This is a genomic window from Deltaproteobacteria bacterium (assembly GCA_019912665.1).
Classification (GTDB): Bacteria; Desulfobacterota; GWC2-55-46; order GWC2-55-46; family GWC2-55-46; genus UBA5799.
Map to the genome: position 1 here is coordinate 227514 of JAIOIE010000021.1, position 115343 is coordinate 342856.

Annotated in this window: 101 protein-coding genes, 4 tRNA genes, 1 pseudogene, 1 CRISPR repeat array and 1 riboswitch (2 of these 108 cut by a window edge); of the genes and pseudogenes, 53 read left to right on the forward strand and 53 right to left on the reverse strand. The window is 56.1% G+C overall.

From position 1 onward, the window contains the following. The 18 genes in view from K8I01_10500 to K8I01_10585 are tightly spaced (at most 58 nt apart) and all read right to left on the reverse strand, a layout consistent with a single transcriptional unit that may run on beyond the window. Nucleotides 1–754: the 5' portion of a hypothetical protein gene (locus K8I01_10500; protein MBZ0220847.1), read on the reverse strand. 1082 nt of this gene lie to the left of the window's left edge; only the first 754 of its 1836 coding nucleotides appear in the window; its start codon is at nucleotides 752–754; its stop codon lies beyond the left edge, outside the window. Then, nucleotides 744–1787 carry a hypothetical protein gene (locus K8I01_10505; protein MBZ0220848.1) on the reverse strand — a complete coding sequence of 348 codons (1044 nt, stop codon included), beginning with the start codon at nucleotides 1785–1787 and terminating at the stop codon, nucleotides 744–746. Before K8I01_10505 ends, K8I01_10500 begins: the two co-directional genes overlap by 11 nt. Further along, nucleotides 1784–2602, reverse strand: coding sequence for a 3-deoxy-manno-octulosonate cytidylyltransferase (locus K8I01_10510; GenBank protein ID MBZ0220849.1), 819 nt, complete (start codon nucleotides 2600–2602; stop codon nucleotides 1784–1786). Before K8I01_10510 ends, K8I01_10505 begins: the two co-directional genes overlap by 4 nt. Continuing rightward, a complete protein-coding gene (locus tag K8I01_10515; protein MBZ0220850.1) occupies nucleotides 2595–3809 on the reverse strand; it encodes an N-acetyl sugar amidotransferase in 1215 nt (404 codons plus the stop codon). The genes K8I01_10510 and K8I01_10515 overlap by 8 nt, the downstream gene beginning before the upstream one ends. Further along, entirely contained in the window at nucleotides 3775–4440 is a 666-nt protein-coding gene (gene hisH / locus K8I01_10520; GenBank protein MBZ0220851.1) for an imidazole glycerol phosphate synthase subunit HisH, read from the reverse strand. The genes K8I01_10515 and hisH overlap by 35 nt, the downstream gene beginning before the upstream one ends. A 58-nt stretch (nucleotides 4441–4498) precedes the next feature. Continuing rightward, a complete protein-coding gene (locus K8I01_10525; GenBank protein MBZ0220852.1) occupies nucleotides 4499–5389 on the reverse strand; it encodes an imidazole glycerol phosphate synthase cyclase subunit in 891 nt (296 codons plus the stop codon). Then, nucleotides 5374–6090: an acylneuraminate cytidylyltransferase family protein gene (locus K8I01_10530; GenBank protein MBZ0220853.1), complete on the reverse strand. Its 717-nt coding sequence runs from the start codon at nucleotides 6088–6090 to the stop codon at nucleotides 5374–5376. The genes K8I01_10525 and K8I01_10530 overlap by 16 nt, the downstream gene beginning before the upstream one ends. Continuing rightward, the gene (locus K8I01_10535; GenBank protein ID MBZ0220854.1) at nucleotides 6077–7045 is read right to left on the reverse strand and encodes a Gfo/Idh/MocA family oxidoreductase; all 969 of its coding nucleotides are present in this window, start codon (nucleotides 7043–7045) and stop codon (nucleotides 6077–6079) included. The genes K8I01_10530 and K8I01_10535 overlap by 14 nt, the downstream gene beginning before the upstream one ends. After that, nucleotides 7042–7818: an SDR family oxidoreductase gene (locus tag K8I01_10540; GenBank protein ID MBZ0220855.1), complete on the reverse strand. Its 777-nt coding sequence runs from the start codon at nucleotides 7816–7818 to the stop codon at nucleotides 7042–7044. The genes K8I01_10535 and K8I01_10540 overlap by 4 nt, the downstream gene beginning before the upstream one ends. Then, nucleotides 7808–8887: an NTP transferase domain-containing protein gene (locus K8I01_10545; protein MBZ0220856.1), complete on the reverse strand. Its 1080-nt coding sequence runs from the start codon at nucleotides 8885–8887 to the stop codon at nucleotides 7808–7810. Before K8I01_10545 ends, K8I01_10540 begins: the two co-directional genes overlap by 11 nt. After that, nucleotides 8887–9558, reverse strand: coding sequence for a PIG-L family deacetylase (locus tag K8I01_10550; GenBank protein MBZ0220857.1), 672 nt, complete (start codon nucleotides 9556–9558; stop codon nucleotides 8887–8889). The genes K8I01_10545 and K8I01_10550 overlap by 1 nt, the downstream gene beginning before the upstream one ends. Beyond that, the gene (locus K8I01_10555; GenBank protein MBZ0220858.1) at nucleotides 9549–10439 is read right to left on the reverse strand and encodes a methionyl-tRNA formyltransferase; all 891 of its coding nucleotides are present in this window, start codon (nucleotides 10437–10439) and stop codon (nucleotides 9549–9551) included. Before K8I01_10555 ends, K8I01_10550 begins: the two co-directional genes overlap by 10 nt. Beyond that, on the reverse strand, nucleotides 10436–11599 hold the full coding sequence (gene neuC / locus K8I01_10560) for a UDP-N-acetylglucosamine 2-epimerase (protein MBZ0220859.1): 1164 nt from the start codon (nucleotides 11597–11599) through the stop codon (nucleotides 10436–10438). The genes K8I01_10555 and neuC overlap by 4 nt, the downstream gene beginning before the upstream one ends. Nucleotide 11600: 1 nt before the next feature. Next, the gene (gene neuB / locus K8I01_10565; GenBank protein ID MBZ0220860.1) at nucleotides 11601–12605 is read right to left on the reverse strand and encodes an N-acetylneuraminate synthase; all 1005 of its coding nucleotides are present in this window, start codon (nucleotides 12603–12605) and stop codon (nucleotides 11601–11603) included. Then, the gene (locus tag K8I01_10570; GenBank protein ID MBZ0220861.1) at nucleotides 12602–13231 is read right to left on the reverse strand and encodes an acetyltransferase; all 630 of its coding nucleotides are present in this window, start codon (nucleotides 13229–13231) and stop codon (nucleotides 12602–12604) included. Before K8I01_10570 ends, neuB begins: the two co-directional genes overlap by 4 nt. After that, nucleotides 13228–14412, reverse strand: coding sequence for a LegC family aminotransferase (locus tag K8I01_10575; protein ID MBZ0220862.1), 1185 nt, complete (start codon nucleotides 14410–14412; stop codon nucleotides 13228–13230). The genes K8I01_10570 and K8I01_10575 overlap by 4 nt, the downstream gene beginning before the upstream one ends. Beyond that, nucleotides 14381–15379, reverse strand: coding sequence for an SDR family NAD(P)-dependent oxidoreductase (locus K8I01_10580; protein MBZ0220863.1), 999 nt, complete (start codon nucleotides 15377–15379; stop codon nucleotides 14381–14383). Before K8I01_10580 ends, K8I01_10575 begins: the two co-directional genes overlap by 32 nt. Before the next feature lie 13 nt (nucleotides 15380–15392). After that, nucleotides 15393–18554, reverse strand: coding sequence for an SLBB domain-containing protein (locus tag K8I01_10585; protein MBZ0220864.1), 3162 nt, complete (start codon nucleotides 18552–18554; stop codon nucleotides 15393–15395). A gap of 686 nt (nucleotides 18555–19240) precedes the next feature. Between K8I01_10585 and K8I01_10590 the strand changes: the two genes are divergently transcribed. From K8I01_10590 to K8I01_10635, 10 genes are all read left to right on the forward strand, one after another. Then, nucleotides 19241–19627: a cupin domain-containing protein gene (locus tag K8I01_10590; protein MBZ0220865.1), complete on the forward strand. Its 387-nt coding sequence runs from the start codon at nucleotides 19241–19243 to the stop codon at nucleotides 19625–19627. Between the two features lie 57 nt (nucleotides 19628–19684). After that, nucleotides 19685–21442 carry a YgiQ family radical SAM protein gene (locus tag K8I01_10595; GenBank protein ID MBZ0220866.1) on the forward strand — a complete coding sequence of 586 codons (1758 nt, stop codon included), beginning with the start codon at nucleotides 19685–19687 and terminating at the stop codon, nucleotides 21440–21442. Nucleotides 21443–21543: 101 nt separating this feature from the next. Beyond that, nucleotides 21544–21619: transfer RNA gene (locus K8I01_10600), tRNA-Phe, on the forward strand. Between the two features lie 461 nt (nucleotides 21620–22080). After that, entirely contained in the window at nucleotides 22081–24846 is a 2766-nt protein-coding gene (locus tag K8I01_10605) for a hypothetical protein (GenBank protein ID MBZ0220867.1), read from the forward strand. A 555-nt stretch (nucleotides 24847–25401) separates the two neighbouring features. Then, nucleotides 25402–26322, forward strand: a complete 921-nt coding sequence (locus K8I01_10610; GenBank protein ID MBZ0220868.1) for an SPASM domain-containing protein — start codon at nucleotides 25402–25404, stop codon at nucleotides 26320–26322. A 7-nt stretch (nucleotides 26323–26329) separates the two neighbouring features. After that, the gene (locus tag K8I01_10615) at nucleotides 26330–27865 is read left to right on the forward strand and encodes an acyl--CoA ligase (GenBank protein ID MBZ0220869.1); all 1536 of its coding nucleotides are present in this window, start codon (nucleotides 26330–26332) and stop codon (nucleotides 27863–27865) included. Further along, nucleotides 27862–29676: an AMP-binding protein gene (locus K8I01_10620; protein MBZ0220870.1), complete on the forward strand. Its 1815-nt coding sequence runs from the start codon at nucleotides 27862–27864 to the stop codon at nucleotides 29674–29676. Before K8I01_10615 ends, K8I01_10620 begins: the two co-directional genes overlap by 4 nt. Beyond that, the gene (locus K8I01_10625; protein MBZ0220871.1) at nucleotides 29657–30583 is read left to right on the forward strand and encodes a hypothetical protein; all 927 of its coding nucleotides are present in this window, start codon (nucleotides 29657–29659) and stop codon (nucleotides 30581–30583) included. Before K8I01_10620 ends, K8I01_10625 begins: the two co-directional genes overlap by 20 nt. Next, on the forward strand, nucleotides 30580–31707 hold the full coding sequence (locus K8I01_10630) for a hypothetical protein (GenBank protein ID MBZ0220872.1): 1128 nt from the start codon (nucleotides 30580–30582) through the stop codon (nucleotides 31705–31707). Before K8I01_10625 ends, K8I01_10630 begins: the two co-directional genes overlap by 4 nt. Nucleotides 31708–31711: 4 nt before the next feature. Further along, a complete protein-coding gene (locus tag K8I01_10635) occupies nucleotides 31712–31849 on the forward strand; it encodes a hypothetical protein (protein MBZ0220873.1) in 138 nt (45 codons plus the stop codon). 33 nt (nucleotides 31850–31882) lie between these two features. Here the strand turns inward: K8I01_10635 and K8I01_10640 are convergent, their stop codons facing one another. Continuing rightward, complete coding sequence (locus tag K8I01_10640; GenBank protein MBZ0220874.1) at nucleotides 31883–32452, reverse strand: class I SAM-dependent methyltransferase; 570 nt, start codon at nucleotides 32450–32452, stop codon at nucleotides 31883–31885. Between the two features lie 448 nt (nucleotides 32453–32900). On the opposite strand from K8I01_10640, the gene K8I01_10645 reads away from it, so the two are divergent. From K8I01_10645 to K8I01_10655, 3 genes are all read left to right on the forward strand, one after another. After that, nucleotides 32901–34427 carry a hypothetical protein gene (locus K8I01_10645; GenBank protein MBZ0220875.1) on the forward strand — a complete coding sequence of 509 codons (1527 nt, stop codon included), beginning with the start codon at nucleotides 32901–32903 and terminating at the stop codon, nucleotides 34425–34427. 32 nt (nucleotides 34428–34459) lie between these two features. Further along, nucleotides 34460–35284: an HYR domain-containing protein gene (locus K8I01_10650; GenBank protein ID MBZ0220876.1), complete on the forward strand. Its 825-nt coding sequence runs from the start codon at nucleotides 34460–34462 to the stop codon at nucleotides 35282–35284. Between the two features lie 262 nt (nucleotides 35285–35546). Beyond that, nucleotides 35547–36473: a hypothetical protein gene (locus K8I01_10655; protein ID MBZ0220877.1), complete on the forward strand. Its 927-nt coding sequence runs from the start codon at nucleotides 35547–35549 to the stop codon at nucleotides 36471–36473. Nucleotides 36474–36718: 245 nt separating this feature from the next. Here K8I01_10655 and K8I01_10660 read toward each other — a convergent pair whose 3' ends face one another. The 10 genes from K8I01_10660 to K8I01_10705 all read right to left on the reverse strand — a co-directional run bounded on the left by K8I01_10660 (nucleotide 36719) and on the right by K8I01_10705 (nucleotide 52834). Continuing rightward, a complete protein-coding gene (locus K8I01_10660) occupies nucleotides 36719–37129 on the reverse strand; it encodes a universal stress protein (protein ID MBZ0220878.1) in 411 nt (136 codons plus the stop codon). A gap of 326 nt (nucleotides 37130–37455) precedes the next feature. Further along, a complete protein-coding gene (locus K8I01_10665; GenBank protein ID MBZ0220879.1) occupies nucleotides 37456–38013 on the reverse strand; it encodes a peptidylprolyl isomerase in 558 nt (185 codons plus the stop codon). A 580-nt stretch (nucleotides 38014–38593) separates the two neighbouring features. Further along, nucleotides 38594–39624: direct repeats of the CRISPR family, unit length 36 nt; unit sequence CCGCCTCAAGGCTCTTGATATCGCGGTATCGGAGGG. A gap of 273 nt (nucleotides 39625–39897) precedes the next feature. Continuing rightward, entirely contained in the window at nucleotides 39898–40188 is a 291-nt protein-coding gene (gene cas2, locus K8I01_10670) for a CRISPR-associated endonuclease Cas2 (GenBank protein ID MBZ0220880.1), read from the reverse strand. Between the two features lie 13 nt (nucleotides 40189–40201). Next, on the reverse strand, nucleotides 40202–41926 hold the full coding sequence (gene cas1, locus K8I01_10675) for a CRISPR-associated endonuclease Cas1 (GenBank protein ID MBZ0220881.1): 1725 nt from the start codon (nucleotides 41924–41926) through the stop codon (nucleotides 40202–40204). After that, nucleotides 41902–46224, reverse strand: a complete 4323-nt coding sequence (gene cas12b, locus K8I01_10680; protein MBZ0220882.1) for a type V CRISPR-associated protein Cas12b — start codon at nucleotides 46222–46224, stop codon at nucleotides 41902–41904. The genes cas1 and cas12b overlap by 25 nt, the downstream gene beginning before the upstream one ends. A gap of 28 nt (nucleotides 46225–46252) precedes the next feature. Next, a complete protein-coding gene (locus tag K8I01_10685; protein MBZ0220883.1) occupies nucleotides 46253–47407 on the reverse strand; it encodes a restriction endonuclease subunit S in 1155 nt (384 codons plus the stop codon). After that, nucleotides 47404–48645, reverse strand: coding sequence for a PDDEXK nuclease domain-containing protein (locus tag K8I01_10690; GenBank protein ID MBZ0220884.1), 1242 nt, complete (start codon nucleotides 48643–48645; stop codon nucleotides 47404–47406). Before K8I01_10690 ends, K8I01_10685 begins: the two co-directional genes overlap by 4 nt. 2 nt (nucleotides 48646–48647) lie before the next feature. Next, a complete protein-coding gene (locus K8I01_10695; GenBank protein MBZ0220885.1) occupies nucleotides 48648–50195 on the reverse strand; it encodes a type I restriction-modification system subunit M in 1548 nt (515 codons plus the stop codon). A 3-nt stretch (nucleotides 50196–50198) separates the two neighbouring features. Beyond that, nucleotides 50199–50417, reverse strand: coding sequence for a hypothetical protein (locus K8I01_10700; protein MBZ0220886.1), 219 nt, complete (start codon nucleotides 50415–50417; stop codon nucleotides 50199–50201). A 44-nt stretch (nucleotides 50418–50461) separates the two neighbouring features. Next, entirely contained in the window at nucleotides 50462–52834 is a 2373-nt protein-coding gene (locus tag K8I01_10705; protein MBZ0220887.1) for a DEAD/DEAH box helicase family protein, read from the reverse strand. Nucleotides 52835–53550: 716 nt separating this feature from the next. Between K8I01_10705 and K8I01_10710 the strand changes: the two genes are divergently transcribed. The 6 genes from K8I01_10710 (at nucleotide 53551) to K8I01_10735 (ending at nucleotide 58805) form a co-directional block, all read left to right on the forward strand. Further along, entirely contained in the window at nucleotides 53551–53817 is a 267-nt protein-coding gene (locus K8I01_10710) for a DUF5659 domain-containing protein (GenBank protein MBZ0220888.1), read from the forward strand. Nucleotides 53818–53839: 22 nt separating this feature from the next. Next, entirely contained in the window at nucleotides 53840–56305 is a 2466-nt protein-coding gene (locus K8I01_10715) for a DUF5906 domain-containing protein (GenBank protein MBZ0220889.1), read from the forward strand. Next, entirely contained in the window at nucleotides 56302–56772 is a 471-nt protein-coding gene (locus K8I01_10720; protein MBZ0220890.1) for a hypothetical protein, read from the forward strand. Before K8I01_10715 ends, K8I01_10720 begins: the two co-directional genes overlap by 4 nt. A 79-nt stretch (nucleotides 56773–56851) precedes the next feature. Beyond that, complete coding sequence (locus K8I01_10725) at nucleotides 56852–57448, forward strand: hypothetical protein (GenBank protein MBZ0220891.1); 597 nt, start codon at nucleotides 56852–56854, stop codon at nucleotides 57446–57448. Further along, complete coding sequence (locus K8I01_10730; protein ID MBZ0220892.1) at nucleotides 57445–57756, forward strand: helix-turn-helix domain-containing protein; 312 nt, start codon at nucleotides 57445–57447, stop codon at nucleotides 57754–57756. Before K8I01_10725 ends, K8I01_10730 begins: the two co-directional genes overlap by 4 nt. A 5-nt stretch (nucleotides 57757–57761) precedes the next feature. After that, nucleotides 57762–58805: a site-specific integrase gene (locus tag K8I01_10735; protein MBZ0220893.1), complete on the forward strand. Its 1044-nt coding sequence runs from the start codon at nucleotides 57762–57764 to the stop codon at nucleotides 58803–58805. A gap of 70 nt (nucleotides 58806–58875) precedes the next feature. Here K8I01_10735 and K8I01_10740 read toward each other — a convergent pair. The 3 genes from K8I01_10740 to K8I01_10750 form a co-directional block, all read right to left on the reverse strand. Continuing rightward, a tRNA-Met gene (locus tag K8I01_10740) sits at nucleotides 58876–58951 on the reverse strand. Nucleotides 58952–58997: 46 nt separating this feature from the next. Further along, nucleotides 58998–60503 (reverse strand): VCBS repeat-containing protein, encoded by a 1506-nt coding sequence (locus tag K8I01_10745; protein MBZ0220894.1) that lies wholly within the window; start codon nucleotides 60501–60503, stop codon nucleotides 58998–59000. Nucleotides 60504–60889: 386 nt separating this feature from the next. Continuing rightward, on the reverse strand, nucleotides 60890–61219 hold the full coding sequence (locus K8I01_10750; protein MBZ0220895.1) for a (2Fe-2S) ferredoxin domain-containing protein: 330 nt from the start codon (nucleotides 61217–61219) through the stop codon (nucleotides 60890–60892). A gap of 347 nt (nucleotides 61220–61566) precedes the next feature. Between K8I01_10750 and K8I01_10755 the strand changes: the two genes are divergently transcribed. The 12 genes from K8I01_10755 to K8I01_10810 all read left to right on the forward strand — a co-directional run bounded on the left by K8I01_10755 (nucleotide 61567) and on the right by K8I01_10810 (nucleotide 73249). Then, the gene (locus K8I01_10755; GenBank protein MBZ0220896.1) at nucleotides 61567–63033 is read left to right on the forward strand and encodes a site-specific DNA-methyltransferase; all 1467 of its coding nucleotides are present in this window, start codon (nucleotides 61567–61569) and stop codon (nucleotides 63031–63033) included. Between the two features lie 154 nt (nucleotides 63034–63187). Further along, complete coding sequence (locus tag K8I01_10760) at nucleotides 63188–63901, forward strand: bifunctional precorrin-2 dehydrogenase/sirohydrochlorin ferrochelatase (GenBank protein MBZ0220897.1); 714 nt, start codon at nucleotides 63188–63190, stop codon at nucleotides 63899–63901. 28 nt (nucleotides 63902–63929) lie between these two features. Continuing rightward, on the forward strand, nucleotides 63930–64748 hold the full coding sequence (ccsB, locus tag K8I01_10765) for a c-type cytochrome biogenesis protein CcsB (GenBank protein MBZ0220898.1): 819 nt from the start codon (nucleotides 63930–63932) through the stop codon (nucleotides 64746–64748). 62 nt (nucleotides 64749–64810) lie between these two features. After that, a complete protein-coding gene (gene hemA / locus K8I01_10770; GenBank protein ID MBZ0220899.1) occupies nucleotides 64811–66118 on the forward strand; it encodes a glutamyl-tRNA reductase in 1308 nt (435 codons plus the stop codon). A 54-nt stretch (nucleotides 66119–66172) separates the two neighbouring features. After that, nucleotides 66173–67117: a hydroxymethylbilane synthase gene (gene hemC, locus K8I01_10775; protein ID MBZ0220900.1), complete on the forward strand. Its 945-nt coding sequence runs from the start codon at nucleotides 66173–66175 to the stop codon at nucleotides 67115–67117. Nucleotides 67118–67171: 54 nt separating this feature from the next. Continuing rightward, a complete protein-coding gene (locus K8I01_10780) occupies nucleotides 67172–67636 on the forward strand; it encodes a hypothetical protein (protein ID MBZ0220901.1) in 465 nt (154 codons plus the stop codon). Between the two features lie 116 nt (nucleotides 67637–67752). Continuing rightward, nucleotides 67753–69279 carry a uroporphyrinogen-III C-methyltransferase gene (cobA, locus tag K8I01_10785; protein MBZ0220902.1) on the forward strand — a complete coding sequence of 509 codons (1527 nt, stop codon included), beginning with the start codon at nucleotides 67753–67755 and terminating at the stop codon, nucleotides 69277–69279. 6 nt (nucleotides 69280–69285) lie between these two features. Beyond that, entirely contained in the window at nucleotides 69286–70260 is a 975-nt protein-coding gene (hemB, locus tag K8I01_10790; GenBank protein MBZ0220903.1) for a porphobilinogen synthase, read from the forward strand. A 40-nt stretch (nucleotides 70261–70300) separates the two neighbouring features. Further along, on the forward strand, nucleotides 70301–71491 hold the full coding sequence (ahbD, locus tag K8I01_10795; protein ID MBZ0220904.1) for a heme b synthase: 1191 nt from the start codon (nucleotides 70301–70303) through the stop codon (nucleotides 71489–71491). Nucleotides 71492–71673: 182 nt separating this feature from the next. After that, on the forward strand, nucleotides 71674–72396 hold the full coding sequence (locus K8I01_10800) for a chlorite dismutase family protein (protein ID MBZ0220905.1): 723 nt from the start codon (nucleotides 71674–71676) through the stop codon (nucleotides 72394–72396). 189 nt (nucleotides 72397–72585) lie between these two features. Continuing rightward, nucleotides 72586–72792 (forward strand): DUF4177 domain-containing protein, encoded by a 207-nt coding sequence (locus K8I01_10805; protein ID MBZ0220906.1) that lies wholly within the window; start codon nucleotides 72586–72588, stop codon nucleotides 72790–72792. Beyond that, entirely contained in the window at nucleotides 72785–73249 is a 465-nt protein-coding gene (locus K8I01_10810; GenBank protein MBZ0220907.1) for an RDD family protein, read from the forward strand. Before K8I01_10805 ends, K8I01_10810 begins: the two co-directional genes overlap by 8 nt. 484 nt (nucleotides 73250–73733) lie before the next feature. Here the strand turns inward: K8I01_10810 and K8I01_10815 are convergent, their stop codons facing one another. From K8I01_10815 to fsa, 8 genes are all read right to left on the reverse strand, one after another. Further along, nucleotides 73734–73961, reverse strand: coding sequence for a YheU family protein (locus tag K8I01_10815; protein MBZ0220908.1), 228 nt, complete (start codon nucleotides 73959–73961; stop codon nucleotides 73734–73736). Between the two features lie 25 nt (nucleotides 73962–73986). Continuing rightward, nucleotides 73987–74709 carry a UDP-2,3-diacylglucosamine diphosphatase gene (locus tag K8I01_10820; GenBank protein ID MBZ0220909.1) on the reverse strand — a complete coding sequence of 241 codons (723 nt, stop codon included), beginning with the start codon at nucleotides 74707–74709 and terminating at the stop codon, nucleotides 73987–73989. Then, entirely contained in the window at nucleotides 74706–75578 is an 873-nt protein-coding gene (locus K8I01_10825; GenBank protein ID MBZ0220910.1) for a shikimate dehydrogenase, read from the reverse strand. Before K8I01_10825 ends, K8I01_10820 begins: the two co-directional genes overlap by 4 nt. Before the next feature lie 4 nt (nucleotides 75579–75582). Continuing rightward, a complete protein-coding gene (locus tag K8I01_10830; protein ID MBZ0220911.1) occupies nucleotides 75583–76506 on the reverse strand; it encodes a bifunctional riboflavin kinase/FAD synthetase in 924 nt (307 codons plus the stop codon). A gap of 156 nt (nucleotides 76507–76662) precedes the next feature. Next, on the reverse strand, nucleotides 76663–78339 hold the full coding sequence (locus tag K8I01_10835) for an AarF/ABC1/UbiB kinase family protein (GenBank protein ID MBZ0220912.1): 1677 nt from the start codon (nucleotides 78337–78339) through the stop codon (nucleotides 76663–76665). Continuing rightward, complete coding sequence (gene rnr, locus K8I01_10840) at nucleotides 78336–80495, reverse strand: ribonuclease R (GenBank protein ID MBZ0220913.1); 2160 nt, start codon at nucleotides 80493–80495, stop codon at nucleotides 78336–78338. The genes K8I01_10835 and rnr overlap by 4 nt, the downstream gene beginning before the upstream one ends. Then, the gene (locus tag K8I01_10845) at nucleotides 80485–80772 is read right to left on the reverse strand and encodes a Dabb family protein (protein ID MBZ0220914.1); all 288 of its coding nucleotides are present in this window, start codon (nucleotides 80770–80772) and stop codon (nucleotides 80485–80487) included. The genes rnr and K8I01_10845 overlap by 11 nt, the downstream gene beginning before the upstream one ends. Nucleotides 80773–81012: 240 nt before the next feature. After that, nucleotides 81013–81657, reverse strand: a complete 645-nt coding sequence (fsa, locus tag K8I01_10850) for a fructose-6-phosphate aldolase (protein ID MBZ0220915.1) — start codon at nucleotides 81655–81657, stop codon at nucleotides 81013–81015. Nucleotides 81658–81813: 156 nt separating this feature from the next. On the opposite strand from fsa, the gene K8I01_10855 reads away from it, so the two are divergent. The 12 genes from K8I01_10855 to K8I01_10910 all read left to right on the forward strand — a co-directional run bounded on the left by K8I01_10855 (nucleotide 81814) and on the right by K8I01_10910 (nucleotide 91800). Then, nucleotides 81814–81900 (forward strand) — tRNA-Leu (locus tag K8I01_10855). Nucleotides 81901–82429: 529 nt separating this feature from the next. After that, nucleotides 82430–83134 carry a glycosyltransferase family 2 protein gene (locus tag K8I01_10860; GenBank protein MBZ0220916.1) on the forward strand — a complete coding sequence of 235 codons (705 nt, stop codon included), beginning with the start codon at nucleotides 82430–82432 and terminating at the stop codon, nucleotides 83132–83134. An 18-nt stretch (nucleotides 83135–83152) separates the two neighbouring features. Further along, nucleotides 83153–83545 carry a DUF2304 domain-containing protein gene (locus K8I01_10865; protein ID MBZ0220917.1) on the forward strand — a complete coding sequence of 131 codons (393 nt, stop codon included), beginning with the start codon at nucleotides 83153–83155 and terminating at the stop codon, nucleotides 83543–83545. Next, on the forward strand, nucleotides 83538–84953 hold the full coding sequence (locus K8I01_10870) for a hypothetical protein (protein ID MBZ0220918.1): 1416 nt from the start codon (nucleotides 83538–83540) through the stop codon (nucleotides 84951–84953). The genes K8I01_10865 and K8I01_10870 overlap by 8 nt, the downstream gene beginning before the upstream one ends. A 109-nt stretch (nucleotides 84954–85062) precedes the next feature. Then, the gene (locus K8I01_10875) at nucleotides 85063–85638 is read left to right on the forward strand and encodes a response regulator (protein ID MBZ0220919.1); all 576 of its coding nucleotides are present in this window, start codon (nucleotides 85063–85065) and stop codon (nucleotides 85636–85638) included. Between the two features lie 144 nt (nucleotides 85639–85782). Then, a riboswitch (TPP riboswitch) is annotated at nucleotides 85783–85886 on the forward strand. 115 nt (nucleotides 85887–86001) lie between these two features. Then, the gene (gene hydG, locus K8I01_10880; GenBank protein ID MBZ0220920.1) at nucleotides 86002–87354 is read left to right on the forward strand and encodes a [FeFe] hydrogenase H-cluster radical SAM maturase HydG; all 1353 of its coding nucleotides are present in this window, start codon (nucleotides 86002–86004) and stop codon (nucleotides 87352–87354) included. After that, a complete protein-coding gene (thiS, locus tag K8I01_10885; GenBank protein MBZ0220921.1) occupies nucleotides 87351–87554 on the forward strand; it encodes a sulfur carrier protein ThiS in 204 nt (67 codons plus the stop codon). Before hydG ends, thiS begins: the two co-directional genes overlap by 4 nt. A gap of 52 nt (nucleotides 87555–87606) precedes the next feature. Then, nucleotides 87607–88371: a thiazole synthase gene (locus K8I01_10890; protein ID MBZ0220922.1), complete on the forward strand. Its 765-nt coding sequence runs from the start codon at nucleotides 87607–87609 to the stop codon at nucleotides 88369–88371. Nucleotides 88372–88381: 10 nt separating this feature from the next. Continuing rightward, nucleotides 88382–89167, forward strand: coding sequence for a prolipoprotein diacylglyceryl transferase (lgt, locus tag K8I01_10895; protein MBZ0220923.1), 786 nt, complete (start codon nucleotides 88382–88384; stop codon nucleotides 89165–89167). Between the two features lie 35 nt (nucleotides 89168–89202). Further along, entirely contained in the window at nucleotides 89203–89838 is a 636-nt protein-coding gene (gene thiE / locus K8I01_10900) for a thiamine phosphate synthase (protein MBZ0220924.1), read from the forward strand. A gap of 25 nt (nucleotides 89839–89863) precedes the next feature. Beyond that, nucleotides 89864–91132, forward strand: coding sequence for a phosphomethylpyrimidine synthase ThiC (gene thiC, locus K8I01_10905; GenBank protein ID MBZ0220925.1), 1269 nt, complete (start codon nucleotides 89864–89866; stop codon nucleotides 91130–91132). A gap of 248 nt (nucleotides 91133–91380) precedes the next feature. Then, on the forward strand, nucleotides 91381–91800 hold the full coding sequence (locus tag K8I01_10910; GenBank protein MBZ0220926.1) for a VOC family protein: 420 nt from the start codon (nucleotides 91381–91383) through the stop codon (nucleotides 91798–91800). A gap of 231 nt (nucleotides 91801–92031) precedes the next feature. On the opposite strand, the gene K8I01_10915 is transcribed toward K8I01_10910, so the two are convergent. Then, on the reverse strand, nucleotides 92032–93483 hold the full coding sequence (locus K8I01_10915; GenBank protein ID MBZ0220927.1) for a diguanylate cyclase: 1452 nt from the start codon (nucleotides 93481–93483) through the stop codon (nucleotides 92032–92034). Nucleotides 93484–93580: 97 nt separating this feature from the next. On the opposite strand from K8I01_10915, the gene K8I01_10920 reads away from it, so the two are divergent. Beyond that, nucleotides 93581–93655 (forward strand) — tRNA-Thr (locus tag K8I01_10920). A gap of 294 nt (nucleotides 93656–93949) precedes the next feature. On the opposite strand, the gene K8I01_10925 is transcribed toward K8I01_10920, so the two are convergent. The 8 genes from K8I01_10925 to K8I01_10960 form a co-directional block, all read right to left on the reverse strand. Further along, a complete protein-coding gene (locus K8I01_10925) occupies nucleotides 93950–94717 on the reverse strand; it encodes a DsbC family protein (protein MBZ0220928.1) in 768 nt (255 codons plus the stop codon). 181 nt (nucleotides 94718–94898) lie between these two features. Beyond that, nucleotides 94899–95708 (reverse strand): 4-hydroxy-tetrahydrodipicolinate reductase, encoded by an 810-nt coding sequence (gene dapB / locus K8I01_10930; protein MBZ0220929.1) that lies wholly within the window; start codon nucleotides 95706–95708, stop codon nucleotides 94899–94901. After that, complete coding sequence (dapA, locus tag K8I01_10935; protein ID MBZ0220930.1) at nucleotides 95705–96595, reverse strand: 4-hydroxy-tetrahydrodipicolinate synthase; 891 nt, start codon at nucleotides 96593–96595, stop codon at nucleotides 95705–95707. The genes dapB and dapA overlap by 4 nt, the downstream gene beginning before the upstream one ends. Nucleotides 96596–96621: 26 nt before the next feature. After that, the gene (gene dapF / locus K8I01_10940; GenBank protein ID MBZ0220931.1) at nucleotides 96622–97437 is read right to left on the reverse strand and encodes a diaminopimelate epimerase; all 816 of its coding nucleotides are present in this window, start codon (nucleotides 97435–97437) and stop codon (nucleotides 96622–96624) included. A gap of 7 nt (nucleotides 97438–97444) precedes the next feature. Continuing rightward, complete coding sequence (gene lysA, locus K8I01_10945; GenBank protein MBZ0220932.1) at nucleotides 97445–98728, reverse strand: diaminopimelate decarboxylase; 1284 nt, start codon at nucleotides 98726–98728, stop codon at nucleotides 97445–97447. A gap of 189 nt (nucleotides 98729–98917) precedes the next feature. After that, a complete protein-coding gene (argH, locus tag K8I01_10950) occupies nucleotides 98918–100306 on the reverse strand; it encodes an argininosuccinate lyase (GenBank protein MBZ0220933.1) in 1389 nt (462 codons plus the stop codon). Nucleotide 100307: 1 nt separating this feature from the next. After that, entirely contained in the window at nucleotides 100308–101255 is a 948-nt protein-coding gene (locus K8I01_10955; protein ID MBZ0220934.1) for a deoxyhypusine synthase family protein, read from the reverse strand. A gap of 168 nt (nucleotides 101256–101423) precedes the next feature. After that, nucleotides 101424–102008, reverse strand: coding sequence for a D-sedoheptulose 7-phosphate isomerase (locus K8I01_10960; GenBank protein MBZ0220935.1), 585 nt, complete (start codon nucleotides 102006–102008; stop codon nucleotides 101424–101426). Between the two features lie 181 nt (nucleotides 102009–102189). On the opposite strand from K8I01_10960, the gene K8I01_10965 reads away from it, so the two are divergent. Continuing rightward, the gene (locus tag K8I01_10965; GenBank protein ID MBZ0220936.1) at nucleotides 102190–103422 is read left to right on the forward strand and encodes a hypothetical protein; all 1233 of its coding nucleotides are present in this window, start codon (nucleotides 102190–102192) and stop codon (nucleotides 103420–103422) included. A 178-nt stretch (nucleotides 103423–103600) separates the two neighbouring features. Here the strand turns inward: K8I01_10965 and K8I01_10970 are convergent, their stop codons facing one another. The 4 genes from K8I01_10970 to K8I01_10985 form a co-directional block, all read right to left on the reverse strand. Next, a complete protein-coding gene (locus K8I01_10970) occupies nucleotides 103601–104671 on the reverse strand; it encodes an aminopeptidase (protein MBZ0220937.1) in 1071 nt (356 codons plus the stop codon). A gap of 95 nt (nucleotides 104672–104766) precedes the next feature. Then, nucleotides 104767–105681 (reverse strand): TIGR01212 family radical SAM protein, encoded by a 915-nt coding sequence (locus K8I01_10975; protein ID MBZ0220938.1) that lies wholly within the window; start codon nucleotides 105679–105681, stop codon nucleotides 104767–104769. A gap of 11 nt (nucleotides 105682–105692) precedes the next feature. Further along, a complete protein-coding gene (locus K8I01_10980) occupies nucleotides 105693–106151 on the reverse strand; it encodes a hypothetical protein (GenBank protein ID MBZ0220939.1) in 459 nt (152 codons plus the stop codon). Continuing rightward, nucleotides 106148–107650 carry an NFACT family protein gene (locus tag K8I01_10985; GenBank protein MBZ0220940.1) on the reverse strand — a complete coding sequence of 501 codons (1503 nt, stop codon included), beginning with the start codon at nucleotides 107648–107650 and terminating at the stop codon, nucleotides 106148–106150. The genes K8I01_10980 and K8I01_10985 overlap by 4 nt, the downstream gene beginning before the upstream one ends. Nucleotides 107651–108361: 711 nt before the next feature. Between K8I01_10985 and K8I01_10990 the strand changes: the two genes are divergently transcribed. The 8 genes and pseudogenes from K8I01_10990 to K8I01_11025 form a co-directional block, all read left to right on the forward strand. Further along, entirely contained in the window at nucleotides 108362–108664 is a 303-nt protein-coding gene (locus K8I01_10990) for a hypothetical protein (protein MBZ0220941.1), read from the forward strand. A gap of 273 nt (nucleotides 108665–108937) precedes the next feature. Then, nucleotides 108938–109777, forward strand: coding sequence for a 4Fe-4S dicluster domain-containing protein (locus K8I01_10995; GenBank protein MBZ0220942.1), 840 nt, complete (start codon nucleotides 108938–108940; stop codon nucleotides 109775–109777). Between the two features lie 66 nt (nucleotides 109778–109843). Continuing rightward, entirely contained in the window at nucleotides 109844–111127 is a 1284-nt protein-coding gene (nrfD, locus tag K8I01_11000) for a polysulfide reductase NrfD (GenBank protein MBZ0220943.1), read from the forward strand. Next, the gene (locus K8I01_11005; GenBank protein MBZ0220944.1) at nucleotides 111124–111924 is read left to right on the forward strand and encodes a hypothetical protein; all 801 of its coding nucleotides are present in this window, start codon (nucleotides 111124–111126) and stop codon (nucleotides 111922–111924) included. The genes nrfD and K8I01_11005 overlap by 4 nt, the downstream gene beginning before the upstream one ends. Before the next feature lie 429 nt (nucleotides 111925–112353). Next, a pseudogene (locus K8I01_11010) lies at nucleotides 112354–113243 on the forward strand (TerC family protein). Nucleotides 113244–113372: 129 nt separating this feature from the next. Beyond that, a complete protein-coding gene (petA, locus tag K8I01_11015) occupies nucleotides 113373–113948 on the forward strand; it encodes a ubiquinol-cytochrome c reductase iron-sulfur subunit (GenBank protein ID MBZ0220945.1) in 576 nt (191 codons plus the stop codon). Nucleotides 113949–114111: 163 nt separating this feature from the next. Continuing rightward, the gene (locus tag K8I01_11020; protein MBZ0220946.1) at nucleotides 114112–115317 is read left to right on the forward strand and encodes a cytochrome b/b6; all 1206 of its coding nucleotides are present in this window, start codon (nucleotides 114112–114114) and stop codon (nucleotides 115315–115317) included. Beyond that, a protein-coding gene (locus tag K8I01_11025; GenBank protein MBZ0220947.1) for a cytochrome c1 crosses the window boundary here: on the forward strand, nucleotides 115310–115343 show its start. The gene runs 578 nt beyond the window's last position; 34 of the gene's 612 nt are visible here — the first part of the coding sequence; its start codon is at nucleotides 115310–115312; its stop codon lies beyond the right edge, outside the window. The genes K8I01_11020 and K8I01_11025 overlap by 8 nt, the downstream gene beginning before the upstream one ends.

Sequence of the window (115343 nt, forward strand, 5' to 3'; positions counted from 1 at the left end):
GCTCCCTCGGAATCCAGAAAAGGCCGGCGCGGTTTTTTAATTTCGGATGGCTGAGTACGTTTCTCCAATTATAAAGTGGCCCGATGATCAGGATATTTGCCATGCCGGGTCTTCTCGCGCCGCTCAGGCCGTTTCTCCTCAGCGCGTAATAGCTCGAAAGCGCCGGGAAACGGCCGATAGCCTCGATGGCCGCGCCCCTCAACTTCTCCGGTATCGAGACAACGTTTTGAGCCCGGCCGTATTCAATTACCCGGCATCGACCGGCATAAGGCGAGTTAAGGAGGAGCTCGGCATATGGCCTGTGTCTCTGCATCTTCCAGTTCTCTTTCTCCTCGGGGCGCGGCATGAAGGCTAAAACGAGGCCGGGATTGAAACGCGCGATGGCCCTCTCCAGCACGAACGCCCTCAGGTGCAGGGCGCCTGCAAGAAGATAGAGCTGCAGGTAAAAGTATTTCCCCATCTCGAGCGCCCACCCGATCTCGTCTTTCGAGAGCCGCGCATAATGGCTGTCGAGCGCGGAGACCATCCCTTTTATCTCTTCTTCCGAAGCCGCCTTTTGCCGATAGTATTCAGCCTCTGAAAAGCATTCTTCTGGGGTAAAGTAGTGCAACCCTTTTGATGCGCATATCTCGATTGCGCGAGGGGTCAGCGCCAGTATCGTGTGCCTGAAAAAGGCGTATTCGGGCCTGGCCTTCTCGTACTCGAAAAACTGTCGACTGTCTTCAAGGAGCACCAGGAGGTCTTCACGCGCCATATTCAAGCCCCCTTTCCTGGATTGAGACCTGGAACCGCTCCTCGTATGCCTCGCACATCTGTCTCAGCTCGATTGCGGCCTCCGGGCTTGCGTTCGCATCCACGAACTCCATCCGTCTGCTGTAATCTTCGCTGTCGTCGCTCCCCAGGGGGCCGCTCCATCCGTAGCTCTCATGCCCTTTTCCTGCCGAGAGGTTCGCGCGCGGGCACTTCTGTTTTCTTAAGACCCTTTTGGTCCTCTCCGTGGGCTTCACCCCGAGAAAATCCTTGAGCTCTTCCATGAAATGCCATGGGTCTTTCACGAACCTTTCAAATGGGACGAAGAAGACCCTCGACCTTTCGCCCTCTGTAAGATTGTTCAAGGCCTTTTCCGATTCCTCGTAAAGCCATTTTATCGAGTAGATGACCTTGTCCATGGTCGAAAGGTTCGAGTATCTCTCCTCCCATCCGCTTGAAAACCAGGGCAGGGGCGGGCCGCTGCCGTCCTCTATCCATAGCGTGAACTCCCTCGGGTCCCTCCCGCACCTCTCTATGTAGCTGAACCAGTGCTGGGTCATGTAAAGAGGGTGCCTGACCATCTCGATAATCCTGAACCTCTCGCCAAAGGACCTGAAAGCGAGCCCGGCAGCTGGCAGTATCTGGTGGGTCATTATCTGGAGTATCGGCCTCTTCTTCCTTATCCTCTCCATGACCGCGTCGCCGTCCTTATACAGTAGCCTCGCTATATATTCGAGCGGCCTGGGGTTATTGAGGAGCCCGGAGTCGTCGAAGGGGCGGAGGTTCACCTCGCGCGATATCATGGAGTTGAAGAGCGCGATATCCGTGTAGAGCCTCATCATGGCCGCCCCGGCGTCCGGGTCTATCCTGCCGAATCGGTCGAGGACCGAAAGATGCTCGAATATGGGCTCCAGCCTCTGTTTCTCGACCCTTTCGAAGCTCCCCAGGACCGGCCCTATTATCGATTTTCCTGTGCCCCAGAGGCCGTCCACGAAGATTATCTCTTCCGCTATGGTGAGGGGCTTGGTGAACCTCATGCCCGCCCCCCCGCCGCTTTGCCCATGTATCTGCCGAGCAAGGTGTCGCCCATCATAGCATGCTCGACCTTCTTTAAATCCTGGAGTGTATCAACGCTCCAGGTCGCGGCCTCTGTAGGCACCATCCGCACCTTGAGGCCGTTCTCTATGAGCCTCAGCATGTCAACAGATTCGATTATCTCAAGGGGCGTCTGGCCGAGGCGGTTGAAATGAAGGAGGGATTGCCTCCTGAACGGGATCACGCAGACCTGCTTGAAGCGCTTCAAGCCGCTTTTGTATTTGCTTCCTGAGGGTATGGGCTCCCTCGAAAAGTAAACGGCGTCCCCGCGCTTGTCCACTACCACCTTTATCTCATTCGGGTCGCCGGCTTCCGACTCGCTTATCTCGGCCATTAGGTTCACTATGTTCACCTCCGGGTCGTCCAGGAGGGGCTTAACGGCTCTTCCTACCATCTCCGGCCTGACCATCGGCTCGTCTCCCTGTATCATCACGACTATATCGGCCCGAGCGCCCGTCAAATCCTCCGCCTTGAGCATGGCCTCGGCGGTCCTGTCGGAAGCGCGCTCGTGGGTGTCGAGCGTCATAATGGCCTTGCCTCCGATCGACTGTATATAGTCCCTTATCGCGGCATCACAGGTGGCCACGTATACATCATCAAGGGCCGGAGAGAGCCTGCTCCGGAGGTACACGTGTCCTATCATGGGCATGCCCAGTATGGGGCGGAGCGGCTTGCCGCTGAACCTCGTTGAGGCCATCCTCGCCGGTATGATGCCGATTACGCCCTTGCCCCCACGCTCAGTCCCCGGCTCAGTCATCGACGCCGCCCCCCCAGACAGTGTGCCTGAGCTTCCATCCCTCGCCGGTTTTCTTCCATATGTGCGGCGAAAGAGTCCGGTACATCTCTACAACCTCCCGGAACCCGGCCTCGTCCATGCCGAGGTAATCGAGGAAGGTCCGGAAGTGCCTGCCCGGGAACTCGCCGTCATACCTCTTTACGAGGGCCGCGCCCTCTTCCCTCGTTATGTGCCCGTCCCGTATCTCGTGCGCCGCGTCGGATGTTGCCCTGCATATGCCGAATTTGATATAGGCCATCCAGTAATGGAAGCCGTCGGTCATGTCGTCGAGGCTCGCGTATTTGGAATAGGTCCCCTCGGAGCGGCCCTCGGGGTTTGCCTTGAAGCCGGTATTCTCGACGGCGTAGTAGTAGTTCTCCTGGGGCACCCACTTCTTGTAATAGGAAAACCAGTGCATCTCGGCACCGAGACTCCGAAGCTCCGAGGCCGGGGGGGGCTTATAGAGCTGGAATGTCTCGCTACGGGTCTCTTCTTTCGTAAAGAGCCCCTTTTGGAGGCCTTCTTCGAGGAGCTCGTCGAGCGTGGAACCCTGGAAATAGAGCTCGCTCCAGTCCTCTATGTCCTCGAAAGGCTTCTCCTTGTTCTTGACCGACCCGCCGTATTCTATCTCCCCGTTCTCTCCGTAGAAAATGAGGGGTATGCCGAACCTCGTCGCGACATTAAAGGCGATGGCCTTCTGCCCGAGGCCGAATATCTTGAAGTGGTCGCCCCAAAGCTCGAAGGCCATCCTTGAGAGCTTGCGGATCGTCTTGCCGTCCGGGAATATGAGGATGTTGTCGAAGCCAGCGTCCTTGAAGGCGACATAGTTCTGCCAGCCTATGTCCGTGTATATGTGCGGGGCGAATGTGACCGTCAACGGGTTCATCCCGTACCTGTATTTCAGCTGGTGGGCCACATAGCCGCTGTCCTTTCCGCCGCTACCCGGCACAACGCAGTCATAGCGCCCGTTTTTCGACCTGTGCCTGTCGAGGAGGTCGGCGAGCCTTCCCTCCCTTTCCTTCCAGTCTATCTCGCGGTGCTTCTCGTGGGCGTACCTGCAGGCGCTGCAGACCCCCTCGGCATCTATCGTAATCCTCGGTCTCTGGTTCGATACGACGCACTTCGTGCAAAACCTTACTTTTCCGGGCCTCTTCTCAAGCTGCCTGTCCAGCGTCTTTCCGAATAGCATCCCCGCACCCCTTTTCAGGCGTATTGAAAGCAAAGTTACGGCAGACCGCGAGCCCCTGGGGCCCGCTCTTTTCCGGATGGAACTGGCAACCGTGTATATTCCCGGCCTGTATTACAGACGGGAACCTCTCGGTGCCGTATGCGGTCTCGGCAAGGACCGTATCCGGGCCGGCGGGCGCGCACACGAATGAATGGACGAAGTAGAAACTGCTGGCCGACCCCACCCCGTCGAGTATGGTGCCTTTCCAGCGAGCCGCATTGCCAGGGTCATAGACGCCGTTCCAGCCCACATGCGGGACCTTGAGGCGCTTCCCGTCCCTATCCTCGCCCTTAAGCGCCACTACCTTGCCCTTTAGGATGCCGAGCCCGCGCCCTCCCCCGAACTCGCTCCCCTCGCTCATGAGGAGCTGCATCCCGAGGCATATCCCGAGTAGCGGCTTTCCGGAAGCCGCATACTCCAAAATGGCGTCGATGCAGCCCCTCCTCTCAAGTTCTTCCATTGCCTTTCCGAATGCGCCTACACCTGGGAGTATGAGCCTCTCGGCCCCGGCTATGCCCTCGGGCGAGCCTGTTAGCACAGCTTCACAACCGAGCTTTCTCATTGCGCGTTCGATGCTGAATATATTCCCCATGCCGTAGTCGAGTATTGTGACCCTTGGACCCAATCGACCCTCCTTTAAAGAGACCGTATCAGAGCGCTATTGAAACCGGCTGAGGACACGCCCTCGTTTTGAGGCCCTCCTTGCCAAGCCGCTCTTTTAATTCCCCTATGCCGCAAGGGCTTATACGCCCCCTCAAAAACCCGTGGCCCCCTGTATTCCCCAGCATGAACTCGATATTCCCCTCGGTCCTGAACTCCTCGATATCGACCTCGCGCCTATAGCTCCTGTAATGGAGGACCGATGCCGCGCCGAGCGCGTCCGCGCCGGCCTGTGCCGCTTCACACATGTGCTCGGGGACTCCGCACCCGCCTGATGCTATTACCGGCACAGGGAGCGCCTCCGATACCCTCCTTATGAGCTCGATATCATAGCCCAGGCCGGTTCCGTCCATGTCAATGGAGGTAAGGAGCACTTCACCCGCTCCAAACGAAACAGCTTCCATCGCCCATTCAACGGCATCCCTGCCCGAAGGCTCCCTGCCGCTATCGGTATAGGCTTCGTAGCCGCCGCCCGGGGTACGCTTGGCCTCTATCGAGACCACTATGCATTGCGACCCGAAGGTCCTGGCAGCCTCCCTTATGAACCCGGGATTTTTAATAGCCGCTGTATTGATCGCGACCTTGTCAGCCCCGGCGCGCAGCAGCGTCCTGATATCGTCAAGTGTCCTTAAGCCTCCGCCGACAGTGAGCGGGATGAATAGGTCGTTCGCGGTCCTCGCGACTATCTCCGAGAGGCTGTTCCTTCCGTAGAGGCTCGCCACCACGTCCATGTAGATGAGTTCGTCAGCGCCCTCTTCGTAGTATCTGCAGGCGAAATCCCAGGGCTTGCCCAGCACCCGGAGCCCTTCGAGGTGGACCCCCTTTACGAGGTTCGGCCCCTTTATCTCGAGCTTCGGTATTATCCTCAGGTTCCCTGGCATGCGCCCTCCCCGTCCATGAGCATCTCCGCCATCCTGAAATCGAGCCGGTCGTCTATGTCGATCGACCTCTCCCTCGGCATCTCGTAGATGGCGCTCCCGCCGGAGAATATGCTCCTCTCCTTCTTGAACCTCTCCATCCGCCATACGTAGATGGACGAGTTCATCTCATATACCGGGGGCGCGTCCTGCCGCGTGGTGAAAGAGCCGTCTTTAACGAGGCCTACCTTGCCGTCAGGCTTCGTCTCCACCATGTTGAAATATGGGTTTCTCTGCGCCCTTGTGACCGAGAAGACGTTCCCAGCGCTTTTTTCGGCAAGGAGTTCTATGCAGTTGTCTATGTCCTCCGGCCTCCTTAGAGGCGCGGTCACGTGGAGGAGCACCAGTATTTCGAAAGAGCACCCGTGCCCGATCTCCATCTCCTCCACCGCGTGGGCGAGCACGTCCATCGTGCCGCTATCGTCTGCCGCAAGCTCCGCAGGCCTCCGGAACGGGACCTCCGCCCCGTTTTCCAGCGCTACCCTTGCTATCTCGCCGTCCTCAGTAGAGACGATAGTCCTATCTATGTAGCGGGAACCGAGCGCGTGCCCGATGGTGTGGGCGATAAGCGGCTTACCCGCGAGCATCATGACGTTCTTCCCGGGGAGCCCTTTTGACCCTCCCCTTGCGGGTATGACGCAGAGCACCCTATTATTGGCGTACACCCGAGTCCTCCAAAAGCCTGAGTACCGCTATGCCGTCGTGAAGGCCCGGTTCCGGGTCTTCGCCCCTCCTTAGCGCGCCGAGGAAATATGCAAGCTCGTCCTTATATGTGCCGTCGAGCCCAAAGAGGTTCTCGTCATCTATCCGCTCCGTCTTCCCTCTGCTCTCCAGGACGATTCTCCCTTCCACGAGGTCGCATTCGAGTCTCCCAAGGCTGCCCACGACGATTATCCTCCTCGTCTTCCGCCTCTGGAGATAGTCGAGGTGGACGCTGCAGATGAACCCGCCTTCGTAATGGTATATGCCCTCGAAGACGTCCTCGGAGTCTATCTCAAGGGAGCTTACGCCCGCCCTGGCCGTCTTCCACGAGAGCGGGTCGCCGAAGAGGAAACGCATGTAGTCCAGCTCATGGGAGAGGTCGAGGTGCACCCCTCCGCCCCTTTCCCTGCTCGCGCTGTAGCCCTTCCTGTAATCGCTCCCTGGCCTCCAGTACGGCAGGAACTGGCCCGCCTCTATGCGCGCGAAATACGGCGCGCCCACGGCGCCCATCTTTAGCTCCGCCTTGAGCCTCCTTATCGCTCCCATGAACCTCATGTTATAAGCTATGAATACCCTGACCCCGCTCTCCCTTACCGCGCTCACGAGCGATTCGACCCCTTCGAGGCTGTGCGAGAGCGGCTTCTCTATAAAGAGGTCTATCCCCCTTTTGGCGAGCGCGACCGCCGTCTCAAGGTGCTTTCCTGTTTCGTTGGCGAGTATCGCGAAATCCGCGCCCGAGGGCGCTCCCCTTTTCCCGACCTCGTCAATGGAGCCTATGAACTTCACGTTCGGCGGGCCCGACCACTCTCCGGACCAGCGCGAGGTAAGGACCGTCACTCCCTCCATGCCCTCCAGCTCGAGGAGGTTCGAGAGGTGCCTCTTTCCGGCTGAGCCGAAACCCGCCACAAGCGCCCTCATACTGCCGTAAACCCCCCGTCCACGATAATGTTCTGCCCAGTTATGTAGGCTGCAGCGTCGGAAGCAAGGAAGACGACCGCCCCGGATATGTCTTCAGGCGCGGCCATCCTCCCAAGCGGCACCTTTGCCGAGTATCTCCTCACGAAAGAGGCCGGCTGGCCGTTACGGACACCGCCGGGCGAGACCGCGTTCACCCTGATATTGTGTCCGCCGTAACGGGCGGCAAGGTACTTCGTGTAACCGAGTATCCCGGCCTTTATCGCAGGATAGGCCGCTGGCATCGTCATATCAGTCCCGGAGTAGAGCGAGAAATCCGGGCCGACCACGCCGTATACCGAGGCCATGCTTATGACGCTGCCGCCGCCCCCTGCCTTCATCTCCTCGCAGGCGAGGCGGCTCAGGAGGAAATAGCCCCCTAAATGGCTGCTCACGTTCCTTTTCCATGAATTGAATGCGGTTTTTTCGAACTCCTGGCCCCAGTCTTTTGTCCTCGGATATGCGGAGTTTACGAGTATGTCCACCCGCCCGGTTTTTCTCACCGCCTCCCTCAACCCCGCCCTTACAGAGGCCTCGGACCCGATATCGAGCCTCACAAAACCGCACCCCAAGGACTCGCTCAAGCCCCTGCCCCTTTGGCCGTCTAAGTCCGCCGCGACGACGGAAGCGCCTGCTTTCAAAAGCGCGGCGATCGCGGCCCTTCCTATGAGGCCGCACCCTCCGGTCACGAGCGCGGTCTTGCCTTCGCACGAGAAGATGCCCTTTTCAGTTCTCAACGTTTTCCATCCTCTTAAGGCTCATCCTGTACTCGTCCCACTTGCCTATGTCGAACCAGTTCCCCCAGCTCGGGAAGACGCTTACCTTTTCCGGATACCTCTTTTTGGCAAGTGTTATGAGGTAGTCCATGTCCGCGTGCCTCCCCCTTTCGAGGAAGTCGAGCACCTCGGGCTCGAGCACATATGTGCCGGTGTTTATGAAGAAATCGAGCTTGGGCTTCTCCCTTATGTCCACGAACGAGCCGTTGGCCATGTTCAGCACGCCGTAAGGTATGGATACCTCCCTGTGCGAACCGATTATCGTAAGCATGTTACCCTTCTCCCCATGCCACCTGAGTATCTCCCGGTAATCGGTCTCGAGGATGGTGTCGCAGTTCGTGAGTATGAAGGTGCTCTTGAGCCTGTCCTTCAAGAGGCTTACACCTCCAGCGGTGCCGCAAAACCCGTCTTCCTCCACGAACTCGACCGAGTATTGCCGTCTGTTCTCCCCGAAATAGAGCTTTATGACCTCTTTTTTATAATTGAGGACGAGTATGAACTCGTGGAAGCCCCATTCGTGGAGGCCGTCCATTATGTGTTCGATGATGGGCTTGCTGCCGTAGGGGATGAGTGGTTTGGGGAGTATCTTCGTGAAGGGGTCGAGCCTCGTGCCCATGCCCCCGGCCATTATGACGACAGGGTGCCTGAGCATCTCCTGCGGCGGCTTGCCGTTCCCATTGAGGCAGTCGATCCAGGAGATTATGTCAACGAGCTCCCTGTTCCGGTTGAGGACCGGCACGTATTCGATGAGGTGCTTTTTCATGAGCGCCTTCGCCTTTTTCTTAAGGTCCACGACGCTCCGGCTTAAGCAGATGAAGTCCGGCCTCATCACCTTCCTAACCGCGGACGAGAGGTCGAGGCCGTTGATTATGCCCCTCCTTATGTCTCCGTCCGTGACTACCCCTATGAGGCTCCCCAGCTCATCCGTAACGAAAAGTATTTTCTCGCCCGCGTCGTTGATGCTCTGCATGGCGCTCTTTATCGTGGCCTCCGGGCCTATGGTAAGCGATTTGACTTTTTGAGCGTCCATCACCATATCTCCTTTAAGGCCATGAAGGCCTCGGCGTACTTGACGCCAGCTGTTGCGCCCCTCAAGGCGGCAAGCGCCCTTATGCTATCCCTGCTCCTCGGGAACGGGTGCTCCCCTGTTTCCCCGGCGTAGGTCTCCATGATCTCGATCTTCCGCTCAAGGCTCCCGGTTATATCCGAGAAGCTGTTCGGCAGAAAGGCCCTGCTTGCGAAAGGTGGCGCGAACTCCGTCTCTGACAATGTCTCGTAAGCGGATATCCTTCTTATCCACGGGCATCTGAACGCCTTTGCAGCCGAAAGCGCCGCCTCGGAGGCGGCCCTGTGGTCTGAATGGATGTCGCCCGGGTGCGGGAGATATATGGTCTCCGGCTTTAGGACGGAGAACGCCTCCGATAGCCTCTTGATAAGCCCTGCCTTTGGTACAGTATCGAGCCCGGCCGCGGGGAAGCCCAATTTTATTACCTCCCTGAACCCGTATGCCTTCGAAACGGCGATTAACTCCTCGTCCCTCCTCTTCACCCTCTCAATTTCGAACCCCGCTTCAGTAGACATACTGGTTACAATGATCCAGAAGAGCTCATCGCCCCTGTCCGCGTGCTTTAAAAGCGTTCCGCCGCAGCCGAGGGTTTCATCGTCCGGATGGGGTGATATGACAAGCACCCTCACAGGTATTCCCCAGCGGCCGGGAAACGCTCGAATCCGTGCTCGATAAGCTCTATCGCGCTGTCGCCGGTCTTTACGACTATGCTCCCGAGGTTCGAGGAGAGCACCTTTCCTGGCTCAAGCCCGCAGGCAGCCCCGGTTATATTGAATTCCCTTCCCCTCCACACTTTCACTTCCCTGCCGTTGTGGATGCAGTGCGCTCCAGGATAGGGCCTGTAAAGGGCCCGTATGAGGTCGCATATCCTCTTTGTCCCCATCCTCCAGTCTATCTCGCCGTCTTTTGTGGTCCTTTTCCTAAAGGTATTGGCCAAGGAGCTGTCCTGGGGCCTCCGCCTTGCGATCCCTTTCTCAAGCTCTGGTATATGCGCCTTAAGCATCTCGGAGGCTAGCCCCTTGACCCTCTCGTAGACCGTCGAGGCATCGTCCTCAGGTCCGACAGCGAACTCCTCCTGCGCCCATATGTCGCCGGTATCTATGCCGCTGTCGAGCCAAAAGAGCGTGAGCCCGCTTTGCGTAAGCCCGTTGGCTATGGCCCATATAATGGGGTGCCTGCCCCTGTTCCGGGGGAGAAGCGCCGGGTGGCTCCCTATGGTCCCGATCGAGGGGATGCCGAGTATCTCAGGCGGGATTATCTGCGACAGTCCCATTACGAAAATGACATCAGGCTCAAGCGCTCTTATATTCTCTGCTTCGTCCTTTATTCTGCTGAAGTACCTGCACGGTTTCCCGAACTTCCTTGCCACCTCGCCCAGGTCCGCGTAGTCGCTGTTCGCGGAAGCAGCCCCTTTTTCAAGACAGAATATTCCGGCCATAGAGAGTCCCATCCTGAGCATGGTCTCAAGGCACGCGGCGCTAAAGTCCACTCCACCTATGAAGACATGCCTTCTCACGCGGTTAGCTCCCTGAACCTCTTTTTCAGGATTTTTTCGATCCGCGCCTCTTTGATGGCCTCTATAATCTTGCCGCTCGCGTCCCCGTTGCCGTACGGGTTTTCAAGGCCTGCAAGCGTTTCCCTGAAATCCGGCGAAAAGGCTTCTTTGAGGGCCTTCAATATCTCCGTGGACTCAGGCGCCGCATCTATTACATTTGCGGCCCTTATCCTCCCTCCCTGCCTGCCGCCGACGTTTACCACGGGCAGGCCGAAGGAGGGAGCCTCTATGATGCCGCTCGACGAGTTCCCGAGCATTACGGAAGCGGACTTAAGGAGCGACAGGTACGCCACCCTTCCGAGCGAATGGAAGCACCTGGCCGTTTCCGGGTTTCTTTCCGCAAACCTCTCAAGCTCTCCGGAGATTGTGCGTCCGCCTGTATCCGCGTTGGGTAGCGTTATCACCCAGAAAAGGCCTCCTTTGAAATCCGACACGGCCTTCAGGACCTCTCTAAGGCCGCCGGACGGGTCCTCGTCGAGGGTGACCGGATGATATGTGAGTACGCCGATTCCGCGGCCCTTCGGGATGCCGAGCGTTCTATCGACCTCGTCCCGGCCCGATAATTTGATTCTCCGGATGCTATCGAGGCCGGGCGCGCCGGAGCAAACTACTCTCTCAGGGTCCTCGCCCATCTGCACGACCCTTTTCCTGTAAGCCTCGGTCGAGGTGAAATGCAGATGGCTCAGCTTCGTAACGGCATGGCGTATCTGCTCATCTATAAGGCTCTCGGTCGATTCGCCCCCGTGTATATGGGCAATGGGTATCCTGAAGGGCACCGCTGCGGCAGCGGCCGAGAGGACCTCGAACCTGTCTCCCAACAGGACGACCATATCGGGCCTGAGCCTTTCGTATGCCTTTGCAAAGCCCATGACTCCTATGCCCATAGATGCGGCTATCGAGTGCTCGGTATCGGAGCTTAGGAGCATTTCCACTTTCTCGGCTATCGGGAAGCGGTCCATCTCGATCTCCTTAACCGTAAGCCCGAACTCAGGTGAAAGGTGCATGCCCGTAGCTATGAGGCTCAGTTCCAGGGAGCTGTCCTCGTGTATGCCCTTTATTATCCAGTAGAGGAGTCCGTACTCGGCTCTCGTGCCGGTCACGACCGCGACCTTCCGCCTCAAGTCAGACCTCTGCCTCTATGAGCTCGTCAGGGGCGAAGTCCCTTACTGCGGCCGCGCCCACGACCCTGTCCCAGAGCATTGGACTTATGCCGCTCCCCGGCCTTTTGACCGTCAGGTTATCCTTTGAAAGCATCTCGCCTTTTCTTATGGCCCTGGCTGCGACTATGCTCTTCCTGAGAAAAGCCCTGTTCGCCGCCTCTGAGCGGGAAGGCCTCTTAATGCCGTCCCCGAGCGCCTCCTCTATCTTCCTTATGCCTGAAACCATTGCCTTCAATTCTCCGGGCTCAAGCGACGCATTGTGGTCAGGGCCTTCCATCCCCTTATCGAGGGTAAAGTGCTTCTCTATGACCTCTGCGCCGAGCGCGGCCGCCGCCAGCGCCGCCTCTATTCCCGGAGTGTGGTCCGAGTACCCCACCTTTATCTTAAGCGCTTCCCTCAAGGCCGCCATTGCCCGAAGGTTCGCATCCTCCATAGGCGTCGGATATTCGCTATTGCAGTGGAGCGCGGTTATGCGCTCCCTCGGGGTACCTGCGTCTGCAAGGGCCTCTATCGCCTCCCTTACCTCATCCATCTCCGACATGCCTGTCGAGACGAGCACTTCTTTCCCGAGCCCGCCCACCTTCTTGAGATATGGCAGGTTCGTAATCTCTCCGGAAGGCACCTTGAGGATATCGAGGCCGAGGCCGGAAAGGAGGTCTATGCTCTCAAGGTCGAACGGAGTCGAAAGGAACCTTATGCCCCTTTCCCGGCAGCGTTCGATCAAACGGATATGCATTTTCTTATCCAGCTCGTATCTGCGGAGCATATCAAGCTGCGGTCCCTCGTCCGTCGTCTTCACCTGATAATCGGCCTTTTCCGCTCGTCTCGTTACGACTCTTTCCGCGCAGAAGGTCTGGAACTTGACGGCATCCGCCCCGGCCTCGAAAGCCGCGTCCACCATTTCAAGCGCCGTCTCAAGGCTACCGTTATGGTTGACTCCGGCCTCCCCTATTATGAATATGCTCACGTTGCCGGCACCCCCTTCACCAGAATGCCTGGCGGCACCTCATCAATGACCACCGCCCCGGCCGCGATTACCGCGCGCTCCCCGACCCTAACCCCCTGGATAATCGTCGCCCCCGCTCCCACGAACGCGCCATCACTTATTTGGCACCCGCCAGAGACTACCGAGCCCGGAGAGAGGTGCACGTGACTCCCTATCCTGCAGTCGTGCTCGACTATTGCGCCGGTATTTACGATGGTATTTGCGCCTATTTCGGATCCAGCTTGCACCGTGGCAGCGGCCATGACCTGCGCGCCCTCGTTTATGGCAGCGCTCCCGGATATGATTGCCCTGGGATGTATGAGCCGGGGCAGACTGAATCCGGCCCCCTTGAGCATTTTGAAAATCGAGGCGCGCCTTGAGTTGTCTTTCACGCTCCCTACTGCCACGCACGCATTCCGTATGCCGCACGAAAACAACCCCGGAATGAGCTCATCACCTCCGGCGACCTTGACATCTAAGACCAGCGTTCCTGGCGCGAGATTGGGGTCCAGTACAGCCTCCACCTCGAAAGCATCAGATGATGATATAAGCTCCATAAGGACCCTGGCGTGGCCTCCGCCCCCTATGAGCACCAGCCGCTCCTTCATTCGCCCTTGAGCGCGCGGTTTATCTCCGCTGCCACGTGCTCTATCTCATCACTCTTCAGCGCTACTCCACTCGGTATGTTCAGGCAGCTCCTATAAGCCGCTTCCGCGTGCTCTATCCTGTATGCCTGGCAACCCCTGTACATGGGAAGGAGGTGGACCGGCTTCCAGAGGGGCCTCACCTGTATGCCCCTTTCGGTAAGACGCCTGATAAGCGGCCCCCGCCTCTTCTCCCCGACCCTAATTGTGCAGTGCCAGAAATTGCTCCTGGCCCAGGGCTTCTCCCACATGAGCCCGGCACTTTCCATGAGAAGCCTCCTGTAGGACTCGGCGTTCCTCCTCTTGTTAGACACGAACTCTTCGAGGCGCTCCAACTGGGCAACCCCCAGCGCGGCCTGCATATTGGTAAGCCGGTAGTTGTAGCCGACCTCGTCGTGCTCGTACTCGAAGGCGTCCGTCTTGGCCTGCGTCGTAAGGTGCTTTAGCCTTACGGCAAGCGCGCGATCGTCCGTTACGACCATTCCGCCGCCGCCCGTTGTAATAACCTTATTTCCATTGAATGAGAAACACCCTGCCGCGCCGAATGTGCCGGTTTTCTTGCCCATGAACTCCGAGCCCAGGCTCTCGGTTGCGTCCTCTATGACCTCGATATCCCTTCCGAGGCACGCATCCACCAGCTCGTCCATCCTTGCCGGGTGGCCGAAGACATGCACCGGCACGACAGCCTTCACACGCCTTTTTGTCGTCCTGTTATAAGTGAAGCCGTCCTTACCCCTGAAGCACTCATTTTTGAGGAACGTCGCGAGCTTTGCCGTATTCATGCAGAGCGTGTCCGGGTCGCAGTCCATGAATACGGGCTCTGCGCCGCAGTATTTAACAGCGTTCACTGGCGCGACGAATGTTACGGCAGGGACCACGACCTCGTCACCTGGCGCTACCCCCAGCGCTACCATGCTCACATGGAGCGCCGATGTGCCGTTGACGGTAGAGACGGCCTCATGGGCTCCCGTATATGCGGCAACGCTCTTCTCAAAGCGCGTAACGAAAGCGCCTGCTGACGAGACCCAGCCCGTGTCCAGGCACTCTTTCACATACTTCCATTCATTACCCGATATCTCGGGCTCTGAAAGGGCTATTCTGATGGGTGCCGCATCAGATGTTATAGATACCGTGCTTGTAGCCATCCATGTTCTCCGTGGCGCTAAACCACTCGACAGTTTCCCTGAGCCCTTCCTTGAGGGGACGAGCCGGGGACCATCCAGTAAGCTTTTTAAGCCTCTCAACGCTCCCGCAGAGCCTTTCGACCTCGCTCCCCGAGGCCCTAACCCTGTGGTCATCCCTTAGAATCTCCGCGCCCCGGCCCGTAATCTCGGCTATCGTCTCCGCGAGCGCGCGAACCGATATCTCCTGCCCTGTCGCGATGTTGATATCCGTCCCGGGCTTCGCCTCTGATTTCGCTATCCTCACGAAGCCCTCGACCGTGTCCTTGACGTATACGAAATCCCTGGTAGGGTGGAGCGCGCCTAGCTTCAACTCCCTATTCCCTGAGAGTAGCTGGGTTATTATGGTCGGGATTATCGCGCGCGCGGACTGCCTCGGCCCGTAGGTATTGAATGGCCTTGCTATGAGCACGTCCTGGCCAAAGCTCTTTACGAACGACTCGGCAAGGGAGTCCGCGGCTATCTTCGTCGCCGCGTATGGGGATTGCGCCTGCCTGGGGTGCTCCTCGTCCATGGGCGCGTATCTGGCCGTGCCGTAGACCTCGGATGTGGAAGTGACGACGACCCTTTCTACGGAAAGATCCCTTGCGGCCTGCAGCACGTTGAGAGTCCCTTTTATATTAGTGTCCATGTAGCTCTCAGGTGAGCGGTAGCTGTAGGGTATGCCGATGAGAGCCGCAAGGTGAAAGACCGCCTTCGAGCCCTCGACAGCCTTTCTTATGCCGTGCGGGTCCCTTATATCGCCGGTAACGACCTCGACTGACTTCAGCGCCTCGGAAGTGATGCGATCGAGCCAGCCCCAGGAATTAAAAGAGTTATAGCAGACGAACGCCCGCACCTCCGAGCCTTCTTTTAGGAGTCTTTCGACCAAATGGCTACCGATAAAGCCGCACGCCCCTGTCACAAGGACCCTCTTGCCTGAAAGTTTCATACCTGCCATCCTGTCAAAACATCACAGTGAGGACCCCGGCGGTAACCGCTATCTGGTAGAGTATCTGGGTGAGGTCTTTCGTCTCTTTGAGCCACGCTATCTTGTCTACCTTTTCCGGGACCACTATCGTGTCCCCGGGGTCGAGCCGCTCGGACATGAGCCCCCCTGAAAACCAGCTCCTTCTGTCGCTGTCCCACCTTAAGCCCCAGCTCCCGCTGCCGCTCATGGCCGTGCCGTCCACCTTGAGAATGTAGATCGCCTTCCTGTCCGCGTCGGCGGTTATGCCCCCTGATTTTCTGATATAGGAGGATACTGTCGCGTCAGGTTCGTGCACGAACGCCGTCTGGTTAAAGACTGCGCCCATCACCTGGACCTGGTCGGACCGGGACGGCACGAGGAGCTCGTCACCGTCTTCCAGGGCGATGTCGTAGACCGATCCCTCGAAACTTCCGAGGTCTTCGAGCCTTATGCTGATCCTGCCTGACGCCTTTGCGGCCCTGAGCTTCTGTAATAGCGCGATCTTCTGCTCCTTTGCGCTCTGTATCTGCCGGGCCTCATCAGCGCCGAGCGCGCTCATCGCTGAATCGGCCGACTGGCTCAGTATCTTCTGCTCAAACCTGTCTATGGCGTCGTCTATGTTCTTCTGCTGAAGCTTCCGGACCGACTCCCTGCTGAAGACCGCGCCTTTGAGATAGGCGTTATCCGAGAAGCCGCCCGCCCTCCTTATGACCGAGCTCATCGGCTCTCCCTTCCTTATGATATACCGTCCGGGGAAGGCGACCTCCCCCTTGAGCGAAATGTACATCTCGCTCCTCCACTCCGGAATCCTCTTCACATGTATGCTGTCGTTGGGACTGAGGGGCAGGTTATTCGCGGAGTCTCCGGCCAGGGCCCTGGCAAGGTCTATTTTCCTGTGCCTTATCTCATACCTGCCCTCCTCTACGACACCGGAGGCGAGCTCCGCCTCTTTGAGGTAAGCTGAATCGAGGACTCCGCCGGAGGCAAAAATCAGATCCCTTACCGTCCAGTTCGAGGCGTACTCGTACCTGCCGGGCTTTCCGACCTCCCCCTTGATCGAAACGAAACGATTTGGCAAGGTCTCTCGTATGGAATGTATTACGACCCGGTCGTCCGGCCGGAGCCTCAAATTATGCTCCTCGTCAGACGCCATCGCCTTTGAGAGATTGCGCTCCATTGATTCGATTGCCCGCGTCTCGGGGTCCGTCCTGTACACTTCGAACCCGCCCGACGAAGCCTCCGGCGTGAGACCGCCGGTAAGGAGGACCAGGTCCCTGACTGTGAGATTATCCCTGTATTCGAGCTCGCACCGGGTCCGCTTATCCTCATATCGGGCCTCCTCCAACCGGTCCTGGTCCTTCTGCCGACTTTCTTTCGCATCACGCGCCAGGGTTTCCAGCTCAGGCTTGACTATCTCCCGGCCGGGTCTTTCTTCGGCTCTATAGTCTGTTCCTTCCCGCTTTAGATCCTTTTTCAAGCCTTCCTGATCATCATGTTTCTGCCCGGGTGTTTCATTTCTCTTCTGTTCAGGGGCAGTCCGCTTTCCCTCCCTTTCCAGCCGATCCACCGCTTTTTCCTTACTATCCCTGGCTTCAAGCACGAAATCAGAGCTGCACCTTACATCGCCTTCCAGCGCTACCCTGGGCCTTTCGGAGAAGAACCACCTGGAGAAAACAAATACCGTGTCCCTGGGCTCAAGGAGGGGGTCATCTTTTCCGGAAAAGACCGACGCGAGGCTGAACGGGACCAGTTCCTGGTTCATCTCCGGCGGCCTCAGCCTTTTTATGAGCCCGTAATCGAGATGGGCCTCTTCATCGACGTCGCCCTCGCTTTTTATTATGTCACCGAGTCTCATGCCGTCCTTGAGCTCGTATTTCCCCGGCCTTTTGACCTTGCCGCGGACGAAGACCGCGTTAGCGTCCTTCTCCGTTATCGCGAAGACCTTTACGAGGTCGCCGTCCTGGAGCTTGAAATTGCCCGCAGCGCCCCTGTCTTCCGCGTTTATATCGATAACGGTTCTTTTTTTATTCCCGTCAAGCCTCTCAACCTGCACCCTCTGCGTGAACGCCGTCGGTATGGCCCCGCCCGCGACCTCCATGACTCCCGCAAGGTCGAAGACGCGGTCCAGCTCGTAGACCGCGGGCCTTTTTACGTTCCCCGCCACCCCCACGAGCGGCCCGACAGGAGGGACGAATATGACGTCGCCGCTCTGGAGCCTTCTGTCCATGGAGTTGTCGCCCTTCAAAAGGAGGTCGTAGAGGTCCATGGAAGCTATAGCCTTTCCGCCGCGCTTAAGCTCGATATTCCTCAAAGAGCCAATGGACGAGGGGCCGCCCGAGAGCATGAGCGCGCCGGTAAGGGTCGACATGCCGTTCACTACGTAGGCCCCCGGCTTTTTCACCTCGCCGAGGACAAAGACCTGTATGCTCCTGAACTTCCCCATCGTGATGCTCGCCTCGGTGCCTATCGCGCCCCTTATGCGGCCTGAAAGGGCCTTCTTCATCTCAGCGAACGTCAAGCCGCCGACCTGGACCGGCCCTATATCCGGTATGTGCACCGTTCCTTCCCGGCTCACGGTAAGCGCGTACTGTCCGCTCATCCTGCCCCAGATGAGGACGTTCATCTCGTCGCCGGGCCCGATCACGTAATCCGAGGCGACCGGAGCGTCCTGCAAAAGCACCGCCTGGTTCGCCTTGAAGAGCTCGTAGCCGAACGGGTCGAGGCTGGTTGAGACCTCGAGGGGCTCAGGGCTTGAGAGGAACCTTTCAAAGAGCGACTTTGCGGAAGGCTTTTTCTCCCTGTCGGCCTCATCAGGGATGGGGGGGGCGCTGCCCTTGCATTCCCTCTTGTATTTTATGGAACTGGCCTCACTCCTGTCCGCGCCAGGAGGAAAAGGCCAGCCCGCCTCGCCGGAAAGGAAAGCTTCTTCTTTCAGCGGTAATGGCTTGCTCCCCATGTCCTTTGATTTAAGGAGGTCCCTTCCCTTTGTAGCGTCCCTGGGGCTTAATTCGATATACTCGGGATCAGTCCTGAAGGCCTCGACCCCTTCAGCCGTAAGCGCGGCTCCGGCCTCTCCTCTTTCGGCGCAAATGTCTTCCGCAAAGACCTCGGAGACGAAAAAGAGCAGGACGGATAAAAAAAATACGGCTAATCTCAAACCCAAACCCCCGGGACACCGGCCCCTGTCATAGTTATTGTTTTCGTAAAAAATGCAGGTCTCCCGCTCCTTTGGGCAGGCTGGCACACTCGCGGCCTGGACCAAAAACGGGCGCATCCAGAGGACCTCTTTTTTAGAAGCTCGGGAACAGGTCTGGTTCCCTGGGCGCCCGAGTCATTAGGGAAGCCCTGAAGTGTGCCGGGGCACATTTGGGGGACAGAGCCTCTACTCTGACCTCTGCCGCTATCCGCTGTACAGGATGAGTTTCAGGGAGCTTCTGGCAAATAAGGAGCTGCCAGAAGCGGGACCAACCCTGAGCCGAAGGAATATCGGACAAAGGAGGGTTGAATCGCCGTGCTCAGGATGTGATTGCCTTGATGAAAGCGGGATGGAATCTTCTGAGGTGCGTGTTTGATGCGGTCCTCGGATGCTGGCTTATATATATCGGGGTTTCAGACTTTTGTCAACTCAGTGAGAAAACCTCGTTCATTACCATTAAAACTAAAGCTCGTATTGACGGACTAAACAATCCAGAAAGCCTTGAAGGTCCAGGATGGGAATAGACGGGCTTTAAACGGGGTTGTTTACCTGCCCCGCTGAAAGCCGGGCTCCTTGCCTGATATAATGTTAATTAGTACTCTTTTCGAATCTCCAGCCAAGCAGGACAAAACAAAAAGGAGGCGGCTATGGCAGGGTATCTGACCGATATCGAAAAGAAATCGCTTGAGAACGGGTATTTCCGCGAGGTCCTCTTTACGGGCCCGAACAGCCAGCTCGTTGTAATGGCGCTCGCGCCGGGCGAGGACATCGGCATGGAGACGCACGACGACGTGGACCAGTTCATAAGGGTCGAGGCCGGGACCGGAACTGCCGTGCTGGACGGCAAGAAGCACAAGATACAGGACGGCTCCGCGGTCGTCATCCCTGCGGGAACGGAGCACAATATAGTAAATGACTCCAGTGAACCGATGAAGCTCTATACGGTCTACTCGCCTCCCGAGCACCCGCATGGCACGGTCCACAAGAACAAGGCCGAGGCAGAGGCCTATGAGAGGGAGAAGCACAAGAAATAAGCTCAAAGAATAACTTCCAGCCGGCCCGTTTCTTCTGTATCATATCGGGATAAGACGATGTTTCTCCCGACTACGGAAAAAGAAGCCAGGGCGCTCGGCTGGGAGCGCCTGGACGTTATACTCGTGACCGGCGACAGCTACATCGACTCGCCCTTCATAGGGGTCGCTGTCATCGGGAAGGTGCTCGTGGACGCGGGCTACAGGGTCGGGGTCATCGGCCAGCCGGACCCCTCCGGCACGGATATCCTGCGCCTCGGCGAGCCGCTCCTTTTCTGGGGCGTGACCGGCGGCTGCATAGATTCGATGGTCGCGAACCGCACTGCCTCCGGCCGCCGCCGCATGAGCGACGACTACACCCCGGGGGGCTTCAATGACAGAAGGCCGGACCGGGCCGCGATCATCTATTCCAACCTCATAAGAAGGCATTTCAAGGGGACCCGCCCCATAGTCCTCGGCGGCATAGAGGCGAGCCTCAGACGCATCGCCCAATACGACTTCTGGACGGACTCTATAAGGCGATCCGTCCTCTTCGACGCAAAGGCCGACTACGTCCTCTACGGCATGGCGGAGCGTTCGGCGGTCGAACTCGCCGACCGCCTTAAAAAAGGGAAGGACCCTTCCGATATACGCGGGCTCTGCCATATCTCCAAAATAGCTCCCGAAGGCGCGATAGAGCTCCCTTCCTATGAGGAATGTGTCTCAAACAAGAACGCCTTCACCAGGGCCTTCCGTCTCTTCTACGCAAATAACGACCCGGCGACCGCCCTGCCGCTCGCACAAAGGCACGGAGACCGCTATCTCGTCCAGAATCCTCCGTCGGAATATCTGACCGGAGGGGAGCTTGACCGCGTATACGCCCTCGGGTACGAACGGGACCTTCATCCATTTCACAGGAAGGACGGCGAGGTAAAGGCCCTTGAGACGATACGCTTCTCCATCTCCACTCACAGGGGCTGCTACGGCGAGTGCGGCTTTTGCGCCATAGCCGTCCACGAGGGCAGGCGCGTAAGGAGCAGGAGCCGCGCCTCCATCATTGCTGAGGCGGAGGAGATGGCGAGGCACCCCCTTTTCAAGGGCAGGATACACGACGTGGGCGGGCCCTCGGCCAACATGTACGGTAGCGGCTGCTCGAGGATGGAAAAAGATGGCTGCTGCCCGAAAAAGAGCTGCATCTCACCGAAGGTCTGCCCGCTACTTAAACAGGGGCACGAAGAGCAGATTTCGCTCTTGAGGGCCCTCCGTTCAGTCAAGGGGGTAAAGAAGGTGGTAGTCGCCTCGGGCATCCGCCACGATATGGTGCTTGCGGACAGGAAAGACGGGGAGAGTTACCTTAAGGAGCTCGTCACACACCATGTCTCAGGCCAGATGAAGATAGCGCCGGAGCACACGGAAGACGGCGTGCTCCGCATGATGGGGAAGCCCGGCTGCGACAAGGGCGCGCTTCTAAGGTTCAAGGAGCTCTTTTACAGGTTTACAAGGGAGGCGGGGCTCAAGCAGTTCCTTTCATACTACCTGATGGCAGCCCACCCCGGCTGCTCTCGCGAGGACATGAAAAGACTCCGCGCATTCGCGGTAAAGGAGCTCGGAGGGATCCCTGAGCAGGTACAGGTCTTTACGCCCACCCCATCGACCTATTCGACCCTCATGTACTGGACCGGGCGCGACCCGTTCACCGGGGCCCCCTGCTACATCGAGAGGACCAGCAAAGGCAGGGAGGAGCAGAAGGCCATTCTCTTTGGCCAGGGCGCCGGAAAGGATGCCGCCAAAAAAGGGAACTCAGGCCCAAAAGGAAGCGGCCCCAAAAGTGGCCGCTGAAATCGGGCTTGGGGCGGCCTTTTCCCGTCCGCGCAAATGGAAAATGGCCTTGACAACCAGCCTTGTTAATATTATTTTGTTGGTTTAGGATTTCGGAAAATGGCCAGGTAGCTCAGTCGGTAGAGCAGGGGACTGAAAATCCCCGTGTCGGGGGTTCAATTCCCTCCCTGGCCACCATTAAAATCAAGGGGTTACGGAATTTTCCGTAGCCCCTTTTTATATACTCCGCTTACTGGTTGCTTACTGGTAGGCGGGCCTTACTACCGCAGCACCTTTTCAACCTGGAAAATTACGGCCTTCGCATTCCATTCCCCCCGCTCACGAGCTCCAGATATCCCTGCATCTTCCATGTCCCGCCTGATCAATGGCGTTTTCTGAACCCTCTGGAGCTCGACAAATGAATCGTTCAAACTCTCAAGCGGCGAGATTGCCGTATCCAGATTAGCCAGACTAACTCCTGTACTCTAAAGTCAGCATTTACGACTGCGGGGCAGTAAATAAATATATTGTGTTGGTCGCAATAATACGATATAAACCGGCAATTGCGAGTAGACCTCATTATGGGGTAAATTCAAATCAAATTCGCAAATTTATTAAGGCCAACTCCCCTAACCAAGCCACAAATGAACTGCAACCTGATGAAAAACAACAAAGGTTTTTGCAAACTACTGTCCTTATTCTGTTTAACCATATTCCTGCTTACAGGGTGCGGTGGCGGAGGGAATGATAGCAGTCAAGCCTCCGCAAAACTTGCCTCAAACGCCAAGGCTCTCGATCAAAACACCACAGAAAACCTTGCTTCAGTTTCTGAGGATGGCGCCTTGCTTATCTTCTCGGGAACTACCTCTCAGATAGAATCGCTGCAAATAGGAGATGTAATTATCTCCGGTATTGCAACGGAAACGCCCGGAGGCCTTCTTAGAAAGGTGGAAAGCATCTATACCGCGCCAGACGGCACGGTGCAGGTGACGACAAGCGAGGCAATGCTGACGGATGCGTTCGAAGAACTCCGTATAAAGGGAACAGTCACATCCGATGCCGGAGCCGCGGCTTTTACCAGGTCGGCATCTATAGACCTCATCCCGAAGATCACTTATAAAATCCCTGGCACCAATCTCGGAATTTCCGGCGATATTGATGCGACCATGTCTGGAGATTATACGTACAGCCCCATGTTGGATTACGATATAGATATTGGCCTGCGTAACCAGAAGCTCAAGTTTATTTTAAGAGGTCCCGCCACCCTGGATATGGATGTCGCCGTTAACGCGATGGCTGGAGTAAGCATTAATAATAATGTTCCACTCAGCGCATTGCCTATATACATTGGTGTTGTTTCAATTCCAATTCCAGTCCCTCCATTTGCGATAGTTATAACCTTTGAATTTATCCCTAGCGTCGGCATAGTTTTTTCTGGCGAAAATACTTTTGACAAGACTTACGGATTCAGGTCATCCGCAACCATTGAGGCTGGCCTTGATTATGAAAACGGCAACACCACACTGGTCTCTTCATTCGAAGATTATAATTATACTCCCTATTCACATGATGGCTGGGCTGGCATTGGGTCAGCCAAATTGTATTTCAGCCCGAAGATCGGGATGTATATATATGGTGTTGCCGGACCATATTTTGACCCGCGGCCTTATGGAAAATTTTCGAGTTTGTACTCTTCTTCTGGCAACCATGTGGAGGCAGGGGTCGGCATTTCGGGCAATATTGGTGGGGAACTGAAATTTTTGACTAAGTCACTGGCTGGCATCAATCTCGAGATTGCTGATATTTATTATCGTTTGTGGGCCTCTGAAGACACCGGCCCGCCTTCAATGCCGACGGATCTTACTGCCATGGCCGCCTCTGTCAGCCGGATTGATCTCTCATGGACCGCTTCAACCGACGATGTAGGCGTGGCTGGATACATGATTTACAGGGGCGGCACCTTAATAGATACTACAACAAACACGACGGCATCAGACACTGCGCTATCCCCTTCAACGAGTTACTGCTACTCGGTTTCGGCGATCGATGCGGCTGGTAATGAGTCTATTTATAGCTCTACTGTTTGCGCAACTACCCTATCCGCACCGGATGAGTCTGCTCCCACTATACCCACTGGATTGACAGCCACAGCTGTCTCGTCATCAATATACCTGAGCTGGGCGGCTTCATCTGACAATGTAGGCGTAGCCGGGTACAGGGTTTTCAGAAACGGGGCTCAAATAGGGACATCCACGACCACATCCTATGCCGATACCATGCTCCCGTTCGGTGAATACTGTTATACAGTCCGTGCATACGATGCGGCGGGCAATGCATCTCAAAGCAGTCTCTCAATATGTACGACTCTCTCTCCACAAACTCTCACGGCGATAAACGCAGGATTCTGGCATTCTATAGCTCTCAAATTAGACGGCACGGTATGGTCCTGGGGATATAATTTTAACGGCGAGCTTGGAAATGGCACTAATGCAGACAGCAACATCCCCGTGCAGGCTAGCGGGCTTACGGGGGTGGCCGCAATAGCCGGTGGAAACCGTTATACCATAGCTCTCATGGCGGACGGTACGGTATGGGCCTGGGGAGACAATTACATCGGCCAGCTTGGGAATGGCACTAATGCAGACAGCAACATCCCCGTGCAGGTTAGCGGGCTTACCGGGGTGACAGCAATAGCCGGGGGAAACACTCATACTATTGCTCTCAAATCAGACGGCACGGTATGGACCTGGGGACAAAATGGCCACGGCCAACTTGGAAATGGCACTAATGCAGACAGCTACATACCCGTGCAGGTTAGCGGGCTTACCGGAGTGACCGCAATAGCCGCGGGAAGCGATCATACAATAGCTCTCAAGTCGGACGGCACGGTATGGACCTGGGGATATAATTTTAATGGCGAGCTTGGAAATGGCACTAATGTAAGCAGCAGCATCCCCGTGCAGGTTAGCGGGCTTACCGGGGTGACAGCAATAGCCGGGGGATACAATCAGACAATAGCTCTCAAGTCGGACGGCACATTATGGACTTGGGGAGTTAGTTTCTACGGCCTTGGAAATGGCACCGATGTAAGCAGCAGCATACCCGTGCAGGTTAGCGGGCTTACCGGAGTGGCCGCAATAGCCAGAGGATACGATCATACTATAGCTCTCAAGGTGGACGGCACGGTGTGGTCCTGGGGAGGAAATGGCCACGGCCAACTTGGAAATGGTACTGATGTAAGCAGCAGCATACCCGTGCAGGTTAGCGGGTTTACCGGAGTGACCGCAATAGCCGCGGGATACCATCATACTATAGCTCTCAAGTCGGACGGCACATTATGGGCTTGGGGAGCTAATTACTTCGGCCAGCTTGGGAATGGTACGGATGTAGGCAGCAACATCCCAGTGCAGGTGAACGAGTTTTAATAATTAAAAGTTTCTCTGCATCGGTTAGGTTTGCTGAATTTGATACATCTCTCCAGATAAAAATACTTTTTTATACTCTGTTCGTTATAGTTTCCCATTTTTTGTTTTTTCAAACTCTTCCCAAGGTATTTCTTAAAAGATAAAACTGCCTACATAAGTCAGGCAAAAAAGCCGTAACGTATTAATAAAAAAACGTGAATCCAAAATGGAACATTAGCTGAAAATCCCCGTGATCTGGGGTTCAATTCCCTCCATGGCCACCTTTAAAATCAAGGGGTTAGCTGACATTGGCTGACCCCTTTTCTTTTTGGATCATAGGACCAGCCAGGGCCGCGTAAACCCTTCAGAGCCTGAATAGTTCTGCCTTACTATATTATAAAGCCCTGCCCTGGACTTATTATTTTGTCTTTTCAGGTTTAAAAAAGAGCCCGAAGTCTGGAATCGGAATAGAGTGTTTTTATTGGATTATGCCTGACTTTTCTTGTATCATTCCGCATAAAGAAGATCGACACTGCAAGTACTTTCTCCCGGATGACGAGCCAGAACAAATTCCCGGTGTCACTTAGAAGTAGAAACGGCTGGGCCGAGCTTTTTGAGCTCAAAAGGACCGCCGAGCCGCATGTGCATCAGATAGAGCCCACGAACAGCTGTCCCTATTCCTGTGTCATGTGCCCAAGGCCTTCCCGCATGGAGCGCGAGGTCGGGTTCATGGACTTCTCCCTTTATCAGAAGATAATAGATGAAATTTCCGGCTTCTCAGAGCCCGTAAGGGCAAAGGAGATCGAGCTTTTCCATTTTGGCGAATCCCTTCTCCATCCTCGCGTGCACGATATGGCCGGGTACGCCTCGGGCAAGGGCCTCAAGACGACCCTTTCCGTGAACGCGCCCGAGCTTACGCCGACCGTCCTGGATAAACTGGTCGAAAACCGGCCGTTCAGGATAATTGTATCTTTCGACGGATACGACGAGGAGAGCTACAGGACAATACGCGGCAAGTCCGCCGACTACGTTAAAGCAACGGAGAACATCGCTAATATCGCAAGGCTACTCAACGGGAATTCCGGGCTCGGTGGCGTTAACATAGCGCTCCGGATAATCCGCCTTAACGCTAATGACAGGCGCATAGAAGAGTTCAGGCGCGAGTGGGAGGATAAGGGCGTGCCCGTGGAAGTGCGCGAGTTCTTCCCCTGGACCGAAAAAGAGCTCGTCCCGCTCGGGGAAGTGAAAAAATACCCGCCTTTCATGCCATGCCCATTCCCCTGGCAATACCTGGTTGTCCAGTGGGACGGCACCGTGGTCCCGTGCTGCCGCGACTATAACTCCGCAAACGTTATGGGGAACGCGGCCGTATCGACTCTCAAGGATATTTGGAATGGCGAAATCTATTCCGGCTTAAGAGAGCAGCACCGCACCGGCGAGTACGGGACGAACTCTTTCTGCAAAGGCTGCATGGACATCTTCTACACCGAGGGATAGGATTCTTTTGACGCACACGCCGAATACGATAGCTTCTCTTTTCGAGACGTCCGTTTCCAAAAACGGGTCCTCGCCCATTATAATTTTTGACGACGGCAGCAGCTTAAGCTACTCGGAGGCAGGCGTCCTCGCGAAAGACGTTGCCGGCCGGCTTCAGGCCGCTGGCATCATGAAAGGAGACCGGGTAGTCTCCATATCGCGAGCCTCGGCTGAAGCAGCGGTCGTATTCTGGGCCTCGGCGCTCGCAGGAGCGGTCTTCGTCCCGGTCGACTACGCGCTTTCCACGGATGCCCTCCCCGCGATCATAAAAAGAGCAGGGCCTAAAATTATTTTCCTTGGCCGAGAGAGCACGAGGTCTGAAGAGCCCGCCGGCATCGAGACCATATCATACGGCCCTGAATCTGATCCGCGGCTTAAATCATTCTCCGCCTGGCTTGATGAGGGCGGCAAAGACTACCGGGCCGGTCCGGTCTCGCCTGAAGACGATGCGGCAATCCTTTTCACGTCCGGGACTTCCGGGCTTCCAAAAGGCGTAGTGCTGTCGAACGCCGCCCTTTGCGGAAGCGGCCGCCTCGTCTCAGAGGTCTACGGATGGACGGGAAAGGACAGGATCCTCTGCACGGGCGATTTCCACACCATGAGCGGACTCCGAAACCCGTGCGTGGCGGCGCTCCGGGCCGGCTCGTCATTCATAATAGCGCCTGAGAATGTGAGAAAGAACGCCGCTGCCGCCTCCGAACTCATGGAGAAAACCGGCACAACCGTTCTGTGCACTGTCCCGGCCTTTCTCGCCCAGTTCGTACTCTTTCCCGAAAGGGTTTCAAGCCATTTCGTCAAAGAATTGAGGCTTGTCATGTGCACCGGCTCGAGCCTGCCCGAATCCATGGCTGAAAAATTTGAAATGCTTTTTGGCAGGCCCGTGCTCAATTATTACGGCCTCACCGAGACGGCAGGCTTCTGCATAGGCGTCCCTCCGGGCAGGGAACTGGATTTCAGGGGCACCATAGGGATACCTGCCGGGTGCGCGACGAAAATAATCGCCTCTGGAGGAAGGGAAGCTGCAGAGGGCGAAACCGGAGAGCTTTTCATAAAAACGGAGAACCTCATGAGCGGCTACTTCGGGGAACCCGAGGCCACTGCGGAAGTGGTCAAGGACGGCTGGTACAAAACGGCGGACCTCTGCCGCACGCGCCCTGACGGCTCCATCGAGCTTATCGGAAGAGCCGACGACGCCTTCAAGGACGCACGGGGAGAGCTTGTCCACCCGGCCCAGATCGAGCGCGCCATCGAATCCTCTCCCCTTGTCATCGAAGCCGCTGTCTGCGCCCTGGGCGCTGAAGGGGGCCGTCCCGTGATTGAGGCTTTTGTCGTGCCAAGAAACCCGAGCGGGGAGAAAAGAAAAATCACAGAGGAACTTAAAAGGCACTGCCTTGCGGTCCTCGGACATAATAGGACGCCGGCGGACTTCAGGCTCGTTGATTCGCTTCCGCGCGGCACAAACGGAAAATTGCTCAGAAGAAAATTGAAAGAGGCTTGTTTATGAACCCGACCCCGCTCGACATAGCGGCCGCATTTGAAAATGCCGCTGCCGCAAAACCCACGAAACCGCTTGTCGTCACTGGCAACGGGACTCTCACCTACGGGGGGCTGCTTGAGCGCACCGACAGGCTTTCGGGCCTTCTCAAAGGCGCGGGAATAAAGGCAGGGGACAGGGCTATAATCTCTAGCAGGGACGATATCGAAGTGGCCGCCGCGTTCCTTGGATTGCTGCGTAACGGTGTCGCTCCGGTGCTCATCGATCCGCGCCTGCCGGACCCGGAGGCCGCAAGGCTCGTGGTTGCCGCAAAGGCCGGGTGCGCCTTTTTGGACAAAGACATAAGGCACAGGGCGGCTGATACAAGAGCGGTATTCGAGGTGGGCAAAAAGTCTGCAAAGGCCGGCTTTCTGAGCAGGTTTTCGAAAAAAGACGCCTCTCCACTTCCGTCGTATCTTGAGGCCGCGCTCCCCGCCCAGCCTCCTCCGGGTATCGACCGGGGCTCGGATGCGTATATTTTGTTCACTTCAGGGACGACCTCGCGGCCAAAAGGCGTCAGGATAAGCCACTCGGCCCTCTTCACGCACCTTGGGACGCTTTCGAGGCAGTTCGGTCTTGACGAGGCCTCCCGAATACTGAACGTACTCCCTCTTAACCATGCCGACGGCATAGTCCAGGGCCCGCTTGCCGCATTCTTCAACTCTGCCACCCTTTACAGGCCGCTTGATTTCAGCGTTCAAAATATAACCGGCCTCATGGATTCGGTATACCGTGAGCGCATAACTCATTTCGTAGCCGTGCCGACGATGCTCTCGCTTATAAACAGGCTCGGGCAGGGACATGAGGATGGCTTCGCCACGGAAGATTTCCAGCTCATAATATCCACGGCCGCTTATCTCGAACAGAGACTATGGGAGGAATTTGAAAAGAGGTTCAAGGTCAGGGTAGCCAATGTGTACGGCCTTACCGAGACGGTCACGGGCGCACTTTTCTGCGGTCCAGGAAACTCTGACCGGCGAGTTGGTACCATCGGCAAACCGGCCGATTGCGAGGCAAGGATCATGAGGGAGGACGGCTCGGAAGCCCCGGCAGGAGAGGCAGGGGAACTGTTCTTGAAAGGCGACAACATCATGACCGGATATTTCGAAGATGCTGAGGCCACGCGTGAGGCATTATCCGGCGGCTGGCTCCGTACCGGAGACATTGCAGTCAAGGACGTGGACGGCTATTACAGGATCGCAGGCAGGAAAAAAAACGTCATCATCTCCGGAGGCCGCAACATACATCCCGAGGAGGTCACCGAGACGTTAAAGGAGCACCCCGACGTGCTTGAAGCCGTGACCTTCGGTGTCGAAGACGAGACATGGGGCGAGCGCGTCGTGTCCTGTGTCGCCCTCGCACCCGGTTCTTCCTACGGAGAAAGGGCTCTTGTTGAGTTCTGTCGATCGAGGATAGCCGAGTACAAGGTGCCGACGAGCGTCTACATACTCCCGGAACTTCCAAAAGGGCCTTCAGGCAAGGTGGTAATACCGGTCGCTAAAAAGATGGCGCTTGAGTCCCTGCCCCCGGCGGCAGGGACCATTGGAAACCTGAAAAGCAGGGTCCGCTCGGCGGCTGCGAATACGTTCAAAACGTCCGTCGAGGAAATATCTTCATCGTCCACGCCGGCCGAAATACCGGAATGGGATTCGCTCGCGCACCTTCAGTTCGTGGTTGCCCTTGAGGAGGCGTTCGGTATACGGCTTGCCCCTGCCGACATCATCAGGATTCAGTCCATAGGCGATGCCGAGAGGATAGTTGGTGAAAAGCTCTCGTCCTGAACACAAGTACCCTCAACCGTTCCCTCCGCTCAGGCTCTGGCATATTGTAGCCGCTCTTTTCACGTGCGTTTTCCTTGTGTCTTTGCCAGCGTACAGGACATATCACCTGGAGGCGGAGGCAGCCTACCGAAACTCCTATCTACAAAGATTTGAAAAGTTTTCAGATCGGAGCGATGCCGGAGACAAGGGCCTGAGGGTTATTGCCATTGGCAGTTCCCTTATGGCGTACGCTATTATGCCTGACCAGGCGTTTGAGGAGCTAGCTTCCGAAAAGCTTATGTCTCTCAAATTCCTTCACCTCGCGCGTCCATGCGCAGTGCTGGAGGATTTCAAGCTTTTTTTTGAAAAGGTCCTCGACGTTCGCCCAAGCATCATTCTTCTCGAATCTGATAGTGTTTTTTACCACAGGTGCGAAAAGGGTTTTTTAAAGAGTTACCCGGATTTCCTGCGGGAGGCTGTACGAAAAAGTCTGAAGGTCAAAAGGCCCGCTCTGCCGGAGCCTCACATCAATACTTACGCCAATATCCGGGACGACGTCCCAAGGCTGCAAGCCGTTAAAAAGTCCGCCGGAAGGATTAAAAAATCCGTAGCTTCATTTAACAGGAGGACTCTGGTCGGGTTCGATGAAGTGGGGACTTTTTTCAGCGAGGCGGCCAAAAGGGGCGTGCGCGTGGCGCTCGTAGATGTAAGGCGGTCGCCCGAGTTCGAAGCGCTTGCAGGCGACTACAAATCGGACAGGGCTGCCCTTTTTGAAAGACTCCGGAGCGAATACAGAATCACAATGGTCGCGTTTCCTGAGGAGATGGCGTCCGAATTCTATGCCGACCCCGCCCATATGAACGAAGCAGGGCGCAAAAGGTTTTCACAATGGCTCGTGAAGGAACTCAAATTGATGGCTGAATCATGAGCTTCGTCTCTCTGAAGATGCTCCTGTGGATAGCCGCGACGGTCGCCGCCTACTGGGCCGCACCCAGGCATTGGCGGCCATACGCGGTATCTGTTTCTGCGGCGGTCCTCCTCGCCTTCGTATCGCCCCTTTCTCTGGGCGTGCTCGCTTTTTTCACCGCACTAGGTATTCTTCCGCTTAGCCGCGGCAGGCACTGGATAGCAGGGGCGCTTACCGCATTCGGCTCGATAACAGCAGTTTTCATCTGGTTCAGGACAGGCGCCGGGCTGGGCGGGCCGCTTGTGCCCCTTGGCTTCGGCTTCTACACGCTCAGGGCGCTCCATTACGTGCTGGACGGCATAAAAGGCACGCTTCCGCCGCACACGTTCCGCGAGTTCGTAAATTACATGTTCTTCCTGCCCGTGCTCGTAGCCGGCCCCATAAACAGGTTCCAGGAATTCCACAGGAATCTCTCGCGATACAGATTCGATCCGGCTCTTTTCTCAAACGGTTGCGAGAGGATACTGTACGGGTTCGTGAAAGTGGTCTTTCTTGCCAATTATGAGGTCTCGAACCTGCTCGCAGGGCGGATTGAAAAGATCGGCGAATCGCACGCGGTCCTTGCCGACTACCTCGAGTGCCTGAGGTACGGCCTTAATCTGTATTTCCAGTTCTCCGGGTATTCGGATATCGCCATTGGCTTCTCCATGCTACTCGGCTTCAAGATTGCCGAGAACTTCAACTACCCGTTCCTGGCAAAGAACATAAACGATTTCTGGAGAAGGTGGCACATATCGCTCTCGAGCTGGTGCAGGGACTACGTCTACATGTTTACCCTGTCGATAGGTCGGCGTCCGTGGGCGGCGGTGATCGTCTCAATGCTCGTTTTGGGGATCTGGCACGAGGTCTCGTTAAGGTATGTCGCATGGGGCGTCTATCACGGCGCGGGCATAGCCGTGTGGCAGGGTTTTCAGAGGTTCAAGGCGGGCCTGCCATTCGCCTTGCCGGTCAGCAAGCCCGTTGCCGATTGGGTTTCGTGGTTTTTTACGATGAACTTCGTGATACTCGGTTTCGCGATAACAAAGGAGCCGGACCTGCCTTCAGGACTCGCTGTCATCGGCAGGATACTCTTTTTCCGGGTATAGACGCGTGTACGCATTTTTAAGGACATACCTGCCGAAAGGCGTGGCCGACGTCCTCATCATACTCTGGTATCTCCTCCTCATTTTCATGGCTGTCGTCTATTCGACCGTTGAGACCGAGGGATTCAGGTACCTGAACGTCTGACGCGTAGGACGGGATTCTCGTAAACCGGGAAGTCTAGCCCTTCTTGCAGCAGCCTTTTATTGCTTCCAGTTCCTTTATGATTTCATTGCTTGGGAAGATGAAGGCGAAGTATTTCTCGTATAAGCGGGGGTATCTGTTCACAATCCATTCCAGCCCCAGGCACCTGTGCATATTGATATTGAAAGCGCCTCTCCTATATATATCGCTGAAGACGAGTTTGCTTATTTTCTCTTCGAAAAGGGCTTCCGTATAGATATCTTGCGCAAGCCTTTTTCCCATGATGAAGTAATCAAATGAGCGGACAGAGAAATGGTGCTTATGGGTCGGGTCGGTGTATGAATTATCGCAGGAAAAATGAGGGGTTATAATGCTAAGGGTCCCCGAAGGCTTAAGTATTCTGTGTAGCTCCCTCATGACCCGAGGTATGTCATCGAGGTGCTCGAGAATATGCCTGCAAACTATCCCGTCAAACTCCGAATCATCGAACGGATAAGGAAACCTGTTGAGGTCGTGTATGATATCCGCCTCGCTTGAAGTGCTCGCGTCTATGCCGGTGCTTCCCGGCAGCTTTCTTCTGCCGCAGCCAAGGTCGAGTATTCTCATATTTTGAGAGAGAGGTGTCGTTTCGAAAGTATATCCGTCAATCCCGATTTTTCAAGCCCTCTCCCAAGAAATTCACATTTGTAATACAGGCCTATTTATCCCAACCTCTCGTAAATTCGCAATCTTTTTAAAGAAATCTAATGAAAATATTTTCGAATAAATTTAGGTATTGACGATTTTCAGCGGAACGAGTAGTATTAGCCTTCAAAATATAAAATAATTGTTTATCTATTTGCCTGATTCCTGGCATTAGAAAACAATCGATTAATATAGCTTGGATTAAATTTATTGGCAGGAGGAAAAAACGATGTCGGCAGCAAGCAGGTTATACTGCGGATTAGCCCTATTATTTGGATTATTCATCACCTTCGGAGCTGTCCAGTCCCATGCCGCAGTCCCGCAGATGATCACCTATGAAGGCCGCCTTTCAAAATCAGGCGGAGGCCTTGTGGACGGAAGATTCGATATCAGCGTATCAATTTACAATCATAGATATGAGGGCAGGCCCCTCTGGACGGAAACACACAGGGCAGTTCCGGTCAGAAGCGGCCTTTTTACAATAGTGCTTGGAAGCGTAGCGACTTTGGACCTGCCGTTTAATGAGCCGTACTATCTTGGCATAGCCGTTGGGACCGACACCGAGATGGTACCCCGGATACCCCTCACAAGCGTTGGCTATTCAATGGGCGCGGCAAGGGCGGATAACGCCGACTCCGCGACGAATGCCGGGAGCGCGCTGAACGCGGATTACGCACGTAATGCTGAGATGGCGAAGAACGCTGAAAATGCAAAAAACGCTGAAAATGCGCTGAGGGCGGATAACGCACTTAATGCTGAAACGGCCAGGAACGCTGACAATGCGCTGAATGCGGATAACGCCCGTTATGCTGACATCGCGAGGAGCGCAGCCAGCGCCGATACCGTGGCCGACGGCTCGATAACGCTTTTGAGCTTCTCTGCAACGATGTGCAATCAGGGCGAGGTCATAATGAAAACCTCTGCAGGATGGGGATGCGGCATCGGGGCTGGACCGGAAGGGCCACAAGGACCGGAGGGGCCTGCCGGACAGGAAGGGCCTGTTGGCCCTGAAGGACCTGCCGGGCCTGAGGGACCTGAGGGGCCGCAGGGAGTCGGTTTCGGCGCGATACAGGACTTCGCATTGGTGGCTGCAAGCATAGGGAGCATGACCTCGGGCCAGGGCATCTTCCTCGGGCCTGATGGACTTAACGCCGCGATACAGAATATAGGGCTAAACTGGTGCCTCACCCCCGGCACGCGCTGCCTTATAAAGGTAATGCCAGGCGCTTTCAATGCCCCGGCCTATGTCGATAAAAATGTCGACATTGAGGGTTCCGGCGAGGATGTGACGCTCCTGAACGGGTCCCTTACGGTTCCGCCGGGCTATGACGTGAGAATAAACCGCATGTCGATTTTCTATACCTCCATTTCCAATTCAGGCACGCTGGAGCTATCACATCTCAAGACCATACCGTCAGACGGTTCACTTATAAGAAACTTCTCGGGAGCGTCGATGTCGCTTTCCTTTGTCACGCTCCCCGGAAGAGATGTGTCTTCGTTAATCTACAACACTGGGAAGCTTGCCATCAAGCATAGCCTCATCGAAGGTCCCGCCCTTGATACTTTCGATCTGTTTATAGGGGACAGTATCCTCAGAGGACCCGGCCTGAGAATATCCGGAGGGGAGTCGAAGATCGAAAGCTCGGAGATAGAAGGATACGGTTCAGGACCAGCAATCCATAACGACAGGAGCGTATTACGCATTAAAAACTCAGCGTTGATTAGCAATGGCGCAGCTGCGCTTTCATGCATCACCAGTTCCTACAATTTTGTGAGCGGAACCATGATTGCAGGAGGATCGGCAGGCGGCGACGCATACAATACGAAATGCGTCGGCTCATTCGATGAAAACTACGCGCCGCTGGCCGCCGATTGCACCGTAACGCCAACGCCCTGAGCGGCTTAATCGCACGAAAGGGAACCTAGAATATGAGAACCCGTTTAAAGATATTCTGTCTCGCGGCTTTTTTATGCGTTTTCGCTGATATGCCCGCGAACGCGGCGTCGTCGAGCGAGAACTTCGTACTTGAAAAGGGCGAAGTTACCGGAGGCGGCGGAAGCTCGTCTTCCGATACCTTCTCAACTACGACCGTCCTCGGCCAGACATTCCCGTCGGGCAGCATGGAAAGCCCAGAGTTCAAAATGGATTTCGGCCTCATGATGGATACGGTCCCTCCCGTGCTGACATGCCCGGCCGATTTAAGCGTGCTCTTGAATACCCCTGCTTCCGACCCGGCTGTGGCAGGGTTCCTTTCCGGAGCGGTAGCTACGGATGATATCGACGCAAGCGTTCCTGTCGCGCACAGCGCTGTTCCTGACGTATTAAGTCCGGTTGGCACGACGACGGTCTCATTCACCGCAACCGATGCCGCGGGCAATTCCTCATCATGCTCGGCGGGAATCAAGGTCGTTTACGCGTTCGGCGGGTTTTTGCCTCCGATTGACCAGGACAGGCCTTTCAAGCTCGGCAATACCATACCTGTGAAATTCCGGCTCATGGAAGCGCATGGAGACATGACCTCCACCGCTAGCGCCGCCATTTCCCTCCAGAAATATTCTGAAACCGGTCCGGTCGACGACCCGCTAGACGGTACAGAGGCAGGCGCTGATAACGGTAATATGTTCAGGTACGACGAAGACGATGGGCAATACGTTTTCAACCTTGGCACCAGGGGGCTTACGCAGGGCTCTTGGCAGGTCAGCGTAAGCCTCGACGACGGCACAACCCATGCCGTCGTCATATTTATCAAATAACTTATCAAAAAAAACCGCTATCGTTACTTTGAGAAAGGGGCTTTAAGCCCCTTTCTTTTTACGGTAACCGCTTTTGCGCGCTTCCGCCAAATGACCCGGCTTTCCCACCAGATATATTCCGCCGATTTGTGCATGGAATTCATGAAGAGGGTAATAAAAGAACCCTCCTCTCCATTCAGCCTCAAGCCCTTTCCTAAGCGCCCCGAAACCGCGCCATCCTTCTCTGCTATACTCAGATTTATAATAATAAAAGGGGGGCACCATGAAAAAAACATGGCTTGCAGCCGTCTTTTTCATTGCCGGTCTTTCCTCGAATGCGTACGCGACCCAATATGAGTTCACTACCATAGAGGTGCCGGGCGCCTTATGGACGAGCGCAAACGGAATCAACAACTTCGGGCATATCGTAGGCACATACTCGGACGGGACCGGCTCGCATGGTTTCCTGTACGACGGCACCGGATACCTCACCATAGATTATCCGGGGAGCGGAGGCAATACCGGCATAAAGGACATAAACGATTCCGGCAAGATGGTCGGCGAGTACAATGACGGCTATAAATATCAGGACTTCATCCTTAACGGCAGGGACTTCTCGACCTATTCGTTCCCGGGAAACACCGAAACCTCGATAAACGGGCTTAACGACGCGGGCATTGCCGCCGGAGGCTATTACGACTGGCCGACGAACAGCTCAAACGGGGTATTGTATGAAAAGAGCGCCAAGGTTTTTCCAAACACCACGATATTTTCAGACGTAAACGATTCCGGGCAGATGGTGGGCTACGACCCGGATTTCTGGATCTCCTATGTATATGACGGCAAGGACCTGAGCCAGATAGTCTTCGGCGATTCGCCTTACGGCCTGGACATCTGGGCGCGGAGCATAAACGATTCAGGATATATAGTGGGGAACTATTCGGAAGGTGGATTCCTGTTCGACAGCGCCAAAGGCAGCGTAACCACGATCAATTATCCGGGTGCGGCCTATTCCGGCCTTTCAGGCATCAACGACCTTGGCTATCTGGTCGGCAGCTATACATTCAACGAGAGGGGATATGGTTTCCTCGCGATCCCCATCAAAAAAACAGCCGTGCCCGAGCCTTCGCCACTTGTCCTTTTAGGGTTCGCGATGGCCGCCGTATGCTCTTATAGATTTTTGTTCAACAGGGCATGGGAGCGGCCTTGATTGAATTTCTTCTGGGCGGGAATTGAGTTCATCGGAACGCATTTCGGGAAATGGCTGGTGGAATTCAGGCTTGAAGAAGGGTTCCAGAGCATGGAAAGCCGCTTACAAGCCTTCCGGAATGCGTTCCGGTCTTTCCTCTCTATGCAGGTATGGCGGTTCGGCTACGAAAGAATAAATAGCCCTGCTCGATATACTGGAATGAGCTTTCACATTTGACTTAATCTGAATAAGAAGACAGAGACCGCCTAGGCATGGAATACCAGCACCGCGCATTTCGCGTGGCGCACGACATAGGCGCTGACGCTACCGAGCACCATGTCCTCAAGGATGCCTCCGCCCCGCTTCGAGACTACCATTATGTCGGGCTTCTTGTTAGTTTCGGCCTCGAGTATCATCTTTCTCGGGTCGCCCGTGGCGAGTATGGCGTCCACGTCGAACCCCTTGCCGATTATGTACTTGGCCGTGCGCATCAGGAAATCCTGCCCCTCCGAGCGCTGCCTCTCGAATATCTCCTCGTTTTCCATGCTGGCGTCGGCTGTCCCCTCGACTACGGTCAGGAGGATTATCTCCGGCTTGGCCAGCTTGAAAAGCTCCAGGGTCTTATCCAGCGCCTTCTGGGCGTTTTCAGAGCCGTCATGGCAAAAGAGTATCTTCATATGTCCCTCCGATTTTGCTTATAAATTCGTTAGCACAATTATAAGTCAAACCCAAGTTCCTTTAAAGAGGGTATTGGAGCCGGGCCTTGCGCCCATGTTCCCCGGCTGCGCACAAGTGGCTTGCTGGCGGGCCCTGGCCTGAGCTGGCGTGGAGAAAAGAAATGAACCCTCCGCAGGAACTCCGGGGTATCTTAAAACCTCCCCTCCCTTGACGGAGGGAACTGAGGTAAGGTGAAACCTGCTCACCCCTCCCTGCCTCCCCATCAAGGGGAAAGGGCAAATACGCTCGCGGCCGGGTATAGACCCTGAGAGAAAAAGGTTGCGCGTCACTCCAATATCCTCACCCTCATCTCGACCCTCTCTTCGGGAAGATCAGGGTAGCCTTCGTCTTTCGGAAGAGCAGCAATCCTGTCGGCCACTTCCATGCCGCTTGTGACCTCGCCGAATACGGTGTATTTGCCGTCAAGGGAGCTGGAGTCCTTGAGCACTATGAAGAACTGGGAGCCTGCGCTGTCCGGGTCGTCCTCGAACCTCGCCATCGAGACGATGCCCCTTTTATGCGGGACCTTGCTGAACTCCGCGGGAACTGTCCAGGGCAGGACGGTCAGGCCGTACCTGCTTTTTCTCGGGCAGCAGCCGGTATAAGTGCCGGGGCTGGCCTTTGTATATGGATCTCCGCCCTGGATTTTGAGGCCCGGTATTGCCTCGTGAAAGAGCGTGCCGTCATAGAAGCCCTCTTTCGCGAGCCTGACGAAATTCTCGACGTGCCTGGGAGCGACATCTGGAAAGAGCAGTATCTCGATATTCCCGTAAGCAGTCTCGATTATAGCCCTTTTTTCCCTTTTTGAATCCCCTTCCCCGTCCGCGCTTGCCAGCGCAGGCATTGCCAGAGTAAAAAATAGTAGAAAAAATAATGCGATCCGTTTCCTCATGCCCTCCTCCGATAGATTAAAAAAATATTAAATAAAAGTATGCGGCCTGGTCCTTAAGGCTATTCTGGAAATATACGCCCCAATGCGGGCCTGAAACATGCCTTTTGTCATGTTTTGGTCTAATCGGAGGGATTATGATGGTGGTCTTTGTGCGGGGGGAAAGGGATTCAAAAGACGCGAGAACGGCCAAAGTCGTTTTTTGCTAGAAAGGAATCTTGGTGGCGGTGGGTGGAATCGAACCACCGACGCGGGGCTTATGAGTGCAATAACGCAGAAAAATCTAACTCCTTGATTTGGGTTTGGTTTCCCGTTTAAGCCTTCCAAATCGCGGAGTTACGGCGTTACAACGCTCTTGCCCGTTTCTAAATTTTTTGTACATTTTGGCAGTTTTCAGCACAAAAAAAGCACAATTTCAGCACAGAGTCTTGGGGTGGTTAGGGCAATCCTTTGGCCCGTAGCAGGTGTCCTCCCTCCACCTTGTGCTTGTGGACGGGTTCCAGTGGTCGACTATGTCCTGGGTGGCCATAACGGCACCCCAGGGGCACTGAGATATCGCGGTATCGGAGGGAGGGGAGTTACCGACGGCACAATGCCCCCATTCCATGTGTACCGCCTCAAGGCTCTTGATATCGCGGTATCGGAGGGGTCGAACTGGGCGAACAGGTGTAGGCGTATAGAGCCGCCTCAAGGCTCTTGATATCGCGGTATCGGAGGGACCAGGGCGAGCCCGATATAACTAAATTGATTAACCGCCTCAAGGCTCTTGATATCGCGGTATCGGAGGGGGGGACAGAGGGGGATTAACGAGGAGGTGAAGGACCCGCCTCAAGGCTCTTGATATCGCGGTATCGGAGGGGCGTGGTGTTATGCTCCCTTCGCCTCCAACTGGCTCCGCCTCAAGGCTCTTGATATCGCGGTATCGGAGGGAAAGACCACCTCTGGCTGACCGACCTGCGCGAGTGCCGCCTCAAGGCTCTTGATATCGCGGTATCGGAGGGCCTCGTCGGATCGGTTTGCCGGGGCCGGCAAAGTCCGCCTCAAGGCTCTTGATATCGCGGTATCGGAGGGCTGTTCTCTCGGCCATCGTCCGCCCTCCGATGTCCGCCTCAAGGCTCTTGATATCGCGGTATCGGAGGGAACCCCGCCAATGGCTACATTTACACACCGGAACACCGCCTCAAGGCTCTTGATATCGCGGTATCGGAGGGAGCGAGGGCGGCGGTGTGGGCGATATTTCACACCGCCCGCCTCAAGGCTCTTGATATCGCGGTATCGGAGGGAGAGAAAAGTATCTGTCCGTTAAAGCGTGATTTCCGCCTCAAGGCTCTTGATATCGCGGTATCGGAGGGATCAGTTGCCGGGGCCGGAGAGCCGCCTACCTGTCCCGCCTCAAGGCTCTTGATATCGCGGTATCGGAGGGGAATGAAGGGCTTTAAGGGCTTTGACAGTAATTTTACCGCCTCAAGGCTCTTGATATCGCGGTATCGGAGGGGCCATGCCCGACGGCATAGCCCGCGACGCGCTCCTCCGCCTCAAGGCTCTTGATATCGCGGTATCGGAGGGAGACCCCTGAGAAATCTCACATTTGAAGCGGGTTTGCGGTACCAATTACGAGCACCGTCTGCCACCGCCTGCCGCAAGTCAATCAAAAATGATGTTTTGCCGGATGCAACTATGTGATATTTCATACGTGCGAGTGCCCTCCGATAGGGACTCCGGCATTACCGCGCTCGCGTTATCAAAGAACCTTGTCATCTCAATGGCGGAGAGATGATGGTCGGTGCCCATAGGCAACAGAACTTTACCATTTTATCGAAGTCCTTACAACATTTTTCATCATATGATTGTAAGCCTCATGGCGCTCCTGTACGGCCTCCCAACACTGTCGAAGCGCCTAACTGTCTGCTCACTTTCGGGCCCGAGGCACACGATCAAGACCTGGTCTTCATCGGAATTGATCGCAGGGACGATATCCGCTTTAAGCTGCTCGAGACGCAGGTCGTCAAGCGGGCATTGAAAAACCGAAAATTGAAGGCGATAACCATAACCCTCCATGATGCGCGCAACATTCCGAAGCCGCTTAGGGTCGCAGATGTCATATGTTATGAGATAGTGCTTTCTGCTCATTAGACCTGTTGATCTATCGTGTTGTGAAACCTGTGTAGGTTTTTGCTTCTCCCCGCAGAAATCTCCAAAGTTGCCTGGCTTGGACCTCGAACATGCGGCGGTAGCTCATCCGATAGCGGAATACCGGGTGTGTAACCTCGTCATTGAGCCGTCGAAACCATCCCTGCCAGAACGCCCGACGTCCGTGCTCGTTGAGATTGCACCCGTGAGAGGAAAACAGAAAATCCGAGGGCGCCACCTCGCCACGGTTGATTAACGATAAGACGATGCTGTCGGCGGTAAGCGGGCGGAACTCCTCCATGAGATCCAGGGCAAGCGCGGGTCTGCCATAGCGGGGCTTGTGATAGAACCCCAAGAAAGGGTCCAATCCGACAGAGTGGCATACGCCGGTCAGTTCCTTTGCCAGCATGGAATACGCCAGTGAAAGAAGGGCATTCACCGGGTCTTTCGGCGGTCGCTTATTTCGCTCGGAAAATGAGAAATCCGACAGCTTATTTTCCTTGAGCATAGAGCTGAAACCCTCGAAGTAGACCGCAGCAGCCCGGCCCTCAAGTCCCAGGACCGTCCCGATGTCCCGCGCATCAAGGGTTCTATCGCGTAGAGATCGTAATTCCTCGATAGCCTGGTCGGAAACGTTGCCGTTGCGCATGAGAAGGACCCGCTGGTTGTGGATTTTCGCCCTGACGACCTCTTTGGCGAGCGTTAGACAAGTGTTTTCATCCTGAAAAAGACGATACTGGCCGATGCGCGCATCGATGCCTGAGGCCGGAAGTCCGCGAAGAAGCCCGAGAAAGCGCCCGGAGGGAGCGAAATAGGCAACGTCTTTGCCTTCGTCGAGACATGCATGCACAAGTTGTGCGCTCATCTGCACCGCCCCGAAAAGATATACGGCGCGCACCTGCCTTAGAGGATGTTTTGATATCACATTTCCATCGAGAGCAACATGGAGCTGGTCCCCTTTTTTTGAAAGAAATGCCCTGGCGTCCTGCGCCACTATTACCTCGCCTTCGTCGCCATCTACGACCGGAGGGTGAGCGAGCTTGGGCTCCTCACACGAGCCGGACCAGTAGAGAGACTCGCCGGGCAGGCAGACAGGGTAAGCAGAACAATACTGGCATCGCGCATCGTTTTCAAGCGGCGGCGGACAGACCGTGGATGCGGCAACGGCGCGTGCCTCTTGAACGAGCCGGGGCACACGTGCGAGCGCGTCTTCTGATAATGTTACCGGGACGCGGCGGCGGTCTCCGGCATAGTAAATGGCCGCGCCGGAAACGTGCAGGCCGTGTTCACGGGCCAAGAGCGTATAGGCTGCAACCTGGACAGCGTCAGGGTCCTTTGGGATGAGTTCTCCTGATTCATCCCTTCGGGCAGAACCGCGCTTGTAGTCGATAATCTGGCAGCCTTCCTGCCCGCCCTCGATTATATCTATCACTCCCGCAAGGCCGAGCGAGCCGCTTTCAAGACGCAGACTGCGGAGAGTAGCCCCCTCAGGAGCCTCGAAACCTTCACGTCCATCCACGCGCGAGGGCTTATCCACTTGCCGGTGCTTGGAGCCGCCTGCCACGGTATCGGCGCTTTCCACGAAGATATTCTCAACCCACTGGTAGTAGAAGAGCCTCGGGCAATAGACGTAGTTATGCAAATATCGCACGCCCATGACGGGAGCGTCTTCGGGCGGAGCATCGGTTGCGCGAAGTCCGGACTCGTCCATATTTACGACTTCCTCTTGCTGCGCCATGTTGCAAGACGCGCCTCATTTATCGAGTCTATTCTGTCCCATTGAACGGCCTTCACCATGCCCCAGAAAGACTTCCCGTGGACAAGCGTTGGCGCGCCCATTTCGCCAGAAACTTCCGCTGTTGTCCATTCCTTCTCCAGCCCAGGATATTTTTTCGTGAGCCTTTTCAGTCCCGCATAATCCGCAAAAAAATTCGGTCGTCCATTATCCACCGGCTTAGCCTCACCAGGACGATGGATGAGAAGGTCCCTGCCTGCCTCGCCGAATTTACGCTTTTCACGGGTCGACCACCTAACTTCGGACTGAGCTTCAGCCGTTTGCCCGGGCTTGCTTTTTCTAACCTTCGCCTTCTTGTCGCCGCTATTTTTCTTTGTTCGAAGTCGAGGATGAATGGACCACAACCTCGGGTCGGCGATGGCGCGTAAACCAAGGCTGGCGGCCGCGTTTTTATCTGCCTGTTGAATGGCAGGTTGCATCTCAACACCTTCAACTCTTTCCGCCACCGGCACGAAGGTCGGCCCGCCGGGCAGCGGCACAAGAAGAGTGTGTTTTGGGCACCGTCCAGGGCGTTTCTCGCTTGTCCACTTGCGCTCAAGGGCTGTTTGCGCTTCCGTGAGTTTCCGGTCGAGGTCCAGAAGCCTCTTCGCCTCCTCCATCGGTCTGCCTTGCTCGTCTTTTTTCCCTGCCAGCCACGCCCATTGCCCTTCCTTTGTGAAGCCTGCTGTTACTTCGGTCGCCCTGAATCCGGGGACGCCGCTACGGGCGCAGAAACGTGACGAGTAGGCGGCAGGCGTTTCGAGGACGGGCAGTCCGAACACCTCGCATAGTTCCTTGAGTTTGTCACGCACCGCCCGGTGGCACCATTTCATAAGGCGGCTGTTCTCGCGTGGCGCGCGTCCCTGGCTCGCGCGATAGCGCGACAGGTCTTCGATTACTATGAAATCAACCGGGCCGACCCACTCGCCTCTTTTGTTTATTATTTTCTCATAGACGCCGTGCAGGTCTTTCTCATTTAACAGGCTCTTTTTGTTTGCAGGAGGCGGTGCGAGCCTGAGGCCAAGGGCCTCAGCAAGGAGCATATGGGCTGTTTGGTTGACGCGCTGTTCCTTGATATTGTCGAGCTTTTCAAGCAGGTCCGGGCAGGGGTCAGGCACCGATTCATCGCGCCTAATTGGCGGTTTCTCTCCTATCTTTCGCCGCATAGTCTGGTTCAACGACTGGAGGCGCTTCCGAAGCTCCTCTATCTGCTCGATTCGCTTCATGGAAAGCCCCCGCTGCCCCCTAATCCATACCGGCCTGTCTTCGCGATCGAGGCCCGGCCCATTCTGGGTCAGGTGGTGCAACGGATTTTCTGCGGTCGCCCGAGGATGACTTTCCCATTTCCACGACCGTCCGCGCAGAGGCAGGGCCCGGTTGGCGATTCGGACGAGAATTTGCTGTGCGATATCCAGCCGCTTGCACAATTGGGTTTCCAGCATTTTCGAGGCACGCGGGTCAGTTTTGCTTACGAGCTTCTTCAATTCCGGCGATACCAGACGCAAATCGTCGCACTCAAGGATCTCTCGGTGAGCCGTGTCTTGCTGTTTTTCTGCGCTTTTTAAAAACCAGCACCAGCGATGCAAGCGGGCTATGCGCGACTGATAGCGGCGCATGGCCACCAAAAGCTTGTCATTCTGCTCTGGGAAAGTAAGCGCCTCCCTCCAATCATCCGGTAGGAGAGAGAGTCCTTTGTCCTCCTCTGGAGCTTCAAGAAAACGCATCAATTCGGCGGTTTCATCGGCCTCCCAGTCTCGCGCCTTGCGCCCGCGGCTGCCGTGAAGCTCATCGCGGAAGTCAAACGGTCGGCCGGAATCCTTAGGGTTTACCGAGTCGAGTTCAGTCTTTGCGCGCCAGAGCCGGGCATCCTCGCCCGGAAGCCTAAACAGACCCGACCGCTCCAGCGCGGCGTGCCATTTCCTGTCGCCTGGCTTTCCGATAAAGCGAGCAGGCACCGGTTTCCCATTCTTGTTGAGCCCGAAGTCGTCATCACACCGAGCCGCGAATATGGCAAAAGCGCCCGCTTCGCGCTGGCCGAGGTCGACGGAGAGGCAACGGAAGGCTTCCACTTTCTCATGCCATGGCTGTGGCGGCTTGGATGGCTGCTTTTCATGCGGCCACCGTAGCGAAGCGTTATAGAATTCATCCCCCTCCGGATGCAAATTGAATTGACGGTTCCACAGCTCGGCTTTGCCGATACCTCCAATGAGCTTGTCTGCGGTCACTTCAACTGGAAAGGTCAGTTGAATATTGTCAAGAGACTGCGGTTGAAGCGTAACGCGGCAATTGGCGAAGTTAACCCGCTCAGGCGCTTTATCGAGGCCAAGCGCCGCCATCATCGGCTGAAGCCACGGAGTTGCATAGAGATTATTATCACCCTTGGAACGGATATTATCACGGCAGAGGCGAGGGGCGGCGTAATGGACTCGCGCGACGGTTGGCGCAAGCCCCCTTGATGTACCGAGAACGATACCTCCAGTGAAACTTAACTGGCCCGGTTCGTGGCGAGAGAGGAGGCCCGGCTTGGGAAGTCGTTGATTCTTAATCTTTGACTGTTTTTCGCTCTTCTTTGGGAAAATGAAGTATCTTGGCGAGTATTCCGGATGGGCGGGTGTGAATCGTATCGGTCGTTCCTTATCCTCCAATTCAAAACACAGTTCCTTGTAAGCCCGCCATGCCTTCAGCGGGTCGGTGGCGTGCCACTTCTCTGTGCCGGGATCCCGCCATACTGGGTGAAATTCGGGTTGCACCAACGCGCGGTAGAGTGTTGCGCTGCCGAAGTCATCTCTGTGTCTGGTCTGGTGCTCGGCCAGGACTTCTAAAAGTTTTTCCTGAGTGGCCTGGTTTTTCTCGGCAAGCCTGCGCCATTTTTCCCTGATTTCATCGAAGCCACGCAGAGTGCGCTCCTGGATTGTGTATTCAATGCGCTTGGTGTCATCGTCAGGGTTCTCGGTTTCGGCTACGTATCCGAGGCTGTCCGTAACCAGCTCCCGCAACAAATTGATGCGCCGATCGCCCTCGAACCCGACTGCGGCGGCGCCTTCATCGTCTTCTTCACCTTCATCTTCCGATTCCACGCCCCTTCCTTCCATCGCCAGCTTTTCCTTCCGCAAAGACTCCGCAGCCTTTTCGCGTTTGAGGGTATCCTGGAAGTAACGGTGAGGAGCCTTAATAGCCTCAATGAACGCCGCAAGGTCGAACTCGAACCAGACGGCACGCTTATCATTGTCCGGTTCACGGAGGAAAACGCGGTTGGTAAAATAATCAAAAACCGGAAGGTCCTTTTCTGTCCGGGCTTCGGCTATAAAATCATCGGCGTCACTAACAGGCGCATTTTCAATTTTATTCGCCCTCTTCAATAATCCACCGGTTGAGCTCTTGAATGATTCCCAAGTCTCCGGCACGGGGTAAAGTTTGAATACCAGGGCCAACGGATAAGCGCCCTTGGGTTTGCGCCCAAGCCGTGGAAGTTCCAATTTATCTCCGAGTCGTTCGAGGTGTTCATAAAAACCGCTTTTGACTTCTTTCAGTTCTTTAACTTTCTTACAGGCTGATTCAAACAATCGCTGCGCTTCCGCACGCGCTTCCTTACCCGTAAATTTTTCCTTTGGCATCTGTGTTACGAAACAACCAAGGTCAAATTCTTTAGTGACGTCAGCGAGGTTTCTTGCGGATGCTTCGTGAATCTTTTTAACCATTTCCAGCATCCGGGTTTCTTGTTGTTGAACGACGTTTTTTGGCGTGGCGTCGAGTTTGCCGTACGGCGAACAAAGGAAGGGCAGACGAGATACGCAGAATTGATTCAAATCTGATTTATCCACTTCCTCCAGTATTTGCAGCAAAACTTTTGCAAGAGCGCCTTTAGAGGCTGGAGAATCCTTGAGCAAGGCCCTTGCGCACGCATCAAAGGCTTTGCCAGAATCATCTTCCTTTTTATTAATGTCGAGCCATTTCGCCAAATTGGCGTGCGGTCCGCTGAACTCGACCGCCTTTCGCCTTGCCAGCAACCATGACTCGCGCACCTGTTCGCGCCATACCAGGACGGCTTTGCTCTCCTGCGAATCGGGGCGCAATCCTCCGGCCATGGCCGCGAGCCCGAGAGTATAATAATTTACCGCGTCCTGGAACAGCTCGTGGTGCCGCCAGAGCGCATCCTGCCATTTTTTCTTTGCCGTCTTCGGATCGTTATCAAATGATTTCCAACCGCCGTTACCATCCGATATTTCGACTCTCGTGACCCTGCCCTGATAGATGCGATTCATTTTCCCTCCTGATGAATGACCAGACCTATCAAAGTAGTTCCCCCTTGAATGCCTTATCAAGAACAGACGGCAGCATGGCGTCGAGCTCAACCGAGGTTTCGGCCTGGAGGTGTTTAAGAGAATCCACCTTTGCCTGGAGGCTGTCAAACCAAACCTGTTTTTTTAATGGAGGAACCGGTACCTTTATTTTCCCAAGCGATTCGAGTCCAAGAGTTCTATTTCGCCCGGCCCCTCCTGGGGAAACATCTCCGAGTTTTGAAAGTCCTTCCTTTGTAAGAAAATAAAAACAAAGAAATTTTGAAGTCGCAGCACCTTTCTGGGGAACACATGCAATAAATCTGTGTGAACCTACACGCCCCGCGTCAGCTTGTTTTGCAACGGCGACTGCACCTTCCCATGCAAACACGTTGCTGAAAACAAGATCATCTGGCTCTATGCCGTAAAGACGCTTTGTGCCGACTTCGAAGCCATTTAAGGCTGGTTTATGAAACGTTCCCTTGCCAAAGGATCTGATTCCTAATTCTGGATAAATTCCATCGGTTTTTACCTCAATAGGGCGCCTCGTAATTGGGGCAATATCGCTCATGGGAAATAACTCTATTCCTTCAATCAGTTTATAAAAGGCAGCTAACAATATTTGCTTAGACTTGTCTTCTATGGCCCGTTTTAAGGCATGCGCTTCCTCGACCTTTGCAGCCAGTTCCTCAAGTCTCTCCACTATCCGCTTTTGCTCGGATCGCGGGGGAAGAGGGATTGGAGCCGAAAGGAATCGTTCTTCTTGCAAGCGAACGCGGTTAGTCGTTCCCTCGCTAGCTGCTTTGCAGAGTTCTACGAAATCATGAGTCTTAACCAACCAACCAAAATATTTAGGCTCAACCCTATCTTTGTTTAGATTGAAAACAGGAAAATCATTGCTGACAACAGCACCATCCAGTTCGCCTGGAATAATACCTGCTGCTCCATTGCGGGCATCAATTCTTGACAGGATTACCTGATTTGTCCTAACGAGCATGCGTCTTGTAGCGGCAATTTCCGCACCAACAACTTCTCTGCGCTGGACAACTCCTTTTCCCCAAAGTTTTACAGTTACCTCTTTATAGGTTTCATCAGCTTTAAGGTCAGTCCATTCATCGGACTTACAGACAACCTCTCCAAGTGGCACCATCGGCCAGGGCTTGCTCATCTCCTGCCCCTCCTGCCGGTCTTCAATACAGCCCGCTTCTCGATTATCTTCCTTGTCTTGTCAACTTCCGCCTCCAGCATTTTCTCGTCAGGGAGGGCTGTGCGGTATTCGGCGGCCAGGACCTTATTCGGGAGGCCCTCGAGTGCGTAGCGGGCAACCGCGTGGTCCTTCTGGGCGCAGAGGATGAGCCCTACTGGTGGGTTTTCATCGGGATGGCTCCAATGCTCACGGGCATAATTGAGGTAAAGGTGCATCTGCCCGGCGTCAGCGTGGGTGAATTTGCCGAGTTTCAGGTCTATTATCACAAGGCATCTCAGGCGACGGTGGAAGAAAAGGAGGTCAACACGGTACCATTCGTCGCCTACACGGAGGCGGCGCTGGCGGCCTATGAAAGCAAAATCGCCGCCAAGCTCAAGGAGGAAGTGTTCCACCTGACGGACGAGCGCTTCCTCAAGGTCGTTCTCCGAGTACTCGTCCTTAAGCCCAAGGAACTCAAGCATGAACGGATCCTTTATCTCCTCCTCTGGTGTTAAAAGGTCTTCGGGGAGTTGCCTGCCGCCCTTCCTGAGCATGGCGGCCTTGTTTTTCGACAGCATAGTGCGCTCGTAGAACTGGCTCTCTATCTGCCTTTCAAGCTGGCGCACGGTCCAGCCGCCGCGCAGGGCCTCCTTTTCATAAAAGACTCTGGCCTCAACACTTTTAAGGGAAAGAAGCCTGACATAGTGAGACCATGGAAGTGGAAAGCGAGCGGCAATCTGAGAAAGGCTGAATTGTGCAGACGCTGTCTGCAAAATCGCTTGTGTAGAATCAGATAGAGATTTTCCAGACGGTGTCTGCAAAATTATCTCAACGGGCTGATTTTCTTCGACAATTAAAGAAAGGTCAGACACCGTCTGACCTTTCTGCAATTTCGCAGACGCTGTCTGCGAAATCTGCCAGCCGAGATAAAAAAGCCTCATCTGTTCGAGGTTTCTTTCCGAAAAACCCCTGCCAAACCTTGCCGTCAGGTCGAAAGACATACGTTTGAGGAGGGCAGTGCCATATTCCGCCCGTTTCTCGCCGCTCTGCTCATACTCAACGATCCTCCGGCCTATCTCCCAATAGGTCGCGGTCATGACGGCGTTTGTAGCCCTGGCAGAGGCGCGGCGGGCCGACTCAAGAAGCTCGGCAACGCCGCCAAGGACTTTATCGTAGCCAGCCAGTCGGTGGCTTTTTCCTGTAAGAGTTTTTTTGGCCATCGCTAAATTCCCTTATTCAGCACCTGTCTTATCTCTGCCATTATCTCCAGGATGCGCTCTTCCTTCTTTACGATATCTTCAACCAGCCTCTCCGGCGGCATATGCTCGAAGTCCTCTTTGCCGTTAGGGTTCTTGATGTCGAGGTTGAAGCCGTTATCAACTATGCTCTTGACCGGCACCTTCCATGCCTGGCCGTTCTTCTTGCGGTTCTTCCACCACGAAAGAAGGGGCTTGAACTCGTCGAACTGAATCGGCTGTGTCTTGGTGTAGTTTTTCCTCCCTTCCGGCAGAGGGTGCTCATAATACCAGACCTCTTTTGTCGGGCCGGAACGGTCGAAGAAAAGGAGGTTTGTGGGTATAGGTGTGTATGGCGCGAATACCCCGTTTGGAAGACGGACTATTGTATGGAGGTTGAAGTCCTTGAGGAGCTCCTCCTTTATCCTTGCGCAGACGCCGTCGCCAAAGAGGGTGCCGTTAGGGACGACAACGCCAGCCCTTCCGCCTTGCTCGCTTCCCTTTCCGGGGCGCTTGAGCTTCCGCATGATGAGCTGGAGGAAAAGCAGGGCGGTCTCTGCCGTTTTTTTATCCTCAGGGAAGTTCGAAAGGATGCCCTTTTCCTCCTCGCCTCCGAACGGCGGGTTTGTGATGATGACGTCAACGCGCTCCTTGTCACCTATCTCCTTGAGAGGGAAACGCAGGGCGTTGCCCGGGTCTATCTGCGGAGATTCCAGGCCGTGGAGAAGGAGGTTCATCTGGGCAAGCAGGTAAGGCAGGTGCTTTGCCTCGCATCCTCTGATGCTCTCAGCTTGCAAGCCCTTGCGGTCCTTTACGGTCTTGCACTGTTTTTGGATGTGAGTGAATGCCTCCACGAGAAAGCCGCCAGTGCCGCAGGCCGGGTCAAGGACCGTTTCGCCGAGGCGGGGATCTATGACCTCAACCATGAGGCGGACGACGGCCCGCGGGGTATAGAACTCGCCTGAGTCCCCGGCGGCATCCCGCATTTCCTTGAGCATCGATTCATAGAGGTGGCCGAGGGTATGTATCTCCTCGGACGAAGTGAAGTGTATGCCGTTGACCTTGTTTACCACGTCCCGCAGGAGATAACCGTTTATCATGCGGTTTATCGTGCCTCTGAAAACCGTAGCGACCACATCGCGCCTGTCCCCTCCGTTTGAGCCCTGGAGATTCCTGAGGTATGCGAATAGCCCTGGCCCTCGCTTTCCGTCAGGTCGCATCGCCTCGTCGTTGTTCACGAAGGCAATAAGCTCATCGCCTGTGATGCCGTCCTCCTTCGCGGCCCAGTCGCGCCAACGGTAAGGAGGGTCTATGGCAGGTCTAAACCTCTTGCCCGAGATGACGGCCTCCTCTTCCCTTATCCTCTCAAGGTCGTCGAGGAACTTGAGGAACATGATCCATGTGAGCATGGGAAGGCGGTCGAGGTCGCCGTTCAGGCCCTTGTCCTTCCTCATTATGTCACGGGCGGACTTTATGAGGCTCGCCAACTGTTGGGCTGTTGTCAGAGGTTGTTTGCTCTTTTTATGTGTTCTCATTCGCTATATCTGGTTCATATTATTTCTAACATCTGACTCTGCTTTATCCATAAGACGGTCCTTCTTATCCAAGTCACCCATGTAGTTATCTTTGTTCACTTTTTTACCATTTTTAAAAACCTGAACGTTGCATTTAGCGCCATCAGAAAGCGCTCTAACTATATAGGTCTCTCCATTAAAAGCGAAATCTTTCTTGCACAACTCATCCCAATCCTCTTTCATTAAAGCCCTCCTATATCCTGTAGTTTTTATGAATGGCTTCTTTATCAATCTTGATAAAGGAGTGTTTGAAGTTGATTGACAGCATCCCTTAACCTTTCCGGGCCGCCGAACAACCCGGCAATCTCCATTACGTTGCCGTGGTCCGATATGGGCGGTATCTTCAATACGTCAGGGATAACGAACTGGGCCGTGCCGTGCTCGGCGTATTTCTCAAGAAGCTCATTCAATATGGCTTTCGCCTCTGGGCCATACTGGTCGAAAAAGTCCTTTTTATCCTTACGGAGCCTGTCTGCCCGCTCCCGCCTTGTGCGTAGAGGCGCATTGAAGGCTATATGGCAGAGTAGGTCAAACGGGTCGGCAGCAGGCTGGTTGGCAGAGACCGCCAGCTCGTCAAAGTCTATCCCCTTCTCCTCAAGCTTAGAGATAATCTCCGAGCGCTGGATAGGGTCCGCCCACAATGATTGCATCTCGGCGGCATTCGGATAAAGGATACGGACCTTTTCTGCGGCATAGTCAGTAAACTTAACTACCCGGAGCTGTTTGCCATCAGGGTCAAGCTCGTAGACGAGGTGCGCGGCGACCTCCACAAAACCGCCGTCGACATAATACCTTTTCGGCTCGCCTGTGGGAGGTTCGGTGATCATAGGAGGCTCAAAGACATCCACTATCACATCTTCGTCCTCGACTTTTTCCGGCTCAGTTACTTTTTCCTCTGTAACCTGTCCGGCATCGTCAACCACCTGCTCGCTTACAAGCGCGGGCTCTCCGTCAAAAGCCGGGTCGGCAAATAGCCGCGTGGCGCTCCCGGTATAATCGATAATACTGAAGTAAAGCTTCCCATAATCGTCCCTTACGCGGGTGCCCCTGCCGATTATCTGTTTGAATTCAGTCATTGAGTTTATTACCCGGGCAAGGACAACGTTCTTGCAGGTAGGCGCGTCAACGCCTGTGGTAAGGAGCTGGGAGGTTGTCAATATCACCGGAGTGGTCGTCTCAAGCTCCTGGAATTTTCCAAGGTAACCCCTTCCGATATCTCCCTCGTCAGCTGTCACCCTGCATACATAATCAGGGAATTGTTGGGTAAGGTCGGAGTTCCGGTTATTAAGAGCCCGGCGCATCTCGTCCGCATGTTCCTGGTTGACGCAAAAGACTATGGTCTTGGCAAAGCGGTCCGTCTTTCTCAAAAACTCCGTCAGGTGCCGTGCCATGGCCTCAGTGCGGGCGCGTAACGCAACAACCCGCTCAAAGTCCTTTGTATAGTATTCACCGTCAGGTATCTCACGGCCGTACCTGTCGAGCTCGCCCTGGCTGGGCCTCCAGCCAGCTGCATCGTAAGTTGTTATTACCCGATGGACGCGATAAGGGGCAAGGAAGCCGTCTTCTATCCCCTGCTTAAGGCTGTATTGGTAGATCGGGTTACCGAAGTAGGCGTAGGTGTCTCTGTTATCATCGCAAAGAGGCGTGGCGGTCATGCCAAGCTGATATGCAGGAGAGAAGTATTCCAGTATCTCCCTCCAGTTGCTCTCATCGCTTGCGCTCCCGCGGTGGCACTCGTCCACGATAATCACGTCAAAGAAGTCGCGCGAATATTCCCTGTAAAGGCCCGGCCTCCTCTCGTCTCTCGCAATCGCCTGATATATGGCAAAGTACATCTCCCGCGACTTATTTACCTCGCCATTTTCTATCTTCCAGCGGGCATCACCAAAGGGGGCGAATGTCTTGTCCTTCGGGTCATCGACCAGGATGTTACGGTCAGCGAGGTAAAGAATTTTGGGGCGGCGGTACTCTCCAGTGCGGTTCCAGCGCGCGCTCCAGAGCTTCCAGCATATCTGAAAGGCAACGACGGTCTTGCCTGTGCCGGTGGCCATGGTCAAAAGGACCCGCGGCTTGCCTTGCAGGATCGCCTGGACGGTCTTGTTTATGGCTATCTCTTGGTAATAGCGTGGATTCTTGCCATTAACATTGCAGTAAGGGGTAAGCAGGCGATTGGCTATTGAATCGTCTGTGAGCCCCTGTCCGGTGCGCAGACGACTCCAGAGTTCTTCAGGGCCAGGGAATGCCTCTATGTGCCGTTCCTTGCCGGTGAGATAATCAAATTCTAAAATGCCATGTCCGTTTGTAGAATAAGCAAATTTAAGGCCGAGTATCTCGGCATAGTCTTTGGCCTGCTGGAGGCCGTCTCCGGAAGATTTGTAATCCGCTTTGGCCTCAACAACCGCAATCGGGAAATCACGGGTATAACGAAGTAGATAGTCCGCCCGCTTTTGCTTACGCCGTTTGACCCTGCTCCCAGCGACAACGATACGGCCGTCCGTAAAGGTCCTCTGCTCGGTGAAGGAGTGAGGGTCATTATCCCAACCGGCTTCAGTGAGCCTCGGAACGACGAATTTTCGGCAGGTGTCGGCTTCGTTAGGCATACTGATTTCCGGCAGCCTCTAAACTACAAATTTAACGGCATTATCTGTATAACACAAAACGCCTTTTCATTGCAGCCATTTTGCACCTTCTCGGGCAATCAAATCACTTATCGCTTTCTATAACATCCTCAAACAATAAGGATAAAATCACCGGACATTGATGGACATCTGTGGACATCCGTCCGTATCAATGACCCCGATTATAGAGTAAAATATGCGTAGTTCACCTCCCCGGCCTCGCGAACCGGGGAGATCTTTAGGCCCGTAACCGTGCACGGCGGTTGCGGGCCTTTGTTTTCCCCTTGGGGACACTTTATGAAGAAACGTCGTAAATACGCCTGAGGAAAAAAATTTGAAAAATAATGTCCCCAAAACCATCTCAGAAGAGCCTTTTATATATAGGAGAGGGTTCTGCGAAGCTTTTCAGGGCGGACGTCGTATGCGGTAAGGACAAAATTTTATGTCCCCCAACATCACTATCAATCCCCTTTATACGGTATGGAGAAATATTTTTTTAAAAGGTGCAACAAATTCTGAGATTTTCCGGAATATACGTCTCGAAGAAAGGAAAAAGCCCCGCCATTTTTTGAGATGGGCGTCGTATATATGCCTAGGGAGAAAAGTTCCGACACTTTTCAAAAAACGTCTTATGCATGCCTTAGAGGATGAAACATTCCATCGTTTTAATGGCGCTATCAAGTAAGGAGGCAAATAGGATGAGACAACCCTACCGGCAAACCGCAGACGAATTTTCCACAAGAGATCTATACATAGCCTCGGTACTCAAGCAGGCTGGTATCCCGATTCTCCGGATTGAGGACAGCAACGGCCGGGGCGTCTTTGTCTTCCAGTCCTGCAAGGAGATAGCCGCGCTCACGAAGGATTACTACAACGGCGCACTCCGGGTAGATCCGCAGGGGCTCTTCGCCGCATGGAAAGCCCTTAAATCGGCAGTATATTCGGCAATTCGGGACGTAAGGTGAAAAGAGCAGGAGAGGAATCAGGATGGAAAAGCCGACCAAACCCAACATCGACCAGGCCCGTCGTCATTTGATGTTGCTGGATGAGGACGCTGAGAACTTCGTCTTTCAGACCTTCGCCGATAACCCCGGGCGAAAAGACAAGACATTGACCCGCGTTCTCTACGGAACTCTTGACGAGCACGCGGCAGAGCTGACCCGCTTAAACCAAAAGGGTGCCGGGGTGTTTGTACTCGTCAACCACTCGAAAAACGGCAGACGGAGGATAGCTGACATAACCCACGCGCGCGCTATTTTCAGGGAAGCTGATGCCCCGGACCTTCCGCCGCTACCTATGGAACCTCATTTCGTAATTGAGACCTCGCCTGGGAAGCGACACGAGTATCTGGTGATTGAGCCGACCGAGGACCTCGACAAATGGGACCGCATAATGGCCCGCATGGTGGAGGACTTTGGCAGCGACCCGAACGCAAAAGACCGCGCCCGCGTGCTCAGGCTGGCAGGTTTCTACCACCTAAAAGACCCCGCAAGACCTCACCTTGTAAAAATCGTCCAGGAAAACGGTGGACTACCGTACACGCTCGAACAAGTTGCTCGTCATGTACCACCGCTTATAAAGAACGCGAAGGCTGCCGCTCCGGTCGGTGAGACAATAACAGAGGGGGCGCGCAACGCGAAATTAACGTCCCTTGCCGGTTCCATGAGGCGGCGCGGAGCGAGCGAGGACGCAATCCTGGCCGCGCTTGCCGAGGAGAATAGGCATAGGTGCGTCCCTCCGCTCGGAGACGAGGAGGTCGAGCAGATTGCCGGGAGTATCGCTAAATACCCGCCTGAGCCGCTCGTTGATGAAGCGTCCATCCTGGCGGCAGCCAAAGGCTTGACCCCTGACTCACCCCCCGAGGATATCGAGCCGATAATAGCGGCCGCCACCAAGAACCTGAGGCCCATCGCGCGCCAGAGGCTTTACGAGGCCATTAAAGCGGCCACAGGTCTTCCGTTAAGCGCGATTCGCCTGGAGGCCGCTTCCGTCTTCAAGGCGGCTGAAGCAGAGGAGCCGGACCATCTCGACCTTGCCCGGAAAACGATAGAGGTCATCGGGGCTGACAACGTCATCTCTACAGAGGCCCATATCTGGGTGTGGGAAGGCAAGGGCGTGTGGCGTGATGTCGACGACCGGAGAATCAAAATCGAGGTTCACAATGTCCTCGAATCGTCTGGCCTCGACGTTTCCCAGAACCGCGTGAACGGGGTGCTGGACGTCTTCAGGACCGAAACCTTCAAAGACGCCCATGTCTGGAACATCCATGAGGACACGATAAACGTCCTCAATGGAGAATTGATGCTTACGCCCGAAGGCTGGCGACTTTGTCCTCATGAGCGCGAGAATTACCGCACCACACAGCTGCCGGTCGCTTACGACCCCGGGGCGGACTCGCCCCGTTTCCGGCAGTTCTTGGAGGAGATATTCCGGGGAGACGCAGACGGGCCGGAAAAGGCCAGGGCGCTCCTTGAAATGGTTGCTTACACGCTCGTATCGCACGCTCGATATGAGCGGTTTATCCTGCTGGTCGGCAACGGCGCAAACGGCAAGAGCGTTCTCCTGGCGGTTATACGGCTCCTGGTGGGCCCAGCCAATTGCGCGGCAGTGCAGCCGTCCCAGTTCGGGAACCAGTTCCAGAGGGCGCACCTGAATCACAAGCTCGCGAATATCGTCTCTGAGCTCAAGGAGGGCGCTGAGCTCGAGGACGACGCATTGAAGGCAATCGTCTCCGGCGAGCCCACCACGGTGTCCCACAAATTCAAGGACCCATTCGTGATGATGCCCTTTGCCACCTGCTGGTTCGGGACAAATCATTTGCCGCACACGAACGATTTTTCGGATGCCATGTTTCGCAGGGCTTTGGTCGTGCCCTTTAACCGGCAATTCAAGCCCGGGGTCGACGCCGACCCGCACCTCAAGGACAAGCTCGCAGCCGAGTTACCCGGGATACTGAATATGGCCCTGGCCGCTTATGCAGACGCCATGAATCGGGGGACCTTCACCGAACCAGCGTCCTGCATTGAGGCTAAACACGCATGGAGGCTGGAGGCTGACCAGGCGGCACAGTTCGCCGAGGAGGCAATCGAGTGGCTGGCTGGCGAGCGTGAGACCTCGAAGGCCGTTTTTGATGCCTACCAGGCTTGGGCCGAGGCAAACGGGGTAAAGCGTCCACTGAACCGCAAGAACCTCACCCAGAGGCTCGAGCGCCTGGGGGCCAGAACAGGGAAGGCCCATGGCGGGCAACGGGTGCTCTATGGCCTCAGGCTAAGGGACGGAGGCGTGAGTGGCGCATTTTCTCACCCTTTAGCGTATGGAGAAAATACATGTATTCAAAATACAGGAGAAGAAATACATTTGTATTCCAAAAATAGTAAGGGTACGGAAGTCCCGCCACTCGCGCCTCCATCGCCACAGGAGGACGACGAGACCGTACTTGAGGTGCTCGAATGAAGTATCAGGTCATAGGCACACTCAAGGTCCGCACACCGTCCGGGGTCCGAGAGTTAAGGTCCGGCGAAACGGTAACTTTGCCAGGAGACATGGCCTTTAGACTGGTTGAGAGTGGCAGAGTTAAACCCTTTTCCCCCGACTGCTTCTCGCCGGACGGAACTCTTGAAGAGGCCCTTATGGAGACGAAGGCCGACGGATGGACTGATGAGCAACTCTGCATCTACATAGACGCGCTTTGGGAGACCGGGGTGTTAAGGGCTCCCTGGGGATTCAAGGTGCTGGATTCTCCACTGGTCGGCGACTTCTGGATTATAAGCGACACCACTGCCAGAGATGAGCTCCCGGTCGGGGCCAAAAGCTTCACCATAGAGGAATTAAGGCCACTTATTGAGGTTTTTCATGTTTTCGAAGGGTCTACGGTCATGGAAGTAAGATTCCCCATGTCACGGGTCCCTCTACGCGTGTAGCCCTGCGGGTGGCTCCGAGCGCGGTTTTCCTCCAGCGTCGGGGCATGATTTCAAGTTTCAGGTTTCAACTGAGGTTTCAATGGGTAAAACGAAGAAAAATAAGCCTGGGCTTCTTACCATGAACGCTTACGCAAAGCGCCGTGGAGTGTCGCACACGGCTGTAGCCAAGGCGGTGAAGTCCGGACGCATAAGCAGGACGGCAAATGGCCTGATAGACCCTGAGGCAGCGGACAGGCAGTGGGCTGACAATACCGACCCCTCAAAGCCACTGAACTCAGTCACCGGCAACCCAAGGCACCGGAGGCTGGTGGACTCCCCGTCAATGCCTACCTCTAACCCGGAGGCTATTACAAACGCCCAGGCAGGCGGCCTTCCGCCCTATTCACAGAGCAGGGCTATAAGGGAGGCTTATGAGGCTCGGCTCAGGAAGCTCGAATACGAGGTAAGGGCCGGGAAACTCATAAGCGCCGATGAGGTCAAGGTCATTGCATTCAACATCGCCCGGCTCACAAGGGATAAGCTCATGGGCTTACCAGACAGGCTTGCCCCAATACTGGCTGGCATAAGCGATTGCCACGAGACGCACAAGCTCCTGAGCGCGGAGATACGCCTTGTCTGCGAGGATCTCTCGAAACCCGATAGCTATTCGAATATCAAGAAGGCCAGCGATCAATGAACCTCGTCACCATAAAAGAGCTGTCGGATTTCCTTAAAGTAAAACCGTCCACCCTTTACTCCTGGGTGCATAACGGGACGATTCCGTTCATCAAGCTAAACGGGCTCCTGCGCTTTGATATGGACGATGTCCAGGAGTGGGTCAAAGGCTCGAAGGCGATGTCCCACAACGTTCTGAAATCCTTGAGGAAATCGTCCAATCTGGATGTAGATGCAATCGTCAAAAGGGCAGTTGAAAGCGCCCGTCAAGGACGTTACAATCCTCCCAAACGGGAAACCAGCCTGAATCAAGGCCTCAGGAAGGAGTGATCAGTATGGGGCTTTATAAACGAGGCCAGGTCTGGTGGATGCAGTTCACATACAAGGGCAGGCTTATTAGAAGGTCTACCGAGACCGGGGACAAGAAGCTTGCCAGGACGATCTTCGGCAAGGTGACCACCGAGATCGCCGAAGGCAAGTGGCTGGACAAGCTCGAGGGCGAGGATAAGACCTTCAGCGACCTTGCGGAGAAGTACATCAACGAGTACGCCAAGCAACACAAGAGGTCCTGGTCAAAGGACGATGAACGCCTCAAGAACCACCTCATCCCATTCTTCGGCAACATGATCGTGACGGAGATTAGCCCAAAGATAATCTCCGCCTACAAGGGGCACAGGTACTCCAAGGGCGTGAAAGCGGCCACCATCAACCGGGAGTTGGCTATCATGAAGCACATGTACACGATAGCGGTGAAGGAATGGGAGTGGTGCAGGGACAACCCGGTTATGCGCGTCTCGATGGAGAAGGAAGGCCAGCCGCGTGACAGGTGGCTGACCTACGAGGAGGAAAAGAGGCTCATGGGGGCCTGTCCTGGATGGCTTCAGGAGATCGTCACCTTCGCGCTCAACACCGGGATGCGCCAAGGCGAGATCCTCTCATTGAGATGGCAGGACGTGAACCTCTTTAGCGGCATCGCCACCCTCCAGGAGACGAAGAACGGCGAGCGGAGGTCCATCCCCCTTAACCGGACCACATGGGAGCTACTGAAGGCGAAATCCAAGGTCAGATATCTCGCAAGCGACCATGTCTTTGCGAACGACGCAGGAAAGAGGATGGACGGCGGGAACCTTCGAACCGATTTCATGAAGGCACTCAAGGCCGCGAAGATTGACGGCTTCTGCTTCCACGACTTGAGACATACCTTCGCAACCCGACTCGTTCAGCGTGGCATCGACCTCTACAAGGTCCAGAAGCTCCTCGGCCACCGGGACAACAAGACCACGCAGAGGTACGCGCACCATTATCCGGAAAGCCTCCGGGACGGCGTTGACGTCCTGGACATCAGGCCGGATGCGGCGCAACCAGTAGCACAGTTTTAGCGCAATTTCGGATTTTGAAAATCGGGCTGAAAAATACGGCTGCGTAACTTCTTGGATTTACGAGAGATTTTGGTGGCGGTGGGTGGAATCGAACCACCGACGCGGGGCTTATGAGACCCCTGCTCTGCCGACTGAGCTACACCGCCGGGTTTGCTGGTTTTGTGGAAAGATGCAGTTGACGCAGACTGATGATTATAATGAAATCCGGTGGGAAAGTATATAACTTTTTGTGGTCCCGAAGAGCTTTCCCGTCCCTGTGACGACCAGCATCACCGCCTCGGGCGCGCCGTCGCCGTCAAAGTCCTCGATGAGGAAATCCGAGATATAGCCCTCCACGGGCCTGGTCCGCCAGTTCTCGGCCACGGTCCCGCCCATCGCGTCCCATGAGAGGCTTACAAGCTCTCCGGTCTTAAATGAGGCAGGCCGCGCGGCGCTCCGCCCCAGGCCGCCGGGCGTGTTCTTCTTTATTATCAGCTCGGCCTTTCCATCCTTGTCCATGTCGAGATGATAGAACCTGCCCTCGACCGGGAATGGCTCGGATTCCGCTGCGCCGGGGCGGTCGGCCTTACGGACTATATAATTGAGCGTGCCTCCGAAAAAGTCAGCGCTCCTGTATTCCTCGGCCCATTCCCCCTCTTTTTGCGGGGCGTAAACCTTCAAATACCCCCGGCTGTCCAGGGCTATGATATCGAGGCCGCCCTTGCCCCTGAAGTCAAGCGCCTCGAACCTGTAAATGTCAGCTCCCCTCGGGAGCGCAATGCTGAACTCTCCCTTGTCCACGAGCTTGCCGCCTTCCCTGGCAAGCACCCTGACATCGCCGTAGAAGCCGTCGAGCTTCCTGTACTTCTGGCCTATGAGCGCCGGGGCCGCGTCTCCGGCCCGCACTGTCCGCATAAGCCAGCCGAGATTGCTTGCCGTTACCTCATACTTCCCGTTCCTGTGCTCGATCACAAGGCTTGCGGCCTCGTTGCCGGATATCCTCGAAATATAGACCTCCGGGGCGCCGTCCCTGTCCAGGTCGATTATGGAAACGGATATATTCGTTCCGGTCTTGTCCTCCATCTCATGGAGCACGCGGAAGCCGTTCTCAGCGTAAGCGCCTATTACTACTTTCGAACCGGATACGGCGACTATCTCTTTTTTGCCGTCGCGGTCAAGGTCTGCCGCGTCCATGGCGACGTACATGCCTTCCATCGTCTCGCTCCTCCACGAGACGGGCCTATCCTGCCCTGCCTTGGGCTTTACGATAAAGCCGTCGTCCGGCATGGCTTCGGTTGTTGATGGAACCGGCGCCGCCGGGACTGCAGGGGCAGTGGCCTCGGTTGCCAAGACTGGCTTTTCCTCGATTACAGGCGCCGCTGCCCTGGGCTTAAGGGAGGCCAGCACATCGGTTGAGAGCTTATCCGTAAGCCCTATTATGGATTCCACCCCGGTGCCCTGTGACGCGAATGGCGTGACCCTGCCCGTCGCGATATCAAGGAGCTTCGCGTCCATGCTCACGGATTTCCCGAAGACGGTGACGCTCCCGAAAAGCACGAGATCGGCATTGAGCTTTTTCCCCGCCTCAAGCGCCGCGCCCTCCTCGATGCCCTTATTCCCCGGAAGGGCGGCCTTGACAAGGTCCTGCCTTACAATGACAAGCGAGCCACCGAGCCTTGAGGCGAGCATGTCGGCCATCGCGCCCTTCACGAAATCCATCTTATCCGCAGAGTTCACGTTCCAGGGGAGGATTGCTATTTTTTTCCCGTCTGAGGCCCCTTCCGCCCGGAAGGGGGCCGTTAACATTAAGAGAACGAAGAGAAAAAGCGCTGTTAGCCTCATCGATGACCTCATTTCAAAAGACCTGCCTTGCTCAAAGGTTTTATTGCTGCGTTTTATTGCTGCGCTTTGCTCCTGAAAAATAGGGGTTCATTTAAGGCATCCTCTAAAAAATAGAGATTTTTCCCGCAATCAAGGAAGGCTGGGAATAAAAAGCGGAGCATATATGATAATATGTGAGCATTTTTATTCACGGCTGACACAGAGTCCGGGGAAAAGATCAATTTTTAGAGGCTGCCTGATTTAAAATCATGAGGCAAAAGTAGTCAAGCTGTTTTTGAGCCGAGCCTGTAATGCAGCAGCCGCTCGATAACCTCGCCCTTCCTGAAGTGCCTCTCTATTATCTCGTCCACGTCCTTTAGAGTGACGTTCCTGTACCAGACGCCCTCGGGATAGACGACCATGGCAGGCGAATACTGCCCTTCCTCGTCTGTTTCCTTGCAAACGCTCAGGCACCCGGACCTCGAAACCTTCACCTCGCCCTTAAGGCCCCCGGCCTTGACCTTGCCCTTCATGTCCTCGAATATCTCTTCAGAGCCCTTGTTCAGGCACCTCTTGCCCTGGCATACGAACGCGTGGAGCCTGTATGGTTTCAATCCTCTACCTCCTGGCTGCCTCATCAATCAGATAAACCCCGGAGCTCCAGGGGCGGCAAATACAATTATAATCCGATTTCGGCGAGGTCAAATCAAGGGGAAATCTCCGCCCTCTCGGAGATTGCGGCAATCTCCGAGAGGGCGGAGATTGCCGCAATCTCTAAAAATTAGAGATTTTTCCCGCAATCAAGGAAGGCCGGGAATAAAAAGCGGAGCATATATGACAATATGTGAGCATTTTTATTACCGGCCTGACACAGAGTCCGGGGAAAAGATCAATTTTTAGAGGTTGCAGGGCGCTATTCTGCTATAATATGCGCGCACGAAAACCCCGGAGGCGCGCGCCTTTGACGCGGTCAAGTTACGAGCTTACATACAGGGGCAAGTCGCCTGAAAGCGAAGTCCTCTCGACCCCCGCCCTGCCGCTCCACCTTATAAAAGCCGTGAGGGGGGCTGAGGGCTGGCGTAATATCCTCATCTCGGGCGATAACCTCAATGCCCTTGCCTCGCTCCTTGTGATGAAAAAAAAGGGGCAGCTTTCATCTGCCGATGGCTCGCCCGGCGCGAAGCTCATCTACATAGACCCGCCATTCTCGACAAACCTTGAATTCAGGGGCAAGGAAAACCAGAAGGCCTACAAAGACAAGGTCCTGGGCGCGGAGTTCATAGAATTCCTGAGGAAAAGGCTCATACTTCTGAGAGAGGTCCTTTCCTCCGAGGGCTCCATATTCGTCCACCTCGACTGGAAAAAGGCCCATTACATAAAGGCCGTCATGGACGAGGTCTTCGGCGAGGAGAACTTCCTGAACGACATAATCTGGAGCTACGGCGGCAGGGGCGCAAAGGCCGTTGCCGGGCAGTTCTCGCGTAACCACGACATAATACTCTGGTACAGGAAGGGCGGAAGGCACACCTTCAACCAGCTCGCACTCGAAAAGGCAGTACCCAAGAAGGGGAGCGGCTTCAAGCAGGATGACGCGGGCCGCTGGTTCAAGACCTCTCCAAGGGGCGACTATACGGACGAGAGCGTACGCGCCCTTGAAAAGGAAGGGCGCGTCTACAGGACCAGGAACGGCACTGTCCGGATAAAGTATTTCCTTAAGGAGGAAGGCGACTTTCTCCTTGAGAATAAGCTCGTTGGCGATGTGTGGGACGACATCCCTGACGCCATGCACCTGTCGGCAACAGAAAAAACCGGCTACCCCACTCAGAAGCCCGAGGCCCTCCTTGCCCGTATTATAAAGGCCGCCTCAAACCCCGGAGATCTCGTCCTCGACGCGTTTGCCGGCGCGGGCACGACCCTTGCCGTCGCCGAAAAGCTCGGAAGGAGGTGGGCGGGGGTCGATTCCGGGGCGCTCGCCATCCACACGATTGAAAAGAGACTCTTTTCAATAAGAAATTCAAGGCATATGGAAAAACCGGCGAAAAGGCATGGGAAGGCCTGCTCCCCCTTTGCGGTCTTCTCGCTATGCTCCGAAGAAGAGGATGACTGCGCATGCGGCGGGGAGCGCGGCCCTGACGTAAAGTGCCGCTACTCCATAGACGAATCGACTGGCGAATGCGTCGTGAAAATAGAGCGGTTCAGGAGCCGTGGCGCGCGGCAAGGCGCGGGGCTTGAGGCCCTTTCTTCGGTAGCCCTGGATATGGATTTTAACGGAGATGTCCTGCATATAGACTCATTCCACACAATGGAGGAGCTTAGAGAAACAGGGTTTGAGCTTCGCTTTCCAATCGAAAAGGTCAATGGCGGGGTAATGCTCGTCTTTTCGGACATATACGGGAACGAAAAATGGTTTTTGGGGGAGCTCGCCTGAGAGCAATCCTTTCACCGGGTCCTACAGTCCGGGAGAGAAGATTAGGATTTTTTAAAGAACCCTTTCACTTTCTTTTAATCATCCTGGGAGATAATCGGAACCGGGAAGGGGGGATTTCCCCGTAAGGGGGGACGGAATCCCCCGCAGGCGGCTGATGGGGGCCGCTTACTTCCCTTCAATACGGAATATGCGCTATTATCCCGTTTTTCTGGATTTGAAGGACAGGCCCTGCCTGGTCGTCGGGGGCGGCCCTGTTGCCGAAAGGAAGGCCCTGGGCCTTCTGGCGGCGGGCGCCAAGGTGACTGTCGTGGGCCCCAGGGTTACGAAAGCCCTGGAGGGGCTTGCAAGGGAAAAGGAGATAGCGCTAAGAAAAAGGGCATACAGGCCGGGAGACTCGAAGGGCCGCTTCCTTATCGTCGCGGCAACGGCTTCGAGAGAGGTTAACGAGGCCGTCCAAAGGGATGCGAAATTATTTGGCTGTCTTTTGAACGTTGTAGACGACCCGGCCCGCTCGAACTTCATCGTCCCCTCGGTTGTAAGGAGGGGCGCGTTGACCATAGCCATATCCACATCGGGCAAGAGCCCTTATCTTGCACGCGTCCTGAGGGAAGAATTCGAGGGGCGTATCGGGGCCGAGTACGAAGCCTTTATCGAGATACTGGGGGCGGCCAGGAAGAAGCTATTGAAAACCGGCCTCAGCCGTGATAAAAAAGAAAGGATTATTAAGGCTTTGGTTAAGTCCCCGATACCCGTGCTCCTCAAAGAGAGGCGGGTCCGGGAGGTGAATCAAGTCCTCAGGGACACCCTGGGGGAAGGATACACCCTCTCGAAGCTCGGGGTCAGGCTTAAGGGAGAAGGGCGAGGCTAAGGGAGCGCCCTATCCGGGGTCAAAGGGCGTGAGCGAAATCTTTTTCCACATAACGGCGGCGGTCTATCTCTTGGCTACCCTTGTCTATTCCGCATATCTCTTCTCGAGGAAGGACCGGCTCCTTACCATAGCCCAGGCCGCCATGGTCGCGGGCTTCGCCTTCCATACCGTAACCATAATAGCGCGCTGGGCGGCCGCGGGCCGCACCCCTGTTACGAGCTTCCACGAGTCCCTCACCTTCTTCTCGTGGGTGACCGTCTTCGCGTTCCTCTTCCTCCTTTTAAAATACAAACAGCGAGTTCTGGGCGCGTTCGTAAGCCCGTTCGCGCTACTCCTGCTCATAACCGCCTCGCTCCTTCCAAAGGAAATAGTGCCGCTCTCGCCGGTGCTCGAGAGCTACTGGCTTCCGGTGCACGTAAGCCTCGCATTCCTGGGAAACTCCTTTTTCGCCCTGGCCTTCCTACTGGGCGTCATGTACATAATCCAGGAGCGTTATCTCAAGACGAGGAAGCTAAAGGGCCTTTTCTTCGCCCTCCCATCGCTTGAAACGCTCGACGAGCTTAACTATAAATGCCTCCAGTACGGGTTCCCGCTCCTTACGGCCGCCATCATAACCGGGGCCATCTGGTCGGAGTACGCGACCGGCAGCTACTGGCAGTGGAAGCACCGCCAGGTCTGGTCGCTCATAACTTGGTTCCTCTACGCGGCGCTCCTCCATGGCAGGCTCACGGCCGGGTGGAGGGGGCGGAAGGCGTCCATACTCTCGGCTATCGCCTTCGCCTGCCTTATAGGCTCCTATTTCATAATAAACATACTCTCCGGGGGGGCTCACGGCCTTTCGCGTTGAGGATTGAATTTTCCTGCTTCTCTCTGTTTCTTTAAAAATTAAAGCGGCTCTTTCAGGGAAACATGAACCTCGTTATAGTCGGACTCAACCATAAGACCTCGCCAGTAGAGATACGGGAGAAGCTCTCTTTTCCGTCTCACGCCATAGGCGAGCCGCTCGCGAAGCTTACTAACCATTATGGTCTCGCCGAGGGCGTCATATTGTCCACCTGCAACAGGGTCGAGGTGCTGGCGGTCGCGAGCGACGCCGAGAAGGGCACATGGCAGGTAAAGAGGTTCCTTTCGGACTACCACTCCATACCCCTTGAGAAGCTTGACGAGCACCTTTACGTCCGCCAGGGCGAGGAGGCGGTAAAGCACCTCTTCAGGGTCGCCGCGGGCCTGGACTCGATGATAATGGGCGAGCCGCAGATACTGGGGCAGGTGAAGGACGCCTACGGGTACGCGGTCCACGGGAATACGGCCGGGGTCATCGTAAACAAGCTCTACCACAAGGCATTCCAGGTCGCGAAACGCGTAAGGACCGAGACGAGGATAGGCGAGTCCGCTGTCTCGATAAGCTTCGCGGCGGTCGAGCTCGCCCGTAAGATATTCGGCAACCTTGCAGGCAAGACCTGCATGCTCGTGGGCGCTGGAGAGATGGCCGAGCTCGCGGCCCGTCACCTCCAGACGAACGGGGTGCGCGAGATACTGGTCGCGAACAGGACCTATGAAAAGGCCGTTGAGCTCGTGAAATGCTTCTCGGGCACGGCCATCATGTTCAGGGAGTTCCCGCATTACCTGAAAAACGTCGACATAGTAGTAGCCTCCACCGCCTCCCCCAACTTCATCATAAAACCGGAGCAGGTTCAGGAGGTCATGCGGGAGCGGAAGAACAAGCCCATGTTCTTCATAGACATATCGGTCCCCAGGAACATCGATCCTGAGGTGAACAGCATCGACAACTGCTACGTCTACGACGTGGACGACCTGCAGGGCGTGGTGGTTGCGAACCTGCAGGAGAGGCACAAGGAGGCCGAGCAGGCCGAGGCCATAATAGTCGAGGAGATAGACAAGTTCTACAGGTGGATAAAGTCGCTCGATGTGGTGCCGACCATCATAGCCTTGAGGCAGGCCTGCGATTCCGTAAGAAAGGCAGAGCTCGCCAGGGCAATGGGCTCGCTTTCCAGCCTCGGCGAAAACGAGATGAAGGTCCTGGACGCAATGACCTCGGCCATCGTAAAGAAGATACTCCACAACCCGATAACGCACCTTAAGCGAGAGGCCAATAAAATTGAGGGCGACCTCTACATCGACACCATAAGGAAGCTATTCGACCTCGCTGTCGACGAGGAAGCCGTCAAGAAGGCAGCCCAGAACAACGACGATTGACATAGAAGATCCGGCCCGTTCCATCAGGGTAAAAAAATCCAAGGGGACCGCGCTTTGAAAAAGAAGATAGTAATAGGCACCAGGGGGAGCCAGCTCGCGCTCTGGCAGGCCAACTGGGTGAAATCCGAGATCGAGAAGAGGCACCCCGAGCTCGAGGTCGAGCTTGAGAAGATAAAGACGACCGGGGACAAGATACTCGATGTGCCGCTCGCCAAGGTAGGCGGAAAGGGCCTCTTCGTAAAGGAAATAGAGGAGGCGCTACTTGAAGGCAGGGCCCACCTTGCCGTGCATTCCATGAAGGACGTGCCCACCTTCTTCCCCGACGGCCTCTCGTTACGCTGCATAACCGAAAGGGAGGACCCCAGGGACGCGGTCTTCAGCAGGAACCATGTGAAGCTCCTCGACCTCCCGAAGGGGGCGAGCATCGGCACATCCAGCCTTAGGAGGCAGTCGCAGATTCTCAACTTAAGGCCCGACTTTCGGATACTCCAGCTCAGGGGCAACCTTGATACCCGCATGAAAAAGCTCGATAACGGGGACTTCGACGCCATAATCCTCGCCGGGGCGGGCGTCAAAAGGCTAGGATGGGCCGACAGGATAACCGAGCTCCTTCCCGTCAATATGAGCCTGCCCGCGATAGGACAGGGCGCCCTCGGCATAGAGACGAAGACCGACGACGATTATATAAACGGGCTCGTCGCCTTCTTCGACCACCCGGAGACATCCTATTGCGTAAGGGGAGAAAGGGCGCTCCTTAAGAGGCTTGAAGGCGGCTGCCAGGTGCCCATAGCCGCGCACGGCGAGCTTTCGGGCGACACCATAAAAATAACCGGACTTGTCGCAGGCATCGACGGCAAAAAGATTATAAAGGACTCCGTCTCCGGCCCCAAGGACGATTGCGAGAAGCTCGGAGTCGAGCTCGCGGAGAAGCTCCTGAAGAACGGCGCTTACGAGATACTCAAGGACCTTTACGAGGTAAGCCCTCCTGGCTCGGCCTGACGCAGAGTCCCTGGAATAGATCGTTTTTTGGACCTGAATCATAAAAACCGTGCCATGCCATACAGGGTCTCCAAATTCATCCACCTTCTGGCCCTCGTGGCCTGGCTGGGCCCTTCCACCGGGGCTTATATGCTCATGCTCCTGGCAGGGAGGCAGGTCTCGCTCCGGCTCTGGATAATAGAGCAGTACAGGTTTTTCATATTCATAGAGCTTGCGGCATTTCTCGTCCTCGCGGCAACCGGACTATACATGCGGAGCCGGGGAGGGCTCGAGGGGGCCGGATGGCTCAGGGCGAAGCTCGCGATAGTCGTCGCGGTATTCATACCCTTTCAGGCCGCACAGCTCGTCATCTATGCCAGGACCTACCGCTCGCTCATGGCCTCCTCGGACTTTATCGGGGCGCTCGCGTTCTATAACAGGTTCAACATGGTCGCAGCCGTGGTCTTCGCGCTGGCAGTGCCGGCTGTTTTCTTCCTCGCGGCCGTCAAACCCGGAGAGAAAAAGCCCCGGTTTGAATAATCGCCCGGCCGTCTGATATAATGCTCACGGCCTCAGGGCAGCTCCAATGGTTGTTTTTTTTCTTTATCCGGCCCTTTTTCTAATTAAACGAATGAATAAAGGAGTTTGAAATAAATATGGCTGGAAAGGCGTACCTCGTAGGCGCGGGTCCGGGCGACCCCGGCCTCCTTACCCTCAAGGGCCTTGAGGCCATAAAGGAAGCCGACTGCGTAATATACGACTTTCTCGCGAACTCGCGCCTTCTGGAGCACGCTAAACCGGGCGCCGAGACCGTCTACGTGGGGAAGAAGGGGAGCGAAAAGACCCTTCCCCAGGAGGATATTTCGAGGCTCATAGTCGATAGGGCCAAAAAGGGGAAGACCGTCGTCCGCCTTAAGGGCGGAGACCCATTCATATTCGGGAGGGGCGGGGAGGAAGCCGAGGAGCTTGCAGCCGCGGGCATCGATTTCGAGGTGGTTCCGGGCGTTACTTCGGCGGTTGCCGCGCCCGCCTATGCCGGGATCCCGCTTACGCACCGGGACCTCTCCTCTGCCGTCACCATCATAACCGGCCAGGAAAACCCCCTTAAGGAAAGGCCCAACATCGCCTGGGACAGGCTCTCAACAGGCAGAGGCACGCTCGTCTTCCTCATGGGCTGGAAAAACCTCTCCCTTATAACCGTAAAGCTACTCGCGAACGGCTGGCCCCCCTCGACCCCGGTCGCGCTCGTAAGATGGGGCACCATGACCAAGCAGGTCTCCATCGTCGGCAGGCTCGACAATATAAACGGGCTTGCAAGGGAAGAGGACCTTAAGCCCCCTGTCGTAATCGTGGTCGGCGAGGTGGTGGGCCTCCGCGAAAAGCTCAACTGGTTCGAGTCAAAGCCCCTTTTCGGGAAGCGGGTGCTCGTGACGCGGGCACTTGAGCAGGCGGGAGATTTCACGAAAATATTGGAAAAGGAAGGTGCCGAGCCCATAACCTTCCCGACCATAAAGACGACGGCCCCACCGAGCTGGAAAGAGCTCGACAGGGCCATAAAAAGGCTCTCCACATACGATTGGGCCATATTCACGAGCGTTAACGGGGTAAAATACTTTTTCGAAAGGCTCTATAAGACAGGGTACGACATACGGGAGCTTAAGGACGTCAGGATATGCGCCATAGGCCCCATGACCGCGAGGGCCATAGAGAAGCTCGGCATAAGGGTGGACCTTACGCCGAAGGAATTCAAGGCAGAGGGGCTTATCGAAGCTCTGGGTAAGCGCAATATAAAAGGGAAACGGTTCCTCCTTGCCCGGGCCTTGAAGGCAAGGGAGATACTTCCGGAGGAAATAAAGAGGCTCGGCGGCAAGATAGACGTTGCGCCAGCGTACAGGACCGTAAAACCTTCGAAAGAGGCCGGGGAGCTTGAAAGGCTTCTCATTGAGGGCTCAATCGATGTTGTTACATTCACATCTTCCTCGACTGTTACTAACTTCGCCGCCATGTTCGGGAAAAAGAGGCTCCCGGAGCTTCTTAAGAACTGCAAGGTCGCCTGCATAGGCCCCATAACGGCGGACACTGCAAAGGCCTACGGCATGGCAGTGGACATAATGCCCCGAGACTACACCATACCCGCCCTTACGAGGGCGATGGCGGAGTATTTCAAAAAAGAGAGAGGGTGAAACAAAATGAACTTCCCCATCTACCGCCCCAGGAGATTAAGGAAAACCGAGACATTGAGGAGGATGGTACGGGAGACCACGCTTTCCCCTGCCGACTTCATACTCCCCCTCTTCGTCACATACGGCAAGGGCGTGCGAAAAGAGATAAAATCCATGCCCGGCCAGTTCCAGCTCTCGGTGGATAACCTGAAGAAAGAGGCCAGGGAGATAAGGTCCCTCGGCATACCATCTGTAATTCTCTTTGGCATACCGGAGAAGAAGGATGCCGAGGGCACGAGCGCCTTCGACCCGCACGGCCCGGTGCAGGAGGCGATAAAGGCCATAAAGTCCGCGGCCCCGGAGCTTGCCGTCATAACCGACGTCTGCATGTGCGAGTACACTTCCCACGGCCATTGTGGTATCATACGGGAGAAGGACGTGGATAACGACGCCACCCTCGAGCTCCTCTGCAGGGAGGCCCTCTCCCATGCGGAGGCAGGGGCTGACATGGTCGCCCCCTCTGATATGATGGACGGCAGGGTCGGCGCCATAAGGGACACGCTCGACGAGGGCGGCTTCTCGAACGTCCCCATAATGGCTTATTCGGCAAAGTACGCGAGCGCCTTTTACGGCCCTTTCAGGGACGCGGCCGAATCCACCCCGCAGTTCGGGGATAGGCGTAGCTACCAGATGGACCCCGGCAACACGGACGAGGCCCTGAGGGAGACGGCGCTCGATATCGAGGAAGGGGCGGACATAGTGATGGTGAAGCCCGCTCTCCCGTACCTCGACATTATAAGGAGAATAAAGGACGAGTTCGGGTATCCCGTAGCGGCCTATAACGTAAGCGGCGAATACTCCATGATAAAGGCCGCTGCCGCAAAGGGCTGGCTTGACGGGGACAGGGCCATGATGGAGTCCCTGGCATCCATAAAGCGTGCCGGGGCCGACCTCATACTCACATACTTCGCCCGGGATGCCGCAAGGCTCCTCGGCAAGTAAACCAATAGCCCGGAAAAGGAGAGACCATATGCACGGCAGCATGCCAAAAGGCCATCCCCACGAGGTGCCCGGTATGAAAGGAGGGCACGGCCATCCTGGAGGACATCCGGGCGGCCACGGCGGGGGTCCAGATAAAAGCGGCGGAAGGAAATGGCTACCCAAGCTCATCGCATGGGAGCTTACGAGATCCTGCAACCTCGACTGCATACATTGCAGGGCGGCGGCCAGGTTCGGCCCCTACCCCAACGAGCTCACTACCGAGGAGTGTTTCAAATTCCTCGACGACGTCGCCTCGTTCTCGAATCCCATAATGATAATGACCGGCGGCGAGCCCATGCTCCGGGACGACATCTGGGACATAGCCAAATACGGCACCAAGCTCGGCCTAAGGATGGTCATGGCGCCCTGCGGCTTCCTCGTGACCGAGGAGACCGCGAGGAAAATGATAGAGTCCGGCATACAGCGCGTTAGCTTCTCGATAGACGGCGCTACGGCCGAGAGTCACGATAATTTCAGGCGCGTGCCCGGAGCTTTCGCGAGCGTCATGACCGCCATAGAAAGTGTCAAAAAGGTCGGGCTCCCGTTCCAGGTCAATACGACCATAACCAAACACAATCTCGCGGAGCTCCCGAAAATACTCGAGCTCGTCATATCGCTCGGTGCGGTCGCTCACCATCCGTTCCTCCTGGTGCCCACTGGCAGGGGCGCGGAACTAAAAGACCAGGAGATATCCCCTGAGGAGTACGAGAAATCCCTTTCATGGTTCTACGAGATGAGGGATAAGGTGCCGCTCCAGTTCAAGCCCACCTGCGCCCCCCACTACTACAGGATATTCAGGCAGAAGGAGCGCGAAAAGGGCATAACCGTAACTCCCGAGACCCACGGCCTCGACGCCATGAGCAAGGGGTGCATGGGCGGGCAGTCCTTCGCCTTTGTATCCAACACCGGCAAGGTCCAGATATGCGGCTTCCTCGACGTCGAGTGCGGGGACATAAGGAAGGAGCCCTTCCATGTTGTTTGGGACACCTCCAAGGTCTTCCAGGAGATGAGGGCCTGGGACGACTACAACGGCAGGTGCGGCTACTGCGAGTTCAGGAAGGTCTGCGGCGGGTGCAGGGCCAGGGCCTTCGCATTCACCGGGGACTACATGGACGAAGAGCCGTTCTGCACCTACCAGCCCTCGGACGCGGCCAAGAGCGCCCACGCGGCGCGCCACGGCGAAAAGGTCTGACCGGGAATCCAGCGGGCCGGCGGCAAGCATTTATTGCCAGCCGGCCTTTTTTCATACAGTTACGGATACTATCTTTCTTCTCTTTAATGCTGGAGGCGCGCATGACGGAAAAAGAGAGGCCCGGCCACCCGGGAAGGCACCACGGAGGCGCACCGGGCGGCAAGCCGCCCGCGATCGAAGGCATGGACCTTGAAGCCCTCGTGGATGTAAGCGAAAAAGGGGGCCTGAAGGACGGGGTGCGCCAGCGCCTTAACAGGCGCCTTTTCGTACAGCTCAATGTCTTCACCCGCTGCAAGGACGTAAAACCTCTGATAAAATCTATTGAGATGGCCGGTATCGAGGCGGCGCTTTACCTGGACATCCACGACCCGCAGGGCGTGGGCCTCGTCACCATGAGCCCGGACCCGCTATTCTTCGTGACCGGGTTGAGGAATCTCCTGAGCGGCCCCGGTTTCGGAGATCTCGAGCTAAGGCGAGAATATTCGATGCTCGGGCGCACCTACGGGCTCGGGCACGAAGAAGATCTCGAAGACTGGCTCCTTAAAAGGACCAGGCGGGTGGTCCTCAATAGAAACTGGCCTTGGGCGGTCTGGTATCCGCTCCGGAGGACCGGTGAATTCGTCCGGCTCCCGAAGGAGGAGCAGGCGGCCATGCTCATGGAGCACGGCGTAATCGGCAGGGCATTCGGCAAGGCCGACCTGGGCCATGACGTCAGGCTCGTCTCCAACGGGCTCGACCAGAACGACAACGACTTCGTCATCGGGCTCATCGGAAGCGAGCTCCATCCCCTCTCCGCTCTCGTGCAGACGATGAGGGGGACCAGACAGACCTCTACATATATTCAGGAGATGGGGCCCTTTTTCGTGGGGAGGGCCGCATACCAGAGCCCGATGAAGGCGGAATGAATTACCCAGCGCAAGCCGCAGGGCATTAGACCAATAAAGGCAATCTCTAAAAATTAGATTTTTTTCCCGTAATCAAGGAAGGCCGGGAACAAAAAGCCAGCATATATTATAATATGTGAGCATTTTTATTCCCGTAACTACCCAGAACCCGGGGAAAAGATCAATTTTTAGAGGCAGGACGTTCGCACCATGCTCAGGTACAAGGTCGTGGAACTCTCAACAGTGACCGACGAGACTATCGAAGAGGCGCTCAATTCGCTTACTCCCGAAGGCTTCCGGCTCGAGAGCCTCCATTTCGCCATGAGGGATTCCTCGAAGAGGCCGTCCATGGCTTTTCTCCTCTTTACGCGCGAGGAGCCGGAAAAGGGAGCCGCCGAAGGAGGCAACAGTGACTGAGGGATATGTCTGCATGGAAACCGAAACAGTGCCCTTCCAGAAGGCCGAGGCGCTTGAGCGGTTCCTTGCGAAGTTAATAGACCTCCTCATAGCCGGCGCGTTCTTCGCCTTCCCTACGTTTGTCGGGCCGCTCGCGGCCCTGACATACATTCTAATCTCTGATGGAATCAGAGGCGGGCGGAGCCTCGGTAAACGCGTAATCGGGCTCCGGGCCGTCGCGGCGGAGACAGGCGAGCCGTGCGACTTCAAAAGGTCGATCATCCGGAACTCGCCTTTCGCGCTCCTCATTGTCTTCTGGTTCCTGGTCGGCTGGATACCCTATCTCGGAAAACTTCTATTCCTTGCGGCCGCGCTCGTCGTCGGCGCATTCGAGCTGGTCCTAGTATATACCGACGAACGTGGGGCGAGGTTCGGTGACAGGGTGGCTGGGACGGTGGTGACCGCCTCGAAAAAATAGGGCCTGCGTCAAATCCCTCTCTTATCGATTGAACAACCCGGCGAGATTAAGCCATGTAGGGCGCGCTGTGCGCGCCATGAAAATTGTCATCCTGAGCGAAGCGAAGGATAAAAAGATTCCTATCTCGCCCCTCCTGGCTCGACATTTCGGAATGCCTCGCCCTTAAGGGGCGAGGCATTCAATTTCTGCCCTGCAAAATTGTCGGCCTCTGGCGCTCCCTAAGAATGATTGGTGCGCATAGCTCACCCTACACGGTTTTGTTTTGTTTTGTTTTGTTTTTCAGAACAATCCCGGGCATAAGGCGGAGCGAACATAGGGATGGGGGAAGGGCGGGCGAGGCGGGGCTGCAGGAGCGAGGCCCCGTAGCGGGCCGAGCGACATAAGGGCCTAGCCCGGAGGATGGTGGCGGAACGAGAGCGGAGCCTTATGCCGAAAAGCGCGGCAGCTCGTAAATGGCTTTTTGTTCGAAGTGTTTCCGTGATAATTATCCGTTAGCCTTTGCATACCGATCAACCGCCACAATGCTGCAGCTCCCGTCTTTTTCGTTATATACAATGACTGCGAGCCCCTTTTCGAGCTGCCGCCTCACCTGAATGGTCTTCTCTTCGAGCGTATAGGAGCCCGGACCGTAGTCGGTGCCTTCCCTTGTCACGAACTCCTCTATAAGCCCGGTAAGCGCGTCGTCCGTAAGGAGATGATATGGTATCTCCATCCCTTTCCTTCCGATTTGATTCAGCTTAACTCTTCCAGCTCTTCAGGCTGAACTCGCCTTTTTCGTAGACGAGGTAGGTGCCCCTGAAGGCCCAGCTCCCTGGGTTCGCGTAGACGCCCTTTCTCCCGCCGGATTCGATTGTATGCACGCCGGGCTCGTGGGAATGGCCGAGGACCACGGCGTCAAACCCGCCCGCAATCTCCTCAATTGCGAATCTTTTGAGTCTCGCCTCGGTTATGTTTTCTGATGAGCCGTACCGGAGGGCGTTCCCCCTGCTCTTTCTTGAGAGCATCCCTGCTATGGCCCATACGCCACGGGGTGTCGCCGCAATCGCGGTGGCCCTGAAAAGAGGGCTTCGGAGGTAAGCCCTCCAGAGCCTGTATCCCGCAGTCATGGAGACCGTGTCCCCGTGGCCTACGAGGAACCTTTTCCCGTCCATTGCCATCTCTTCCATGCCGGGATAGACCTTTGCCCCGAGTTCATTCGTAAAGAAAGGGCCCATGGAGAAGTCGTGGTTGCCTTCGAAGTATATGATGCCGACCCCGCGCTCCCGGAGACGGAGCAGGGCTTCGAGGACCGGCTTATAGACCCTCTCGGCCACTCTGTTCGAGCCGGTCCAGAAATCGAAGAGGTCGCCGAGGACCGCGAGCCTTTCCGCTTCGACGGAATCCAGAAACCTTACGAGGCTTGCCTGGTGCGGGTCGCCTTCGCCCTTCAGATGGGCGTCGGCCACAAAGACCGTCTTCATCTTATCCTGAGCGCCTTAATAGCGGCCGCTTCCATTACTTTTACAGGGGCCTTTTTGCCGGTCCAGAGCTCGAAGCCTATCGCGCCCTGGCGGACCAGCATCCCGAGTCCTGTGTGCGTCTTAAGGCCTCGTTTCTCAGCCCCTTTTATGAGTCCGGTCCTTAACGGCCTGTATACGATATCCGAGACGACTGCCCTGGCCGGGAGGGCTCCAATGGGAAGGTCGAGCTCGCCCTTCCCCATCATGCCGGTCGATGTGGTGTTTACAACGAGGTCGGCCTTCAGGAAGTGCTCGAAAAGGGAGTCCTTATCAAGCGGGACTGCCATTATGTCGGTCGAGTCGAACTTCCGGGCGAAGCTCCTGGCAAGCACCTCCGCCCTCTTAAGCGTCCTGTTGGCTATAACGACTGAAACGGGCTTGGCTGCGAGTATCGAATAAAGTATGCTTCTCGCCGCGCCGCCTGCTCCTATGATGACGGCCCTTTTCCGCGCCGCCCTGAAGCCTGTCTCGTCTCTGAGGCTCAAGAGATAGCCCGCTCCGTCGGTATTGTAGCCTATGAGCTTCCCGCCCTTATTGACGATTGTATTCACAGCGCCCAGGTCCATGGCGTGCGGCTCGATTTCGTCGAGGTACTTAAGCACCTTCTCCTTGTGGGGGATGGTGACGTTCACGCCCAAAAGTCCGAGGGCCCTTATCGACTCGACAGCGGCCCTTAGCTCGCCAGAAGGAGCGGACCTCACATGGAACGGCACATAGAGCGCGTTAAGCCCGAGCGCGTTGAAAGCGGCATTGTGCATGGTCGGGGAGAGGGTGTGGCCTATGGGGTCGCCGAAGATCCCCGCTATTTTCGTATTGCCGTTTATCTTCATCCCTTCACCTTGAGCTTAGTATCCTTTCCGCCCTTTCCGCATCCATCCTTATCCGGCGCGCAAGGGCCTCGCTTGACGCGAACGCCTTCTCGCCCCTGAGCCTTCTTACGAACTCCACCTCGATATCTTTACCATAGATGTCGTCCCGGAATCCAAGTATATGGGCCTCGATGCATCGCTTTTTCCCGCCGAATGTCGGGGCAGTCCCTACGTTGACCACGGCCATCCGCCTCTTTCCCTCGACGACGGCGTAGGCAGCGTATACCCCGTCAGCGGGAAGAAGCTCGCTTTTGGCTTCCAGATTGGCAGTGGGGAAGCCTATCTCCTTGCCCCGGTCCATGCCCCGCACAACCCTGCCCCTTACGGAGAAGGGCCGGCCGAGCAGCCTTCCTGCCTCGCCCACCCTGCCCTCGCCAACAAGCCTTCTTATGCGGGAGCTGCTGACCACTTCCCCGCCCTTCCGGTATGCCGGTATGGCACGGACGCTGAAGCCGAGCTCGCGGCCCAGCTCCTCAAGGTACGCGACCGTCCCCGCCTTCCCTTTCCCGAAGGAGAAGTCGTGTCCCACCCAGACCTCTTTCACTCCGAGCGGGATAAGCTCCTCCATGACGAACTCCACCGGGTGCTTTGCGGCGAACTCCTTGGTGAACCTCGCGATAATCATGTAGTCGATTCCGAAAGACTCGACGAGCTCGGCCTTTTTTGCCGGGTTCAGAATGAGGGGAGGGCTCTTCTCAGGGGCAATCACTTTAAGCGGGTGCGGTTCGAAGGTATAGACGACCGAAGGGCAGCCGAGCTTCCTGGCCCTTTCCCTTACCTTCTTAAGTATCTGCTGGTGCCCCAGGTGGAGGCCGTCGAAATTGCCGAGCGTAAGGACCGGGTTGCCGTCCTTTTTTTTCAGTCTTCTCGAATTGCGGAATATCTGCATAGGATTGGGCAAGCTCTAAAAATTTGAGATTTTTCCCGCAATCAAGGAAGGGCGGGAATAAAAAGCGGAGCATATATGACAATATGTGAGCATTTTTATTAACGCCCTGACGCAGAGTCCGGGGAAAAGATCAATTTTTAGAGCTTGCCTGACAGTTCAGAACTTCCCTGACCTCAATATCTGGACGGCCAGCCAGAAGCCGAGGACCGAGGCGATGACGAACCCGAGTATGCCCAGGGCCGGGAGCCCCAGGAACTTGGGCGCCGCTTCGGCCGCGATCACGAGCGAGGAGCCTATGATGAGGGCGGCGATGATGACCGCAAAGGTGAGCCGGTTCGAGGACCTGTCCACCTCGCCCATGAAGTCCTCGAGGCCCTTGTGGAGGAACTCTATCCTCAATCTATCGTCCAGCACCTTTTTCATAAGCCTGCCTGCCTGAGAGGGGAATTCGGCCGCGAGGTCCTTGTAGTCCGACGCGGTCGAGAGCGCGGATTCCGCAATCGACTTCGGGCTCATCCTTTCTATAAAAAGTCTCCTGGCGTACGGCTCGCTCTCGTCAAGGATGTTCACGTCCGGGTAAAGGACGCGCGCGAGCCCTTCGAGCTCTATTATACACTTATCGAAAAGCAGGAGCTCCCTCGGGAGCCTTATCTCGTGGCGCGCAGCCAGCCTTATGTAGTCGAGGAGGAGCTCCCCTATCTTTACATATTTGAGCGGCCTCCCGAAATACTGGAGGATTATATCATGATATTCCATCTCGAATGCGGTCTTGTCGATTGCCTCTGGCAGTATTCCCATCCTCTGGTATACCTTCACTGTGGACTCGATGTCCTGGGTCGCAATGCCGATGAGGATGTCCGCCAGGTTCTGCTTCATCTCCGGCCCGATCCTGCCGACTATGCCGAAGTCCACGAGCGCAATGCTGTCCTTCGAGAGGACGAATATGTTCCCGGAATGCAGGTCGCCGTGGAAGAGGCCGAACTCGAAGACCTGCTTGAAGAATATGTCCGCTATGAGGTGGGCTACGGCTTCCGTGTCTATGCCCTCATCCTTGAGCCTCTTTACCTGGTCGACCTTTATGCCCCTGACGCGCTCCATAGTGAGAACGCCCCTGCCGGTGAGCTCCCAGTAGACCTTCGGCACCTTGACCCTCGGGTCGCCGGAGAAGTTCTCCCTGAACCTCTCCATGTAACTGGCCTCGAGGCTGAAGTCCATCTCCCTCCTTATGACCCTCGAGAACTCCTCGACCATCCCTACCGGGTCGTAAAGCCTGCTCTCCGGGATGTACTTCAAAGCCAGTCGCGCCATGTACTTGAGTATGGCTATGTCGGTGTTTATGACCTCCTCGATGCCGGGCCTCTTAACCTTTACGACCACCTCGTCGCCGTCCCGGGTGATTGCCCTGTGGACCTGGGCTATGGAGGCGGCGGCGACCGGGGCCTCGTCAATCGAGGAGAAGACCTCGGTAACCTGGCGGCCGAACTCTGCCTCGATGACCTTCCGTATTTCGCTGAAAGGGAGCGGGCTTACCGAGTCCTGGAGCTTCAGGAACTCGATTATGTATTCGTGCGGGACGACGTCGGGCCTCGTAGAGAGTATCTGGCCGAACTTTATGAAGGTGGGGCCGAGCTCTTCCATCGCGAGGCGCGCCCTCACGGGCTCGGTAAGCCGGTCCTTCCTCCTTTTACCGGCGAACCTGAGGGGTATGGATACGAGCCTTGCAAGGCGGAGCCTTTCCATAAGTGGATAGAAGCCGTGGCGCACGAGCACGCTCGCGATCTCGCGGAGCCTCCGCGCGCTCTTGTAGGCGACATGGACCCTCAAAGGAGTCATTTCCGCCCCTTTCTTCCGGGCCTTGCGGGCCGCTCCTCGTTAAGGACGAGCTCTATCCTCCGCCTTTCAAGGTCGACTGCAGCGACCTTGACCGTGACCTCGTCGGCAAGCCTGAACGCCCTCTTCGTCCTCTCGCCCACGAGGGCGTGCCGCTTCTCGTCATGTATATAGTAGTCGTCCGTGAGCATGGAGACGTGCACGAGACCCTCTACGAACCAGTCCTTCAGCTCCACGAAAAAACCGAAGCTCGTAACTCCGGAGATCAGCCCTTCATAGACCTCTCCGACCTTGTCCTTCATGAACTGGCACTTCTTCAAGTCCGCTATCTCCCTCTCGGCCTCCATGGCCTTCCTCTCCCTTGCCGAGGTGTGCCCGGCCGCTGCCGGGAGGTACGCCTCCATCCGCTCCCTTGTCTCTGCCCCGTATTTCTTCTTAAGGAGAAGTTTGAGGAGCCTGTGGACGATGAGGTCCGGGTACCTCCTTATGGGCGAGGTGAAGTGCGTATAATCGTCGAAGGCGAGCCCGAAGTGGCCCGCGTTCTCCTCGGAATAGACCGCCTGCTTCATCGAACGCAGAAGCACATGATTCACTAATTTTTCCTCGGGCCTCCCCTCGACCCTCTCAAGCACGGCCTGGAAAGACTTCGGACCCTCGGGGCTGAAGCGTATGCCGAAGGCCGAAAGGAACTCCTTGAAGTCCGCGATAGAATCCTCGCTCGGCTCCTCATGAATTCTATAGAGGAACGGAAGGGCCCGGCGGGAGAACTCCTCGGCAACCGCCCTGTTGGCGGCGAGCATGAACTCTTCTATTAGCCTGTGCGCGATGTTCCTCTCGGATTTGACTATGTCCTCGACCCTGCCCTCGATATCTATAATTATCTGCGGCTCCGGGAGGTCGAAGTCTATCGAGCCCTTCTCGGCCCGCCTCTCCCTCAACTTTTCCGCGAGCACGGCCATGAGCTTAAGGTCCGGGACTATATGCGCGTATCGCGTTGAGAGCGCCGGGTCCTCGTCCAGTATGAGCTTCTTCACGTCCGTGTAGGTCATCCGCTCGACGCTCCGGATTACGCTCTCGTAGAACTTCTTCCCGACCGGCACGCCAGTTTCGTCGAACTCGAGCTCCGCCGTCATGGTCAGCCGGTCGACCCGCGGGTTGAGGCTGCATATGCCGTTCGAGAGGGCCTCGGGGAGCATGGGGATGGCCCTGTCAGGGAAGTATACGCTCGTGCTCCTTGCGTATCCCTCTTTGTCTATCTCGGTCCCCTCCGCTACGTAATGGCTCACGTCCGCTATGGAGACCCAGAGCCTGTAGCCGCGGGGGGTCTTCTCTATAGAGACCGCATCGTCAAAGTCCCTGGCCGTCTCGCCGTCGATCGTAAAGACGCTCCGTTCGCGAAGGTCCGTCCTGCCCCGTATCTCCCTCGCTAAGACGTCTTTTGGGACGGACTTGACCTCGTGCATGACCACAGCCGGGAACCTGTTCGAGAGCCCGTATTTACGGAGTATCACGTCCGCTTCCACGTCCGGGTCGTCAGGGTCGCCGAGCACCTCGATGATTTTTGCCGTTGCGGCCATCTCCCTCGCGGGCCAGCGGGTTATCTCGGCTGAGACAATCCTTCCGTGGGGCGCGTCCGCGGCCTCCTTGAGAGGCACTATTATCTGGTTGGTTATCCGCTCATCCGACGGGATTACCACGCCGAAGCCCCTCGCGAGCTCGAATCTCCCGACTATGGTCTTATGCGCCCTCGAGGTTATCCGTATTATCGAGCCTTCGCGCTTTCCGCCGCGCTTGGTCCCTTCCACCCTCGCGACGACGGTGTCGCCGTGCATGGCGCCTGAGAGCTTACGGCTGCTGATAAAGACATCCCCCTCTTCGCGCCCTTCCTCCGGGACCACGAACCCGTAACCGTCCGGATGACATGTAAGCTCGCCGGTTACGAGGTTCATCTTAGAGGGCAGGCCGAACCTTCCGCCCCTGGTCTTTACGAGGAGCCCTTCGGAGACGAGCGCCTTTACAACGCGCTTAAACCTGTCCCTCTCGGCCCTCGGGACCCCGAAGGCATGGATAAGCTCTCTCAGGGTCAGGGGGCCGGGAGAGGCCTCCTCCATGAACCGGAGCACGATATTACGCGGGTCTTCCCTCTTGTTATTCTTCATAGTCGACTACCGCGACCGATTCCCTTACAGACGCGATGTACTCCGCCACTTTTACGTGCTCGGGGTGCGCCTGGTAGGCTTCGAGGTCCTGGAGGCTATCGAGCCGCACGGTCAAGGCTATGTCGTAGGAGCGGCCGGACCTCAATACGTCCACCCCTACTTCTATTTTCCTTACGACCGGCACCTTGCCTTCGAGCCCCCTCAGGATTTCAGCCGCCCGTTCTATGGAGCCTGGCGACCTGTCCTTGAGCTTGAAGAGCACTACATGGACGACCACTTTTCACCTCTCAATACGGGACCGGCCCAAATGCCTTTGCAGAGTAGCGCAAAGAATGCGCAGGCATTGCGGGCGGTCCCCGATATTAGATTATATCCGCTACTCGCCTTGCGGGCGAATCCATGGAATGTAAAAGGAATTGGACTGCCCGATGCCGGGCGGTCTGGAGGAACACTCTTCGGCTGGTCTTGTCGATTACGGATTGCCGTCACCCACAGTGCTGTATGGAATCGGTCAGGCCTACTTCGGGACCTTCTCCCAGTCCTTCAGGAACCTCTCTATCCCTGAGTCGGTGAGCGGGTGCTTTGAGAGCTGCTCAAGCACCTTGAACGGTATGGTAGCCACATGGGCGCCCATGACCGCGCTCTCGAGGACATGCACCGGGTGCCTGATGCTCGCGGCTATCACCTCTGTGGTGAACCCGTAGTTCGAGTATATTTCGAGTATCTGGGCGATGAGGTCCATGCCCACATGCGAGATGTCGTCGAGCCTTCCTATGAAGGGGCTCACGTATGTGGCGCCCGCCTTGGCGGCCATCAGGGCCTGGACCGGCGAGAAGACGAGGGTCACGTTTGTCTTGATGCCATCCTTGCTTACGGCCTTTACTGCCTTAAGCCCTTCGAGGGTCATGGGCACCTTGACGACCACGTTTTTGTGTATCTTTGAAAGCTCTCTGGCCTCGGATATCATCCCGGAGGCGTCAAGGGATACGGCCTCGGCGCTTACAGGGCCGTCGATTATGGAGCAAATCTCCCGTATCCGCTCCCTGAAGTCGCATTTCTCCTTTGCGACAAGCGATGGGTTGGTCGTCACCCCGTCTATGAGGCCCCACTCGTCCGCCGTCCGTATTTCCTCCAAATTGGCCGTATCTATAAAGAACTTCATCAAAAACTCCCTTGACTAAAGTTTTCCGCTGTGCGAAGATTTCGAATTGTCGAGAGACTATGTTTAGGCATTGCCCGGTTTTTAAAGCCGAATGATAGCCCGAAACAGGGCTTCATTTCAAGGCTTAATTGGCGACAACCGGGAGCGTCTTAACATGCCGAAGTGGCGGAATTGGCAGACGCGCAAGATTCAGGTTCTTGTGGGTGAAAGCCTGTGGGGGTTCGAGTCCCCCCTTCGGCACCAAAAATTAAAGAAACGATGCGGGGGAAGCTCCCCCTCGGATTGGATTCGCCCGACTCGAACAGCGTCCGAGCGCCGACCGGAGGGAGGATGAGGCGTTCCGGGAGGAACGCCGGAAGCTCGGACGCGCGGGTCAGAGCGAGATGCGGGAGCATCGAGCGGCGACCTTCGAGTCCCCCCTTCGGCACCAGTTGATTTAATAAAGGCGGGACGAGAACAGTTTCCGAGCGCCGATTAAAAAAAACGATTTAGCTGAAAAGTAGTTAGAAACTGGAGACAGGCCCTATCCCCCTTCTTTCTAACAGGCGGAAAAACACGAAATTGCTCAGGCTGTTCAAAAAGCTCCAGATGCGAAGCCCCATTAGGAACAGTGGAGCGAGGAATGAGGCGTATTTTTGTATGCGCCGGAGTTAGAGCGACGCAGACAACGAAGCAGATGGACTTTTTCGGCAGCCTGCTAAAAGAACCACTGCGAGGAATCTGCACCCCGTCATGACAGAACGCCTCCGCCAACGGGACCCTGCCCGCGCCAATGGTGCCTAATAAGAAAATACTTATAATAATCCCGGCCTTTAACGAGGAGGCTTCCATTGGAGGCGTAATCGCCCTCATCCGGAAGCACGCGCCCGGGGCCGACATAGTAGTCGTGAACGACGGCTCTACTGACCGCACGGGCGCGATCGCGGAAGGGCTAGGCGTGACTGTCCTAAATCACATATACAACCTGGGCATCGGCGCCACCATGCAGACCGGGTACAAGTATGCCCTCCGGCGCGGGTACGATATCGCGGTGCAGGTTGATGGCGACGGCCAGCACCCGGCCGACCAGATAATCGACCTGGTCAGGCCGGTGGCCGAGGGAAGGGCGGACATGGTCGTTGGCTCGAGATTCCTGGGCATGGGCGAATACAGGCCGTCGATTGCCAGAAGCGCCGGTATGGTCTTTTTCTCCAGGCTCGTTTCGGCCATAATCAGGGAGCGCATGACCGATACCACTTCCGGGTTCAGGGCGGCCGGCAGGAGCTGTATCGAGTTCTTCAGCTCCCGGTATCCTGACGATTACCCGGAAGTGGAGGCGCTGGTGCTCCTCCATAAAAAAGGCTTCCGGATAATGGAGGTCCCGGTTGAAATGACCAAGAGGGCCGGCGGTCGCTCCTCGATAACCCCAATGAAGTCCGTCTATTACATGGCCAAGGTCCTTCTGGCCATCCTGGTGGACCTCATGAAGAGGACTTAGGCCCGAAGGAGAGGCTTCATGTACCTTGTCCAGATAGTCGCGATACTCGGGTCGGTGCTGCTCTTCGGCATAGTCATAGATTTCATCAGGCGGGGGCTTCTCAAAGAGAAATACTCCGTGCTCTGGCTGGCGGCAGCCATAATAATCCTGGCCCTCTCCCTTAAAAAAGAGCTCCTTGACACCTTCGCTGAAAAAATCGGGGTCGCCTATCCCCCGTCGCTTCTTTTCCTTGTGGCCTTTCTATTCGTGCTCCTCATAAACCTCCACTTCTCGGTCGTAATCTCTATCTTTCATGAAAAGAACAAGGTCTTGAGCCAGGAGCTTACTCTCATAAAGAACGCGCTCAAGGAATCCGGCATAGACCTTTCCGGCAAGGGGAAGGCCAAGGGACCGGGGCTCCCGGATGATTAGGCTCTTTTCGCACCGCTGGTTCAGCCCGGCCTTCATTATCTTCATGGCCCTCCTCACTCTTGCCGCGTATTCCAACTCGTTCCGCGCGCCGCTTCTGTTCGACGACTCCCAGACGCTTGACAACCTGCTGCTCCGGGACCTCGGCAATTTCTGGCTCATAGTCGAGAATACAAGGGGGCTTACCCAGTTCACTTTTGCGCTCAACTACGCGGTGGGCGGGTTTGAGGTCTGGGGCTATCACGCGGTGAACCTGGCAGTTCACGTCCTTAACTCGTTTCTGGCCTACTTCCTCCTCCTTGCCACGTTCAGGCTGGCCAATGTGGACGTGCCGGACTCCAGGAGGCTCGCCGCGTTCTCGGCCCTTTTATTCGCCGTGCACCCGGTACAGACCCAGGCGGTCACATATATAGTGCAGCGGATGGAGTCCCTCTCTGCAGGCTTCTATCTACTTTCAGTCCTGCTATTCGCCCGGGCCGCCTCCTCTTCCGCCCCTGTGAGAAAGGCGTTTATGTACGCGGGTGTTGCTGCCTCCTATTTCCTTGCCTTCGTCTCCAAGGAGGTCGCCTATACCCTGCCTGCCATCATCCTTCTTTATGACATCTGCTTTATAGCGAAGGGGAGGTGCCGTGAGATGCTGTCGAGGTGGCCGGTATACTGCCTCCTTGCCGCCCTCTTCGCCTATTTCACGGTGACGACCGTAGCGCCGCTCGGCGGATTAAGCCGTCCGAAGAAGGTAAGCGCGATCGAGGCCTCGGAAAGGCATGCCGCCGCACTGCCCCTGCGTGTCCTCAAAATCGTAAGCGCCCCGTCGTTCCTTACGGCACCGGAGGCGAACGCGGAAGAGGCAGGCGCGCCCTTGTCGCAAGACAGGGCGCAGGATGCGGGGGAAAAGAGCAAATACGGCGATTCAGCCGGGTTCGGGCTCTCCGGGGTGAGCCCGAAAGAATACCTCTATACGCAGTTCAATGCCATCGTATACTATATCGCCCTCCTTACGGTGCCCGTGAACCAGAATATCGACTACGATTTCCCTTGGGCCAGTGAGTTACTTAAGGCACCGTCAGTTCCGCCCGGAACAATCCTCAACATACCCGTCCTTCCGCCGGCTGCATCACTTATTATATTGCTGGCCATAGCCGGGGCCGGCCTATTTCTCCTTTTCCGGAGGCAGAAAGGCCCGGACTCCAGGGCAAGGGTGGCGGGTTTTTCCATCTTCTGGTTTTTCATCATACTCTCGCCGACATCGAGCTTCGTGCCCATCAGAGACTCGCTGGTCGAGCACAGGCTCTATCTCCCCTCGCTCGGCTTTTTCGTAACATCCGTGCTGGCCTTGGATTGGGTTGCACTCCGCCTCATTTCAGGTATAGTGAATGCACGCCTTTTCAGGCCGGGGCAGCGCGGCGGTTAGCGGCATAAACCATTGGAACCCAAAAAAATATTGACTGAAAGCAGTGTTATAGGTTATTGTAACGCAAATAGTCGCGAGGGCTATAACGGTCATGAAGGCTACGGCAGTGGTGCAGGAAAAAAAGGTCCTCATAGCTGAGGACAACCCAAAAACCAGGCTTTTTCTAAAGAACCAGCTTGAGCTCCTCGGCTACCAGGTAGAGGCGGTCTCAAACGGCCAGGCAGCCGTGGAGATGGCCGTCGAGCTGGACCCGATCCTCATAATCCTCGACGTCAAGATGCCGCAGATGGACGGCATAGACGCTGCAAAGGCAATAACCTCCAAAGGGCCCGTACCCATAATCCTCATAACAGGCCTTTCCTCGGACGAGATGGCCACAAAGGCCATAGAGTCCGGCGTTTTCGCTTACCTCGTAAAGCCCGTCACTAAGAAGCAGCTCGAGCCGGCCATTAAGCTCGCGATGGCAAGGTACAGGGAATTCAAGAGCCTCAAGGTTGAGGTAGACGACCTGAAGGACGCGATCGAGACCAGGAAACTCGTAGAGCGCGCCAAGGGCATCCTCATGAAGAGGTGCAATATCTCCGAGGAAGAGGCCTTCAAGCTCCTCCAGTCCCACTCCCAGAAAGAGAACAAGAAAATGCGCGAGATAGCCGAGGGCATCATCTCCGTAAGTAAGCTCATGTAAATGCCCCTACGGGGCCGGAACCGAATCCCTCCCGACCGAATCACCTTTCAGTACAATTAAAACAGTACGGCCCGTCCCCGCCTTTTTCGATTTGACTTGAAAGTCCGGGACTGCTATCCTTATTCAAACCCCTTCCGAGGGGAAAAATCACGCTAGGGGAGTCCGTAAGGGCTGAGAGTTCCCGGAAGGGAAGACCCTAACGACCTGATCTGGTTAATGCCAGCGTAGGGAAGCGGCTGATATATTCCATATCAAAAGGCACTCTTGCCGAAAGCCGCCGTCTGGCGGCTTTTTTATTCCCCGCCGACCTCCCATGCATTACCGGGCTGCTTTGACTGGAACCTAGACTGGCGGTTTGCCCTGATGTCCATCGACCATGAAAATATAGAGCGCCTGGCGTCCCTGCCTGAGCCGGGCGAGACCGATGCCCTCCGGGTGCTCAAGACCGCTTCAAAAGCCAAGGGGCTTTCACTTGAAGAGGCTGCCACGCTCCTTGCCATAAAGGAGCCGAATCTGGCCGGGCTACTTATAAAGACCGCGGCAGAGGTAAAGGAGACGGTATTCGGGAAGCGCATCGTCCTTTTCGCGCCCCTTTATCTCTCGAACCATTGCACGAACGGCTGCAGGTACTGCGGATTCAGAAGCGGCAGTAACGGGATTGCGCGAAAGGCCCTTTCAGTCGACGAAGCCGTTACAGAGGCGCAGACCCTCGAAGGCATGGGTTTTAAGCGCGTGCTCCTTGTGACCGGCGAGGACCCGAGATGGGGCATCGACTATATCGTCTCGTGCGTGAGGGCCATATACGATAGGACGGGCATAAGGATAGTCCATGTGAACGCCCCCCCGATGGAAACGGACTCTCTTAAGGAACTCAAGGCCTCGGGAGCCGGTGTCTACCAGTCCTTCCAGGAGACTTACCACCGGCCCACCTACGAGCTCATGCACCCGTTTGGCAGGAAAAAGGACTACGATTTCAGGCTGGGCGTGATGGACAGGGCGATGGAGGCGGGCTTCGGCGACGTGGGCATAGGCCCGCTCCTGGGACTCTACGATTACAGGTTCGACGCGCTCGCAACCATCTCCCATTCGCTCCACCTCTATAATAAATTCGGCGCGCACGCCCATACCATTTCCATACCGAGGCTACGGCCCGCCGAGGACGGCTTGAAAGATGTGCCGATGAGGGTCACTGACCTCGAGCTTAAAAAGATTGTGGCTGTCTTCCGCTTAAGCGTCCCGTCCGCCGGGATAGTAGCCTCAACGAGGGAGCCGGCAAGTTTGAGGGCAGAGCTCATACACGCCGGGGCTACACAGTTGAGCGCCGCGTCCCGGACCAACCCCGGCGGCTACGCGGGCAAGGAGGCGAGCCTCGAGCAGTTCTCGACCACCGACCACAGGGGACTTGCCGAGGTGATGAAGTCGGTCGTGGACGAGGGGCTTCTCCCTAGCCTCTGCACTGCCTGCTACAGGGTCGGGAGGACCGGAGGGGACTTTACCGGCAGGACCATCGCAGGCGAGATGGAGAAGTTCTGCCAGGCGAACGCCATCCTAACCCTGAAGGAGTACCTGCTGGACTTCTGCAGTAACGGCACAAGGGAATCTGTCGAACGGGCCATTGACGAAGGGCTCGCCGGGGTAAAGGACCAGGGACTTAAAGAGGCGCTCATTTTGAAACTCGATGCCCTCGAGAAGGGGAAAAGGGACCAGTACTTCTGATGCACATCAAAGTGAACGGAGAGCGAAGGGAAATCAGCGAGGGAATGACCATTGACGCTTTACTCAACATCCTGGCAATAAAGAGGCAGGGCATTGCAATTGACCTGAACCGCGAGATAGTGCCGAAGAGGCTATTGGGCACAACCGTCCTCAAGGAGGGGGACGCGGTAGAGATAGTCAGGATGGTGGGCGGCGGGTAGGTTTGGTTTGAACGATTCAAATAACGGCTGGCTTAAAGACAGGAGCGTAGCAATGGACGTATTGAAAATAGGCAACTACGAATTCAAGTCCCGCCTCATGGTCGGCACGGGCAAATACCCCTCGAACGAGGTCATGGTGAAGGCGCTCGAAGCCTCCGGCGCTGAGGTCATAACCGTGGCCGTGCGACGCGTGAACCTTGACCGCGGAAGCGACTCTCTTCTCGACCACATAGACGCAAAATACACACTCCTTCCCAATACCGCAGCATGCTATACGGCAGAGGAGGCGATAAGGACCGCGCGGCTTGCGAGGGAGGCGCTTGAGACCGACCTTGTAAAGCTCGAGGTCATAGGCGACGAAAAGACCCTTTTTCCCGATAATGAGGCGCTCCTTGAGGCGGCACGGGTGCTAGTAAAAGACGGCTTTACGGTGCTCCCATACACGAACGACGACCCCATAATGGCAAGGAAGCTCGAGGATATCGGGTGCGCGGCGGTCATGCCCCTTGCCGCGCCCATAGGCTCCGGGCTCGGCATTCGGAACCCCTACAACATCCGGATCATACTCGAAACCGTCAAGGTGCCCGTCATAGTGGACGCGGGCGTGGGTACTGCCTCCGACGCGGCAATAGCCATGGAGCTCGGCTGCGACGGCCTTCTCATGAACACAGGCATAGCCGGGGCAAAAGACCCGGTCGCAATGGCAAAGGCCATGAACCTGGCGGTCGAGGCCGGAAGGCTCGCATACCGTTCCGGCAGAATAGCCAGGAAGCTCTACGCCACGGCGTCGAGCCCGCTCTCCGGCGTAATAGAATAGGCGGGAAGGAATGCATCCGGTACTCTTTGAGTTCGGCCCGATAGAGATACGGTTCTACGGGCTAATGTACGTCATCGCGATCCTGGTAGGGAGCCGCCTCATCATATGGGAGGCGGAAAGGAAAGGCTTGGGCTTAAGCCGCGACGACATCATGAACTTCATAGTCTGGACCGTCGCGGGCGGTATTTTCGGGGCGCGGCTCTACTATGTCGCGTTCAACTGGGGCTACTACGGCGCGAACCCACTTGAGATACCTGCCGTCTGGCACGGCGGGCTCGCGATACACGGGGGCCTTCTGGGCGGGCTGGGAGCGGCATGGGTTTATCTCCGGAAAAAAAGCGTTCCCTTCTGGCGCATGGCTGATGCAGTTGCCCCGGCCATCATACTCGGGCAGGCCTTCGGCAGGTTCGGTAATTTCATGAACGGGGACGCTCACGGCAGGCCCACGGACCTCCCTTGGGGGCTCGTCTTCCCGCCGGAATCTCCCGCGGGCTCGGAGTTCCCGGGGATCCCGCTACACCCGGTCATGCTCTACGAGCTATTCATAAACCTGGGGATTTTCTCATTCCTGTGGTTCTATCTCCGGAAAAAGGGGCATAAGGACGGCTTCATATTCGCTTCGTATATCGTCCTTTATTCGATGGGGAGGTTTTTTGTCGAGCACTTCAGGGCCGACAGCCTTATGCTCGACTCGCTCCGCGCGGCCCAGGCCGTAAGCGTGGCCGCAGCCCTGGCCGGAATCATCATAATTTTCTACAAGAGGCTCTGGGAGGCTCCGGGGAGAAAGAGAAAGTAAAGACCCCGCCCAGAGCCGGTCTTGCGTTCATTGGAATGGGAAAGCTGCCTTCAGTCTATTTGATAACGGACAGGAAAACCGCCCCTCCGGGCGCGTTCCTGAGCACCTTGAAGGCGGCGCTCTCGGGCGGGATAAGGCTTCTGCAGCTCCGGGAGAAAGACCTTTCAGCGAGGGAACTGCTTCACCTTGCGAAAGAGGTCCGGGAACTGGCTTCCGGATACGGCGCGAAGCTTCTCATTAACGACCGTGTGGACATAGCCATGCTCTCCGGTGCCGACGGGGTGCACCTTACATCGAACTCCTACGCGGCCTCATGCGCAAGAGAGCTGCTCGGACCGGGCAAACTCATAGGCGTCTCCACCCATTCCCTCGATGAAGCAAGGAAAGCCGAGGCCAAGGGAGCGGATTTCGTGACCTTCGGGCCTGTTTTTCATACGCCGTCTAAGGCGAAATACGGGCAGCCCCTCGGGACCGTGGCGCTTAAAGATACAGCCGCCGCGCTCTCCATACCCGTATACGCGCTCGGCGGCGTAAATAAAGAGAATCTGCGCGAGGCAGTAGGCGGAGGTGCGCGCATAGCCGTCATATCAGCCATAATGGGTAGCAAGGATGCGGCGCTGGCCGCAAGGGAACTTATAGAAAAGGCCCTCGCCTGCAGGCAGACAGAATAAATGCAGCATAAAAGAAGGAGCGGATATGACACAGCTTGAGGCCGCCCGCAAGGGCGTTATAACCGAAGAGATGAGGAACGCTGCTCTCTCCGAAGGCGTAGACCCGGACTTCATAAGAAAGGGCATCGAGGACGGGACCGTCGTAATCACGAAGAACAGACTGCACCACTCCATACAGGGCCTTGCGGTTGGAAGGGGTCTCCGGACCAAGGTCAACGCCAATATAGGCTCGTCGCAGGACAGGGCCGATATAGAGGAAGAGCTTACCAAGCTCAGGGCCGCCATAGAGGCCGGGGCAGACGCGGTAATGGACCTCTCAACCGGCGGGGACGTATCCGCAATAAGAAAAGCCGTAATGGCCGAGTCGAGCGTACCCATAGGCACAGTACCTATTTACCAGGCCGCCTATGACGCCAGAAAAAAGGGGAAGTCCTTTGTAGAGCTCGAGCCCGATGAAATGTTCGACTCGATAGAGGCCCATGCCCAAGACGGTGTGGACTTCGTGACCGTCCACTGCGGGGTCACGCGGAGCTCGGTAGAGCGGGTAAGGAAGGAAGGGCGCATAATGGGAATCGTCAGCAGAGGCGGCGCCCTCACGGCCGAGTGGATGAAATTCAACAAGAAAGAGAACCCGCTTTACGAGGGCTATGACAGGCTCCTTAAGATAGCCAAAAAGTACGACATGGTCCTTAGCCTCGGCGACGGCCTCCGTCCCGGCTGCCTTGCGGACGCGACCGACAGGGGCCAGGTCCACGAGCTCATAACGCTAGGCGAGCTCGCGAAAAAGGCATTCGAGGAGGGCGTGCAGGTCATGATAGAGGGGCCGGGACACGTGCCGCTCGACCAGATAGAGGCTAACATAATCATCCAGAAGCGGCTCTGTAACGGTGCGCCCTTTTATGTGCTCGGCCCGCTCGTCACCGACATAGCGCCGGGGTATGACCACATAACATCCGCAATCGGCGGGGCCATAGCCGCCGCGGCCGGAGCGGATTTTCTCTGTTATGTGACACCGAGCGAGCACCTGAGGCTACCGACGGTCGACGACGTCCGCGAAGGGGTCATGGCCTCGCGCATAGCCGCGCACGCGGGGGACATATCAAAGAAGGCGAAAGGCGCGATGGAGGCCGACATAAGGCTCGCCAGGGCCAGGAAGGCCCTCGACTGGGAGGAGCAGATTAGGCTCTCCATTGACCCGAAGAGGTCCAGGGCCATAAGGGAGACGAGCCCGCCCGAGGACGAGAGCGTTTGCACCATGTGCGGGAGCCTCTGCGCGATAAAGATACAGAAATGAACCACCTCGCGGCAAGCCGCGCGTTTCACCGGTTGCTGAAAAACTGTTTCAGCCTGTCATTCTGAGCGAAGCGACAATTTTCGCAGGATAGCGAAAATTGAACTTGCACCAAAGGTGCAAGGCCCGAAGGGGCGAGCCCCAGGACGGGGCGAGATAAGAATCTCGGTCGCAAATGAACCTCCCGCCGCAAGCGGTGGGGAATTCAAATTTCAGATTAGATTAATGATTCCGGTATGCGGAGGCGGGTTATGGAGCCAAGGCTCACGGTCGTGACGCTCGGAGTGAGCGATTTTGAACGGTCCCTCGATTTTTACGGAAACAGGCTCGGCTGGCCCGTAAAGGTAGTGAACGGCGAGGTAGCCTTCTTCAAGCTCAACTGCGTGGTTCTCGCGCTCTACCCGAAGGACCTTCTCGCAAAGGATGCGGATGTCAGTCCGGAAGGCGGCGGATTCCCGGGCTTTACCCTCGCGCACAATGTAGAGAGCCCCGAGGAAGTGGACAAGGTATTGGACGAGGCCAGGGCAGCCGGCGCGGGCATACCTAAAAAGGCTCAAAAGACCTCATGGGGCGGATACGGCGGCTATTTTACCGACCCGGACGGCTATTTGTGGGAGGTGGTGCACAATCCATTCTGGTCCCTCGACGAAGGAAACCCTGTGATTCAATAATCTGCTCCGCTTGGCACAAGCTAAAAAGGCGGGCCGAAGCCCGCCTTTCCCTTCCCGAATACAAATTCATGCATGGCAACCTCTAAAAATTAGAGATTTTTCCCGGAGTCAAGGAAGGCCGGGAATAAAAAGCGCAGCATATATGAACAATATGTGAGCATTTTTATTCCCGGTTCTGACACAGAATCCGGGGAAAAGATCAATTTTTGGAGGTTGCCTTATATACTTCCCTTACACCTCAGCCACCTTAACGCAGTTCTTCCCACTCCACTTGGCCTTATAGAGCGCGTCGTCCGCGTGATTTACGAGGTCGCCGGAGTTCATGGCCCCTTTCTGCGGATAAGAGGCCACCCCGATGCTTACGGTTATCCTCTGGTTCACGAGGCCCGCGTACGCGTGCGCCTCTATCATCTCGCGGAGCCTCTCGGCCTCGTCGACCGCGCCCTTAAGGAGCGTGTGCGGGAGTATGACCGAAAACTCCTCCCCTCCATATCGGGCGACTACGTCCGTCTTCCGGACGCCCTTTTTTATCAGGGCCGCGATTTCCTTGAGGACCATGTCCCCTACCCTGTGGCCGTAGGTGTCGTTTATGCTCTTGAAGTTGTCGATGTCGACCATTATGAGTGAAAGCGGCGTTTCATACCTTACCGCCCTCTCGAACTCCTCTTCGAGCCTCGAATAGAAAAAGTTGTGGTTGTAAAGGTTCGTAAGGTGGTCCCTTACGGCCATCTCCTTCAGGACGTCCTTCTCCTTTACGACCTTCTCGAAAAGTCTGGCATTCCTGAGCGCGTGGAAGGAGGCGTTCGCCACTATCCTGCAGAAATCTATCTCCTTCTGCGTGAACCCGTTCTTTTTCTTTCTGGTCCGGAGGAAAAGGGTCCCGAGGACCTCGTCGTGGAAAACTATGGGGAGGATGAGTATGCTCATGCCTTCCAGGTCCTTGATGCTGTCGCGGACCGGGGACATTATCGGGTTCCCGAGCACGTCCTCGAGGGCGAGCGGCATCTTGCTCGTCATGACCTGTTTTATCTCGGGGTACTTTGAGAGGTCGATCTTGAGCTCCTTTACCTGCGGGTCCTCGTGAGAGGCGAGCACGTATCCCTCGTTCTCGTGCGTCGATATCAGCACTATCGAGCACCTGACGGCGTTGGTCGTCGCGGCCACCTTGTCGACAATCGTGCTGAGTATCTCCGAGGCGTCCAGGGTCGCAGCCATCGCGGTCGTGATGTCAAGCAGGGTCTCCAGGTTCTTCTTGTCCTCCTCGAGCTCCCGGTAGAACTCGCATATCCTCTTCTGGGCCTTCACCCTCGCCACGAGCTCGGCCCCGTTCAGGGGCTTCACTATGAAATCGTCAGCCCCGTTAGTAAGCGCGCTTACGATGGATTCCTTGTCGTCCTTAACGGAGATTATGATTATGGAGGGCCTAGGGGAGATGTTCATCCGCCTGATCTCGCGGCAGACGCTCATTCCGTCCATGCCCGGCATGACCAGGTCGAGTAGTATGACGTTCGGGACCCATTCATGGAGAATACGGAGCCCCTCCTTGCCGTCGGCAGCGGCCCTGGTCTCGAACCCGTTCTCTGCCAGGACGTCCTCGATTGCGGCCTTATTGACAAGGTTATCGTCGATTATGAGGACCTTGTTGCTGTTCGTCCTCTCGATCGTGAGTGTGTCTACGCCCATAAGCCTTTCAGGGCCGGGGGATGCCGCGGCCATGGCCTTTTTGGCTCAAAAAGCTTGACAAAACAGGCCTTTTATCTTAACATTTATTTTTTAAAACGCCGGCGTAGCTCAGTGGTAGAGCAACTGATTCGTAATCAGTAGGTCGAGGGTTCAACTCCCCCCGCCGGCTCCACTCGTTTCGATTCCCCCGTGCGCGATACGCACCGGACCTGCCTTTTCTTATCTTTTTACATGTATAAAAGTCAAGGCAAATCTGGCAAAACTAGCAGGTTGTTGAAAAACACCCTGCTAAGCAATCCATGGATGGATTGCCAGATTGCGAAGAGTATCCAAGTCGAGCAATTTGTGAGGCTTGGACGGATTCATTGTGGCTGAAAAAGTCCAGGAAGGACTTTTCCAACATCCTGCCAGATCATTCCTCTCTTCGGACTGAAGAGGGCGCAGCTTGAGATTTATTTATAAGACCTCAGGGCTTCCGGTTGTCTATGACCCCAAGGAGCACGTCAGCCGGCGCATAGCCCGGGAAGAGCCTGCCGTCGGGCATGACGAGGGCCGGGGTGCCTTTTATGCCGAGCCCCTCTGCGAGCCGGATGTTATTGTCCACTTCCTGGGTCTCGCAATCGGGCTTCGGGAGCTTTTTCCCGGCGAATGCGTCTTCGAGGAGCTTGACCGACTTCTGGCAGGCTATTGCCTTGCTCTTCTCATAGGCGCTTGGATGTATCGCGAGTGGGTACATCTTTATATAAAAGGCGATGTCCTTCCTCTCGGCGATTATTTCCTTAAGCTCCTCGTGCAGCCTGGCGCAGTACGGGCAATCCGGGTCGCTGAAGACGACTACCTTCTTCTCCGCCTTGGGATCCCCCATCACGACCGCCTTTTCCATCGAGACGTCCTTGAGATCGACCCTCCTCAAGGGCTTCGGCTCGCCAAGATCGGAAAGCTCCGTGAACCTCCCCTCTATTAGGGTCTTTTTCGCGAAGTCCAGATGGACAAGGATGACCTTATCGCCCTGGACGAGCTCCACTTCCCAGAGGCCTTTTACCGGGCTTAAGCGGACCGCCTTGACCTCCGCCTTGAACTTATCGGCCTTAAGGAGCTTCGAGGCTTCCTCTTTTGTGATGGTATGGCATTCCGCGCAATTCCCCCCTTTTGCCTCGAAGGCCTCGGCCTCCGGGGCATACGAGGCGGCTATTGCCAGTGCTGAAACGAGCGCCAGTACCTTTATCTTTTTCATCTTTTCTCCTTTGGTTTGGGCCGAACCGGTCCCGCCTGGGAAGCCGTTTTAAAACCTTCTGGGGGTGAGATGTCGAAAATTCTTTTCAGGCAACCTCTAAAAAGAGGTTCTTTCGCGCTTTTCCCGTAACTACCCAGAGTCCGGGGGAATATCTATTTTAGAGGTGCTTCAAAAAGACCGCTTAGAGGCGCTTAAGCCCCAGCACGTCCTGCATGTCATAGAGACCGTTCGGCTTGTCCATCACCCAGACCGCGGCCTTTACGGCCCCTGCCGCGAAAGTGTCCCTCGATGAGGCCTTGTGGGTTATCTCTATCCTCTCGCCTGGACCCGCAAATATTATGGTGTGGTCGCCCACTATGTCGCCGGCCCTTATGGTCTGTATGCCTATTTCCTCCGGCCTCCTTTCGCCTATTATCCCTTTGCGCTCGTAGACCGCAACGCTGTCGAGGTCCCGGCCTACGGCTGTAGCGGCCACCTCAGCTATCCTGAGCGCCGTCCCTGACGGGGCGTCCTTCTTGTGCCTGTGGTGCGCCTCTATTATCTCAATATCATATTCCCTGCCTACGACCGACGCCGCCTCCTGTACGAGCCGGAGGAGAAGGTTCACGCCCACGGACATGTTCGGGGCCATCACTACCCTGCCGCCTTCCGAGAGCTCCTTTATCTCGTCCCGCTGATGGAAAGAGAACCCGGTAGTGCCTATGATCAGGGCCTTCCCGAATTTTACGGCCAAGTCCAATACCTTCATGGACGATTCGGGGGTGCTGAAATCTATTATGGCGTCAGCCTTCTTGAACGCCTTTTCCGGGCTGTCGGTTATCCTTATCCCGGATTTTCCTATCCCGGCCATCTCGCCGGCGTCTTTCCCTAGGTACGGGGAATCCTCCCTTTCAAGGGCCCCGGAAAAGGAGGTCGCGGGGTTCGCCTCTATCGCGCCTATTATGGCCCTGCCCATCCTTCCGGCGGCGCCGGTGACCGCTATCTTAATCATCTCCGGGCTCCTTTCGCTACGAGCCCGAAGCTATCGAGGACGGACGCGAGCTTTTCTCTGTTTTCGTCTCTCATATCGACGAGCGGAAGCCTCAACTCCGGGCCGGTCATGCCCATCATGTAAAGGGCCGTCTTTACCGGGACCGGATTCGTCTCGAGGAACATGGCCCTGTTGAGGGGCTCGAGCCTGTAATGAATATCCCGTGCGCCGGCGAGGTCGCCTTTCATGAACGCCTTTATCATATCAGATACCATGCCGGGGACGACGTTCGAGGTGACGGATATCACGCCGTGCCCGCCGATTGAAAGTAGCGGCAGGGTCGTGAAGTCGTCGCCTGAAAGGACGATAAAGCCCTTCTTTGAGAACTCGATAGTGTCGCTCACCTGCTTGAGGTCGCCGGTTGCCTCTTTTATCCCGACGATGTTCTTAAGCTCCGAGAGCCTCGCGGTCGTCTCCGGGAGCATGTTTACGCTCGTCCTCCCTGGCACGTTGTAGAGTATAAGGGGTATGGAGACCTCCTCGGCCACCTTCCTGTAATGCTCGTAAAGGCCCTGCTGAGTGGGCTTATTATAGTATGGCGTTATGAGAAGAGCGGCCTTTGCGCCGGCGCTCTCGGCGTGCTTTGTGAGGGCTATTGTCTCAGCCGTGGAGTTCGAGCCTGTCCCGGCGATAACAGGGACCCTCCCGGCGGCCGCTTCTATTGTGAGCTCTATTACCCTGTCATGCTCCTCGTAGGAAAGGGTCGCGGACTCGCCGGTAGTGCCGCACGGCACGAGCCCGTCCGAGCCGTTCGTTATCTGGAACTCGACGAGCCTCCTAAGAGCCTCCTCGTCGACCCCCCCGTCCCGAAACGGAGTGACCAGGGCGGTTATCGAGCCTGTGAACATTTCTCCCTCCTTGCCGGTTTTCCCTTTCAAAGCTCTATCTCTCCCCTGAAGACCTCTTCCGCCGGTCCGGTCATGTATACGTGGTTGTCCTTATTCGACCATTCGATGTCGAGCCTGCCGCCCTTCAATAGGACCGCGACCTTGTTGTCCGTGAGGCCCTTGAGCATGGACGCTACAGCGGCCGCCGACGCCCCTGTCCCGCAGGCAAGCGTTTCGCCCGCCCCGCGCTCCCATACCCTCATCTTTATCCTTTTCCTCCCGAGGACCTCTATGAATTCGACATTGGTCTTCTTCGGGAAAAACCTGTTTACTTCCAGAAGCGGACCGTACTTCGTAACCGGGAAGCCGTCCACGTCGTCAACGTATATGACGCAGTGCGGGTTGCCCATGGAGACGCAGGTTATCTCGAAGGATTTGTCGCCTGCGGCAAGCCTCCTGTCGACGATTCTGCCCTCCGCGAGCGTAGGCACGAGACTCCCCTCCAGGACCGGCTCGCCCATGTCAACCTTCACCAGCTTCCCAGCCCTCTCTGGCCTGATTATACCCGCAAGCGTTTCTATGTCCAGCCTGCGTTTCCTCGACAGCCCCCTGGACCAGACGTACTCGGCAAGGCAGCGTATGCCGTTCCCGCACATCTCGACCCTGCCGCCGTCGCTGTTGTAGATGTCCATCCTGAAGTCCGCCTTTTTCGAGGACTTGAGTATGAGCGCCTGGTCGAAGCCGATCCCGAATCTCCTGTCAGAGAGCTTCTTGAGCTTCCCGGCGATGCCGGGTATGTCCCTTGACATCGCGTCAATGACGATGAAGTCGTTCCCGAGGCCGTGCATCTTGGAAAATTTAATCTTCATGCTACCTTCTCCGGGCCGCCTTTTTCCGCTTCGCTACTGGGCGCGCTTCCTCTCCCCTTACGAGGTCTTCGAGGCTCTCCCTCTTCCTTATGACCGAGAATTCCCTGCCCCTTACCATCACCTCGGCCGCGCGGGGCCGGGTGTTATAGTTGCTCGACATGGAAAAACCGTACGCGCCCGCGCTCATGAGGGCTATTGTATCACCGGGCGCTACCTGCGGTATCTCCCTGTCCTTTGCAAGGAAATCGCCCGATTCGCAGATCGGGCCGACCACGTCGGCGACGATCCCCCTTTTGCCGTTCTTTTTGACCGCCTTTACGGCGTGGTACGAGCCGTAGAGGCTGGGCCTTGCGAGGTCGTTCATTGCGGCATCGACTATCACGAAGTTCTTCTTAGCATTCTTCTTGGTATAGACGACCGTTGTGGCGAGTATGCCCGCGTTCCCGACCATAGACCTTCCGGGCTCAAATATCAATGTGACGCCGAGGCCCTTTGTGCCCTTCATGACGGCCTCGCCGTATTTGCTCGGGTGCGGCGGCTCTTCCCTGTCATAGGTGATGCCCAGGCCGCCGCCCATATCCAGGTACTTTATTTCCACGCCCTCGGCCCTGAGCTTTTTAAGGAGGTCGGTCGTCTTACGGAGCGCGTCCACAAACGGGCCGAGCTTCGTTATCTGCGAGCCTATGTGGCAGTCTATGCCTATGGGGTCCACGTTCTTAAGCCGCCTTTTGGCGTTGAGGTATTCCTTGAAGGCCTCGCCGGTCTCTATGCCGAACTTGTTCTTCTTGAGCCCCGTTGATATGTAGGGATGCGTCTTCGGGTCCACGTCCGGATTGACCCTTATGGCTATCCCGGCCTTTTTCCTCAAGCGCCCGGCTATCGCGTCTATGGCGCGGAGCTCCTGGGGGGACTCCACATTGAACATGAGTATGTTGCTCTTTAGCGCGTACTCTATCTCGTCCTCCCTCTTGCCCACGCCGGAAAAGACGATCTTACGCGGGTCTGCCCCGGCCTTAAGCGCCCTGAAGAGCTCTCCGCCGGAGACGATGTCGAAGCCGCTCCCCTCCTCGGCAAAAGCCCGGAGGACCGAGATATTGGAGTTCGCCTTTATGGAATAGCAGATAAGGTGCGCAACACTCCCGAAGGCCTCGTCATAGGCCTTGTAGTGGCGCTTCAAGGTCTTCTGGCTGTAGATATAGACCGGCGTGCCTACTTCCTTTATTATCCGCCCGACGGGTACTCCCTCGGCGTAGAAGTTTTTGCCCTTGTACTCGAAGAAATGCATCAATGCCCTCCGAAATAATTTATTCTATCAAAAGACTTCCAAGGTTCAAAGGATATAGACGGGTAGCGGGGTATTACCTGTTTACAAGGGCAGCCGTCTCCAGCGGCGGCAATGGCGGGCCCTTTTTGCCGCAGGATGATGCCCCTGCCGCAAGGACAAGGAGAGCTGTGATTATTATGAAATACCTCATCAGCAGGCCCCTTTTTCTATTTCTTTTTTCGCGGCCCGGAGCATTTTTCTGACGCTTTCAGGCGCCGTGCCGCCGTAGACCTTCCTTGCGTTAAGCGATCTCTTTATGGAGACCGCCTCCCTTATGTCTTCGTTAAAAAGCGGCGAAAGGGCCTTCCATTCCTTCAGGTCAAGCTCTTCCAGGGTCTTATCTTTCTTTATGCAGTAGGCTACGGCCCTCCCTGCGGCCTCGTGCGCCTCCCTGAAGGGCAACCCCTTCCGGACGAGGTAGTCGGCTGCGTCGGTGGCGTTAAGGAAGCCCGCGCCGGTCGCCCTGAACATCCTTTCCCGGTTCACCTTCATGGTCCTGAGCATGGGCGCGTATACCTTCAAAACGGTCTTGAGCGTATCGATAGTGTCGAAGAGCGGCTCCTTGTCCTCCTGCATGTCCTTATTATATGCAAGCGGGAGCGACTTCATGGTCGTAAGTAGCGAAACGAGATGGCCGTAAACCCTTCCGGTCTTTCCCCTCGCAAGCTCGGCTACATCCGGGTTTTTCTTCTGCGGCATTATGGAGGAGCCGGTTGAGAAGGCGTCCGATAGCTCGATGAAGCCGAACTCCTGCGATGACCAGAGTATTATCTCCTCTGAGAGGCGCGAAAGGTGCATCATCAAAATGGATGCCGCTGAGAGGAACTCGATTACGAAATCCCTGTCGCTTACGGAATCGAGGCTGTTGTCGGTCGCCCTGGAAAAACCCAGAAGCTTTGCGGCGTACTGCCTGTCGAGGGCATAGGGGCTCCCGGCGAGCGCGCCGGCCCCGAGCGGCATCTCATCCATCCTCTCAAGGCAGTCCAGTAGCCTCCCTGTGTCGCGCTTTAGCATCTCGTAATAGGCAAGGAGATGGTGCGCGAAGAGCACGGGCTGGGCCCTCTGGAGGTGCGTGTAGCCCGGCATGACACTATCGAGATTGGCCTCGGCGGTATCGACGAGCGCCTTCTTAAAGCCGTGCGCGAGATTCAGTATCTCGAATATCTCGTCCTTGAGATAGAGCCTTATGTCGAGGGCCACCTGGTCGTTCCTGCTCCGTCCGGTGTGGAGCTTTCCGCCGAGAGGGCCTATTTTCTTTGTAAGGAGCGCCTCGACAGCCATGTGGATGTCCTCAAGCTCGGGCGTAAGCTTTGCCTTACCCGAGGCTATCTCCTTTTCCACTTCATTGAGGCCGTTGATTATCCGCCTGGCTTCGGATTCCTTGAGGATGCCTGCCTTTACAAGGACCTTCGCGTGCGCGACCGAGCCCCTTATGTCGTGCCTGAAGAGGCGGCAGTCGAACCCTATGGAGGCGTTAAACTCCTCCACGAGCCTGTCCGTAGACTCGGTAAACCTGCCTGACCACGCCTTCTTTTTCATATTAGTTATTTCCCTCGCCAAGCATCTCAATCACCGCCCCGTAAAGGAGCGGCACCATTATCTCATGGTGGCCGGTGAGCCTGTATCCCTTTCCCCCGCCCATGGTCGGCCTCCGGACGACATTGGTAAGGGGCCTGTAGTGCTGGATAAAGTCCATGTTGACGGTAGAGAAGCCTTTTATATCGTGCCCCAGGTTCCGGACGAGAGTGATCGCCTTAAGGAAGACCTCCGGGAGTATCACGGCAGAGCCGATGTTTACATATATGCCGCCTTCGAGCGAGGCGACTACCGAAGAAAAAATCCTGAAATCCATCGTCGAGGCCGCGCCTGTGGCAGCGCCGTCCATGTGCGGGTGTATGTGGAGGATGTCGGTCCCGAGGGCTACGTGCACTGTTACGGGTATGCCGAGCCTCGCCCCTGCGGCGAGGATGCTCTTGTCCTTATGCGGGAAGCGGGATTTCCATATCATCTCGCCGACCGCGCATCCGAGCCCCTTTTTCGCGCCCCTTTTTATCGCTTTATTCAGGAGCCTCCCTGTCTCCTCGGCCATGCCGAATGAGCCGCTACCGAGTTCAGCATCAACGTCCTCCGAGGTGCAGCCGGCAAAGGCGGTCTCGAAATCGTGCACCACGCAAGCGCCGTTCATGGCTATTGCCGAGACGACGCCCCGCTCCATGAGGTCTATTATAAGCGGGGAAAGGCCCGTCTTGATGACATGTGCGCCCATGCCGACGGCCACGGTCCGGCCGCTCCTGTGGGCCTGGACGACCGCGGATGCGACCTCCTTAATGTCCCTGGCCGCGAGTATGTTGGGTAGGCTTTCGAGGAACCCGGCGAAAGAAGAGCCTCTGGTCGAGGGGACGGCAAAATCCCCCACGCTAACCTTGCTTTTCCTGTCCTTTATCGAGTAGGTCTTGAGGCCTTTGGAGGAGATAGGCTTGAACTTCATTCAGTACGCTTCCTAACAGTTTGCTGAAAAACTCAAAATCTTATTCAGGCTGCTCAAAAAGCTCAAGATGCAAGGAGCCGAAAAACAAGGAATGGGGCGTACTTTTTTGTACGCCGGAGTGTCCGATTTTGAAGACGACGCCGCAGATTTGGCTTTTTCAGCAGCCTGTTAAACCTTCTGGAAGAGCATATGGTCCACCAGCTCGCAGACCGCGTGGCAGAAGGTGATGTGCACCTCCTGTATGCGGGCGGTCCTGGCGGCGTCCACATTTATGAATACGTCGCCTTTTCCGGCAAGGAGCCCCCCGCCCTTTCCCGTGAGAATTATTACTTTCATGCCAACGGCCCCGGCGGCCTCCACGGCCTTGAGGATATTACGGGAGTTGCCGCTCGTGGTTATCGCTATCAACACGTCCTCGGGCCTGCCGAGCGCCGTGACCTGCTTTGAGAAGACCTCGTCGAACGAGTAGTCGTTCCCGATGCTCGTAATCGCCGACGAATCGGTAGTTAGCGCTACGGCGGGTAGCGGGGGCCTCTCGACCTCGAACCTGTTCACGAACTCGGCCGCCAGGTGCTGGGCGTCCGCGGCAGAGCCGCCGTTTCCGGCGATCAAGAGCTTCCCGCCCTTTTTGAAAACCTCGGAAATGATCTCAGCCGAGCGCACGACCGCCGAGACATTCTCGGGGGTCAGGAACTTCTCCTTGGCCCTTATGCTCTCTTTAAACGACCTTGCCGCTATATCGTCATTTTTCATCTTTATTTCCGGGCCTTATGGCCGAAGACAGGTACTCAGATAATATCTTCTTAGGCATTTTGGAGTCAAGAGAATTCAAGCCGAATAAGATTTGATTTCAACGCACCCGGATAATATAATCCGGGGAGAAAATCACGAGAAACCGGCCTCGCCTTTGAAACCTGTCCGGGCAAGAGTACGCGTGCCGAATCCCCCTAAAAAAAGAGCGCCCTTTTCAGGGAACATCCCGCTATTGGTCCTTGCGGCTGCCGCGCTTTTATTGCTCATAAGGAAGACCGACGCGCTCACATATCCCCAGTTCTGGGCCGAGGACGCTACCGTATTCTTTATCGAACAGTATAACCAGGGCCCTTCCGCTCTCTTTAACCCTTATGCAGGCTATCTGCATCTCGTCCCGAGGCTAGTGGCCCTCTTCTCCGATGCCTTATTCCCCTACTACGCCGCGCCTTACGTCTATAACTACCTGAGCCTCGCGCTTACGCTCCTTGTGGTCCTGAGCGTCTTCTCCGGGAGGCTGGATATTGGGAACAAACCCCTTCTCGCCCTCGCCATAGTGCTAGTGCCCCATTACAACGGAGAGGTCTTCCTTAACATCACCAATGTCCAATGGGTACTTGCGCTCCTCCTCGTAATAACGCTCCTTAAGGAGGAGCCCCGCCCTGAATACGGCAATGTAAAAGCTCAGGCCGCGCTCGACTTTTCAGCCGTCATATTCTGCGGCCTCACCGGGCCCTTCATCGTCTTTCTACTGCCGTTTTTCGCCTTGAGGTTCCATAAAAAGAGGAGTCGTTATAATGCGGGGATACTGCTTGCGGCCCTTGCGGCGGCAGCAGTGCAGATTTTTTTCATGGCGACCGGGCAGGTTACAGAGGAAGAGCGGACCCCCGACAACCTCTTTATCCTGGCCTCGGTCATCGGGCGCAAGTTCTTCGGGAACCTTTTCCTGGGGAACTCGCTCCCTTACGGCCTGAACCCCTTCATGCTTACAGGGGCGTTCGCGCTCATTCTCTTGTTTATAGCGTATCTCGCCTTTTGGTCCGAAACAAAGAGACGGTTCCAGATAACGGTTTTCCTGGGCTTCATGTCAGCCGTCCTTCTCGCCACCATTATAAAATTCAAATCAAACCCGCTTACGCTCGTGCCGCCGGATAACGGGGTAAGGTACTCCTATCTCGTTTATGTCATGGTCGCATGGTCTCTGATAGCCCTCATGGGCCAGAAGGTGGCATGGAAGGGATACATCATAAAGGCGCTCCTCGTCGCAGGCCTTGCATCGTCGCTCGTCTCTGGCTTCCGTTCCGAGCCGTTCGAAGACCATTACTGGGCAGGCTGGAGCCGCCTCATAGGAGAGGAGACCCGTATTCAGATACCCATCAACCCGGACAGGCACATAGAGGTAATTAGAAAGAGATGATTTATCGTGAATCCGTCTATTTAAGAATTTATATTTGGATTTAGGCACCTCAAAAATTAGAACTGTTTCCCGAGGTCGAGGCAGGGTGGAAGTAAAAAGCGCAGCATATATGACAATATGTGAGCATTTTTACTTCCGCCCTAACGAATAGATCGGGGAAAAGGGCAATTTTGAGGTCCTAAATCAGGAACCTGCCGTTCTTCTGTATGGCCTTTCCATCGAGATATATGGCCCCGCCTTTCCTTAAGTCCTTTATCATGTCCCAGTGTATGGCGGAGATGTTCTTGCCCCCCGCCTCCTCATAGGACCTGCCGACAGCCAGGTGCACGGTGCCGCCTATCTTCTCGTCAAAGAGGATGTCCTTCGTGAACTTCTGGATTCCGTAGTTAACGCCCACTCCCAGCTCTCCTAGGAAGCGCGCGCCCTTGTCAGTGTCGAGCATGGCTATCAGGAAGTCCTCGTTCTTGTCCGCGCTCGCCTCAACGACTTTTCCGGCCTTGAATTTAAGCCTTATGCCCGTAACCTCGCGGCCCTGGTATATTGCGGGCATCTCGTAATAGATGTAGCCCTCTGCCGAGTCCTCCTCGGGCGAGAGGAAGACCTCTCCGTCGGGCATGTTTCTCTCGCCGTAGCAGGGGATGGATTTTCTCCCGGCTATACCCATCTTCAAGTCCGTGTCCTTGCCGACTATCCTCACCTCTTTGGCCCTGTCGAGAGCGGCCTTTAGCTTCATCTCCTTCTGCTTGACCTTGTTCCAGTCGATGTTGGTAGCGCCGTAGACGAAGTCCTCGTACTCCTCGAGGCTCATGTCCGCCTCCTGCGCGAGCCCGTTCGTGGGGAAGTTGCAGAGGATCCACCTCTTGCGGTTCACGATCTCCTCGCTTATGGGCCGTAATACCTTGCTCCTCTCGCCCACGACCCTGGCGTCAACGTTAGAGAGCGCCTTTTTGTTGGCCGACGCCCTGATATTCACGAAGCAGTCGATATTCTTGGCCTCGAAGAGCTTGGTCTTGGGAAAGAAGGCGACCTGCTCTTTTGTAGCCGTATCGAAGAATATGTTGGAAGTCTCCTCGAAACCTATGCTCGTCGTGGGGTGGCCTCCGGCCTTCAATACCTCCCTGAAGACCTCGAGCACAAGGGGCTTGGCGAGCTCGGTCGAAGAGCTAATAAGGACGGTATCGTTCTTCTTGACCCCGAGAGAGTGGTTAACGAGTATGGACGCAAGTTTTGTAACGCGCGGGTCTGCCATCTTATATGACCTCCGGTATGGTATTCAGGATATGAAGAAGCTTCAGGCGCTCTGGTCAGTATACCAAAAAAACAGGCCAACGCGACCGGGATTCTTCAGGGGGCTCCGGTTGTCTTTGCCCCCTGCCTGGTATTCCGCTCCCTTAAAAGCCCTGTTATCTTTTCGATCACCTTGAACTTGTTCGCGCCCCAGACCGGGGAGCTAAGGAGTTCACTTGGCACATCTCCGCAAAGCCTGTGTATGACCACATCCTGGGGAAGCCTTTCAAGACACCTTACAACCGCGTCCGCGTACTCATCAAGAGATAGCGTCACTATCTCTCCCCTCCTCCACTCTTTTTCCATGTGAGAGCCCTTTACGATCTGGAGCTGGTGGAATTTCACGCCCCAGACCGGGAGCCCGGCAAGGAAATCGATAGTCTTGAGGTAGTCGGCTTCCCTTTCGCCCGGAAGCCCTATTATCACATGAGCGCACACCTTTATGCCCCGCGCTGCCGCCCGGATAACGGCGCCCCTGAAATCTTCGGCCGTGTGCCCCCGGTTTATCCTCGAAAGCGTCCTATCATTCGCCGATTGAAGGCCCAGCTCCAACCAAAGGGGCCTCTCCTCATTCAACTCAGAAAGGAGCCCGAATGTTGCGTCATCAAGGCAGTCCGGCCTTGTGCCCACGGCTATGGCCGCGACCTCCGGGATAAGGGCTTCCCTGAAATATCCGCGCAATACACCAACAGGCGCGTTCGTGTTCGTGCCCTGTTGGAAGTAGGCGATGAACCTTTCCGCCTTGTACCGTTTCCCTACATACTCGATCCCGGAGATGAGCTGCTCCCTTACGCCCATGCCCGCTTCAAATGTCTTGGGGACGAGCGTGGACTCGACGCAAAATGAGCAGCCGCCGCGCGCCCCGCCGCGCCGGTTCGGGCAGGGTAGTCCTATATCGATGCTCACCTTGAATACCTTGCAGCCGAAGACGGATTTAAGATGGGATGAAAGGGGGTTGTATAGTTCAGACATGGCGCTCCGGCTCAGTGCATCCCCTCTCTTTTCCTCACAAGGTCCGCAGCCCAGGACGAGACCTTCTCGTCGCCCTTGAAGATGAAGCCCCTCGTCCGGTAATGGTAGTCCGTTACCTTCTGAAGGCACTCTATGCCGGAGAACCGGCCGTCCTCAGAGGATATGGTAGAGACGATCGTGTCGTCCACGATGACGAAGAGGCCCGTTAGCCGCCCGAGCGCCGGGTTCATGGACGTCCAGCCCGTATGGTCCCTTTCCTCGAAGGGCCGTATCTCGTAGTTATTCTCAATCTCCATCCCGGCCTTGCCCGGCTCCTTTAACCTCATAACGCCCCGGCTCTTCCAGAGTCCCTTCCCGTGGGTTATCCGGGCCGTGCCTTCCATTGCGACCGGAGCGCCGTGCGTGTCGAAATACTCGCCTGTCGCCACCCAGAAGCCCTCTTCAAGGAGGAAGGTGTGCTTTATTTTCAAGACGCCCCTCCGCGTCCGGCCTTGTCCTCTCCTTTATCTTCTCCCCTATCTACTCCATCGACAACGCCCTTGGGGAGGCCGGGCCTGACGACCACGCTTTTGAATTCCCTTACCATGACCATGCCGGGCTTCGCTCCCCTGGGCTTTTTTACGTTCCGGGCTTCGGTGTAGATGACATCCACCTTGGACGCGTTCTTCCCCTTGCTGTAGAAGGCAGCGATGGAGGCCGCCTCCTCGATGGTCTTCTTCGTGATCTCCCCGGACCTGCCGCCGGCCTTTATGAGCGCGTGGGAGCCGGGCATGTTCCTGGCATGGAACCATATATCCTCGTTCGATGCGTATTCGGATACAATGAGGTCATTTCCAGGCCCGCTCTTGCCGCAGAGTATCTCGAAGCCGTCCGAAGATTTGAATCTTCGTATGGGCTCGGCCCTGACGGCCTCCTTTAACTTCTCCTTTTCCATTCTCTTGAGATAACCCCCTTTTCGGAGCTCTTCCTCTATTTCTAAAAGGTCCTCGTATGTTTCCGCTTCCTCTGATTGATAGAGGAGGGAGCCGATGTACTCAAGCTCCCCCTCGACGATGGGGACCCGCTCTTCAAGAAGCTTCAGCGCCTTCTTCGCCTTTCTTGCCCGCTTAAAATACCTCTCAACGTTCTCGGCAGGGCCGAGCTTTTCATCAAGCCTTACGAGCACCGGCTCGGGCGGGTCTTTCGTATAGTCAATGACCTCGGCCTCCTTCATGCCCCTCTTAAGGAGGTGGAAGTTGGCCGTAAGGAGCTCGCCCGTCTTATAGTATTCGATTTCAGTAAGGGCCCTTGCCCTGTCTCCCTCAAGGTTCTGAAGCTTCCTCTTGAGCTTCTTCCCGGCCTCGGTGATCACCTTTTTAAGTTCCCCCCTCCGGGCCGAGAACCCCTCTTCACTGAGGAGAGCGGAGTAGAACCTGTCTGCCGCCTCGTTCCAGCTCTCTCCCTCAAGCCTCGGGACCGCCTCTTCCCTAAACGCTTTTTCCAGGGGAGGCAGGGGCGAAAGCTTGAAGCCGGGCATAACGGCCCTGACCGATGTCTCAGGCTCGAAATACCTCAATGCGTCGAGCACGATACCTTCATTATCAACGAGGATGATATTGGCGGACTTGCCGGTCAGCTCGCAGACGAGCCTGAATGCCTCCCTGTCATCCCCTTTTCTGACGCTTAAGCCTATGTAGGCTATCCTTTCGAGGTCCGACTGGGAAATTCCTTCTATACGGGCGTTGGTTATCCTGCTACGGAGGAAGGCGCAGAAACGTAGCGGCGACGGGGGGTTCTTGAATTCCAGTCCGGTCAGGTGCATCCTTCCGAGCCTGTGGTGGGCGGATATGACGAGCTTCTCCTCCCTCCCCCTTACGAATATCCTTAACAGGATATTCCGGTCGTCCGGCTGGTGGACTTTGGAAACCACCCCGCCGCTCAGCCGTTCATTCAGTTCGGATACGACATTTTTTAACAGGAGCGGCCCCATAAGTTGAAGATTATATCATCTTATTTGCGCTGACCGGAAGGGATTGATTACCTTCGGCTCGTTGTCACACTGAATGCAGCTCGAATTGGCGCGGCCTGCGCAAAGCAAAAGGCCTTTTGCGCGCTGCCGCGCTCTTTTGGGCATAAGGCTCCGCTCGCTTTCAGCCTCCATCCTCCTCGCTCGGCCCCTTGGGGCCGAGCTCCTGCTTCCTCGCCTCGCTCGCCCTTCCCCCAGCATCATGCTCGCAACGCCTTATGCCCCGTGTTGTTTTTTAAAGACAAAAGTGCTTTGTTTCTTTTTGTCTTTAACAAACCCCCGATGGTGAGGCGAGCGCAGCATAAAGGGAGGAAGAGCGTGAACGGGCCGAGGCTGTAGGAGCGCAGCGACTTCAGGGGCCCGTTCACGGGGGTGGGGGGGCTGGCAAGCGAGCCTTACCCTCAAAAAACGCGCGGAAGCGCGGAAAAGGACCTTCTATTATCAGAAGAAGGAGCCCCGAACCCAAATAGAAAGAGCCTGTTTCGGAGCGAATTCAGCACTGGATACTGTATACAAAAACCAGCTTGACAATAGAGTTCCGGTTATTATATTATCGTCAACAAATCACAATGGCGTGGCAGGCCCGTAGAGGCCCCGGAGACCGGGCAAGGCCCTCTTCCCACCGCCTCTCAACTCTTCAAATAATTTAGAGAACCGGGACCGGAGGTAACCGCAATGGACGATAATAAAGGCAAAAAGGCGCTCTCCGGCCCGGACAATAGGGCAATGGCCCGGTCATCCAGGCGCGGATTCCTTTCAAAGGCCGTTGTCGCCGGCGTCGCTGTCGCTGCCACAGCCGGGCTTGCCAAAAAGACCGGGGACCTTATCTTCAAGGAAGACCACCAGAAGGCATATCTCGACGACGTGCTTCCGGGCGACAGCGTGCTCGCCTCAAGGCAGTATGTCGTCATGACCAAAGAGGAAAAGAAAGACCTCCTCAAGCGTCTTTTTGAGTTCCATCAGAACCCGGTCGCCTGAGGCGGCCCGTTAAGGAAATGATATCCCCGGCGTAATTGCCGGCTGCTTCGAACCGGATGGAGGACTGAAGTGTCTGAACCCAGGGACAAGGACGACAAGAAACAGGACGCGCCGCTTAAGCCGGACGAAACGTCACGCCGCGAATTTTTAGGCGGCGCCGGGCTCACCGTCACGGCCGCGGCCCTCTCGGGCGCAGGGGCGCTCCTTTCCGGTTCGGACGAGGCCGAGGCCAAGGCCACCTGGGGCGAGTGGTTCCAGAAGAACTACCGTCTCATGACCGAGGACGAGAAGAGGGAGGCCGTACTCCGGCTCGAAAAGAGATATACCGAGGAGTTCGGGAAAAAGACCACCGTCGACAGCACACCTGCCCAGGAAGGGGTCCTCTTCGGCTACGCCCTCAACATCCAGAAGTGCATAGGCTGCAGGCGGTGCGTCTATGCCTGCGTGAAGGAAAACAACCAGTCCCGCGACAACCCCGAGGTCCAGTGGATACGGGTCTTGAAGATGGAGAAGGGGAATTTTCTTGCCGAGAACATGGACAAGGGTTACCCGGACCCCGCCGGCATACAGGTGGGCGGGAATGCCTACCAGAACTCGGGCGTGGTGCTCGAAGGCGAGCACTATTACGAGCCCGCCGAGGTCCCTGAAAAGGGGCACTTCTACTTCCCAATGCAGTGCATGCAGTGCGAAAAGCCGCCCTGCGTCAAAGTCTGCCCGGTCCGCACCACGTACAGGGACCCTGACGGCATAGTGGTAATAGACTACAACTGGTGCATCGGGTGCAGGATGTGCATCGCAGCCTGCCCGTACTGGGCCCGGAGGTTCAACTGGGGCGAGCCCAACCTCCCGGCCGAGGAGATGAACCCTGTTACGCATTATCTCGGGAACCGTCCGAGGATGAAGGGTGTCGCCGAAAAGTGCACGTTCTGCCTTCAGAGGACCAGGCAGGGCCGCTACACGGCCTGCGTGGAGGTCTGCCCGGTCGGGGCCAGAAAGTTCGGGAACCTCCTCGACCCCGAAAGCGAAGTAAGGAAGATATTGGAGAAAAAGAGGGTGTTCCGGCTCAAGGCCGAGCTCAACACCTATCCGAAATTCTTCTATTTCATCGATTAACCGGCTGTAAAGACGGCGGCGCGCCTTTTGGGCGGCCCGTTTTTCCACCATGCGAAGGGGAATAGCATGAAGCCTCTTATCCGTTTTGCCCTGGACTCGTTCGTGTACGTGGCCAGAGGGAGCGCCGTCTTCTACGGCTGGCTCATCTTTCTGGGCTTTCTCTCGTTCCTCATGTGCCTTGGCGCGTACGAGCAGTTCACCAAGGGCATGATCGTAACGAATTACAATGACGTGGTGAGCTGGGGGCTCTACGAGGCCCAGTTCATCTTCCTGGTCGGCGTGGCCGCGGCTGCCGTAACGGTCGTATTCCCCTCTTATGTCTACCATCACAAAAAAATGAAGGAGATCGTCGTCCTTGGCGAAGTGCTGGCCATATCCGCGGTCTCCATGGTCATGATATTCATAATGTTCCACATGGGTCGGCCCGACAGGCTCTGGCACCTCATCCCGGTAATAGGCATATTCAACTGGCCGCACTCCATGCTCACCTGGGACGTCATAGTCCTTAACGGCTATCTGGGCCTTAACGCCGTATGCGCCTTCTATTACCTCTACATGAAATACACGGGCCGGGAGGTCAATAAGCTCTTCTACATGCCGCTCGTCTACATCTCGATAGTCTGGGCGCTCTCCATACACACGGTCACGGCGTTCCTCTTGAACACCATGCCCTCCAGGCCCATGTGGTTCCATTCGATGATGCCGATAAAGTTCATCGCCACGGCCTTTGCCGCGGGCCCGTCGATGATAATCGTCTCGTTCCTGGTCATTAACAAGTTCACGAAGCTCAAGATCGCCGACGAAGCCATTGAGACCCTCGCACAGATAGTAACGTGGTGCCTGGGCATAACCATATTCCTCGGCATATCAGAGGTGGTGACCGAGCTCTATCCGTCGACCGAGCACTCGTTCTCGCTCCAGTACCTCATATTCGGCAAGCACGGCCTCACGGGCCTGGTCATCTGGTACTGGAGCGCGGTCGTATTGCTCCTTGCCGCGTTCTTCATGCTCCTTACGCCTTCGCTCAGGAAAAACCACAAGCTCTGGCTGCCGCTCGCCTGCGCCTTCACATTCGCCGGCGTATGGATAGACAAGGGCATGGGGCTAGTCGTCCCGGCGTTCATCCCCTCGCCCATCGGCGAGCTATCCGAGTACACGCCCTCGGCGATCGAGATAGTGAATACGCTCGGCGGCTGGGCCGCAGGCCTCCTCATATTCACGGTTCTCGCAAAAGGCGCCATAGGGGTGCTCCTCGGAGAGGTAAAGTACAGGGCGGCGTCGGACCTTGCGAGCGAGTTTTCAAGCGAGTGGCAGCCCGTCGTCCATTCGCGCGAGGAGATATGCAAATGAGGAAGACCGCGCTCGCACTAGTGGCCTCGTTTACGGCGGTCCTTTTTCTGGCCCCGCCTCTCCACTCGGAGGACACTTACATCCATAATCTCAAGAACAAGCAGGAGCCCACGGACTGCTTCGAAAGCAGGGACGGGTACTCGAACGTGACCCGGACAGAGGTCAGCCCGGGGCTACCGAACGTAAAGTGCTCGAACAAGACCGGCGGGGTGCTCTGGTGGGGCGACCCCTTTGACGGCACCGAGCCCATGGGCGATATGCCGATAGAGGCCGACTACAGCCATGAGGAGGCTGTCGTAAAGCCGAGGACCGGGCAGCTTAAATATTTCATGCCCTGCACCGCCTGCCACAATGGGCAGATGGTGCCGTATCCGAGGGACAAGAACCCCAGGCCCCTTGCCATGCACCAGGATATCGTGCCCGACTCCATGAACCTGCAGCACGGCAGGGGCGCGATATGGTGCCTCGACTGCCATAACCCGAGGAACAGGGATACTTTCATCGACCACAAGGGCGGGGAGATAAGCCTTAACCAGCCCCAGAGACTCTGCGGCAAGTGCCACGGAGAGGTATACTCCGACTGGCGGGACGGCATCCACGGGAAAAGGATAGGGAGCTGGGAAAAGGGCGGCAAAAAGAGATGGTGGGTTTGCACCGAGTGCCACAACCCGCACACGGTCCAGGAGAAGAGGTTCGACCCCATAGTGCCTGAGCCCAGGCCCCAGTACCCGAGGACACGCACCAACGCGGACCATGAGAAGGGGCACGGCCAAGGGGAGAATAGCGCTGGTCACTGAAAATAGACCTGCAAAAGAGGGCGGGAGAAATCCCGTCCTCTTTTTTTTGCGTTCGACAGGTAGTTATCTCTGAAGCAGCTGCTTGCCGCCTGCAGCCGTCATTGCCGCTTCATCTTGACAACACGTTACTCTTCTGTTAATTTCCACTGCAATAAAGGGGAGTAGCTGAATCGGCGGCGGCCGTCAACACGGCTTAAGTGGCCCGGTGCCACCGGTTAGTTTCCAACTAACAAGCGAGACCTTTATCGCGGCATTTTCATGCGCCGCGGTAAAGGTCTTTTTTTATTTCAGCCCCGTAAACGTACTACGCGTAGAAGACCTGACTCGATTCGGCAGGAGAGTCCGGACGCAATCGAGGTCTGAATAAAAATAGGAGGATTTTAAGTGGTTTACCTTCCCTGGATACTTTTTACGCTCTTCATAATCGCCATGCTCGCAATCGACCTCGGGGTCTTTAACCGCAAGGACCACGAGTGAAGGTAGGGGAGGCCCTTGCCTGGAGCGGGGTATGGATAGGCCTGGCGCTCGCCTTCAATGTCGGCGTGTACTTCTGGAGAGGGCCGGAGACCGCGATACAGTTCTTTACCGGGTACGTCATCGAGAAGTCCCTGAGCGTCGATAATATCTTCGTCTTTCTCCAGGTCTTTGCTTATTTCAGCGTGCCTGCCGTCTATCAGCACAAGATACTCTTCTGGGGCGTGCTCGGCGCAATAGCCATGAGGGCCGTCTTCATAGCGGCCGGGATCGCGCTTATAACGAAGTTCCACTGGATCATATACCTCTTCGGGGCGTTCCTGGTCTTTACCGGGGTCAAGATGGCTATCTCCAAAAAAGAGGAACTCCACCCGGAAAAGAACCCGCTTATAAGGCTTCTGCGGCGTTTCATCCCCATATCGGGCGATTACGAAGGAGGGAAGTTCCTGGTGCGGAGAAACGGCATCATAATGGCCACTCCATTGATGGTCGTCCTCCTGGTAATCGAGACAACCGACGTCATCTTCGCGGTCGATTCAATACCGGCCATACTCGCCATAACGAGAGACCCGTTCATAGTCTTCAGCTCAAACCTTTTCGCCATAATGGGGCTTAGGTCCCTCTTTTTCGTCCTGGCCGGGGCAGTCAAGCGCTTTTACTATATCCATTACGGCCTCGCCGCCATACTCGCCTTCGTGGGTGTCAAAATGCTGGCCTCCGACTTCTATAAGCTCTCCTCGGCCACGGCCCTTGCGGCGGTTGCTGCAATCCTCTCAATCTCGATGATAGCTTCCGTGCTCTGGCCGCCACGGGAAGAGGCGACAGCGACCGGGGAGGAACGATAGGCCGCCTTCCATTCACGGCCTCGCTTGCATGTCGATCCCTGCGCTCAGGGAAGGGGCCCTCCGGCCCCTTCCCACTCCTTTTCTGCTATACTCCGAATAGTTAAAACGGATCTCGAAATGGCAAAAGACATGAAGGGCATCGTAAGCCGGCGGAAATTCCTGACCGGCGCGGCGGCGTTCCTCGGCGCGCTCGGCGCGGCTTTTGCCGCGGTCCCTTTCATAAGGGCCATGAGCCCCACCAAGGACATACTCGCGGCCGGGGTCCAGGAGGTGGACATCTCTAACCTCCGCGAAGGGGAACTCCGGACCGTTATCTGGAGGAAGCAGCCGGTCTTCATCCTCCGGCGCACCCCGGCCATGATAGAGGAGGCGTCCCTCATAAACCCGGCAACGCTCGCAGACCCGGCAGCGCCCGAAGAACGGGTCGTGGACCCGGGCCTCTTCGTCTCAATAGGCATATGCACGCACCTCGGCTGCATACCGCAGTTCAGGGAAACGGTGCCTGAGACAGGTGTTGCTGGCTTTTACTGCCCCTGCCACGGCGGGAAATACGACAACCTCGGGAGAAGGCTCGGCGGCCCGCCGCCGGAAAACCTTCGCCTTCTTCCCTACCGGGTCGAGGGGCAGACGCTCATACTCGGCACCGAGCGCTTCGGCGGCTACGGCGAGAACGTAAGGAAGATACAGGACCTGCCAACGATTTAATAGCTTGCTGAGAAACTCAAAAACATGTACAGGCTGCTCAAAAAGTCCAAGATGCGAGGAGTCGAAAAATGAGGAATGAGGCGTACTTTTTTGTACGCCGGAATGTCTAATTTTGAAGACGACAAAGCAGATTGGGCTTTTTCAGCAGCCGTTAAGGAGCCAAATGGCCCGGTACCTCGATTGGATAGATAAGCGCCTTCCCCTCTCCGAATTTATCGAGAAGCACATAACTGGCTATCCCACCCCGAAAAATATCAATTACTTCTGGAACTTCGGCTCGGTCCTCGGAGTCTTCTTCGTAATCCAGGTCATAACCGGGGTCTGGCTCGCCATGTACTATAAGCCTGACGAGTCTCTGGCCTTCGACAGCGTCCAGCACATAATGCGGGACGTACACTACGGGTGGTTGATACGCTACCTCCACGCGGTCGGCGCAACCGGCATCTTCTTCGCCCTTTACGTGCACATGGGGCGGGGCCTCTACTACGGCTCCTACAAGGGCCCCCGTGAGCTACTCTGGTGGATAGGGCTCCTCATTTTCCTGGGCTTCATGGCAGAGGCCTTCATGGGCTATCTCCTCCCCTGGGGGCAGATGTCCTTCTGGGGCGCTACCGTCATAACCAACCTGTTTACGGCGATACCGTTCATCGGACAGGGGCTTACAGTATGGCTCCGGGGCGACTTTGCAGTCGGCGACGCGACCCTTACGAGGTTCTACTCCTTTCACACGACCCTTTTCCCTTTCGCCATACTCGGGGGCCTCATAATCCTCCACCTCTCGGCCCTCCACAGGGTGGGATCGGGGAACCCCGAGGGAATCGAGTACGACAAGAACGGGCCTGAGATGGTCCCCTTCTCGCCCTATTTCATTACAAAGGACGCCTGGTTCCTGAGCCTGGTCCTCACCATCTTTCTCTACTTCGTCTTCTTTTGGCCCGATGCCTTCATGGAACCCGTAAATAACGAGCCCGCAAACCCATTGAAGACCCCGCTCCACATCGTGCCCGAATGGTATTTCCTCCCCTTCTACGCGATTTTGAGGTCCATTCCGGATAAGCTAGGGGGTGCTATCGCCATGGGCGCATCCATATTCATCCTGGCGCTCCTCCCCTTTCTCGACCGCTCGAAGACGCGTAGCGCGAAGTACAGACCCGTAAAGAAGGTGCTCACATGGATTTTTTTCCTGAATTTCATACTTCTCGGCTACATAGGCCTCTACCCGCCGGACTTCATATCACCGGTCGGTGTGAGGATGGCCGTCCTCGGCATGATTGCGACGATAATTTATTTCCTGTTTTTCGCGCTCCTGCCTGTCCTGCCGTATTTCGAAAGGACCAGGGAGCCCCGGAAGGAGAAGAGGCGTGGCTAGGGTCCTGCTCCAAATCCTTCTTTTGT

Excerpts from the sequence above, each read along its gene's own strand:
- K8I01_10505 (MBZ0220848.1), bottom strand. The coding sequence starts at position 1,787 with ATGAGGTTCACCAAGCCCCTCACCATAGCGGAAGAGATAATCTTCGTG.
- K8I01_10510 (MBZ0220849.1), bottom strand. The coding sequence starts at position 2,602 with ATGACTGAGCCGGGGACTGAGCGTGGGGGCAAGGGCGTAATCGGCATC.
- K8I01_10515 (MBZ0220850.1), bottom strand. The coding sequence starts at position 3,809 with ATGCTATTCGGAAAGACGCTGGACAGGCAGCTTGAGAAGAGGCCCGGA.
- hisH (MBZ0220851.1), bottom strand. The coding sequence starts at position 4,440 with ATGGGGAATATATTCAGCATCGAACGCGCAATGAGAAAGCTCGGTTGT.
- K8I01_10525 (MBZ0220852.1), bottom strand. The coding sequence starts at position 5,389 with ATGCCAGGGAACCTGAGGATAATACCGAAGCTCGAGATAAAGGGGCCG.
- K8I01_10535 (MBZ0220854.1), bottom strand. The coding sequence starts at position 7,045 with ATGAGGGCGCTTGTGGCGGGTTTCGGCTCAGCCGGAAAGAGGCACCTC.
- K8I01_10545 (MBZ0220856.1), bottom strand. The coding sequence starts at position 8,887 with ATGGACGCTCAAAAAGTCAAATCGCTTACCATAGGCCCGGAGGCCACG.
- K8I01_10570 (MBZ0220861.1), bottom strand. The coding sequence starts at position 13,231 with ATGAAGGAGCGGCTGGTGCTCATAGGGGGCGGAGGCCACGCCAGGGTC.
- K8I01_10575 (MBZ0220862.1), bottom strand. The coding sequence starts at position 14,412 with ATGGCTACAAGCACGGTATCTATAACATCTGATGCGGCACCCATCAGA.
- K8I01_10580 (MBZ0220863.1), bottom strand. The coding sequence starts at position 15,379 with ATGAAACTTTCAGGCAAGAGGGTCCTTGTGACAGGGGCGTGCGGCTTT.
- K8I01_10590 (MBZ0220865.1), top strand. The coding sequence starts at position 19,241 with ATGGCAGGGTATCTGACCGATATCGAAAAGAAATCGCTTGAGAACGGG.
- K8I01_10595 (MBZ0220866.1), top strand. The coding sequence starts at position 19,685 with ATGTTTCTCCCGACTACGGAAAAAGAAGCCAGGGCGCTCGGCTGGGAG.
- K8I01_10605 (MBZ0220867.1), top strand. The coding sequence starts at position 22,081 with ATGAAAAACAACAAAGGTTTTTGCAAACTACTGTCCTTATTCTGTTTA.
- K8I01_10620 (MBZ0220870.1), top strand. The coding sequence starts at position 27,862 with ATGAACCCGACCCCGCTCGACATAGCGGCCGCATTTGAAAATGCCGCT.
- K8I01_10630 (MBZ0220872.1), top strand. The coding sequence starts at position 30,580 with ATGAGCTTCGTCTCTCTGAAGATGCTCCTGTGGATAGCCGCGACGGTC.
- K8I01_10640 (MBZ0220874.1), bottom strand. The coding sequence starts at position 32,452 with ATGAGAATACTCGACCTTGGCTGCGGCAGAAGAAAGCTGCCGGGAAGC.
- K8I01_10650 (MBZ0220876.1), top strand. The coding sequence starts at position 34,460 with ATGAGAACCCGTTTAAAGATATTCTGTCTCGCGGCTTTTTTATGCGTT.
- K8I01_10655 (MBZ0220877.1), top strand. The coding sequence starts at position 35,547 with ATGAAAAAAACATGGCTTGCAGCCGTCTTTTTCATTGCCGGTCTTTCC.
- K8I01_10660 (MBZ0220878.1), bottom strand. The coding sequence starts at position 37,129 with ATGAAGATACTCTTTTGCCATGACGGCTCTGAAAACGCCCAGAAGGCG.
- K8I01_10665 (MBZ0220879.1), bottom strand. The coding sequence starts at position 38,013 with ATGCCTGCGCTGGCAAGCGCGGACGGGGAAGGGGATTCAAAAAGGGAA.
- cas2 (MBZ0220880.1), bottom strand. The coding sequence starts at position 40,188 with ATGAGCAGAAAGCACTATCTCATAACATATGACATCTGCGACCCTAAG.
- cas1 (MBZ0220881.1), bottom strand. The coding sequence starts at position 41,926 with ATGGCGCAGCAAGAGGAAGTCGTAAATATGGACGAGTCCGGACTTCGC.
- cas12b (MBZ0220882.1), bottom strand. The coding sequence starts at position 46,224 with ATGAATCGCATCTATCAGGGCAGGGTCACGAGAGTCGAAATATCGGAT.
- K8I01_10685 (MBZ0220883.1), bottom strand. The coding sequence starts at position 47,407 with ATGAGCAAGCCCTGGCCGATGGTGCCACTTGGAGAGGTTGTCTGTAAG.
- K8I01_10690 (MBZ0220884.1), bottom strand. The coding sequence starts at position 48,645 with ATGGCCAAAAAAACTCTTACAGGAAAAAGCCACCGACTGGCTGGCTAC.
- K8I01_10695 (MBZ0220885.1), bottom strand. The coding sequence starts at position 50,195 with ATGAGAACACATAAAAAGAGCAAACAACCTCTGACAACAGCCCAACAG.
- K8I01_10700 (MBZ0220886.1), bottom strand. The coding sequence starts at position 50,417 with ATGAAAGAGGATTGGGATGAGTTGTGCAAGAAAGATTTCGCTTTTAAT.
- K8I01_10705 (MBZ0220887.1), bottom strand. The coding sequence starts at position 52,834 with ATGCCTAACGAAGCCGACACCTGCCGAAAATTCGTCGTTCCGAGGCTC.
- K8I01_10710 (MBZ0220888.1), top strand. The coding sequence starts at position 53,551 with ATGAGACAACCCTACCGGCAAACCGCAGACGAATTTTCCACAAGAGAT.
- K8I01_10715 (MBZ0220889.1), top strand. The coding sequence starts at position 53,840 with ATGGAAAAGCCGACCAAACCCAACATCGACCAGGCCCGTCGTCATTTG.
- K8I01_10720 (MBZ0220890.1), top strand. The coding sequence starts at position 56,302 with ATGAAGTATCAGGTCATAGGCACACTCAAGGTCCGCACACCGTCCGGG.
- K8I01_10725 (MBZ0220891.1), top strand. The coding sequence starts at position 56,852 with ATGGGTAAAACGAAGAAAAATAAGCCTGGGCTTCTTACCATGAACGCT.
- K8I01_10730 (MBZ0220892.1), top strand. The coding sequence starts at position 57,445 with ATGAACCTCGTCACCATAAAAGAGCTGTCGGATTTCCTTAAAGTAAAA.
- K8I01_10735 (MBZ0220893.1), top strand. The coding sequence starts at position 57,762 with ATGGGGCTTTATAAACGAGGCCAGGTCTGGTGGATGCAGTTCACATAC.
- K8I01_10745 (MBZ0220894.1), bottom strand. The coding sequence starts at position 60,503 with ATGGATTTCGTGAAGGGCGCGATGGCCGACATGCTCGCCTCAAGGCTC.
- K8I01_10760 (MBZ0220897.1), top strand. The coding sequence starts at position 63,188 with ATGGGGGCCGCTTACTTCCCTTCAATACGGAATATGCGCTATTATCCC.
- hemA (MBZ0220899.1), top strand. The coding sequence starts at position 64,811 with ATGAACCTCGTTATAGTCGGACTCAACCATAAGACCTCGCCAGTAGAG.
- K8I01_10780 (MBZ0220901.1), top strand. The coding sequence starts at position 67,172 with ATGCCATACAGGGTCTCCAAATTCATCCACCTTCTGGCCCTCGTGGCC.
- cobA (MBZ0220902.1), top strand. The coding sequence starts at position 67,753 with ATGGCTGGAAAGGCGTACCTCGTAGGCGCGGGTCCGGGCGACCCCGGC.
- hemB (MBZ0220903.1), top strand. The coding sequence starts at position 69,286 with ATGAACTTCCCCATCTACCGCCCCAGGAGATTAAGGAAAACCGAGACA.
- ahbD (MBZ0220904.1), top strand. The coding sequence starts at position 70,301 with ATGCCAAAAGGCCATCCCCACGAGGTGCCCGGTATGAAAGGAGGGCAC.
- K8I01_10800 (MBZ0220905.1), top strand. The coding sequence starts at position 71,674 with ATGGACCTTGAAGCCCTCGTGGATGTAAGCGAAAAAGGGGGCCTGAAG.
- K8I01_10805 (MBZ0220906.1), top strand. The coding sequence starts at position 72,586 with ATGCTCAGGTACAAGGTCGTGGAACTCTCAACAGTGACCGACGAGACT.
- K8I01_10815 (MBZ0220908.1), bottom strand. The coding sequence starts at position 73,961 with ATGGAGATACCATATCATCTCCTTACGGACGACGCGCTTACCGGGCTT.
- K8I01_10820 (MBZ0220909.1), bottom strand. The coding sequence starts at position 74,709 with ATGAAGACGGTCTTTGTGGCCGACGCCCATCTGAAGGGCGAAGGCGAC.
- K8I01_10825 (MBZ0220910.1), bottom strand. The coding sequence starts at position 75,578 with ATGAAGATAAACGGCAATACGAAAATAGCGGGGATCTTCGGCGACCCC.
- K8I01_10830 (MBZ0220911.1), bottom strand. The coding sequence starts at position 76,506 with ATGCAGATATTCCGCAATTCGAGAAGACTGAAAAAAAAGGACGGCAAC.
- K8I01_10835 (MBZ0220912.1), bottom strand. The coding sequence starts at position 78,339 with ATGACTCCTTTGAGGGTCCATGTCGCCTACAAGAGCGCGCGGAGGCTC.
- rnr (MBZ0220913.1), bottom strand. The coding sequence starts at position 80,495 with ATGAAGAATAACAAGAGGGAAGACCCGCGTAATATCGTGCTCCGGTTC.
- fsa (MBZ0220915.1), bottom strand. The coding sequence starts at position 81,657 with ATGAAGTTCTTTATAGATACGGCCAATTTGGAGGAAATACGGACGGCG.
- K8I01_10860 (MBZ0220916.1), top strand. The coding sequence starts at position 82,430 with ATGGTGCCTAATAAGAAAATACTTATAATAATCCCGGCCTTTAACGAG.
- K8I01_10865 (MBZ0220917.1), top strand. The coding sequence starts at position 83,153 with ATGTACCTTGTCCAGATAGTCGCGATACTCGGGTCGGTGCTGCTCTTC.
- K8I01_10870 (MBZ0220918.1), top strand. The coding sequence starts at position 83,538 with ATGATTAGGCTCTTTTCGCACCGCTGGTTCAGCCCGGCCTTCATTATC.
- hydG (MBZ0220920.1), top strand. The coding sequence starts at position 86,002 with ATGTCCATCGACCATGAAAATATAGAGCGCCTGGCGTCCCTGCCTGAG.
- K8I01_10890 (MBZ0220922.1), top strand. The coding sequence starts at position 87,607 with ATGGACGTATTGAAAATAGGCAACTACGAATTCAAGTCCCGCCTCATG.
- lgt (MBZ0220923.1), top strand. The coding sequence starts at position 88,382 with ATGCATCCGGTACTCTTTGAGTTCGGCCCGATAGAGATACGGTTCTAC.
- thiE (MBZ0220924.1), top strand. The coding sequence starts at position 89,203 with ATGGGAAAGCTGCCTTCAGTCTATTTGATAACGGACAGGAAAACCGCC.
- thiC (MBZ0220925.1), top strand. The coding sequence starts at position 89,864 with ATGACACAGCTTGAGGCCGCCCGCAAGGGCGTTATAACCGAAGAGATG.
- K8I01_10910 (MBZ0220926.1), top strand. The coding sequence starts at position 91,381 with ATGGAGCCAAGGCTCACGGTCGTGACGCTCGGAGTGAGCGATTTTGAA.
- K8I01_10915 (MBZ0220927.1), bottom strand. The coding sequence starts at position 93,483 with ATGGGCGTAGACACACTCACGATCGAGAGGACGAACAGCAACAAGGTC.
- K8I01_10925 (MBZ0220928.1), bottom strand. The coding sequence starts at position 94,717 with ATGAAAAAGATAAAGGTACTGGCGCTCGTTTCAGCACTGGCAATAGCC.
- dapB (MBZ0220929.1), bottom strand. The coding sequence starts at position 95,708 with ATGATTAAGATAGCGGTCACCGGCGCCGCCGGAAGGATGGGCAGGGCC.
- dapA (MBZ0220930.1), bottom strand. The coding sequence starts at position 96,595 with ATGTTCACAGGCTCGATAACCGCCCTGGTCACTCCGTTTCGGGACGGG.
- lysA (MBZ0220932.1), bottom strand. The coding sequence starts at position 98,728 with ATGCATTTCTTCGAGTACAAGGGCAAAAACTTCTACGCCGAGGGAGTA.
- argH (MBZ0220933.1), bottom strand. The coding sequence starts at position 100,306 with ATGAAAAAGAAGGCGTGGTCAGGCAGGTTTACCGAGTCTACGGACAGG.
- K8I01_10955 (MBZ0220934.1), bottom strand. The coding sequence starts at position 101,255 with ATGAAGTTCAAGCCTATCTCCTCCAAAGGCCTCAAGACCTACTCGATA.
- K8I01_10960 (MBZ0220935.1), bottom strand. The coding sequence starts at position 102,008 with ATGAAAAATGACGATATAGCGGCAAGGTCGTTTAAAGAGAGCATAAGG.
- K8I01_10970 (MBZ0220937.1), bottom strand. The coding sequence starts at position 104,671 with ATGGCAGACCCGCGCGTTACAAAACTTGCGTCCATACTCGTTAACCAC.
- K8I01_10975 (MBZ0220938.1), bottom strand. The coding sequence starts at position 105,681 with ATGTCTGAACTATACAACCCCCTTTCATCCCATCTTAAATCCGTCTTC.
- K8I01_10985 (MBZ0220940.1), bottom strand. The coding sequence starts at position 107,650 with ATGGGGCCGCTCCTGTTAAAAAATGTCGTATCCGAACTGAATGAACGG.
- K8I01_10990 (MBZ0220941.1), top strand. The coding sequence starts at position 108,362 with ATGGACGATAATAAAGGCAAAAAGGCGCTCTCCGGCCCGGACAATAGG.
- K8I01_10995 (MBZ0220942.1), top strand. The coding sequence starts at position 108,938 with ATGACCGAGGACGAGAAGAGGGAGGCCGTACTCCGGCTCGAAAAGAGA.
- nrfD (MBZ0220943.1), top strand. The coding sequence starts at position 109,844 with ATGAAGCCTCTTATCCGTTTTGCCCTGGACTCGTTCGTGTACGTGGCC.
- K8I01_11005 (MBZ0220944.1), top strand. The coding sequence starts at position 111,124 with ATGAGGAAGACCGCGCTCGCACTAGTGGCCTCGTTTACGGCGGTCCTT.
- petA (MBZ0220945.1), top strand. The coding sequence starts at position 113,373 with ATGAAGGGCATCGTAAGCCGGCGGAAATTCCTGACCGGCGCGGCGGCG.
- K8I01_11020 (MBZ0220946.1), top strand. The coding sequence starts at position 114,112 with ATGGCCCGGTACCTCGATTGGATAGATAAGCGCCTTCCCCTCTCCGAA.